Source organism: Burkholderia sp. SCN-KJ (assembly GCF_024656005.1).
Classification (GTDB): domain Bacteria; phylum Pseudomonadota; class Gammaproteobacteria; order Burkholderiales; family Burkholderiaceae; genus Burkholderia.
Genome location: NZ_JANKOG010000003.1, coordinates 169357 through 282355 on the forward strand (window position 1 = coordinate 169357; position 112999 = coordinate 282355).

General features: G+C 67.2%; 103 protein-coding genes, 1 pseudogene and 1 riboswitch (2 of these 105 running past the window's edge). Of the genes and pseudogenes, 43 read left to right on the forward strand and 61 right to left on the reverse strand.

Features of this window, described 5'->3' with window-relative positions; all coding sequences use genetic code 11:
- Both NQV17_RS06595 and NQV17_RS06600 read left to right on the forward strand, forming a co-directional pair.
- Positions 1-1294, forward strand: partial view of an ABC transporter ATP-binding protein gene (locus tag NQV17_RS06595; protein ID WP_257770649.1) — the 3' portion only. The gene continues 569 nt to the left of window position 1, outside the view; 1294 of the gene's 1863 nt are visible here — the last part of the coding sequence; its start codon lies beyond the left edge, outside the window; the stop codon is at positions 1292-1294.
- Positions 1295-1523: 229 nt separating this feature from the next.
- The gene (locus tag NQV17_RS06600) at positions 1524-2237 is read left to right on the forward strand and encodes a riboflavin synthase subunit alpha (protein WP_257770651.1); all 714 of its coding nucleotides are present in this window, start codon (positions 1524-1526) and stop codon (positions 2235-2237) included.
- 92 nt (positions 2238-2329) lie between these two features.
- Here the strand turns inward: NQV17_RS06600 and NQV17_RS06605 are convergent, their stop codons facing one another.
- The 11 genes from NQV17_RS06605 to NQV17_RS06655 form a co-directional block, all read right to left on the reverse strand.
- A complete protein-coding gene (locus NQV17_RS06605) occupies positions 2330-3571 on the reverse strand; it encodes a voltage-gated chloride channel family protein (protein WP_257770653.1) in 1242 nt (413 codons plus the stop codon).
- Positions 3572-3650: 79 nt separating this feature from the next.
- Positions 3651-3754, reverse strand: a riboswitch (Fluoride riboswitch).
- 60 nt (positions 3755-3814) lie between these two features.
- Positions 3815-4834, reverse strand: coding sequence for a chemotaxis response regulator protein-glutamate methylesterase (locus tag NQV17_RS06610; RefSeq protein ID WP_044846626.1), 1020 nt, complete (start codon positions 4832-4834; stop codon positions 3815-3817).
- A complete protein-coding gene (locus tag NQV17_RS06615; protein ID WP_257770656.1) occupies positions 4831-7146 on the reverse strand; it encodes a hybrid sensor histidine kinase/response regulator in 2316 nt (771 codons plus the stop codon). The genes NQV17_RS06610 and NQV17_RS06615 overlap by 4 nt, the downstream gene beginning before the upstream one ends.
- Complete coding sequence (locus NQV17_RS06620; RefSeq protein ID WP_044849304.1) at positions 7143-7847, reverse strand: chemotaxis protein CheW; 705 nt, start codon at positions 7845-7847, stop codon at positions 7143-7145. The genes NQV17_RS06615 and NQV17_RS06620 overlap by 4 nt, the downstream gene beginning before the upstream one ends.
- 45 nt (positions 7848-7892) lie before the next feature.
- The gene (locus tag NQV17_RS06625) at positions 7893-9326 is read right to left on the reverse strand and encodes a protein-glutamate O-methyltransferase CheR (protein ID WP_257770658.1); all 1434 of its coding nucleotides are present in this window, start codon (positions 9324-9326) and stop codon (positions 7893-7895) included.
- Positions 9323-9835: a chemotaxis protein CheW gene (locus tag NQV17_RS06630; RefSeq protein ID WP_257770660.1), complete on the reverse strand. Its 513-nt coding sequence runs from the start codon at positions 9833-9835 to the stop codon at positions 9323-9325. Before NQV17_RS06630 ends, NQV17_RS06625 begins: the two co-directional genes overlap by 4 nt.
- Positions 9832-11508 carry a methyl-accepting chemotaxis protein gene (locus NQV17_RS06635; protein ID WP_257770662.1) on the reverse strand — a complete coding sequence of 559 codons (1677 nt, stop codon included), beginning with the start codon at positions 11506-11508 and terminating at the stop codon, positions 9832-9834. The genes NQV17_RS06630 and NQV17_RS06635 overlap by 4 nt, the downstream gene beginning before the upstream one ends.
- Positions 11509-11631: 123 nt before the next feature.
- Positions 11632-12765, reverse strand: coding sequence for a hybrid sensor histidine kinase/response regulator (locus NQV17_RS06640; RefSeq protein WP_308235452.1), 1134 nt, complete (start codon positions 12763-12765; stop codon positions 11632-11634).
- Positions 12766-13271: 506 nt separating this feature from the next.
- Complete coding sequence (locus NQV17_RS06645; RefSeq protein ID WP_257770666.1) at positions 13272-14855, reverse strand: Na+/H+ antiporter; 1584 nt, start codon at positions 14853-14855, stop codon at positions 13272-13274.
- A 244-nt stretch (positions 14856-15099) separates the two neighbouring features.
- Positions 15100-16533, reverse strand: a complete 1434-nt coding sequence (locus tag NQV17_RS06650; RefSeq protein WP_257770668.1) for an aldehyde dehydrogenase family protein — start codon at positions 16531-16533, stop codon at positions 15100-15102.
- Between the two features lie 28 nt (positions 16534-16561).
- Complete coding sequence (locus NQV17_RS06655; protein WP_044847547.1) at positions 16562-18202, reverse strand: acetolactate synthase large subunit; 1641 nt, start codon at positions 18200-18202, stop codon at positions 16562-16564.
- A 395-nt stretch (positions 18203-18597) separates the two neighbouring features.
- Between NQV17_RS06655 and NQV17_RS06660 the strand changes: the two genes are divergently transcribed.
- The 4 genes and pseudogenes from NQV17_RS06660 (at position 18598) to NQV17_RS06675 (ending at position 19688) form a co-directional block, all read left to right on the forward strand.
- Positions 18598-18915, forward strand: coding sequence for a type II toxin-antitoxin system RelE/ParE family toxin (locus NQV17_RS06660; protein WP_121858857.1), 318 nt, complete (start codon positions 18598-18600; stop codon positions 18913-18915).
- A 3-nt stretch (positions 18916-18918) separates the two neighbouring features.
- On the forward strand, positions 18919-19218 hold the full coding sequence (locus NQV17_RS06665) for an addiction module antidote protein (protein ID WP_006750245.1): 300 nt from the start codon (positions 18919-18921) through the stop codon (positions 19216-19218).
- Positions 19215-19373, forward strand: a pseudogene (locus NQV17_RS06670) (type II toxin-antitoxin system RelE/ParE family toxin); the annotation flags it as partial. The gene NQV17_RS06665 and the pseudogene NQV17_RS06670, both read left to right, overlap by 4 nt.
- Positions 19374-19385: 12 nt before the next feature.
- Complete coding sequence (locus tag NQV17_RS06675) at positions 19386-19688, forward strand: HigA family addiction module antitoxin (RefSeq protein ID WP_257770678.1); 303 nt, start codon at positions 19386-19388, stop codon at positions 19686-19688.
- A 36-nt stretch (positions 19689-19724) separates the two neighbouring features.
- Here NQV17_RS06675 and NQV17_RS06680 read toward each other — a convergent pair whose 3' ends face one another.
- The 5 genes from NQV17_RS06680 to andAc form a co-directional block, all read right to left on the reverse strand.
- Positions 19725-21011: a DUF445 domain-containing protein gene (locus tag NQV17_RS06680; RefSeq protein WP_044847549.1), complete on the reverse strand. Its 1287-nt coding sequence runs from the start codon at positions 21009-21011 to the stop codon at positions 19725-19727.
- Positions 21012-21175: 164 nt separating this feature from the next.
- A complete protein-coding gene (gene andAa / locus NQV17_RS06685) occupies positions 21176-22396 on the reverse strand; it encodes an anthranilate 1,2-dioxygenase system ferredoxin--NAD(+) reductase (protein ID WP_257770681.1) in 1221 nt (406 codons plus the stop codon).
- A complete protein-coding gene (andAb, locus tag NQV17_RS06690; RefSeq protein WP_044847551.1) occupies positions 22386-22712 on the reverse strand; it encodes an anthranilate 1,2-dioxygenase ferredoxin subunit AndAb in 327 nt (108 codons plus the stop codon). The genes andAa and andAb overlap by 11 nt, the downstream gene beginning before the upstream one ends.
- Before the next feature lie 25 nt (positions 22713-22737).
- Positions 22738-23223, reverse strand: coding sequence for an anthranilate 1,2-dioxygenase small subunit AndAd (gene andAd / locus NQV17_RS06695; RefSeq protein ID WP_044847552.1), 486 nt, complete (start codon positions 23221-23223; stop codon positions 22738-22740).
- A 17-nt stretch (positions 23224-23240) separates the two neighbouring features.
- Positions 23241-24512: an anthranilate 1,2-dioxygenase large subunit AndAc gene (andAc, locus tag NQV17_RS06700; RefSeq protein ID WP_044847583.1), complete on the reverse strand. Its 1272-nt coding sequence runs from the start codon at positions 24510-24512 to the stop codon at positions 23241-23243.
- A 210-nt stretch (positions 24513-24722) separates the two neighbouring features.
- Here andAc and andR point away from each other — a divergent pair, with 210 nt between their 5' ends.
- On the forward strand, positions 24723-25679 hold the full coding sequence (andR, locus tag NQV17_RS06705) for an anthranilate 1,2-dioxygenase regulatory protein AndR (protein ID WP_257770686.1): 957 nt from the start codon (positions 24723-24725) through the stop codon (positions 25677-25679).
- Between the two features lie 256 nt (positions 25680-25935).
- On the opposite strand, the gene NQV17_RS06710 is transcribed toward andR, so the two are convergent.
- A complete protein-coding gene (locus tag NQV17_RS06710; RefSeq protein ID WP_257770688.1) occupies positions 25936-26826 on the reverse strand; it encodes a LysR family transcriptional regulator in 891 nt (296 codons plus the stop codon).
- Positions 26827-26917: 91 nt separating this feature from the next.
- On the opposite strand from NQV17_RS06710, the gene NQV17_RS06715 reads away from it, so the two are divergent.
- Genes NQV17_RS06715 through catC form a run of 3 tightly spaced genes read left to right on the forward strand, consistent with a single transcriptional unit; the run spans position 26918 to position 29324 of the window.
- Positions 26918-28051 (forward strand): muconate/chloromuconate family cycloisomerase, encoded by a 1134-nt coding sequence (locus NQV17_RS06715; protein WP_257770690.1) that lies wholly within the window; start codon positions 26918-26920, stop codon positions 28049-28051.
- 36 nt (positions 28052-28087) lie between these two features.
- Complete coding sequence (gene catA / locus NQV17_RS06720) at positions 28088-28990, forward strand: catechol 1,2-dioxygenase (RefSeq protein ID WP_044847556.1); 903 nt, start codon at positions 28088-28090, stop codon at positions 28988-28990.
- Positions 28991-29033: 43 nt separating this feature from the next.
- A complete protein-coding gene (gene catC / locus NQV17_RS06725; RefSeq protein WP_044847557.1) occupies positions 29034-29324 on the forward strand; it encodes a muconolactone Delta-isomerase in 291 nt (96 codons plus the stop codon).
- 99 nt (positions 29325-29423) lie between these two features.
- Here the strand turns inward: catC and NQV17_RS06730 are convergent, their stop codons facing one another.
- Positions 29424-30614: a hypothetical protein gene (locus NQV17_RS06730; RefSeq protein WP_257770693.1), complete on the reverse strand. Its 1191-nt coding sequence runs from the start codon at positions 30612-30614 to the stop codon at positions 29424-29426.
- A 152-nt stretch (positions 30615-30766) separates the two neighbouring features.
- Entirely contained in the window at positions 30767-31552 is a 786-nt protein-coding gene (locus NQV17_RS06735) for an NAD(P)H-dependent oxidoreductase (protein WP_257770695.1), read from the reverse strand.
- An 86-nt stretch (positions 31553-31638) separates the two neighbouring features.
- Here NQV17_RS06735 and NQV17_RS06740 point away from each other — a divergent pair, with 86 nt between their 5' ends.
- Both NQV17_RS06740 and NQV17_RS06745 read left to right on the forward strand, forming a co-directional pair.
- The gene (locus NQV17_RS06740) at positions 31639-32532 is read left to right on the forward strand and encodes a LysR family transcriptional regulator (RefSeq protein ID WP_257770696.1); all 894 of its coding nucleotides are present in this window, start codon (positions 31639-31641) and stop codon (positions 32530-32532) included.
- 291 nt (positions 32533-32823) lie between these two features.
- Positions 32824-33234, forward strand: coding sequence for a DUF2471 family protein (locus tag NQV17_RS06745; RefSeq protein ID WP_044847560.1), 411 nt, complete (start codon positions 32824-32826; stop codon positions 33232-33234).
- Between the two features lie 24 nt (positions 33235-33258).
- On the opposite strand, the gene NQV17_RS06750 is transcribed toward NQV17_RS06745, so the two are convergent.
- Positions 33259-35292 (reverse strand): NADPH-dependent 2,4-dienoyl-CoA reductase, encoded by a 2034-nt coding sequence (locus NQV17_RS06750; RefSeq protein ID WP_257770699.1) that lies wholly within the window; start codon positions 35290-35292, stop codon positions 33259-33261.
- Between the two features lie 76 nt (positions 35293-35368).
- On the opposite strand from NQV17_RS06750, the gene NQV17_RS06755 reads away from it, so the two are divergent.
- From NQV17_RS06755 to NQV17_RS06765, 3 genes are all read left to right on the forward strand, one after another.
- A complete protein-coding gene (locus NQV17_RS06755; RefSeq protein WP_044847562.1) occupies positions 35369-36451 on the forward strand; it encodes an AraC family transcriptional regulator in 1083 nt (360 codons plus the stop codon).
- A gap of 215 nt (positions 36452-36666) precedes the next feature.
- The gene (locus NQV17_RS06760) at positions 36667-37107 is read left to right on the forward strand and encodes a hypothetical protein (protein ID WP_235879219.1); all 441 of its coding nucleotides are present in this window, start codon (positions 36667-36669) and stop codon (positions 37105-37107) included.
- On the forward strand, positions 37104-37706 hold the full coding sequence (locus tag NQV17_RS06765; RefSeq protein WP_063927861.1) for a hypothetical protein: 603 nt from the start codon (positions 37104-37106) through the stop codon (positions 37704-37706). The genes NQV17_RS06760 and NQV17_RS06765 overlap by 4 nt, the downstream gene beginning before the upstream one ends.
- A gap of 20 nt (positions 37707-37726) precedes the next feature.
- On the opposite strand, the gene NQV17_RS06770 is transcribed toward NQV17_RS06765, so the two are convergent.
- From NQV17_RS06770 to NQV17_RS06780, 3 genes are all read right to left on the reverse strand, one after another.
- Positions 37727-38176 (reverse strand): aconitase X swivel domain-containing protein, encoded by a 450-nt coding sequence (locus NQV17_RS06770; protein WP_257770705.1) that lies wholly within the window; start codon positions 38174-38176, stop codon positions 37727-37729.
- Complete coding sequence (locus NQV17_RS06775) at positions 38169-39416, reverse strand: aconitase X (RefSeq protein WP_257770707.1); 1248 nt, start codon at positions 39414-39416, stop codon at positions 38169-38171. The genes NQV17_RS06770 and NQV17_RS06775 overlap by 8 nt, the downstream gene beginning before the upstream one ends.
- Positions 39417-39480: 64 nt before the next feature.
- Positions 39481-39909, reverse strand: a complete 429-nt coding sequence (locus NQV17_RS06780) for a MarR family winged helix-turn-helix transcriptional regulator (RefSeq protein ID WP_044847566.1) — start codon at positions 39907-39909, stop codon at positions 39481-39483.
- 112 nt (positions 39910-40021) lie between these two features.
- Between NQV17_RS06780 and NQV17_RS06785 the strand changes: the two genes are divergently transcribed.
- The 5 genes from NQV17_RS06785 (at position 40022) to NQV17_RS06805 (ending at position 45672) form a co-directional block, all read left to right on the forward strand.
- On the forward strand, positions 40022-40942 hold the full coding sequence (locus NQV17_RS06785; RefSeq protein ID WP_044847567.1) for a LysR family transcriptional regulator: 921 nt from the start codon (positions 40022-40024) through the stop codon (positions 40940-40942).
- A gap of 107 nt (positions 40943-41049) precedes the next feature.
- On the forward strand, positions 41050-41481 hold the full coding sequence (locus NQV17_RS06790) for a MarR family winged helix-turn-helix transcriptional regulator (RefSeq protein WP_257770712.1): 432 nt from the start codon (positions 41050-41052) through the stop codon (positions 41479-41481).
- A 61-nt stretch (positions 41482-41542) separates the two neighbouring features.
- Positions 41543-42631: an HlyD family secretion protein gene (locus NQV17_RS06795; RefSeq protein WP_257770714.1), complete on the forward strand. Its 1089-nt coding sequence runs from the start codon at positions 41543-41545 to the stop codon at positions 42629-42631.
- Between the two features lie 13 nt (positions 42632-42644).
- On the forward strand, positions 42645-44219 hold the full coding sequence (locus NQV17_RS06800; RefSeq protein ID WP_124488781.1) for a DHA2 family efflux MFS transporter permease subunit: 1575 nt from the start codon (positions 42645-42647) through the stop codon (positions 44217-44219).
- A 16-nt stretch (positions 44220-44235) separates the two neighbouring features.
- Positions 44236-45672, forward strand: a complete 1437-nt coding sequence (locus NQV17_RS06805) for an efflux transporter outer membrane subunit (protein ID WP_257770720.1) — start codon at positions 44236-44238, stop codon at positions 45670-45672.
- A 118-nt stretch (positions 45673-45790) separates the two neighbouring features.
- Here the strand turns inward: NQV17_RS06805 and NQV17_RS06810 are convergent, their stop codons facing one another.
- From NQV17_RS06810 to glmS, 4 genes are all read right to left on the reverse strand, one after another.
- On the reverse strand, positions 45791-46201 hold the full coding sequence (locus NQV17_RS06810; RefSeq protein WP_257771219.1) for a TIGR02594 family protein: 411 nt from the start codon (positions 46199-46201) through the stop codon (positions 45791-45793).
- Positions 46202-46530: 329 nt separating this feature from the next.
- Complete coding sequence (locus NQV17_RS06815; RefSeq protein WP_124488783.1) at positions 46531-46755, reverse strand: hypothetical protein; 225 nt, start codon at positions 46753-46755, stop codon at positions 46531-46533.
- 270 nt (positions 46756-47025) lie between these two features.
- Positions 47026-47229: a cold-shock protein gene (locus NQV17_RS06820; protein WP_257770723.1), complete on the reverse strand. Its 204-nt coding sequence runs from the start codon at positions 47227-47229 to the stop codon at positions 47026-47028.
- Positions 47230-47785: 556 nt separating this feature from the next.
- Positions 47786-49603 (reverse strand): glutamine--fructose-6-phosphate transaminase (isomerizing), encoded by a 1818-nt coding sequence (glmS, locus tag NQV17_RS06825; protein ID WP_257770725.1) that lies wholly within the window; start codon positions 49601-49603, stop codon positions 47786-47788.
- Positions 49604-50842: 1239 nt separating this feature from the next.
- Between glmS and wecB the strand changes: the two genes are divergently transcribed.
- Complete coding sequence (wecB, locus tag NQV17_RS06830; RefSeq protein ID WP_124488785.1) at positions 50843-52060, forward strand: non-hydrolyzing UDP-N-acetylglucosamine 2-epimerase; 1218 nt, start codon at positions 50843-50845, stop codon at positions 52058-52060.
- 144 nt (positions 52061-52204) lie between these two features.
- Here the strand turns inward: wecB and NQV17_RS06835 are convergent, their stop codons facing one another.
- The 6 genes from NQV17_RS06835 to NQV17_RS06860 form a co-directional block, all read right to left on the reverse strand.
- On the reverse strand, positions 52205-52993 hold the full coding sequence (locus tag NQV17_RS06835) for a hypothetical protein (protein ID WP_257770728.1): 789 nt from the start codon (positions 52991-52993) through the stop codon (positions 52205-52207).
- Between the two features lie 101 nt (positions 52994-53094).
- A complete protein-coding gene (locus NQV17_RS06840; RefSeq protein ID WP_257770730.1) occupies positions 53095-54957 on the reverse strand; it encodes a methyl-accepting chemotaxis protein in 1863 nt (620 codons plus the stop codon).
- A gap of 149 nt (positions 54958-55106) precedes the next feature.
- The gene (locus NQV17_RS06845) at positions 55107-55787 is read right to left on the reverse strand and encodes an OmpA family protein (RefSeq protein WP_257770731.1); all 681 of its coding nucleotides are present in this window, start codon (positions 55785-55787) and stop codon (positions 55107-55109) included.
- Positions 55788-55805: 18 nt separating this feature from the next.
- Complete coding sequence (locus NQV17_RS06850) at positions 55806-56570, reverse strand: flagellar motor protein (protein ID WP_044847579.1); 765 nt, start codon at positions 56568-56570, stop codon at positions 55806-55808.
- Positions 56571-56592: 22 nt separating this feature from the next.
- Entirely contained in the window at positions 56593-57831 is a 1239-nt protein-coding gene (locus NQV17_RS06855; RefSeq protein ID WP_257770734.1) for a Crp/Fnr family transcriptional regulator, read from the reverse strand.
- Between the two features lie 126 nt (positions 57832-57957).
- Entirely contained in the window at positions 57958-58263 is a 306-nt protein-coding gene (locus tag NQV17_RS06860) for a hypothetical protein (RefSeq protein WP_257770736.1), read from the reverse strand.
- A 279-nt stretch (positions 58264-58542) separates the two neighbouring features.
- Here NQV17_RS06860 and NQV17_RS06865 point away from each other — a divergent pair, with 279 nt between their 5' ends.
- Positions 58543-59445: a hypothetical protein gene (locus NQV17_RS06865; protein ID WP_257770738.1), complete on the forward strand. Its 903-nt coding sequence runs from the start codon at positions 58543-58545 to the stop codon at positions 59443-59445.
- 41 nt (positions 59446-59486) lie between these two features.
- Here the strand turns inward: NQV17_RS06865 and NQV17_RS06870 are convergent, their stop codons facing one another.
- Together NQV17_RS06870 and NQV17_RS06875 are read right to left on the reverse strand one after the other, a co-directional pair.
- Positions 59487-61181, reverse strand: coding sequence for a bacteriophage N4 adsorption protein A (locus tag NQV17_RS06870; protein WP_124488789.1), 1695 nt, complete (start codon positions 61179-61181; stop codon positions 59487-59489).
- Positions 61178-63136 carry a glycosyl transferase family protein gene (locus tag NQV17_RS06875; RefSeq protein ID WP_257770742.1) on the reverse strand — a complete coding sequence of 653 codons (1959 nt, stop codon included), beginning with the start codon at positions 63134-63136 and terminating at the stop codon, positions 61178-61180. Before NQV17_RS06875 ends, NQV17_RS06870 begins: the two co-directional genes overlap by 4 nt.
- Before the next feature lie 964 nt (positions 63137-64100).
- Between NQV17_RS06875 and NQV17_RS06880 the strand changes: the two genes are divergently transcribed.
- The 3 genes from NQV17_RS06880 to NQV17_RS06890 all read left to right on the forward strand — a co-directional run bounded on the left by NQV17_RS06880 (position 64101) and on the right by NQV17_RS06890 (position 67100).
- Positions 64101-64397 (forward strand): hypothetical protein, encoded by a 297-nt coding sequence (locus NQV17_RS06880; protein WP_257770744.1) that lies wholly within the window; start codon positions 64101-64103, stop codon positions 64395-64397.
- Between the two features lie 12 nt (positions 64398-64409).
- Entirely contained in the window at positions 64410-66053 is a 1644-nt protein-coding gene (locus NQV17_RS06885) for a DUF2334 domain-containing protein (protein ID WP_257770746.1), read from the forward strand.
- Positions 66054-66158: 105 nt separating this feature from the next.
- Positions 66159-67100, forward strand: coding sequence for a hypothetical protein (locus tag NQV17_RS06890; protein WP_257770748.1), 942 nt, complete (start codon positions 66159-66161; stop codon positions 67098-67100).
- Positions 67101-67304: 204 nt separating this feature from the next.
- Here NQV17_RS06890 and NQV17_RS06895 read toward each other — a convergent pair whose 3' ends face one another.
- On the reverse strand, positions 67305-67967 hold the full coding sequence (locus NQV17_RS06895) for a glutathione S-transferase family protein (protein WP_257770750.1): 663 nt from the start codon (positions 67965-67967) through the stop codon (positions 67305-67307).
- 320 nt (positions 67968-68287) lie between these two features.
- Between NQV17_RS06895 and NQV17_RS06900 the strand changes: the two genes are divergently transcribed.
- Positions 68288-69646 (forward strand): polyhydroxyalkanoate depolymerase, encoded by a 1359-nt coding sequence (locus NQV17_RS06900; RefSeq protein WP_257770752.1) that lies wholly within the window; start codon positions 68288-68290, stop codon positions 69644-69646.
- A gap of 123 nt (positions 69647-69769) precedes the next feature.
- Here the strand turns inward: NQV17_RS06900 and NQV17_RS06905 are convergent, their stop codons facing one another.
- The 7 genes from NQV17_RS06905 to NQV17_RS06935 form a co-directional block, all read right to left on the reverse strand.
- A complete protein-coding gene (locus NQV17_RS06905; protein ID WP_257770754.1) occupies positions 69770-70237 on the reverse strand; it encodes a hypothetical protein in 468 nt (155 codons plus the stop codon).
- 68 nt (positions 70238-70305) lie between these two features.
- Complete coding sequence (locus NQV17_RS06910) at positions 70306-70443, reverse strand: HHHH-motif protein (RefSeq protein ID WP_167359252.1); 138 nt, start codon at positions 70441-70443, stop codon at positions 70306-70308.
- Positions 70444-70736: 293 nt separating this feature from the next.
- Positions 70737-71171, reverse strand: coding sequence for a cupin domain-containing protein (locus tag NQV17_RS06915; RefSeq protein WP_257770758.1), 435 nt, complete (start codon positions 71169-71171; stop codon positions 70737-70739).
- A gap of 69 nt (positions 71172-71240) precedes the next feature.
- Positions 71241-72008, reverse strand: coding sequence for an ABC transporter ATP-binding protein (locus tag NQV17_RS06920; RefSeq protein WP_257770761.1), 768 nt, complete (start codon positions 72006-72008; stop codon positions 71241-71243).
- A gap of 24 nt (positions 72009-72032) precedes the next feature.
- Positions 72033-72746 (reverse strand): ABC transporter permease, encoded by a 714-nt coding sequence (locus tag NQV17_RS06925; protein WP_257770763.1) that lies wholly within the window; start codon positions 72744-72746, stop codon positions 72033-72035.
- Entirely contained in the window at positions 72743-73432 is a 690-nt protein-coding gene (locus tag NQV17_RS06930; RefSeq protein WP_257770765.1) for an ABC transporter permease, read from the reverse strand. Before NQV17_RS06930 ends, NQV17_RS06925 begins: the two co-directional genes overlap by 4 nt.
- Before the next feature lie 174 nt (positions 73433-73606).
- Positions 73607-74380 carry an ABC transporter substrate-binding protein gene (locus tag NQV17_RS06935; protein WP_257770767.1) on the reverse strand — a complete coding sequence of 258 codons (774 nt, stop codon included), beginning with the start codon at positions 74378-74380 and terminating at the stop codon, positions 73607-73609.
- Between the two features lie 495 nt (positions 74381-74875).
- Between NQV17_RS06935 and hutC the strand changes: the two genes are divergently transcribed.
- Positions 74876-75571: a histidine utilization repressor gene (hutC, locus tag NQV17_RS06940; protein ID WP_257770787.1), complete on the forward strand. Its 696-nt coding sequence runs from the start codon at positions 74876-74878 to the stop codon at positions 75569-75571.
- A gap of 16 nt (positions 75572-75587) precedes the next feature.
- On the opposite strand, the gene NQV17_RS06945 is transcribed toward hutC, so the two are convergent.
- Entirely contained in the window at positions 75588-76829 is a 1242-nt protein-coding gene (locus NQV17_RS06945) for a glycosyltransferase (RefSeq protein ID WP_257770789.1), read from the reverse strand.
- 95 nt (positions 76830-76924) lie between these two features.
- Here NQV17_RS06945 and NQV17_RS06950 point away from each other — a divergent pair, with 95 nt between their 5' ends.
- Both NQV17_RS06950 and NQV17_RS06955 read left to right on the forward strand, forming a co-directional pair.
- Complete coding sequence (locus NQV17_RS06950; RefSeq protein ID WP_257770791.1) at positions 76925-77545, forward strand: TetR/AcrR family transcriptional regulator; 621 nt, start codon at positions 76925-76927, stop codon at positions 77543-77545.
- A gap of 379 nt (positions 77546-77924) precedes the next feature.
- A complete protein-coding gene (locus NQV17_RS06955) occupies positions 77925-78278 on the forward strand; it encodes a hypothetical protein (protein WP_257770793.1) in 354 nt (117 codons plus the stop codon).
- Between the two features lie 51 nt (positions 78279-78329).
- On the opposite strand, the gene NQV17_RS06960 is transcribed toward NQV17_RS06955, so the two are convergent.
- The 4 genes from NQV17_RS06960 to NQV17_RS06975 form a co-directional block, all read right to left on the reverse strand.
- Positions 78330-79157, reverse strand: coding sequence for an alpha/beta fold hydrolase (locus NQV17_RS06960; protein ID WP_257770795.1), 828 nt, complete (start codon positions 79155-79157; stop codon positions 78330-78332).
- A 123-nt stretch (positions 79158-79280) separates the two neighbouring features.
- Complete coding sequence (locus tag NQV17_RS06965; RefSeq protein ID WP_044848082.1) at positions 79281-80198, reverse strand: LysR family transcriptional regulator; 918 nt, start codon at positions 80196-80198, stop codon at positions 79281-79283.
- A gap of 257 nt (positions 80199-80455) precedes the next feature.
- The gene (locus NQV17_RS06970; protein WP_044848083.1) at positions 80456-80701 is read right to left on the reverse strand and encodes a DUF3717 domain-containing protein; all 246 of its coding nucleotides are present in this window, start codon (positions 80699-80701) and stop codon (positions 80456-80458) included.
- Positions 80702-81028: 327 nt separating this feature from the next.
- Entirely contained in the window at positions 81029-82564 is a 1536-nt protein-coding gene (locus tag NQV17_RS06975; RefSeq protein ID WP_124488802.1) for an amino acid permease, read from the reverse strand.
- A 517-nt stretch (positions 82565-83081) separates the two neighbouring features.
- On the opposite strand from NQV17_RS06975, the gene NQV17_RS06980 reads away from it, so the two are divergent.
- From NQV17_RS06980 to argG, 3 genes are all read left to right on the forward strand, one after another.
- Positions 83082-84614 (forward strand): diguanylate cyclase, encoded by a 1533-nt coding sequence (locus NQV17_RS06980; protein ID WP_374692681.1) that lies wholly within the window; start codon positions 83082-83084, stop codon positions 84612-84614.
- Positions 84615-84766: 152 nt separating this feature from the next.
- Complete coding sequence (locus NQV17_RS06985) at positions 84767-85837, forward strand: FUSC family protein (protein ID WP_257770807.1); 1071 nt, start codon at positions 84767-84769, stop codon at positions 85835-85837.
- Positions 85838-86195: 358 nt separating this feature from the next.
- Entirely contained in the window at positions 86196-87530 is a 1335-nt protein-coding gene (gene argG, locus NQV17_RS06990; RefSeq protein WP_044848086.1) for an argininosuccinate synthase, read from the forward strand.
- 147 nt (positions 87531-87677) lie between these two features.
- Here the strand turns inward: argG and NQV17_RS06995 are convergent, their stop codons facing one another.
- The 3 genes from NQV17_RS06995 to NQV17_RS07005 all read right to left on the reverse strand — a co-directional run bounded on the left by NQV17_RS06995 (position 87678) and on the right by NQV17_RS07005 (position 90748).
- Positions 87678-88043, reverse strand: a complete 366-nt coding sequence (locus tag NQV17_RS06995) for a nuclear transport factor 2 family protein (protein WP_257770810.1) — start codon at positions 88041-88043, stop codon at positions 87678-87680.
- A 110-nt stretch (positions 88044-88153) separates the two neighbouring features.
- Positions 88154-89464, reverse strand: a complete 1311-nt coding sequence (locus NQV17_RS07000; protein ID WP_257770812.1) for an MFS transporter — start codon at positions 89462-89464, stop codon at positions 88154-88156.
- Positions 89465-89665: 201 nt separating this feature from the next.
- Positions 89666-90748 carry a tartrate dehydrogenase gene (locus NQV17_RS07005; RefSeq protein ID WP_257770814.1) on the reverse strand — a complete coding sequence of 361 codons (1083 nt, stop codon included), beginning with the start codon at positions 90746-90748 and terminating at the stop codon, positions 89666-89668.
- Between the two features lie 108 nt (positions 90749-90856).
- Here NQV17_RS07005 and NQV17_RS07010 point away from each other — a divergent pair, with 108 nt between their 5' ends.
- Together NQV17_RS07010 and NQV17_RS07015 are read left to right on the forward strand one after the other, a co-directional pair.
- Positions 90857-91765, forward strand: a complete 909-nt coding sequence (locus NQV17_RS07010; protein WP_257770816.1) for a LysR substrate-binding domain-containing protein — start codon at positions 90857-90859, stop codon at positions 91763-91765.
- A gap of 248 nt (positions 91766-92013) precedes the next feature.
- Complete coding sequence (locus NQV17_RS07015) at positions 92014-92526, forward strand: helix-turn-helix domain-containing protein (protein ID WP_257770818.1); 513 nt, start codon at positions 92014-92016, stop codon at positions 92524-92526.
- Positions 92527-92845: 319 nt separating this feature from the next.
- Here NQV17_RS07015 and NQV17_RS07020 read toward each other — a convergent pair whose 3' ends face one another.
- Both NQV17_RS07020 and NQV17_RS07025 read right to left on the reverse strand, forming a co-directional pair.
- Positions 92846-93265 carry an ATP--cob(I)alamin adenosyltransferase gene (locus NQV17_RS07020; RefSeq protein WP_124528896.1) on the reverse strand — a complete coding sequence of 140 codons (420 nt, stop codon included), beginning with the start codon at positions 93263-93265 and terminating at the stop codon, positions 92846-92848.
- 133 nt (positions 93266-93398) lie between these two features.
- Positions 93399-94199, reverse strand: coding sequence for a helix-turn-helix domain-containing protein (locus tag NQV17_RS07025; protein WP_124528898.1), 801 nt, complete (start codon positions 94197-94199; stop codon positions 93399-93401).
- A gap of 172 nt (positions 94200-94371) precedes the next feature.
- On the opposite strand from NQV17_RS07025, the gene NQV17_RS07030 reads away from it, so the two are divergent.
- The 4 genes from NQV17_RS07030 to NQV17_RS07045 all read left to right on the forward strand — a co-directional run bounded on the left by NQV17_RS07030 (position 94372) and on the right by NQV17_RS07045 (position 98701).
- On the forward strand, positions 94372-94998 hold the full coding sequence (locus tag NQV17_RS07030; protein ID WP_044848096.1) for a LysE family translocator: 627 nt from the start codon (positions 94372-94374) through the stop codon (positions 94996-94998).
- A gap of 12 nt (positions 94999-95010) precedes the next feature.
- Complete coding sequence (locus tag NQV17_RS07035) at positions 95011-95772, forward strand: bifunctional 2-polyprenyl-6-hydroxyphenol methylase/3-demethylubiquinol 3-O-methyltransferase UbiG (protein WP_257770825.1); 762 nt, start codon at positions 95011-95013, stop codon at positions 95770-95772.
- 198 nt (positions 95773-95970) lie between these two features.
- The gene (locus NQV17_RS07040) at positions 95971-97194 is read left to right on the forward strand and encodes an RtcB family protein (RefSeq protein WP_124488813.1); all 1224 of its coding nucleotides are present in this window, start codon (positions 95971-95973) and stop codon (positions 97192-97194) included.
- A 211-nt stretch (positions 97195-97405) separates the two neighbouring features.
- Positions 97406-98701: an O-acetylhomoserine aminocarboxypropyltransferase/cysteine synthase family protein gene (locus tag NQV17_RS07045; RefSeq protein WP_257770828.1), complete on the forward strand. Its 1296-nt coding sequence runs from the start codon at positions 97406-97408 to the stop codon at positions 98699-98701.
- 459 nt (positions 98702-99160) lie between these two features.
- On the opposite strand, the gene NQV17_RS07050 is transcribed toward NQV17_RS07045, so the two are convergent.
- Entirely contained in the window at positions 99161-99589 is a 429-nt protein-coding gene (locus NQV17_RS07050; RefSeq protein ID WP_257770830.1) for a VOC family protein, read from the reverse strand.
- A gap of 462 nt (positions 99590-100051) precedes the next feature.
- On the opposite strand from NQV17_RS07050, the gene NQV17_RS07055 reads away from it, so the two are divergent.
- Positions 100052-100342, forward strand: a complete 291-nt coding sequence (locus tag NQV17_RS07055; protein ID WP_257770832.1) for a DUF4148 domain-containing protein — start codon at positions 100052-100054, stop codon at positions 100340-100342.
- 164 nt (positions 100343-100506) lie between these two features.
- Here NQV17_RS07055 and NQV17_RS07060 read toward each other — a convergent pair whose 3' ends face one another.
- From NQV17_RS07060 to NQV17_RS07085, 6 genes are all read right to left on the reverse strand, one after another.
- Entirely contained in the window at positions 100507-101715 is a 1209-nt protein-coding gene (locus NQV17_RS07060) for a phosphotransferase enzyme family protein (RefSeq protein ID WP_257770834.1), read from the reverse strand.
- 36 nt (positions 101716-101751) lie between these two features.
- On the reverse strand, positions 101752-102363 hold the full coding sequence (gene pnuC, locus NQV17_RS07065) for a nicotinamide riboside transporter PnuC (protein WP_257770836.1): 612 nt from the start codon (positions 102361-102363) through the stop codon (positions 101752-101754).
- 59 nt (positions 102364-102422) lie between these two features.
- Entirely contained in the window at positions 102423-104654 is a 2232-nt protein-coding gene (locus tag NQV17_RS07070) for a TonB-dependent siderophore receptor (protein ID WP_257770838.1), read from the reverse strand.
- A gap of 618 nt (positions 104655-105272) precedes the next feature.
- Positions 105273-105476, reverse strand: coding sequence for a DUF2970 domain-containing protein (locus tag NQV17_RS07075; protein ID WP_021164122.1), 204 nt, complete (start codon positions 105474-105476; stop codon positions 105273-105275).
- Between the two features lie 123 nt (positions 105477-105599).
- On the reverse strand, positions 105600-107678 hold the full coding sequence (locus NQV17_RS07080) for a pyridoxamine 5'-phosphate oxidase family protein (RefSeq protein WP_257770840.1): 2079 nt from the start codon (positions 107676-107678) through the stop codon (positions 105600-105602).
- 32 nt (positions 107679-107710) lie between these two features.
- Positions 107711-108355 (reverse strand): glutathione S-transferase family protein, encoded by a 645-nt coding sequence (locus NQV17_RS07085; protein WP_044848107.1) that lies wholly within the window; start codon positions 108353-108355, stop codon positions 107711-107713.
- 126 nt (positions 108356-108481) lie between these two features.
- Between NQV17_RS07085 and NQV17_RS07090 the strand changes: the two genes are divergently transcribed.
- The gene (locus NQV17_RS07090) at positions 108482-109435 is read left to right on the forward strand and encodes a LysR family transcriptional regulator (protein WP_257770843.1); all 954 of its coding nucleotides are present in this window, start codon (positions 108482-108484) and stop codon (positions 109433-109435) included.
- A 174-nt stretch (positions 109436-109609) separates the two neighbouring features.
- Here NQV17_RS07090 and NQV17_RS07095 read toward each other — a convergent pair whose 3' ends face one another.
- The gene (locus NQV17_RS07095) at positions 109610-110266 is read right to left on the reverse strand and encodes a TetR/AcrR family transcriptional regulator (RefSeq protein WP_257770845.1); all 657 of its coding nucleotides are present in this window, start codon (positions 110264-110266) and stop codon (positions 109610-109612) included.
- Between the two features lie 88 nt (positions 110267-110354).
- Between NQV17_RS07095 and NQV17_RS07100 the strand changes: the two genes are divergently transcribed.
- The 3 genes in view from NQV17_RS07100 to NQV17_RS07110 are tightly spaced (at most 7 nt apart) and all read left to right on the forward strand, a layout consistent with a single transcriptional unit that may run on beyond the window.
- Positions 110355-111257 carry an SDR family oxidoreductase gene (locus tag NQV17_RS07100; RefSeq protein WP_257770847.1) on the forward strand — a complete coding sequence of 301 codons (903 nt, stop codon included), beginning with the start codon at positions 110355-110357 and terminating at the stop codon, positions 111255-111257.
- Complete coding sequence (locus tag NQV17_RS07105; RefSeq protein ID WP_257770849.1) at positions 111254-112819, forward strand: NAD(P)/FAD-dependent oxidoreductase; 1566 nt, start codon at positions 111254-111256, stop codon at positions 112817-112819. Before NQV17_RS07100 ends, NQV17_RS07105 begins: the two co-directional genes overlap by 4 nt.
- Positions 112820-112826: 7 nt before the next feature.
- Positions 112827-112999, forward strand: partial view of an alpha/beta fold hydrolase gene (locus NQV17_RS07110; RefSeq protein ID WP_257770851.1) — the beginning only. The gene runs 814 nt beyond the window's last position; only the first 173 of its 987 coding nucleotides appear in the window; the start codon lies at positions 112827-112829; its stop codon lies beyond the right edge, outside the window.

Below are 112999 nucleotides of genomic sequence, written 5' to 3' on the forward strand. Positions count from 1 at the left end.
AACGGTCGCGGTGTCGCTCGGCATCGTCGCGCCGGCCGCGCGGCTCGGCAACCTGTGGGACACGCGCATGGGCGGCGCGCTCGCCGACGCCGTGAGCTGCAACGCGGTCGTCAAGGCGTTCGGCGCGGAAACGCGCGAGGAAGCGCGGCTCGATCGCGTGATCGGCAAGTGGCGCCAGCGCACGCGCCGCACGTGGGTGCGCGGCACGTTCAACGGCGGGCTGCAGGGCGCGATGCTCGTCGCGATGCAGGCGGCGATGATCGGCGTCGCGCTGCGGCTGTGGGCGAACGACGAAGCGAGCGTCGGCGACATCGCGTTCTCGCTGACGATGTTCTTCATGCTGCAGGGCTACCTGCGCGACGTCGGCATGCACATCCGCAACCTGCAGCGCTCGGTCAACGACATGGAAGAACTCGTCGCGCTCGAGCGCCAGCCGCTCGGCATCGACGATCGGCCCGGCGCGCCCGCGATCCGGATCGGGCAAGGCGAGATCCGCTTCGAGCACGTGACGTTCCGCTACGGCAACCATCCGGTGCCGCTGTACGACGACTTCTCGATGCGCATCGCGCCCGGCGAACGCGTGGGCCTCGTCGGCCATTCCGGGTCGGGCAAGACGACCTTCATCAAGCTGATCCAGCGCCTGTACGACGTGTCGGGCGGCCGCATCACGATCGACGGCCAGGACATCGCGCAGGTGCGGCAGGATTCGCTGCGCAGCCAGATCGCGATCGTCCAGCAGGAACCCGTGCTGTTCCACCGCACGCTCGCGGAGAACATCGCGTATGCGCGCCCCGACGCGAGCCGTGCGGAGATCGAGCGCGCCGCGCGTCTTGCCAGCGCGCACGACTTCATCGTCGCGCTGCCGGACGGCTATGACACGCTCGTCGGCGAGCGCGGGATCAAGCTGTCGGGCGGCGAACGCCAGCGCGTCGCGATCGCGCGTGCGTTCCTCGCGGATGCGCCGATCCTGATCCTCGACGAAGCGACGTCGAGCCTCGACAGCGAAAGCGAGGTGCTGATCCAGCAGGCGATGGAGCGGCTGATGGTCGGGCGCACGACGCTCGTCGTCGCGCACCGGCTGTCGACGGTGCGCGCGCTCGACCGTCTGCTCGTGCTCGAGCGCGGCAAGGTGATCGAGGAAGGCAGCCACGACGCGCTGATCCGCATCGACGGCGGGACGTATCGCCGGCTGTTCGAGCGGCAGGCGCTGGAACTCGCGAAGGGCCTGATCGATCCGCCGCGGCGCACGGCGGACGGTCATGCCGGGCCGCTTGGGGAGCCGGCGCAAGCCTGATGGCAACCCGATCGCCACCGGACGCGCGGCACACCGCCGCCGCGCCCGGTTGCGCCACGCGGGACGGCGATGCGATCGTCGGGAATTCGCGAGGCCGTTGCGCGCGTCGTCGATTCCATTCGACCGCGCCACGCGAGCCGCCGTGCGCTGCCCGGCAAACCCGTTGCGAACGAGGCGAGCCGCGATCACTTATCATGTCGGCCAGGCAATTTGCGACGAAAGGCAGATCATGTTTACAGGCATTGTTCAGGGTGTTGGCGTCATCAAGGCCATCAAGGATCACGGCGAACTGAGAACGTTCAGCATCGAATTCCCCGAGCGGTTCACCACCGACATCGAGATCGGCGCGAGCGTCTCGGTCGACGGCGTCTGCCTGACCGTGACGACCATCCACTCGCCCGAGCTGATCGACTTCGACGTGATGTTGCCGAGCCTGCGCATCACCACGCTCGCCGACCTCACGACCGGTGCCCGGATCAACGTCGAGCGGGCCGCGAAGGACGGCGCTGAAATCGGCGGGCATCCGCTGTCCGGACATGTCGACTTCATGGGAACGATCGCGAACATCGCGTCGTCCGAACACAACCGGATGATCCGCATCGGCGTGCCGGCCGATTTCAGGCGCTACGTGTTCGCGAAAGGCTATATCGCGATCAACGGCTGCAGCCTCACCGTGTCGGACGTCAATCGCGACGAAGGCTGGTTCGACGTCTGGCTGATTCCCGAAACGCGACGCGCGACCACCTTCGATGCGAAGGGCGTCGACGACCGGGTCAATATCGAGATCGAGCGCAGCACGCAGGTCGTCGTGGATACGATCCGCGAGTCGGTCAAGGAAACCCTCGGGGAATTGACCGGCGTCGTCACGACGTTGCTCGCGGAGAAGGGCATCGATATCGAGGAACTGCTCGCGCGGAACGTCGCGAAGCTGCCGAAGGCGTAACGGCAAAGGACGCCGCCATTCCCGGTGACGCCCGATTCACCGGGCGCCGGTTTCCGTCGCGATGCGGCCGGTCGGCCGCCCCGCACGCGGCCTTACTCCACCTCCACCTGCGCCCCCTTCCCCACCGCCACCCGCTGCGCGCGATAAATCCCCGCGTGTCCGGAAAACAGATAGGCGACCACGCAGGCGACGATCGCATACACGCCGACATCCGCGCCGAACAGTTCGATCGCCATGATCGTCGACGCGATCGGCGTGTTGGCCGCGCCCGCGAACACCGCGACGAAACCGAGCCCCGCCAGCACGGGCACCGGCAGCGCCAGCACCTGTCCGAGCGCGTTGCCCAGCGTCGCGCCGATGTAGAACAGCGGCGTCACTTCGCCGCCCTTGAACCCCGACGCGAGCGTGACGACGGTGAACGCGAACTTGCCCGCGAAATCGTAAGCCGGCAGCGGCCCGTGAAACGCGGCTTCGATCGTCGGAATGCCGAGCCCGAGGTACTGCGGCACGTTCAGCACGGTGGCGGCCACCGCGACCAGCAGGCCGCCGAGCACCGGCTGCAGCGGCGCATGGCGGATCACGCGGCGAAACCACGCGGTCAGCGCATGCGTCGCGAACGCGAACAGCCGGCCGACGACGCCGAACGCGACACCCGCGACGACCGTCGCGGCCAGCCCCGTCGCCGACACGGCCGGCACGAACGGAATCGCATAAGCGGTGTGATGCACGCCCCACGCGCGGCACACGACATCCGCGACGATCGCCGACGCGACGCAGGTCAGCAGCGCGTCGTACCGTACGCGGCCGATCGCGAGCACCTCGAGCCCGAACACGGCGCCCGCGAGCGGCGTACCGAACACCGACGCGAACCCGGCCGCGATGCCGCCCATCAGCAGCACGCGCCGATGCTCGCGATCGAGCCGGAACAGGTGCGTGACGCGATCGGCGAGCGCGCCGCCCATCTGCACGGCCGTGCCCTCGCGGCCGGCCGACCCGCCGAACAGGTGCGTGACGACGGTCGCGACGAGCACGAGCGGCGCCATCCGCTTCGGCACCAGCGCCTTCGGGTCGTGAATCTCGTCGATCAGCAGGTTGTTGCCGCGCGCGACCGACTGGCCGAACCGGTGGTAGACCCAGCCGGTCGCCAAACCGGCGGCCGGCAGCCCCCACAGCAGCCAGGGATGCGCGACGCGCGTGCCGGTCGCCCAATCGAGCGCGATCAGGAACAACGCGGAAGCCGTGCCGGCCAGCGCGCCGAGCAACGCAGAGAGCGCGAGCCAGCGGCACACGTAGCGCACGGTCGCGAAAAAATCGGCAGAAGTCGAGAAAAACATGATTTCCAGATTCGACGGGACATCAAAACCTGGGCGGCAGAATACCGCATGGACGGCCTGCGACCTCCTGACGACCCAGGAACACGCAGGCATCATCAGCCGGGCAAACCGGCGGTTGAGGGCCGAACCGCGCGCGACGCGCCGGGATCGACCGCAGGGAGGCATGCCATCTCCGCAGGCGGCAATTGTACGCGACGCCGCGCGGCGCGCGCAATGCGGCCCCGCCGGGGCCGCGGCGCGCCGTCAGTCGAGCGGCATGCGCGTCACGCGTGAAATCAGTTGCGGCGCGATCCGGTCGAGCGGCAGGATCGCCGACGCCGCGCCGATCGCCGCGGCCGCCTTCGGCATCCCGTAGACGGCGCTCGTCGCCGCGTCCTGCGCGATCGTGTAGCACCCCTTCGCGCGCATCGCCTTCAGCCCGAGCGCGCCATCGCGCCCCATCCCGGTCAGCAGCACGCCGAGCGCGTCGCCCTCCCAGCCGTCGGCGACGCTGTTGAAGAACACGTCGATCGACGGCCGGTACGGCGTCTCGGCCGGATGCCGCGTATAGCCGAGCACGCCGCGCGGCGAGATGTACAGGTGATCGTTGGTCGCCGCGAGCAGCACCTCGCCCGCCTGCGGCACGCTGCCCTGCCGCGCGACGCGCACGGGCAGCCGCGTATAGCCGTCGAGCCACTCCGCCATGCCGACGGCGAACGCCTGGTCGACGTGCTGGACGATCACGAGCGCAGCCGGGAAATCGGCCGGCAGCGCGCGCAACAGCGCGGTGAGCGCGGTCGGCCCGCCCGCCGACGCGCCGATCGCGATCAGCGTCGGCTGGCCGCGCGCGGGTGCCGGCCCGGGCGGCACGAGCGTCGTGGTCCGGCTTTCGAGCAGCCGGCCGATCTGGTCGATCTTCGCGAGCAGCGGCTGCGGCGCCGCATCCGACGGCAGGCCGAGCGCGAGCGTCGGCGTGTCGACCGCGTCGAGCGCGCCGGCCCCCATCGCCTCGTAGACCGACGACGTGTTCGCGCTGACGCTCGCGGTCACGATCAGGATCGCGCACGGCGCGCGCGCCATGATCTGCCGGGTCGCGGCCACGCCGTCGAGCTTCGGCATCACGAGATCCATCAGCACGAGGTCGGGCGGATGCGCGACGCAGAAATCCACTGCCTCGTCGCCGTCGGTCGCCACCCACAGCACGCGATGATCCGTGCGCAGCGCGATCACGCGGCGCAGCGCCTCGACGGCAAGCGGCAGATCGTTGACGATGCCGATGTTCATCCGCGTGCGTCCCCGATCAGGTCGTGCACCGCGTCGAGCAGCGCCTCGTCGTGGAAACTGCTCTTCGCGAGGTAGTAGTCGGCACCGGCATCGAGCCCGCGCCGGCGATCCTCGTCGCGATCCTTGTACGACACGATCATCACCGGCACGCGCTTGAGCGTCGGATCGCCCTTGATCAGCGTGACGAGTTCGATCCCGTCCATGCGCGGCATGTCGACGTCGGTGACGACCAGGTCGAACGCGTCGCTGCGCACCGCGTTCCAGCCGTCCATTCCGTCGACCGCGATGGTCACGTCGTAGCCGCGCTTTTCCAGCAGCTTGCGTTCGAGCTCGCGCACCGTCAGCGAATCGTCGACGACGAGCACGCGGCGGCGCCGGTCGGCGAGCGCGAGCTGCCGGTCGCGCGCGAGTTTCGCGAGCTGTCCGCCGCGCACGAGCTTGTCGACGGAGCGGATCAGATCCTCGACGTCGACGATCAGCACCGGGTCGCCGTTCTCGAGCAATGCGCCGGCCGCGATGTTCTGGATCTTGTGCAGGCGGCTGTCGAGCGGCTGCACGACGAGCATCCGTTCGCCGAGGAAGCGGTCGACGGCGACACCGTAGAGCTCGGGCTCGCCGCCGACGACCACGACCGCCGTGCTTGCGCGCGCGACGCCGGGCTCGCCGGCATCGAGCAGCTGGTGCGCGGCGACGAGGCCCGCGCGCCGGCCGTCGAACGGAAAATGCGGCTGGCCTTCGAGCACGTCGATGTCGTCGTGCGACAGTTCGAGCGTGCGGCGCACGTGCGCGAGCGGGAACGCGTACGGCTCGCCGCCGACCTCGACCAGCAGGCTGCGGATCACCGACAGCGTGAGCGGCAGCTGCAGCACGAAGCGCATGCCCGCGCCGGGCTCGTTGAAGATGCGCACCGCGCCGCGCACGCCGCGCACCATCTCCTGCACCGCGTCGAGGCCGACGCCGCGCCCCGACACGTCGGTCACCGCATCGCGCATCGAGAAGCCCGGCAGCAGCAGGAATTCGAGCAGTTCGGGATCGGACAGCCGCGCGGCCGTCTCGTCGTCGGTCAGGCGCTGGCGCACGACCGCCGCGCGCAACGCATCCATGTCGACGCCCGGCCCGTCGTCGATCACGCTGACGAGCAGCGAGCCGGCGCTATGCCGCGCTTCGAGCGTCACGCTCGCCTCGGCCGGCTTGCCGCGCGCGAGGCGCGCGTCGGGCGCTTCGACGCCGTGGTCGATCGCGTTGCGCAGCAGGTGGCCGAGCGGCGCGTCGAGCAGGTCGAGGATGTCGCGGTCGACCTGCGTGCCTTCGCCGACGATCGAGAAGCGCACCTGCTTGCCGAGCGAGCGCGCGAGATCGCGGACGATGCGCGGATACGCGCGCGTCGCGTCGCCGAACGGCCGCATCCGGCACTGCAGCGCCTCGTCGTACAGCTGTTCGGCGATATGCGTGCTGCGCCGCTCGAAGCGGTCGAATTCGTCCATGCGCTCGGCGAGCGAACGCTGCAGGTCGTTGAGCATGTGCCGCACTTCGTTCACCGATGCGAGCACGCCCGCGTCGAGATCGTCGGCAAACTGTTCGTACAACAGATCGAGCGAACGGGCCGCGTCGCGCTGCGCGCGCTTCACGCGCAGCATCGATTCCGCGAACGGCTTGAGCCAGCGCGATTCGACGAGCGACTCGCCGGACAGGCTCAGCAGCCGGTTCAGCGTATCGGCCCGCACGCGGCGCATCGCGCCCGCGCCGGCCGCGCGGCCGGCCTGGACCGGATCGGGCATGGCCGCCGGCAGCGCGAGCGGCGGCACCGCGGCGCCGGCCCCCACGGGCTCGTTCGCGGCGCCGTCGTGCTCGCGAGACGGCACGACGGACGGCACCGCGGCCGCCGGCGGCGGCGCGAAAGCCGGTGCCGGCATCGCGTGCGCGCCGTCGGCGCCCGTCAGCGCCAGCGCGAACGCCTCGATCTCCGCCGGCGACACGGGCTGCGCCTGCGGGTCGGCGACGCGCACCAGCAGGTCGACGCCGGCCAGCAGCACGTCGACATGCGTGGCCGTCAGCGCGATCGTGCCGGCCTGCGCCGCGACGAAGCATTCTTCCATGCGCCCCGCGATGTCGACGCCGAGCGGCACGCCGACGATGCGCGCGGCGCCCTTCAGCGAATGTGCGGCGCGCATGCACGCCTCGAGCGCGACGGAGTCGGGCTCGCCCGATTCGAGCGCGAGCAGGCGCTCGGACAGCGCCTGGGTCTGCGTGCGCGTCTCCTCGCGATACAGCTCGAGCAGCGACAGTTGGCTCAGATCGTCATCGCCGCTCATCGCATGCTCCGTGTCACGGCGTCGAACAGCCGATCGTCGTCGAGCAAGCCGATCGACTTGCCGCGCCACGACAGCACGCCGCGCGACAGGCCGGCGCTCGCGCGCCCGACCGTCGCCGGCACGGGCACCCATTCGGATGCGCCGAAGCGCAGCACGCCCTCGACTTCGTCGACCGGGAACACCACCGGCTCGCCCTGGTGCGCGGCGACCAGCAGCCGCGTGAAACGGCCGTCCGCGCCACCCTCGCGGCCCTTGCCCGCGTCGAGGCCGAGCAGCGCGCCGATCGAGATCGCGATGCGCAGCGTGCCGCGAATGTTGACCACGCCGCGCACGGCCGAATGGCGGCGATGCGGCAGCGAATGGATCGGACGCGTGCCGGCGATCTCGCGCAGCACGCCGATCGGCAGCGCGAGCCATTCGTCGGCGACGCGAAACGCCAGTGCCGCCTGATGCGTATCGTCGTCGCCGTGCGCGCGGGTCGCGTCGAACGCGCTGATCCGCTGCGTCGCGTCGGCCAGCTCGGCGGCGCCGAGCGGGCGTTCGAGCAGTTTCGCCGCGTGATACGCGTAGACCGGGCAGTTCAGGCAGCGCAAGCAATCGGCCAGCCGCTCGCACGAGCGGTCGCCGTGCGTGCCGATCCGGTTCCAGCAATCGTCGACGCCGATCGTCGTGTCGTCAGTGGCAACGGCGTCGCGGTTCATTCGTTCCTCGGTCATCCCGATGTCGGCTCCCAACCCGTATTCTCGTTATCCGGCCGAGCGCCGCGCACGCTCGAGCAGCCATTGCGCGCCGGCGCCGTCGCCGCCCACGTCCAGCAAGGTCGCGAGATGCGTCAGCGCTTCGTGGTGCGTCGGCCGCAGATACAGCGCCTTCCGGTAGAAATCGCCCGCTTCCGCGACGCGCCCGCGCGCATCCGCGATCAGCCCGTTCAGGTAGAACGCGTCGGCGTGCGGCCCGGCGTGCGCGGAGAACTGCGCGAGCACGCGCTCGGCCTCGTCGAATGCGCCCGCGTTGGCCAGCGCCTGCGCTTCCTCGAGCGTCGGCGCGGCACCGTCGGCGGCCGCCGTCGCCGGCGCGGGCGCGGGCGTGCCGGCCACGTTCGCCGCATCGGCCAGCGGGTCGACGCGCACGTCGGCCCGCGGCCCGAATGCCGTCGGGCGCCCGGCCGGTTCAAAGGCAGCGCGCGACGGCGCGGCATCGCGCCACGTCGGCGGGACGACGGCCAGCAGCGGACGCGTCGCAGCCGGCGGCGCCACGGCGAAACGCTCGGCGCGCCGGTACGGCGCAACCGCGGGCAGCGGTGCCGCATGGCGGGCCGCGTACCCGTCCGCCGCGGCGCCATCGCGCCCGCGATGAAACGCGAACGCCAGCGGCACGCGGGCCGAACGCATCCCGTGCCGCATCGCGACGCCCGTTTCGGCCGGCCCGACGAACAACATGCCGTCGTCGGCGAGCGCGCTTTCGAGCGAACCGATCACACGGTCCTGCGCGTCGCGGTCGAAATAGATCAGCACGTTGCGGCAGAACACGAAATCGTAGCGGATGCCCGTATCGGGGCCCGGTTCGACCAGGTTCGCCTGGCGAAACTGCACGCACGCGCGCACGCGCTCGTCGAGCAGCCAGCCGTCGGCGACCGGCGTGAAGTAGCGGCCGCGGAACTCGGTCGCCGTGCCGCGAAACGCATTGCGCCCGTAGCAGCCGAGCCGCGCCTGTTCGATCGCGCGCGCGCTCAGGTCGAGCGCGTCGATCGTGAAGCTGGCCGGCTCGAGCCCGGCGTCGAGCAGCGCCATCGCCGCCGAATACGGCTCCTCGCCAGTCGAGCACGGCGCGCTCAGCACGCGGATCACGCGCCCGGGCGTCGCGGCGAGCCGCTCGGCCGCGTGCCGCGCGAGCGTCACGAACGCCTCGCGATCGCGGAAGAACCACGTCTCCGGCACGATGAACAGCTCGATCAGCGCGCGCCGTTCGTCAGCCGACGCGTTGAGGTGCTGCCAATAGGCGTCGAGCGCTTCCGGCGTGACGGGCGGCCGCGCCGCCGACGGCAGCCGCTCGCCGTCGCCCTGCAGCGCCTGCACGCGCTCCGTCAGCGCGCGGCTCAGAAAATCGTTGCCGAGCGAATCGGGGTCGATGCCGGTCTCGCGCAGCAGCCAGCCGCGAAATCGCGAATCGGACTCTTTCATGCGGACTCCCCTCCGTGGCCCGGCAGGCCGTCGAACAGATACAGGCGCGCAACGTCGTCGATCAGGTCGGACACCGAGACCTGCTGCACGATCCCGTCGGGCGTGTTCGCGACGCGCCCGAGCCAGCGCGTGCGCGCGGTCGATACGCCGCTGGCGCGGAACGCAGTGCGATCGATCCGCAGCGTCTGCGTCGCGCGCTCGATGATCAGGCCGATCACGCGCTCGCGGTCGAGCTGCCCGGCGCGGTAGCGGACCATCACCAGCCGCGTCGAACGCAACGCATGCGCGCGCCGTCCGAGCGCGAGCATCGGCACGTCGATCACGGGCACCGGCTGGCCGCCGCGCATCAGCAGCCCGGCGATCCATTCGGGCGCGCCGGGCACGGCCTTGGCGGTCGCGAGCGGCAACACCTCGTCGATGTCGGCCGCGTCGAGCGCGTAGCGCTCGCCGTCGAGCTCGAACATCAGGAACAGCGCGTGCGCGGCGCCGTGCGACTCGGCGCGCGTCACGCGTCGACCTTGAAGCGCGACACGCTGGTGCGCAACTGGTTCGCGACGAGCGTCAGATCGTCGATCGCCTGCGACGACTGGCGCAGCGATTCGGCCGTCTGCTGCGCGGCTTCCGACAGCTGCGACAGCGCCTGCGTGATCTGCTCGGCACCGTTCGCCTGCGTCTGCATTCCTTCGTTGACCATCTGGAAGCGCGGCGCGAGCGTCTGCACCTCGGCGATGATCTGCGACAGCTGCCCGCCGACCTGCTGCACGTCGAGCATGCCGCGGCGCACTTCCTCGGAGAACTTGTCCATCCCCATCACGCCCGCCGACACGGCCGACTGGATCTCCTTCACCGTCTGCTCGATGTCGTAGGTCGCCACCGCCGTCTGGTCGGCCAAGCGGCGGATCTCGGTCGCGACGACCGCGAAACCACGGCCGTACTCGCCGGCCTTCTCGGCCTCGATCGCCGCGTTCAGCGACAGCAGGTTGGTCTGGTCGGCCACCTTGGTGATGGTCGCGACGACCTGGTTGATGTTCAGCGCCTTCTCGTTGAGGATCGCGAGCTTCGCGTTCACCGAACCGGCCGCGTCCATCACGCTGCGCATGGTCTCGCCCATCCGCGTGAGGCCGCTCTGGCTCACGCCCGCGAGCGTCGCCGACTGCTCGGCCACGCCGTTCACCTCGTTCATCGTGCGCAGCAGGTCGCGCGACGTCGCGAAAATTTCGCGCGACGTCGCGCCGATTTCGGTCGTCGTCGCCGCGGTTTCATTGGCGGTCGCCTGCTGCTCGCGCGACGTCGCCGCGATTTCGGCGACCGACGTCGTCACCTGCAGCGACGACTGCTGCGCGCGCGCGACCAGCTCGGTCAGCTCGTCGGCCATCCGGTTGAAGCCCGTCTCGAGCGTGCCGAATTCATCGCGACGGCGCAGGTCGAGGCGCCGCGTCAGGTTGCCGGTACGCATCACGTCGTGCACCTCGACGAGCCGCGCCATCGGCACGGTGACGGAACGGTACAGCCCGTAGCCCAGCCCCAGCGCGGACAGCAGCACGATCGCCAGCGCGGTCGCGAGCACGACCTCGGTGTCCTGCACCGATTCGCGGATCAGCTTCGCGGACTGGTCGGCGAACTTGCGGTTCTCCTGCACCAGGATGTTCGCGTTGCGCACGACCTCGGCCCATGAAGGCTGCACCTTCGCATAGGCGGCGACGGCCTCTTCGCGCGACACGCGGCTCTTCTGCACCGCGTCGTTCAGCAGCGGCAGGTAGCGGTCGAAGGCGCCTCGAAACGTCGCGAAGCGCTGGCGGTCGTCATCGCGGAACGTCGTGTTCTGGTAGTCGACCGACAACGACTCGACCTCCTTGAGCGCCTCGCCGATCTTCGCGAAATCGCGCTGCACGAGTTCGGGATCGGTGTCGACGAACGTCGCCTGCTGCAGCGCCGTGAACGATTCGTTGACCGCGCCGCGCAGCGACGCCGCGAGATAGACGCCGGGCAGCGAATCGCGTTCGATGCTGACGGCTTCGCTGTTGATCGCGCGCAGGCGCTCGTAGGACACGCCGGCCATCACCAGCATCAGCACGAACAGCACGCCAAAGCTGATCAGGATACGGTTGCCGAGCGTCAGCCGGGCGGCGCCGCTCGTCGTGTGCAGGCTTTCATTGGTCGCGCGGGGCGTCACGGTGGCCATGTTCGTTATGGGCTTTCTAAAATCAGCGTTGAAAAAAACCGCGCCCGCCCGCGCGCCGGACGGCGCGCCACGAGCGCATCGGGGTCTGCGGGCAACGCGGCACCGGCGGGCCGCGCCACGAAATCATCGCTCCGCTTGTGCCGGCAGCCGAAGCGCGACCATGAAGCCGCGCGCCGTATTGCGCATCAGGATCTGGCCGCGATGCCGCGCGGCCGTCGCGCGGACGAACGCAAGGCCGAGACCGAAGCCGCCGCGCGCCGCGCCATGCGCGGATTCGAGCCGCACGAACGACTCGGTCGCGGCCGTGCGCTGCTCGGGCGCGATGCCGGAGCCGGCGTCCTCGACGCCGATCAGCCAGGCACCGTCGTCGTCGCTCAGCGTGCAATGCACGTCCGTACCGGCCGGGCCGTACTTCAGCGCATTGTCGATCAGGTTCGCGACCGCGCGCGTGAGCATCATGCGGTCGCCCATCGTCACGCACTCGGTGTCGGGCACGTGGGCAACGACCCGGCTGCCGAATCCGGCCGCCTTCTCCCACAGCTGGTCGACCGCGTCGAGCACGATCTCGTTGAGGCTCAGGACCTCGTGCGCGCGGCGTTCCGACTGCGCGCGGGTCAGGTGGATGAAGCCGTCGGCGAGCGCGAGCGCGCGCCGGGCGTGGCCGGCAATGCGCTCCATGATCGCCGGCATGTCGCCGTGCTCGGTCCGGTAGACCTCGAGCAGCGCGAGAATCGACGTCTGCGGCGAGCGCATGTCGTGCGACAGGAAATCCAGCGCTTCGTCGCGCTGCCGCGACATCAGGTACGAATTCGAGTGATAGCGGATGCGCGCGGTCAGCTCCATCGCGTCCGGGAGCTTCACGAGATAGTCGTTCGCGCCGGCGATGAACGCCTCGCGCTTGACGATCGGCTCTTCCTTCGCCGACAGCACGATGATCGGCACGCGTGCGGTGTCGGCGTTCGCGCGCCACGCGCGAACGAGGTCGAGGCCGTCGATGTCCGGCATCACGAGATCCTGCAGGATCACCGTCGGCTTCACGTCGCGCGCGACCGCCATCGCCCGGTGTGCGTCGGTGCACACATGCAGGTCGATATCGTGCTCGCTGCGCAGCGCGCGACGGATCACCTCGCCGACGAACGGCTGGTCGTCGACGAGCAGAACCGATAGCCCCGATTCGAGACAATCCGGCGCATTTTCACCGCTGGATTCTTTCATAAATACCGTTTCAAACGCCAAATCTCCAATTGATTCTTTCATAGGAGTTGTTTATCCGACTTGGACGCCATCTTAAAACATGGCGGCAGAGAAATCCGCCTGTGTTGCCGAACTGGCCTGTCGGCATTGCCTCGCGGGGATCCGAACGTCGAATTCACCCCGACGACGGTCGCATTACCTCCGCGCGCTTTCTCTCAATAAAGATAACCGGCTGATTCTAAATGAAATTAGAACACAGCATCTATCTCCTTCCGGTTTAGTTTTGCCAAATATGGTGAGAGAGCGGAATTCAGATTAATCAGATCATTTCCGGGCGCGAAAGACGACAACGTTTGCGAAGCCGTCGCGACGAGGTTTGCATGCGCTGCAAGGCCCGCGCGTCGAACGTATCGGGGCAGGATTTCGATGCGACGGAATGGGGAAGGTGGAGAGGGGAAAAGTGCGCGCCGCGCCAGGATCGGCCGCGACGCGGCACGCATGGAACGCCGCTGGCCGGGGCCGGTGGCGCAGCAAGGCGGCCGTGCGCTCACGCCCGGCCGCGCGGCCGGTTACCCGCGCGCGTGCTGCGCGGACACTTCTTGCAGGTCGAGATCGCGCTCGACCATGTGCAGCATCTCGTCGTGAATGCGGCCCGAACGATGCAGGCGCAGCAGCTCCACGCGCCCGGCCTTGATCGCGGCCAGCACGACGTCGTAGTGCGCGACGCGGACCTCCGCCGGATATTCGGGCTCGTTCCTCGCCCGCTCGGTCAGCTCCGCACGATACGTGTATTGCTCCAGCAGGCGCGGATGAATCACCTTGCCGCTGTCGTCGCGCACCAGCGGCTGGATCGCCGCGAGCTGCGCTGCCTCGATATGCGCCCACGTCTGCGGCTCGGTCAGGTGATGCGCGGCGCGCTCTTCGCGTTGCGGCAGGCGCAGCAGGCGGATCAGCGGGCCGATGGTCGTGCCCTGCAGCAGCACGGTGACGAGGATCACCGCGAACGACGCGACCAGGATCACGTCGCGGCCCGGCAGCGCCTCCGGCAACGACAGCGCGATCGCCAGCGTCACGACCCCGCGCATGCCGGCCCAGCTCATGACCGTCGCGGCCTTCCAGTCGGGTGCGCCGCCGCGCCGCACGATCCCGCGCACCGGCCACTTCAGCACCTCGACGGCATAGATCCACACGAAGCGCGATACGATCACGGCCGCCAGCACCGCGAGCACGGCCGGCATCATCGTGGCGAGCACCTGCTCGAAGCCGCCGAGCCGGTGGATCGCGCCGCGCAGCGACAGCCCGATCAGCACGAACACCAGCGCTTCGAGCAGGAACACGATGACCTGCCAGAACGCGGTGCCGCGCGTGCGCACGGCCGCCGAGAACACCTCGTGCTGATGCCAGCCGACGATCATGCCGGTCGTGACCGTCGCGATCACGCCCGACACCTCGGCCATCTCGCCCGCGATGTATGCGATCCAGCCGGCGATCACCGCGACGGTGACCACCAGGTAGTCGTCGTCGAGCAGCTTCAGGAACCACACGACGAGCTTGCCGACCAGGAAGCCGACCACGACGCCGCCGAGCCCGAGTTCCGCGAAACGCACGACCGCGTGCTCGAGGCTGAACGCGCCCGTCAGCGCGGCGGCGACCGCGAAGCGGAACAGCACCAGGCCCGCCGCGTCGTTCAGCAGGCTCTCCCCTTCGAGCAGCACCATCAGACGGCGCGGCAGCGCGACGCGTTCGAGCACCGCCTTCGCGGCCACCGCATCGGGCGGCGACACGATCGCGCCAAGCGCAAAGCACGCGGCCCACGGCAGCGACGGCACGACCCAGTGCACGGCGAAGCCGACCGCGAACGTCGTGAACACCACCGCGCCGATCGCGAGCAGCAGGATGCCGCCCACATTGCGCTTGAACTCTTCCCACACGGTGAAATACGCGCCGTCCATCAGCAGCGGCGGCAGGAACACGAGCAGCACGAGTTCCGGATCGAGGTTGATCGGCGGCAGGCCGGGAATGAACGCGATGCCGATGCCGCCGATCAGCAGCGCGGCCGCTGGCGGCAACCGCAACCGCTTGGCGATGTATTCGAGCGCAACGATCGCGAGGAATGACAACAGAACCAGCTTGAATGCCGAGACGGGGGACATGAATCGACCTCGTGAGGAATGAATGCGTACGCCGGCCGGTGTCGTACCCCGGCTGGCCAATTCGCGCGATTACATCACGATGCGATGCGTGCAGTCGAGCGCGTTCGGCCGGCGCGGCACGCGCTGCCGCGACGATGGCGCACGGCGGACATCGCCGCGATCCGTCGGTGTGCGCCGAAACGAAAACGGCACGCGGGCCGGCGCGATGCGCCCGCCCGCGTGCCGTCATGCGGCGCCTCTCGCGCTAGCGGCGCCGCACGACCATCAGGCGCGGCTCGGTCATGTCCTCGATCGCGTAGCGGATCCCTTCGCGGCCGAGCCCCGAATCCTTCACGCCGCCATACGGCATGTTGTCGACGCGGAACGACGGCACGTCGTTGATCACGACGCCGCCGACCTCCAGTTCGTCCCATGCGCGCTGCGCATGCGCGAGCGAATCGGTGAACACGCCGGCCTGCAGGCCGAAGTCGCTGTCGTTGACGCGCGCGAGCGCATCGTCGAATCGCTCGAACTTCTCGAGGATCGCGACCGGACCGAATGCCTCCTTGCGGTAGAGGTCCTGTTCGCGGCCGACGTTTTCCAGCAGCGTCGCCTCGAACATCGCGCCGTCGACCTTGCCGCCCGCGACGATCTTCGCGCCCGCCGCGACGGCCGCATCCATCCAGCCCGACAGGCGGCGCGATTCGGATTCCGAGATCATCGGGCCGACGAACGTCGACGGATCCTTAGGATCGCCCATCTTCAGCGAACGCGTCTTCGCGACCAGCTTGTCGCGCAGCGCGTCGTACAGGTCCGCATGCACGAGGATCCGCTGCACGCCGATACAGCTCTGGCCCGACTGGTAATACGCGCCGAACGCGAGACGCTCGACCACGTAGTCGAGCTGGTCGCGCTGGTCCGCGTCGACGATCGCCGCCGCGTTGCCGCCGAGCTCCAGCACGACTTTCTTCTTGCCGGCCTTCTCCTTCAGCGCCCAGCCCACGGCGGGCGAGCCCGTAAACGACAGCAGCCTGAAGCGCTCGTCGGTCGTGAACAGGTCCGCGCCGTCGCGATGCGCGGGCAGCACCGAGAATGCGCCCTTCGGCAGGTCGGTTTCGGCGAGCACCTCGCCGATGATCAGCGCGCCGATCGGCGTGCGGCTCGCGGGTTTCAGCACGAACGGACAGCCTGCGGCCAGCGCCGGTGCGACCTTGTGCGCGGCGAGGTTCAACGGGAAGTTGAACGGCGAGATGAACGAGCACGGGCCGATCGGCACACGCCGCGTATAGCCGGTGTAGCCTTGCGCGCGGGCCGAGATCTCGAGGTTGATCACTTCGCCGTCGATGCGCACCGACTCCTCGGACGCGACGCGGAACGTATCGATCAGCCGCGTCACTTCGCCCTTCGAATCGTTGATCGGCTTGCCGGCCTCGATGCACAGCGCCTCGGCCAGCTCGTCGAAGCGCTCGCGAAAGCGCGCGACACAATGGTCGAGCACCGCCTGCCGCTTGTAGGCCGGCAACTCGCGCATCGGCTTCGCGGCGTCGACCGCCGCGCCGATGGCCGCATCGATCGCCTTCGCGTCGGCCAGCGCGACGCGCGTCGCGACCTTGCCGCTGAACTTGTCGGTGACTTCGAGATCGGTGTTCGCGTAGACGGCCTCGTTGGCCAGATAGTACGGATAGGTATCCTTCAGCATGGAACGCTCCTTCCGGTGAACGGCGGATTCAGAGTTGCGCCGACAGGCGCTTGATTTCGCGGTTGAGCACGCGCTCGTTGTCCGAATAGTCGATCGGCACGTCGATCACGTGCACGCCCGGCGTCGCGAAGCAGTCGCGCAGCAGCGGCCCGAGATCGTCGGCCGCTTCGACGCGATGCCCATGCGCGCCGTAGCTCTGCGCATACGACACGAAATCGGGGTTCTTCAGCGTCATCGCGAAATCGGGGAAGTTCATGTTTTCCTGCTTCCAGCGGATCATCCCGAACGCATCGTCGCGCAGGATCATCACGACGATGTCGAGCTTCAGCCGCACGGCCGTTTCGAGTTCCTGCGAATTCATCATGAAGCCGCCGTCGCCGCAGACGGCGATCACCTTGCGCTGCGGATGCACGATCTTCGTCGCGATCGCCGACGGCAGGCCGGCGCCCATCGACGCGAGCGCGTTGTCGAGCAGCAGCGAGTTCGGTTCGTGCGCGCGCCAGTAGCGCGCGAACCAGATCTTGTACATCCCGTTGTCGAGACAGACGATCCCGTCGACCGGCAGCGCGTTGTACAGGTCGTTCACGATCCGCACCGGATACATCGGGAAGCGCGGATCGTGCTGGCCCTTCTCGAGGTGCGCGTCGAAATGCGCCTTGATCATCTTGAAGCGCTCGAAATCCCAGTGCGATTGCGGCGTCACCGCTTCCTTCATCTGCCACACCGCGTTCGCGATGTCGCCGACCACTTCGATCTGCGGGAAGTAGACGGGATCGACCTGCGCGCCGAGGAAGTTCACGTGGATCACGGTCTTGTCGTCCGTGCGCATGAAGAACGGCGGCTTCTCGATCACGTCGTGGCCGACGTTGATGATGCAGTCCGCATGCTCGATCGCGCGGTGCACGAAGTCGCCGTCGGACAGCGTCGCATTGCCGAGCCACAGCGGATGCGTTTCGTCGATCACGCCCTTGCCCATCTGCGTCGTGAAGAACGGGATGCCCGTCTTGTCGACGAATTCGAGCAGCATCTTGCAGGTCGTCTTGCGGTTGCCGCCCGCGCCGATCATCAGCAGCGGGTGACGCGCGGCCTGGATCGCGTCGACCGCGTGCGCGACCGCCTTCTCCTCTGCCACCGGCCGCCGGCTGTAGCTGCGCGGAATCGGCTTGCCGTCGCCCTCCTCGTGCGCGATGTCTTCCGGCAGTTCGAGGTGCGCGGCGCCCGGACGCTCCTCCTCCGCGCGGCGGAACGCCTCGCGCACCGCCGACGGAATGTTGCCGATCGACACGATCTGCCGCGTGAACTTCGTGAGCGGCTGCATCATGTCGACGACGTCGACGATCTGGAAGTGACCCTGCTTGCTTGACTTGATCGGCTTCTGCCCGGTGATCATCAGCATCGGCATGCCGCCGAGCTGCGCATACGCGGCAGCCGTCACGAAGTTGGTCGCCCCCGGCCCGAGCGTCGCGAGACACACGCCGGTGCGGCCCGTCAGGCGGCCGTAGGTGGCGGCCATGAACCCGGCCGCCTGCTCGTGCCGGGTCAGCACGAGCTTGATCTTCGAGCGCCGCAGCGATTCGAGCAGATCGAGGTTTTCCTCGCCGGGAATGCCGAACACGTACTCGACGCCTTCGGCTTCCAGCGCCTTCACGAACAGATCCGATGCTTTCATGGGGGACTCTCGGTTGATGCCGCCTGCCCGGCTTACGGGCGCGCGACGTTCAGAACGCGCGCCGGCCTACGGCACGCGGACGCTTTACCTACTGGACACAAACCACGGCACTCCCCGCCGTGCGGAGCAACGTGTGCAACGCACGACGGCGCCTCCCTGTGCAGGAAGACAAACGGATTCACCCGCGCGCAGCAAGCACGCGCGGGCGGCAAGGACGTTTTTGATTGTAGACGGATTCGCGGAATTCCGACTTCGGCCGAATGGCCGGGTCCGGTCGCGCGAAAGGGTCGGCCTGACGGCCAATTCGACCTCAAGCGGCGCGCGCGGCCCTATCGTTGGGGGCAAGCCAATTTCATTCATCGAACCTGTGAACCACGGTTGACATACCGAGATCCATGCCCTACAGTGCCCCTACGTTCAGTATCCGGACCACCGATGTCTTCGACGCGTGGTTTGCCGGCCTGCAGGATCGCGTCGCCAGGCGGCGCATCCAGGCCCGCATCGACCGCCTGTCGATGGGCAATCCGGGCGACTGGAAATCCGCCGGCTCGCCCGTCGTCGAAATGCGTATCGACCACGGCCCCGGTTATCGCGTCTACTACGTCAGGCGCGGAACGATATGGGTGATCCTGCTCTGCGGCGGCGACAAGTCGACGCAACAGGCGGACATCCGCGCCGCCCATGCGATGCTCGAGCGGCTCGATCTGGAGTAACCGATGGACAAGATCAAGACCCGGCCGTGGGATTCGGCCGAACACCTGAAGACCGACGACGACATGGCCGACTACTTCGAGGCCTGCCTGCAGGAAGCCGGCGACGACCCGGCCTTCATCGCGCATGCGCTCGGCGTGATCGCCCGCGCGCGCGGCATGTCGCAGGTCGCGCGCGACGCGGGCCTGTCGCGCGAAGGGCTGTACAAGGCGCTGTCGCACGACGGCAATCCGAGCTTCGGCACGATCCTGAAGGTGATCAAGGCGCTCGGCCTGCAACTGCACGGCGCGAAAGCGCACGCGTGATGCGCGATCTGCGGGCCCCGCCCGGCAACCGGCTCGAAGCGTTACACGGCGATCGGGAGGGCCAGCACAGCATCCGCATCAACGAGCGATGGCGGATCTGTTTCGAATGGCACGACGATGGCCCCGCCCAGGTCGAGATCGTCGACTATCACTGACTGGAGCCTCGCATGCTCAAGAACGGAATGCGCCCGATTCATCCGGGCGAAGTCCTGCGGGAAGAATTCCTGGTTCCGCTGGAAATGAGCGTCAATGCGCTGGCGCTCGCGCTGAACGTGCCGGCGACGCGCGTGCACGAAATCGTCAAGGAACGGCGCGGCATCACCGCCGACACGGCTTACCGGCTCGCGCGCTACTTCGATACGTCGCCGGAATTCTGGCTGAACCTGCAGGCCGCTTACGACCTGAAGACTCTGCCGACGCGCAGCGAGATCGACCGCAAGGTCGAACCGCGTGAACGCACGCACGCATAGACACGACCGACGCGGTCGTTCGCCAGCGCAGCCGCATCAATGCAGCCACCCCGCCGCCCAGCGCGGCACCAGCGACACCAGATACAGCCCGAGCCCGATCAGCCCGCCGACCAGCGTGCCGTTGATGCGGATGTACTGCAGGTCCTTGCCGATGTTCAGCTCGATCTGCCGCGACATCTCGCGCGCATCCCAGTTGCGCACCGTGTCGCGGATGTGACGCATCAGGAAATCCGCAAAATCCGGCGCCATCTCGTGCACGGCCTTCTCGATGTGCTCGTTCAGCGACGCGCGCAGCGCCGGGCTCTCCGCGAGCCGCGCGCCGAGCCAGCCGCCGAGCGTCGCGGCCTGCCGGTGCAGCGTCGAATCGGGCCGTGCGAGATCGGCCTTCAGCCATGCGCGCAACTGGTCCCACAAATCGCGCACGTAGTCGTTGAACGCGTCACCGTCGCGGATGTAGCGCTTGATCTCGTCGCCCTTCGCGATGAACGCCGGGTCGTGCTTCAGCCGCTCGGTCAGCCGCACGACCGTGCGGTCGAAGCGCTGCCGCAGCTCGTGTTCGGGATCGGCCGCCACGCCCTCGAGCACGCGGCTCACCGCGCTCGCCAGCATGCGCGCACCGTTCTCGCCGAACCACTGCGTCGGCATGATCTTCTCGATCTTCGGGTATTGCGTCTTCAGCCATTCGACGATGAAGCCCGCGATCACCTCGCGGTTCTCCTCCTTGTCGAGCACGTCGACCACCTGTTCGATCGCATCGTCGAGCAGCGCCTGGTGGCGGCCGTCCTTCGTCAGCGTATCGAGGATCGCGCCGGCCGACTGGGACAGGTCGATCCGGTCGATCACCGCGCGAAACGCGTCGTGCACGAACGACTGGATCCGCGCGTCGTCGGTCATGTCGAGCGCGAAGCTCATCAGCTTCGTCACGTAGCCGCCGAGCGCGTCGGTGTTCGCGGGCTCGCCGAGCCATGCGCCGAGCTTCTGCGCGGGATCGTGCTGGCGAATCTGCGCGGCGAGTGCGTCGGGGCCGAGGAATTTTTCGCGCACGAACACCGCGAGGTTGTCGGCGATCTTGTCCTTGTTCTTCGGGATGATTTCGGTGTGGCGCGACACGAACGGGATCGGCACACGGCGGAACAGCGCGACGACCGCGAACCAGTCGGCGAGCGCGCCGACCATCGCAGCCTCGGCCACCGCCTTGAAGCCGTCGACCCACGGGCCGCGCGGCAGCAGGATCGTCGTGACGAATACCGCGACGGCGGCCAGCAGCAGCCAGAGCGCGCGGCGCTTGCTGCGTTTCAGTTCGAGGGCTTTGTCTGTCGTCATGGGCGACCGGTGAAACGGCAATGCCGCTAATATGCACCGATCGCCGGCCCGCGACAAACCCGTGCGCGATGCGCGCGGCGGGAATGTTGTCCTGAACGGGCTTCTTCCTGCGTTCAAGCGATCCGACGCGAACACGGCCGCCCCGGCCACGTTCGCGCCTTGCCTCAGAGAAACGTTTTCAGGTTCACCGCCGGATCGGCGAGCTTCGCCGGATCGGGCACAGCCCCTGCTGCGATCAACCGCCGCGACGCGCCAATGTCGCGCCCCAGGTTCGCCGCGGCCACCGCGACGATCTTCCCGTCGTCGCCCAGCCCGAACACCGTGAACGGCCCGCTCGCGGGATCGCCGCGCACGACGGTCGTCCGCTCGCTGCCGAACAGGCCGAGCATCTGCAGGTTGCAGTCGTACTGATCGGACCACAGCCACGGCAGCTCGGCATAGGTTTCGTCCGCGCCGAGCAGGTTCGCCGCCGCGACGGCCGGCTGGTTTTCCGCGACCTGCCACGACTCGATCCGCACGTGACGCCCGAGCAGCGGATTGAAATGCATCGTCACTTCGCCGGCGGCGAAGATCGCGCAATCGGCCGTCCGGCATCCCGCATCGACACGGATCCCGTTGTCGACCTCGAGGCCGGCCGCCTGCGCGAGTTCGACATTGGGCACGACGCCGATCCCGACGACCACGATATCGGCCGGCACGTCGCCGCGATCGGTCTCGACGATCGCACCGCCGCCCGGTGCGCGGCGAATCGCGCGCGGCAGCGTCGCCATCTGGAAGAGCACGCCGCGCGCGTCATGCAGTTGCCGCGCATACGCGCCGACGACTTCCGGCAACGCACGCTGCAGCAGGCGCGCAGCCGGGTCGATCACCGTCACGTCGCAACCGAGCTGGCGCGCCGCGGCCGCCACTTCGAGGCCGATGAAGCCGCCGCCGAGCACCGCCACGCGACGCCCCGGCGCGAGCTGCGCGCGCAACGCACGCGCATCGGCCACGGTGCGCACGTAATGCGGGACGACGCCTTCGTCGACCGGCCCGCCGAACGCACGCACGCGCGAACCGGTCGCGAGCACGAGCCGCGTGTACGGCACCGTCGCGCCGTCGTCGAGCCGCACGCGCTGCGCAGCGCGGTCGATCGCGTCGACACGCGAGCCGAGCCGCAACTCGATGCGCTGCGCGTCGTACCACGCGGCGTCGCGGATGAACGCGCGCTGCTCGCCGCCGTCCGTCAGCAGCGCGTCCTTCGACAGCGCGGGCCGATCGTACGGCAGCTCGCGCTCCGCGCCGATCATCACGATGCGTGCGTCGGCGTCGCGCGCGCGCAGCGCCTCGGCCGTGCGCCGCGCCGCGTGGCCGGCGCCGACGATCACGAACGGGTCAGCCGACATTGACTTCCACCTGCCCGTCGACGATCCGGATCGGATAGGTCCGCACCGGCTCGGTGATCGGCGCGCATTTCGGCGCACCCGTGCGAATGTCGATCAGCCCCTGGTGCAGCGGGCATTCGACGCAGCCGTCTTCCACATAGCCTTCGGACAAGCGCGCGTGACCATGCGAACAGAGGTCATGCATCGCGAACAGTTCGTCGCCGATCCGGAACACCGCGATCGGCTTCTGGCCGGCGACGCGCGCCGCCGGTTCGTCTTCGGAGAATTCGTCGAATGTGCCCAGCGGGTGCCATTCGGCGAGCGTTGCTTCGGTCATGTCGTTTCCTTGGCTGTCGGATCGGTCAGATCGGGGTGGCGAGCAGCGTCTGCACGCGCGACGTGTCGTAGATCACGCGCTTGGTCTTGTAGCGCAGCCCGTCGGGCGTGCGCACGACCGTGTCGTAATACTTGCCGGCCTGGTACACGTTCGATTCGCCGTTGCTGCGCGTCTGCACGACCACGTAGTTGCTCTCGGTGTCGATCTCGCCGTCGCGTTCGGCGACGATCGTGAGGCCCGACGTCATGTGCCGGTACGTGTGCTCTTCGAAGATGTTCGCGTGTCGCAGCGACACCACTCGGTCGCGCAGCATCCGCTGGTTCGTGCAGTGGACGATCCCGACCGGCAGCCCGAGATCCGCGTTCTCCTTCGGCACGATCTCGTACGTGCAGTCCTCGGTGAACATCTCCGGCCAGCGTTCGAGCCGGTCGTTGTCGAGGTGGCCGATGTAGCGGTTCTGGAGCATGTAAATCTCGAACCACGTCTTCATGTCTTCCGTCAGGTTTTCCATCGTTCCGCGCTCCCGCTTCAATATCCCATCAGCTTCTGATAACCGACCCAGAACTTGCGGATCAGGCTTTCGGTGATCACCGTGTCCTGCTGGTCCGGATTGCCGCGCGACATCTCGATCACCGACGTCGCGTCGGCGTCGCGCACCGTGCCGCGCTGCACGAGTTCGGTCGCCTCCGTGTCCTCCATCGAGATGTAGCCGGCCGGCCCGACGAGGTTCGCCTGCTTGATGCGCAGCGCGCGCAGCTCGGGCGTGTCGTCCGCGTAGCCGAAGAAGTGGAAGATCAGCTCGAAGTTGTCCGGCCCCTTCGGCAGGATCTGGCGCGCGACCAGCGTGTTGTGGATCTGCTGGATCACGAGCTGCGGGAAGATCGGCTGGATGTGGTTCGTGCAGTCCTCGTCGTATTCCGATACGAGATCGAGGATCGACTCGTCTTCGAGATGGAAACCCTCGTCGAACGAGCGGATGTTCTGCTGCTTGTATGCGGCCGACGTGTCGTCGCCCGTCTTCGTCACCGTGATGATGCTGTGCAGCCCGTGGTTCGCATCGGGAATCGAGCGCGCCTTCATCCCGACGCGGAAGATGTTGAAGGTCGTATGGAACAGGTGCAGCATGCTCGCGTGATACGGATCCTTCACGTTCTCCATGTACAGCTTCCAGTTCGACTTCGAATACTGGCGCGTGCAGCCGAGATACTCGATCGGCTTGTGGAAGATCCGGTCGATCCACGGACGCATCTGCTCGCCCAGGTATTCGGGCAGCGGCGCCACGTCGTCGCTGAAGGTCGCGAACACGAGCCCGCGATAGCTGTCGACGCGCAGCTTGCGCAGCCCGTGCTGCTTCGGGTCGAAGTCGGCCGGCATCCCGGTCATCCCCTTCTGGCCGCGCCGGAACGGCACGCCGAGCAGGTTGCCCTGGTTGTCGAAGCTCCACTGGTGGTAGACGCACGTGTGCGAGCTCGCGTTGCCGCGCGACTTGCGGCAGACCTGCGCGCCGCGGTGCGCGCAGCGGTTCACCCACGCGGACAGCGTGCCGTCCTCGGTGCGCGTGACGACGACCGGCGTATCGCCGACGAACGTGCTCTTGAAGTCGCCTGCGTTCGGGATTTCCGCTTCCAGCGCGACGAAATTCCAGGTCGGCCCGCGGAAGATGCGTTCCTGCTCGCGATCGTAGACCGCGCGCGAGCTGAACACCTTGTACGGCACGCGCGAACCGTCTTCGTGCGGAAAGCGCACATCGGACGCGTCGTCGCGCGTGGCGAATACGACGGGCGATTCTGTCTGCTCCATGTCGGACTCCTTGTGGTTCCGGTTCGTTGATTCCATGGAGCCGATTTTTGAAAAGCTAATATTCGGCGTCTATCCGGAAAGTGCGATTGCGGCGGCGCAATATCCACTTTCGGCGGATTTCTGCGCTAGCATGGCGACACACGCGACCCGGCGCATGATCGCGACCCATTCGTCGGATCGAAGCGCGCGTCCACACCAAGGCCGATGCCCATGTCCCCAACGTCGTTCGAGCCGCTTGCGCTGCGCGCGCACCGGCTGTTCGAATCCCGCGATCTCGACGAGACGCGCGAGCGGATCTCGCGCGTGATGCAGCCGCACGCGCTGCTGCCGAGCGGGCGCGTGCAAGGCGCATCGCATATGGATTTCGTCCGGCTCGGCGGGCTCGGGATCGGCACCATCGCGTTCGGCGATGCGATGCGCGTGCAGGTCGACGCCGTCGACGGCTATTACCTGCTGATGTTCTGCCTGTCCGGGCAGGCGGAAGTCCACGCGATGGGCCGCCGGCTCGGCGTCGACGGGCAGACGGGCGTGCTGTGCGCGCCCGGCGAGCGCTTCGACGCGGTGCTCTCCGCCGACTGCGAGCAGTTCGTGCTGCGCATCGATGCCGCGACCGTCGGCGCGCTGACCGGCGACCCGCGCGCGATGCTCGACCCCGTGCTGCACATCAGCGATGCCGCGCTCGCCGCGTGGCGCCAGCAGCTGATGCTCGTCGCCCGCTCGCCCGAGCTGCTCGAACGTGCGAATGCCAACCCTCGCGTCGCGTCGCAGCTCGAGCACCTGCTGATCGATCTGCTGATCGAAGGCCACCCGCCGTCGCTACCGAGCGCGCGCCTCGATCCTGCGCCGGGCTTCGTGCGGCGCGCGCAGGAGTTCGTGAACGCGCATTACGCGCAGCCGCTGCAGCTCGCCGACATCGTCCAGGCCGCCAACGTGCCGGAGCGGACGCTGCGCGACGCCTTCCTGCAGTTCCGCGGAATGAGCCCGATGCAATACCTGCGCGCGACGCGGCTCGAGCATGCGCGGGAATTGCTGCGTGGGTCGGCGTCCGAGCGACGGATCGCCGATATCGCACTCGATTGCGGGTTCACGCACCTCGGGCGGTTCGCAATCGCGTACCGGGAGAAGTTCGGCGAATCGCCGTCGGAGACGCTCGACGGGAAGCGGTAGGCGGGTGCCGGGCTTGTCGGGGTCGGTTGCCTTGCGGCCTTGGCCCTTGCTGTCTTGCGCCTTACCGCCTTACCTCTTGCCTCCTTGCCTCCTTGCCTCCTTGCCGACTGCCGGCCTGATCGGGCTGATCGGCCTGATCGCCTCGCTGCGCGCCTGCATCTACGGCAAATGACATCGCATCGCGATGCCCTCTCCGCATTCGGCGTAGCGTGGCGAAATTGACCGTTAGTTGCAATTGATACGGAAACGACCGGCCCTACGCCGCCGGCGCGATCATCGCCCGCGCGATCGCGCAGAACGCGGTCGTCGCGGCGCTTTCGCCGTGCAGCCGGCGGCTCATGATGATCGGCGACGTCGCCGCGGGTTCCGGCAGCCGCCGGTAGACGACGCCCTTCACGCGCACGCCTTCCACGCTTTCCGGCACCAGCGACACGCCCACCTGCGCGGCGACGAGGCCAAGCGCCGTCTGCAGTTCACGCACCTCGTGCACGGCCGCGGGCACGAGCGCGCCGTCGCGCAGCGCGGACAACTGCTGGTCCGCGAAGCTCGGCCGCGGCGTGCTCGGATAGACGATCAGCGTCTCGTTCGCGATGTCCGCGAGCGTCAGCGGCCGGTCCGGATCGGCGAGCGGATGCCCGACCGGCAGCGCCGCGATCAGCTTTTCCTCGATCAGCGCCTCGCGCACGAGCTGGTCGTCGTCGAAGCGCAGGCGGCCGAACCCGACGTCGATCCGCCCGCCCTTCAGCGCGCCGAGTTGCTCGAGCGTGAACATTTCGATCAACGACAGCTCGACGTCCGGCTGCGCCTCGCGAAACGCGCGGATCACGTCCGGCAGCGCGCCATAGAGCGTCGACGGCACGAAGCCGATCACGATCCGCTCCGACAATTGCGCGAGCCGCCGCGTCAGCGGGCCGAGCTCGTCGGCCTGTTCGACGACCCGCGTCGCCTGCGCATAGAACACGCGGCCCGCGTCGGTCAGTTTCAGCGGCCGCGCGCCGCGCTCGAACAGCGGCAGCCCGACCTCGTCCTCGATCGCCTGGAGCTGGCGGCTCAGCGGCGGCTGCGTCATGTGCAGCCGCTCCGCGGCCCGCGTGATGTTCATTTCCTCCGCGACGGCGATGAAGTAGCGGAGCTGGCGCAATTCCATTTCATGCCTCAAAGGTATGGAAGTAGTCGGAAAGAGTGTTGGACGACGCCGGGCGGGAATTCCTACCATGTGCACCAACAGGAGGAATCGCATGATAGCAACTGCCGCCACCATCGAACGCATCGACACGCTGCTCGTCGACGTGCCGACGATTCGGCCCCACAAACTGTCGGTCACCACGATGAATTGCCAGACCCTCGTGCTGGTTCGCGTTCGATGCACGGACGGTATCGAAGGCGTCGGCGAGGCGACCACGATCGGCGGGCTCGCGTATGGCGAGGAGAGCCCCGAGAGCATCAAGGTCAACATCGACACCTACTTCGCGCCGCTGCTGCAAGGCATGGACGCGACGCGTCCGGGCGCTGCGATGGCGCGTGCGCGCAAGCTGTTCCAGGGCAACCGGTTCGCGAAGTGCGCGCTCGAAACCGCGCTGTTCGATGCGCAGGCGCGCCGCCTCGGCGTGCCGCTGTCCGAGTTGTTCGGCGGCCGCACGACCGACGCGGTCGACGTCGCGTGGACGCTCGCGAGCGGCGACACGCAGCGCGACATCGCGGAAGCCGAGGCGATGCTCGACGCACGCCGCCATCGCGCATTCAAGCTGAAGATCGGCTCGAACGCGGTCGACGACGACGTCGCGCACGTGATCGCGATCAAGCGCGCGCTCGGCGAGCGCGGCGACGTGCGTGTCGACGTGAACCAGGCCTGGACCGAAACCGACGCGATCCGCGCCGGCGCACGACTCGCGGACGCCGGCGTGAGCCTCGTCGAGCAGCCGATCGCCGCAACCAATCGCGCGGGGCTGAAACGCCTCACGCAGCTCGCGCACATTCCGATCATGGCCGACGAAGCGCTGCACGGTCCCGTCGATGCGTTCGCGCTCGCGCAGGACCGCGCGGCCGACGTGTTCGCGGTGAAGATCGCGCAGTCGGGCGGCCTGCTCGGCGCGGCGAGCGTCGCATCGATCGCGTCGGCGGCCGGCATCGACCTGTACGGCGGCACGATGCTCGAAGGCGCGGCCGGCACGATGGCGTCCGCGCAACTGTTCAGCACGTTCGGCTCGCTGAAATGGGGCACCGAGCTGTTCGGCCCGCTGCTGCTCACCGAGGAAATCCTCGTCGAGCCGCTGCGCTACCAGGATTTCAAGCTGCACCTGCCGGCCGCGCCCGGCCTCGGCATCACCTTCGACTGGGCCCGCATCGAACGGATGCGACGCGACGCCCGCTGATCCCGCACGACACGACAACCGAAACCGGAGACACAGATGAACAAGCAAGCCATCGACGCCCTGCTGAAAACCTTCGACGACGCCGCGGAAAAGCCCGGCAATCCGCGCGTGCGCGCGATCGTCAACCGGATCGTGAAGGACCTCTGCTACACGATCGAGGATTTCGACGTGCAGCCGAGCGAGTTCTGGACCGCGCTCAACTACCTGAACGAAGCCGGCCGTGAATTCGGGCTGATCGCCGCGGGCCTCGGCCTCGAGCGCTTCCTCGACGTGCGGATGGACGAGGCCGAGGAGAAGGCCGGCTTCCACGGCGGCACGCCGCGCACGATCGAAGGGCCGCTGTATGTCGCGGGCGCACCGGAATCGGTCGGCCACGCGCGTCTCGACGACGGCACCGATCCGGGCCAGACGCTGATCATGCGCGGCCAAGTGCTCGGCCAGGACGGCACGCCGCTCGCGAATGCGCTCGTCGAGGTATGGCACGCGAACCATCTGGGCAACTACTCGTACTTCGATCAGTCGCAACCGGCGTTCAACCTGCGCCGCTCGATCCGCACCGATGCCGAGGGCCGCTACAGCTTCCGCAGCGTGCTGCCGGTCGGCTACAGCGTGCCGCCGGGCAGCAAGACCGAGCAGTTGCTCGACCAGCTCGGTCGCCACGGTCATCGTCCGGCGCACATCCACTTCTTCGTTTCCGCGGACGGATATCGTAAGCTGACGACGCAGATCAACATCGAGGGCGATCCGCATATCTGGGACGACTTCGCATTCGCGACCCGCGAAGGGCTGATCCCGAAGATCAGGCAGGCCGAGGGCGCGGAAGGCAAGCCGTATGGCGTCGACGGGCAGTTCGCGCTGATCGACTTCGATTTCTCGCTGCTCAAGGACAAGCAGGACGTGCCGGCGAGCGAAGTCGAACGGGTGCGGGCGCAGGCCTGAGCGGCCGTCCCGTTCGGCGAATCGACAACGCAAGGAGCGCAGGATGCTGTTTCATGTGGAAATGACCGTCCGCCTGCCGGCGGACATGGATCCGGTCAAGGCGGCCACGCTGAAGGCCGAAGAGAAGGCGATGTGCCAGCGGCTGATGAACGAAGGCGTCTGGCGGCATCTGTGGCGGATCGCGGGGAAGTATGCGAACGTCAGTATTTTCGACGTCGAAAGCGTGCAGCAGCTGCATGACCTGTTGAGTCAGCTGCCGTTGTTTCCGTATATGGAGATGGAAGTGCGGGCGCTGTGCCGGCATCCTTCTTCGGTGCGGGAAGATGATCGGTAACCGGCGGTCGAGCACCGATAAAAAGGGCAGCCCGCAATCGAATTGCGGGCCACCCGTTTCATTTCGGCATCCGAAGCGCCAGATGGGATTGCAGTACGACTACTTCTGCGCCTCCATCTTATCGGCGACTTTGTCGCCATATACCTTCGCGATGCGTCGCGCGACGATCGCCTGAAGCAGCGTCTCGGTGAAATCGTCGGCGGTTTTCCAGCCGCTGCCATTCTTGACGAATGTGAAATCCCCCTTCAGTTGCAGCATCGACGGTGCGCCGATCGCGCCGAGCAACGGATCGCGATAGTCGATCAGCAACGGGCACGACACACGGTCACCGCCGAGCTGCTTGCAATCGGCAGCCGGCATCACGCCCAACACGCCGTTCGTCAGCGTCGCCGGGACGTCGTCGTCGCCGGGAGGCGTCCAGCCGTGATCGGGCGAGCGCGCCGACACGTCCTTGTCGATCTGCGCGACACCCGCCATGAACGTCGTGCCGATGACATCCCGCCCGAGCGGCGCGCCGAGCTTCGGATCGAGGCCCCGTACGCTATAGCGGGCCGCCACGTATTCGGAGGGTAGCGTCTGCACGACGAATTCGCTCTTGTCCTTGTCGTCGCGACGGATCACATAGCCGAGCGTCGTGTGCTGGTCGGCGACACTCAGGTCCGCCAGGCAGCCACGCGCGCGAGTAGCCTCGTCGTAACCGACTTCGCGATGATTGCTGACGGTCGGAAATGACGTGTTGCCCGGTTCGAGCATCTGCATCGGATTCTTGCGCATTGTGTCCATGCGCGCGTCGAACATCAGCGAATTCAGTGTTTTGATCGTGCTCGACGCGGCGCACGCGGGCGCCTGCGCGGGCCATAATAGGTAGGCGCCCACCGCCAGCGCGGCGGCCAGGCCGCCGAAGCCGATAAGCATCTGCTTCTTCTTGTGTTCGCGCTGGATCGACGCGACCGTTTCGCTCAGACGCTGTTCGAACCGCGGCGGATCGAGCGTCTTCAGCATTTGCAGCAGCACGAATTTCGTGTGGATATCGGCGAAGTGACCGTCCAGCAGTTCGTGCGTCGCCTTCGCCTCTGCTTCGTGTGTCGTGTAGCCCTCGGCAATCAACCAGTCGAGCAGCGTACGAGCGTAATTCGTGTCGGGAAGCTCGGCCGGTGCGTCCTTCAGGCGCTGCGCGACGCGCGCCGCCTGTTCCTCGGTCAGATAGCCGCCGGCTTCGAGTACCATCAGCAGGCTGTCGCGAGCGTCGTTTTCACTGGGTTCCGTCTGGCCCGTGTGTTCGGAAGTCATGATTGTTGTTCTCCGTCGAGACGGATTCGCTGCGCAGGCGGTACCGGCTCATTATTCAGACGAATCCCGTCGATCTCCGGAAATTACTCGATTTGACCGCACGTGTCGACATGCCCACATCGCGCTTTCCTGCGATGGCTTCGCACGCGCAATCAATATTCGCGCGCCAGATGCGCGGCAAATCCCGCTTTCCCCGGCGCGATCTCCGCCTTCAGCGTCAGCGCCGGAATGTCGTAGTCACCCGCGTTCTGTCGCCGGAACGGAATCGGCTGCGCGGTCCACAGTTCGTCCAGACGCTTGCCGAGCGCCGCACGCGTTTCGTCGAAGCGCCCGTCGTCCATCCGGTGCGTCTGGTAAATCACGAACGGCGGCAGCACGTCGAACCCCGGGTAATACAGAATCCCGTGCTGGATCGGGAACAGCACGTCGTCGATCGGCCCGTTGATCCCGCGCGCGCTGTAATGCGACTCCCAGCCGCCCGTCGTGACGATCACCATCGCGCGCTTGCCCGCCAGCGAGCCTTCGCCGTAACGGTCGCCCCAGTGCAGGTCGGAATGCTCGCCGACGCCGTACGCGAAGCCGTACGCATATACGCGCTCGACCCAGCCCTTCATGATCGCCGGCATCGAGAACCACCACAGCGGAAACTGCAGGATCACCGCGTCGGCCCACTTCAGCTTGTCCTGCTCGCGCGCGATGTCGTCGCGCTGCGTGCCCGTCTCGAACGCGCGCTTCGAATCGAGTGCGGGATCGAAGCGCGCATCGGGCGCACGGTCGGTCACGTCATCCGCGTCGAACGCGGCCTTCCAGTTCATCGCATACAGATCGGTCACCTGCACGGCATGGCCTGCCGCTTCGAGATGCTCGACGGCAAAGTCGCGCAGCGCGCCGTTCAGCGAGCGCGGTTCGGGATGGGCGTAGACGATCAGCACGTTCATGTTCACTGCTCCGTTGATGGAATGACTGCAGGATGCTGCCGCCAACGGTATATTGGAAATGAATTCCCGATATTCCAGGTATAGCCATGAACAATCTCAGACGACTGGATCTGAACCTGCTGGTCACGCTTGACGTGCTGCTTGCCGAGCACAACGTCACGCGGGCGGCCGAGAAACTGAACATGTCGCAGCCGTCGGTCAGCGTGCAGCTGCAGAAACTGCGCGACCTGTTCGGCGATCCGCTGTTGCTGCCGGGGCCGCGCGGGATGCGGCCGACCGCGCGCGCGGAAACGCTGCGCGAGCCGCTGCGAGATGCGCTCGAAGCAGTCGAACGCGCGGTGCTGACGGCCACGCCGTTCGATCCGGCAACCGCGACGAATACGTGGCGCGTGGCCGCAACCGACTACGGCGAATCGACGATCGTGCTGCCCGCGCTGAACACGCTGCGCTCGGCTGCGCCCGCGACGCGCCTCGCCGTCGTCGAACTCGTGCCGCCGCGCCTCGAGCAGGACGCCGAGCGCAACGGTATCGACCTGGCCTTCCACACGACAGACGGTTCGCCGGAAGGGATGCGGCGCCTGCCGCTGTTCGTCGAGCGCTACGTGCTGGTCGGCCGCGCCGGTCATCCGAAACTGAAGCGCCGCCCGACGCTCGCGCAGTTCGGCGCGCTGGAACACGTGATCGTGTCGCCTGACGGCGGCGGCTTCTTCGGCGTGACCGACGAAGCGCTCGCGAAAGCCGGCGCCACGCGGCGCGTGGTGCTATCGGTGCCGCATTTCCTGTTCGTGATGACGGCCCTCGCCAGCACGGACCTCGTCGCGATGCTGCCCGAGCGGCTGGTGCGCAACACGCCCGCATTGCGCGTCGTGGAGGCGCCGGTCGAGGTGCCCGGCTACGAGATGTCGATGCTGTGGCACGAACGCGTGCATCGCGATCCGGCGCATCGATGGTTGCGGGAGACGATCGCCGCTTCGGTGTAGATCGCCAGACGGGCGGTCGGCGCAGTGAGGCCACCGCGAGGTTCCGAGACACGACGTGCGCAGCGCGATGCAGCGAAGAGCACGCAGCAGAAACGGGCTTCTTACCAATGCGGCTTCATGCGTCGGCCGCCTTCGCCGACCGTCCTCGCCGCTCGCCCGAATCCGATCGCCGCACAAACACCTTCATTCAGCACTTGAAACCGCCTCGGACACTGTATATATTTACAGTGATTTTGTTCCATTTGACCCGAATTCCGTCACCCATGACGGTCGGACTTTTGTGAGGCGACCATGTTCCAGTCATCCGCATTCGATCCCGAGCAACCCGGCTTCAACCCCGTCCACTTCGAGCGCGCCGCGCGGCAAGCGGTCGTCGATCTTCAGCGTGTCGTCGGCGGCCCCGCGCAGCGGGCGCTCGGCTTGCGGCGTCGCAGCCATCCGGCCGCCGTCCGCACGATGAGCTGGCAGGCACTGCTGAATGTCGAGGAGCTGGCGTTCTCGAACACCGGCTTCCTGAACCGCAACGATCCGATGGTCGTCGACGCCTTCATCCGGCTGCGCGACAGCCGGATGGTCGCCGCGGACGTCGAGGAAGCCGTCGACTGGAAGCGCGACGACGACGATCTGCCCGCCGTCTATCTGATCGTCAAGGCGATGCTGGAAGCGGAAGAGCGCGAGACGCAACGCGTCGAGATGGAGTGACGGCGGCGCCTCGCGGCCGTACCGTCACAGCCGCGCCGCGAGCCGCGCGCCCTGATCGATCGCGCGCTTCGCATCGAGCTCGGCCGCCAGTTCCGCGCCGCCGATCAGATGCACGGAGCGTCCGGCTGCCTGCAGCGGCGCGAACAGCGCGCGCTGCGGCTCCTGCCCCGTGCACAACACGATCGTGTCGGCTTCGATCAGTTCGTGATCGGTGCGCTGCTCGCCGTACGACACGTGCAGCCCGCGCGCATCGATCAGTTCGTAGTTCACGCCGCCGATCATCTTCACCTGCTTCATCTTCAGCGTCGCGCGGTGAATCCAGCCGGTCGTCTTGCCGAGCCCCTTGCCGAGCGGCGCGGCCTTGCGCTGCAGCAGCGTCACTTCGCGAGCGGGCGCCGCGACCTGCGCGCGCGTCACGCCGCCGCGCGTCGCGGCCGGATCGGTCACGCCCCACTCCGCTTTCCACTCTTCCAGATCGAGCGTCGGCGACTCGCCGTCCTGCACCAGATACTCGGCGACATCGAAGCCGATGCCGCCCGCGCCGACCACCGCGACACGCCGGCCGACCGGCTGCCTGCCGGCGAGCACGTCGATATAGCTGAGCACGTTCGGCCCGTCCTGGCCGGGAATCTTCGGGTCGCGCGGCGCCACGCCGGTCGCGAGCACGATCTCGTCGTAACCACCCGCGATCAGGTCGCTCGCGTCGACGCGGCGATTCAGGTGCAGGTTCACGCCGGTCAGCTCGACCTGCCGGCCGAAGTAACGCAGCGCTTCGTCGAACTCCTCCTTGCCCGGAATCCGCTTCGCCATGTTGAACTGGCCGCCGATCTCCGGCGCCGCGTCGAACAGGTCGACGTGGTGGCCGCGCTGCGCGAGCACGGTCGAGCATGCAAGCCCGGCCGGCCCGGCACCGACCACCGCGATGCGCTTCGGCTGCTGCACGCGCGTGTAGATCAGCTCGGTCTCGTGGCAGGCGCGCGGGTTCAGCAGGCATGACGCGATCTTGTTCCTGAACGCGTGGTCGAGACACGCCTGGTTGCAGCCGATGCAGGTGTTGATCTCGTCGGCGCGGCCCTGCGCGGCCTTGACGACGAACTCGGCATCCGCGAGCAGCGGACGCGCCATCGACACCATGTCCGCACACCCGTCCGCGAGAATCTGCTCGGCCACTTCGGGCCGGTTGATCCGGTTGGTCGTCACGAGCGGAATGCCGACCTCGCCCTTCATCTTCTTCGTCACCCACGCGAACGCGCCGCGCGGCACCGACGTCGCGATCGTCGGCACGCGTGCCTCGTGCCAGCCGATCCCGGTGTTGATGATGGTCGCGCCCGCGCGCTCGACGGCCTTCGCGAGCTGCACGGTCTCGCTCCAGTCGCTGCCGTCGGGAATCAGGTCGAGCATCGACAGCCGGTAGATCAGGATGAAGTCGCGCCCGACCGCTTCGCGCGTGCGCTCGATGATCTCGATCGGCAGGCGGATCCGGTTCTCGTACGAACCGCCCCACTGGTCGGTGCGCTTGTTCGTATGCATCGAGATGAACTGGTTGATCAGATAGCCCTCGGAGCCCATGATCTCGACGCCGTCGTAACCGGCCTCGCGCGCGAGCTGCGCGCAGCGGACGAATGCACGAATCTGCCGCTCCACGCCGCTCGCGCTGAGTTCGCGCGGCGCGAACGGCGAAATCGGCGACTTGATCTTCGACGGCGCGACTGCGAACGGGTGGTAGCCGTAGCGGCCGGTATGCAGGATCTGCAGCGCGATCTTGCCGTCGTCAGCATGCACGGCGTCGGTGATCACGCGATGGCGCCGCGCGCCGGCCGACGTCATCAGCGTGCCGCCGAACGGCTTGGTCCAGCCCGCCACGTTCGGCGCGAAGCCGCCGGTCACGATCAGGCCGACGCCGCCGCGTGCGCGTTCGGCGAAATAGTCGGCGAGCCGCGGCAGCGTCTTGCGGCTGTCCTCGAGGCCCGTATGCATCGACCCCATCAGCACGCGATTCTTCAGCGTGGTGAAGCCGAGGTCGAGCGGCGCGAGCAGATGGGGAAAGGAGGTCGTCATGATGATCCTGCCGGTAAGCGATGCGTGTCATCGTAGGCCGCACGCCGCCTTGAACGTGAGGGGGCAAACAGCCATAATGCTTGTCATTTCCGGCCAAATCGACATGACCTCCCCGTCTCGCAAGGATCACCTCGGGCTACGCCGGCCGACGATTCCGGTCGCCTATACGCGCCTGCTGCTGCAGGCGCTGGCCGCACGCGGCGTCGACCTGGCCGCGGTGCGCGCGGGCACCGGGCTGCGCGATGCGGTGTTGGCCGAACCGGACGCGCGCGTCGCGCCGTCGCAATGGGGCCGGCTCGTGCTCAACGCGATCGAGATCGGCGGCGATCCGGGCATCGGGCTCGCGTTCGGGCTGCTGCTGAAACCGACCGTGCACGGCTTCCTCGGCTATGCGACGCTGACCGCGCGGGACATCCGGGAAGCGCTGGTCGTCACGCAGCGCTACTTCCGGATGCGCAACCGCCAATATCGGCTGACCTATGCGGAGGACGCGCACGGCGCGACGCTCGAGCTGCACGGCGTGCAGGCGAGCCCCGTGCTGCAGCATCACGTGATGTTCGAGTTCGTGCTGACGGGGCTCGCGCAGAACATCTCGCAGTGGTCCGGACGCGCGTCGCCGCCGATCGTGCTGCGCTTCACGTGGCCCGAGCCGGGTTATTTCGCGCGTTATCGCGACCAGTTGCCGCCGGTCGAATTCGGCTGCGCGGCGAACGCGCTGTGGATCGCGCACGACGTGCTCGACTGGCCGCTGCCGCTCGCCGACGAAGTCGCGCACCGGCAGGCGCTGGTGCAGGTCGAGCGCGAGTATGCGCAGGTACGCCAGGAGGAAGGCGATCTCGTCGAGCGCGTGCGCGCGGAACTGGCGCGAACGGCCGGCGACTATTCGAGCCCGGAGGCGCTCGCCGACGCGCTGCTCGTATCGACGCGCACGTTGCGGCGCCGGCTCGAGGACGCCGGGTCGAGCTATCGGCAACTGCTCGACGAAGCGCGGTTTCGCGACGCGAAGCAATTGCTCTGCGCGTCGGACCTCGACCTGAAGACGATCGCCGAGCGGCTGCAGTTCACCGACCCGGCGAATTTCACGCGCGCATTCCGGCGCTGGGCCGGGCAGACGCCGAGTGCGTATCGGGAAGCTGCGGCGGGAACCGCGCACGAATAACGGGAAAACGTGGGTGGCACCATACCGCCATACGCGTGGCCCCCATTTCATTGTCATCGGTATGATGAATGCCACGCCAACGCGATACGGGCCGACGCCCGCTTCCACCCATGTCCAGTCACACCACCGTGATCGAGTCGACGATCGACCGTATCGATACGAACCTGGTCCGTATCGCGGTCGACAACAAGAAGGTGCCGATTTATCGCGTGACGATGCAGGACGCCTGCTACTTCCTTTGCGCCGACGATATCGACGCCGACGCGTTCAAGCAGGTCGATCTGTTGAAACCCGGGATGGCGGTGCGCGCGTGCGTTTTCGACGACCATGGTCGTCGCCGAATCGCGTGGATCACCAGCAACGATCTGACGATTCAGCCCTACGACGCGCTCGCGCAAAAGGAACGTAATCTGTCGCTGCTCACATGGGCGTCGTGCGTGTTCGCGCTGAGCCTGCTGATCGGTAGCGCCGCGTTCAAATCCGGCTGGGCGCTCGTCCTCGCGCTGACCATGTTCGTCAGCATCATCAGCATGCTGGGCACGCTGCTCTCGATCGCCGGCTTGTCCGAACTGGTGTTCCGGCCGCAACGGCGCGAAGCCCAGGAAAAGTGGCAATGCCAGCCGCACCGGATCACATTCGAACGGAGCAACGTATGACCGATCGTTCCATGCGAATCGCGTCCGGCTGCGTGACGTCCGTCAGTCAGAAGACGATCAGTACGAAGGTCTGGAGCAACAACCTCGGCTGGACCACGCAAAGCATCGAGGAGATCGAGCTTCGACTCGACGCTTTCGATGCGCCGCTGACGCTCCGGACCGGCGCGACACGCGACCTGTTCGTCGTTGCGGGCGACCGGCTGGATGTCGCGTATGCCGCGTGGCGCGATAATCTCGCAATCTGCGGCATCCGCAACGTGACTGACGGTTCGATCTATCTCGTTCGTCTCGCACGCGTCGCCAGCGCCCGAACCGATGTCATCGTGACGATCGGCGTTCTGATCACCGTCGCGTTCGCCATCGGTATCATGTCCGCGCTACAAGGCAGCACGGACGGCATGCTCGACATCTTTGCGTGGTTTGGCGGAACCGCGCTCGGCTTCCTCGCGCTAAGCACCATCCTGCGTTCGGTGTTCGGCGTGATTGCCTGGCCCGAAATCCGACGGCTCAATCAGCCCGGCGGCAGACGCGAGATGAATGCGGCAAAAAACGCGCTGTCGCTCAAGGCGGCAGATGCGCCGCACATCCGCTTCCTCTGAGCCGACGAGCGCGCGACGCGTCAGCCACCGACGTGAATCCACGCACCGCCGTCACCCTCACCCGCCTCGATCCGCACCTCGCCGTTCGCGGCGACGATCGCCTCGTACACCGCGTCCGTCACGCACACCACCGGCACCGCGATCGCATATAGCTCGGCGGCGACGATCGCGCCGATCGAGATGATCAGATCGCGCTCCTTCAGCACGATCCCGACCGGCCCCGTGCCGTTGCGCACCGCTTCCGCGAGCACGCTGCTGCTCGAACTCGAGCCCTTCGCGTGCGGCATCACCATGACCCGGCCGGCGAGGCTCGCGCCCGCCTGCGGATGTCCGCGATCGACGATCCGCCCCGCCCCCGAGTCGTAGCCGCCCCAGAAGCTGAGCGGCTTGTCGAGCACGATCGTCTTCGCGCATGCGCTGCCCGGCACGAGCGTGTCACCCGTCAGTTTCCCGATCGTTGCATCAGTCATCGAATCGCACCTTTCCTTCGAACGCGGAACGCACGCACTCGCGCATGCTGCCGTACGCCACCGTGACGCCGATGTTCGCGGGCGCATACGACGCCCACTTCCCCGAGTTGGTCATCACCAGGCCCGACAGCTGTTTCATGACCGGCGTGATGTACGTGCAGGTATCGACGACGATCTGGATGCCGCGCGCGTCGAACTTGCCGGCGAGCCCGAGCTCGCCCAGCTCCCACAGGATGAAGCGGCTCGTGTTCACGTAGAAATCGCACTTCGGCCGGCCGTCGAACTGATCGAGCAGCGCGTCGAGCGTGCGGAACTCGGCCAGCGAGAAGTGCGGCGTGCCGAGCGCGACCGCGACGAGCGCATCGCCGGCCGCGCCGTGGTTCAGCGTGCGGCGGATCTCGTCGAGATCGGCCATCGCGACATCGACCGTGCGCTGCGCCGCCCGCCCGTGCAACGCGGCGTCGAGCGTCGGCGCCTCGGGCGTGACGCCCACCGCATGGAACAGCGCGACCGCCCCGCTCGATGCGGCAGCCGCGCCGAGCGCCTTGAGGTCGTCTTCGGTGGTGTCCGCGGGCAACCCGACGATCGCCGGCACGGTCGCGCCGGCGATCCGGCCGATCAGAAGCCCAAGCGCCGCGAAATAGATGTCGCGCGAGGGCCGGTTGCCGAAGTCCGGCGCGTTGAACACGATCCGCGCCGCGCGATTCGCTTCGACGTGCAGCCCCGCATACGGCGCACGCCCGGTGATCGCGGCGGCCAGGTCGAGAAAGTCGCCGTAGCGGCTGGTACGCGCACCGAGCACCGAATTGGCGAACACGATCGCATTGGATTCCGCCCACGCGATCTGCTCGCCGAGGCGCGGACGATTCTTCAGCTGATACGGCGCGCACGTGAAGCTCGATTCGCAGCCGAGCTGCAGATGCGCATCCATCAGGCGCTGCGCGTCGCGCTGGATCGCGCGGTCGCCGTGATACAGCTCGGGATGGATCAGGTCGAGCGACCCGACGTTCAGCGTGGTCGGCACCGCGACCCGCGCGCCGTTGTCGACGAAATACTCGACGAAGTCGAGGCTGGTCCGGCCGTGGTAAAGACAGCCGTCGATATGCGCGGACGTGATGTCGATCAGGTGCGGCGCCGACATGACCTCGGCCGTGCGCGCGACGATCCGCATCGCGCGTGCGACGCCGTCGCCGAATGCGCCGCGCAACATCGCGTCGTCGCGTTCGCTCAACTGCAGCATGGGGGCTCCTCGTGTCTCGTCCGGTGGATCCGGATCGCTTTTGTCATACTACCGCACGTCGCGCCTAGCGCTGCGCCGTCAGGCTGAACAGCTCGTCGCGCAACGCCTGGGCGCGGCCCTGGCCGAACTGCGTCTCGAACTCGTCCTGCGCGGCTTGCCACGCGACCTTCGCCTGCGCGTAGGTGCGCTCGCCGAGCTTCGTCAGGCTGAGCGCATGCGCGCGGGCGTCATGCTCGGACGCGGCCGCGGCGACGAAGCCGTCGCGCTGCAGCGGCTTCAGCGCGCGCAACAGCGTCGTGCGGTCCATCACCAGCCGATCGGCGAGTTCGCTCATCAACAGGCCGGGCCGGCGCGACAGGTTCGCCATGATCGAGAACTGCGCGGCCGTGACGCCGACCGGAGCCAGATGCCGCTCGTAGAGTTGCGTGACGAAGCGCGCCGCCTGACGCAGCGCGAGGCAATTGCAGGCCTGGGCCATCTGGATGTCGTTCATGATCGGCAATTTATATGTGCATATGCATAAAGTCAATGTACACTCGGCCGTAACAAGGGCCGGCGCTGGCCGCGCGCATCCGGCGCCGCGCCATCGCTTCGAGGAGACGGACATGGACTACATCGACAAGCTGCGGATCTTCCGGTCGGTGGTGGAAATGCGCAGCTTCACGCGCGCGGCCGACATGCACGGCCTCGCACGGCCGGTCGTGTCGCGGGCGGTCGCGGATCTGGAAGCGCGCTTCGGCAGCCGCCTGCTGCACCGGACCACGCGCCAGGTCTCGCTGACCGAAACCGCCGAGCGCATCTACGAGCGATGCGCGGCGGTGCTCGACGAACTCGACTCGCTGGAAGCGCAGGCGCAGTCGTACACGCGCGAGCCCGAGGGGCTGCTGCGACTCGTCGCGCACACGACGGCCGCGCTGAACCGGCTCGTGCCGCTGATCGCCGGTTTCAAGGCCGCGCATCCGAAGGTGCGGCTCGACGTCACGCTGACCGAGCGCCCGGTCGACCTCGTCGGCGAAGGCTACGACATCGGCATCGTCGTGCCGTACATGCTGACGAGCGAGACGACCGTCGTGCGGCTGATCGAACGCATTCCGGTGGTGATTGTCGCGACGCCCGCCTACCTGCGCGCGCATCCGCGTCCCGAAACACCGGCCGAGCTCGCCGGCCACATGTTCGTGCCGATGTCGCCGTCGCTGCGCCGGCCCGCGCTGTCGTTCCGCGTCGACGGCGACACGCTGACCGTGCCGTTGAGCTTCGACGTCTCGTCGAACAGCCCCGTCTTCAACCGCGAAATGGTGATGCACGACTTCGGCATCGGCGTGGTGCCGAGAGCGCTCGTCGAAGCCGAACTCGCGTCGGGTGCGCTCGTGCAGTTGCTCGAGGGCGCCGATCTCGTCGACGCGTTCGTGGAAATCAAGCTCGCCTACGCGAACCGCGCGCTGCTGCCCGCGAAGGTCAAGGCGTTCATCGACTACACGGCCGCGTACTACGACCGCGAAGGCTCGATTGTTCCGGCCGCGGCCTGATCCGGCGCGCAAACGCACCTTTCCACCGCCGATTGGTACAGCCACGGCACCAATCTGATCCTGTCTCGCCGCTCGCTTCGCATCGCGTGGGCACCTAATATGTGCACATGCACAAGTCCACGCTTATCGATGACGATTGCTTCGCGGTCCGGCAAGCCGCCCGGCGAATCTCGCAGTTCTACGAGCGCTACCTGTCGCGGGCGGGCGTCACGCCGTCGCAGTACAGCATTCTCGCGCTGCTGCGGGAGCGTCCGGGCCTGACGATGGCGACGCTGTCGGCCGTGCTGGTGATCGAGCGCACCGCGCTGTTGCGCGCGCTGAAGCCGCTGGTCGGCGCCGCGCTGGTCACGGGCCAAATCGAGCCGCGTTGCCGGCGCCAGACGTTCGTGCTGACCGCGCACGGCGAAACGAAGATCGCCGACGCGCATGTGCACTGGCTCGCCGCGCAGGAAGCGTTCGAGCAGCGGTTCGGGCCGGCGCAGGCGGCCCGCCTCAGAGACGAATTGTTCCGGATCACGCACAACCTGCCGGAACGCTGACTTCCCCGATCGGCGACGCGTCGTCGGTCGTTTTAATAAGTGCATATACATAGGTGAATCGATGGAAACGACCCAAGCCGCTGCCTCCCGCGAGGCAGCCACAACCGACCGGCCGGCAAAGCAGCGCCGCGTGCCGTGGATGCGGATCGCGGTGGCCGCCGTCGTCGTCGCGGTCGCGGCCGCGGCGCTCGACTGGCTGTTCGTGCTGCGTTTCCAGGAGAGCACCGACGATGCGTATGTCGGCGGCGACGTGACGGTGCTCGCACCGAAGGTGAACGGTTTCGTCGACAAGATCCTCGTGACCGACAACCAGCGCGTGAAGGCCGGCGACGTGCTCGTGCAGCTCGATGCGCGCGACTACGATGCGAAGCTCGCGCAGGCGAGCGCGGAAGTCGATAGCGCGCGCTCCGCGGTGGCCGAACTCGAAGCGAAGCAGCAACTTCAATACGCGGTGATCGGCCAGCATGCGGCGGACCGGAATGCGTCGTCGGCCGAACTCACGCGTGCGTCGTCCGATCGCGTGCGCTACCGCGAGCTCGTGAAATCCGATGCGGTGTCGAACCAGATCGTCGAGCGCGCGGACGCCGATTACTCGAAGGCGGATGCGGCCGTCGCACGCAGCGACGCCGCGCTGCTCGCGTCGAAGCGGCAGCTCGACGTGCTCGGCGCGCAGCTCGCCGATGCGCGGGCCCGCGTCAACACGGCACTCGCCGCGCAACGCGTCGCGGCGCTGAACGTCGAATACACGACGATCCGCTCGCCGGTCGACGGTTACGTCGGCAACCGCACGGGCCGCGTCGGGATGCTCGCGAACGTCGGCGTGCCGCTGCTGACGGTCGTGCCCGCGACCGGGCTGTGGATCGACGCGAACTTCAAGGAAGACCAGCTGCGCAAGATGCACTCAGGCGATCGCGTCGACGTCACGCTCGATGCGTCGAGCACGCGCCTCCACGGCCGCGTCGACAGCCTGGCGCCCGCGACCGGCGCGACCTTCAGCGTGCTGCCGCCCGAGAACGCGACCGGCAACTTCACGAAGATCGTCCAGCGTGTGCCGGTGCGCGTGCATCTCGATCCGCAGCCGGGCATCGAGCACGTGCTGCGCCCCGGCCTCTCCGCGGTCGTGACCGTGCATACCGACCACGCGAACTGAACGGGAGCCTGCGATGACCACCGCGATTTCCGGCGACCCCGCGTCGCAACCGACCAGGCAGCGCGTCTTCGCGTTCGCGCTGATGTGCGTCGGCTTCTTCATGGCGACGCTCGACATCCAGATCGTCGCATCGTCGCTGCGCGACATCGGCGGCGGGCTCTCCGCGAGCCAGGACGAACTGTCGTGGGTGCAGACGGCCTACCTGATCGCCGAGATCATCGTGATCCCGATGTCGGGCTGGCTGTCGAAGGTGATGTCGACGCGCTGGCTGTTCACCGCGTCGGCCGTCGGCTTCACGATCACGAGCATGCTGTGCGGGCTCGCGTGGGACATCAACTCGATGATCCTGTTCCGCGGGATGCAGGGTGCGCTCGGCGCCGCGATGATCCCCACCGTGTTCACGACCGCGTTCGTGCTGTTCCCGGGCAAGCAGCGGCTGATCGCGTCGACGACGATCGGCGCGCTCGCGTCGCTCGCACCGGCGATCGGGCCGGTGATCGGCGGCTGGATCACCGATCAATGGTCGTGGCACTGGCTGTTCTACCTGAACCTCGTGCCGGGCATCGCGGTGGCCGCGCTGGTGCCGCGCTACGTGCACATCGACGCACCGGACCTGAGTCTCGTCAAGCGCGGCGACTATCTCGGCATCGTGCTGATGTCGGGCTTCCTCGGCTGCCTCGAATACGTGCTCGAGGAAGGCCCGCGCAAGAACTGGTTCGGCGATCACGTGATCGTGTTCTGCGCGTGGATCTCCGCCATCTGCGGCTTCCTGTTCATCGTGCACGCCCTGACCGCGGAAGACCCGATCGTCGACCTGCGCGCGCTCGCCGTGCGCAACTTCGGGATCGGCAGCCTGCTGTCGTTCGTGACGGGTATCGGGATCTTCGTCACCGTGTTCCTGACGCCGCTGTTTCTCGCGCAGGTGCGGGCGTTCAGTTCGCTGCAGATCGGCATCGCGCTGCTGTCGGTCGGCGCGTTCCAGCTGCTCGCGCTCTGCGCGTATGCGTTCGCCGCGCGCTACTTCAGCATGCGCGCGCTGCTCGTGTTCGGGCTGATCTGCTTCGGCCTCGGCTGCTACCTGTACACGCCGATCACGCACGACTGGGGCTGGCGGGAACTGCTGCTGCCGCAGGCGCTGCGCGGCATCGGCCAGCAGTTCAGCGTGCCGCCGATCGTGACGATGGCGCTCGGCTCGCTGCCGCAGTCGCGACTGAAATCGGCGAGCGGCCTGTTCAACCTGATGCGCAACCTCGGCGGCGCGATCGGCATCGCGGTGAGCGCGACGATGCTCAACGACCGGCTGAACTTCCACTACCTGCGCCTGAACGAGCATGTGAGCGCCGGCGAGCCGCAAGTCGCGTCGCTGCTCGACCGCCAGGCCGCGTACTGGACCTCGGTGGCCGGCAACACGCTGGATACCGCGCAGGCCGGCCTCGCGAACCTGCACCGCCTGATCTATCGGGAAGCGCTGACGCTCACCTACGCGGATGCGTACTACGTGCTGTCGCTGTGCTTCGTGGTCGCGCTGGTCGCCGTCGCGTTTTCCCGTCCCATCACCCTCAACGCGCCGCCGCCGGACGCGCACTGAAGCCAAGGTCGTCATCATGAAAAAGCTACTCGTCGCGCTGGCCGTCAGCGCCTTCGCCGCAGGGTGTGCGGTGCAGCCCGCGCAGCATCCCGCGCTGCACGATTCCGTCCAGTCGCTCGCGCCGGCCGCGTGGGACACCGACGTGCCGCGCGCCGACATCGACGCCGCCGCGTGGTGGGCGCAGTTCAACGACCCCGTGCTCGACCGGCTGATCGCGACCGTGCTCGACGGCAACCTCGATCTGCAGGCCGCCGCCGAACGCGTGAAGCAGGCGCAGGCGCTGACCGTGCAGAAGCGCGCGGTGCTGCTGCCGGAACTCGACGCGACCGCGCATGCGGCCGACGAGCGCAAGAACACGCCGCCGCCGCTCGGCTACGTGCGACAGGCCGGTGCGGGGCTCGCGCTGAGCTGGTCGCCGGACGTGTTCGGCGGCGAACGGCTCGACCTGCTGGCCGCGCAGGCCGAGCTGGTCGGGCAAAAGCATGCGGAAGACGCGATGCGGCTCGCGCTCGCGGCCGATGCGGCCTCGGCCTATGTCGACCTGCGCTGGGCGCAGCAGGAACTGAAGATCCTGCAGGACAACGCGGCGATCCGCCGGCATGCGCTCGAACTCACGCGCAAGCGGCAGGCGTTCGGGCTGTCGACGGAACTCGACGTCACGCGCGCGCAGAACCAGCTCGATGCGCTGGAGGCGCGGATTCCGCCGACGCAGGCGCAGATCTCGCATCAGCTCAACCTGATCGCCGTGTATTCGGGCCGCACGCCCGAATCGGTCGACCGGCTCGTGCTCGCGCAGGCCGGCGCGATTCCGGCGCCGCCGGCCGGGTCGCCCGCCACACTGCCGTCGCAGGCGCTGCTGCGCCGGCCGGACGTGCTGACCGCCTACGCGCAGGTCGAGCGGCGCGCGGCGCAGGTCGGTGTCGCGAAGGCCGAGCGGTATCCGAAGTTCTCGCTGAACCTGACGGACGGGATTCTGGCCGCGTCGTATCTCGGCTTGCCGACGCTGACCGACAACCTGTTCAGCGCGGCGCTGAGCGCGACGAGCCCAATCTTCAACGCGGGACGGATTACCGCCGATATCTCGCAGAGCGAAAGCCGGATGCGCGAGTCGGAACTCGGGTTGCGGCAGACGATGCTGCAGGCGTTGCGGGAAGTCGAGGATGCGCGCGCGAACCTCGTCAGCAGCGATGAAGCGACGCAGCGGCTCGGCAGCGCGCTCGCGGCATCGGACAAGGCGCTCGGGCTGGCGAACCAGCTCTACAAGGGCGGCGCGACGGATTTTCTGGACGTGCTGTCGGCGCAGGAGGTGTATCTGCGGGATTCGGACGCGCTCAACCAGCTCAGGCGCGAGCATGCGCTGGCGGCGGTCGCGCTGTATCGCTCGCTCGGGGGCGGGTGGAGCAGGAATGATGCGGCCGGTGGGCCCGAGGTGGAAGCCGTGGCGCGGAACTGAGCGAGATCACGATACGGCGCCGGCCTCGACACGTGCCGGGGCCCCGCTCTTCAGCCGCACGATCCCGGGCATTCGACCGACAACGCGATTGCGAATTCGCGTATGCCGGAGGACGAGGTCACCCTGCGTCGGGCCAACGGTAACCGATCACTTCGTTCAGCGGGTACGCAAGCTCGCGTACCTCTTCCAACTGATTGCCGCCGAACAGATGCACGTGCTCGTCGTCGTGGCGCAAGTAGAACCCGACATGCCCTTTCCAGCTCGCGGGATCGTCGCGCGTCAGGATCGCGATGCAGCCGTACACCGGCCGCTCCAGCGGCCGCCCCCATTCGAGCCACGAACGCGCGAGCGCGGAGCCCGTGCCGCGGATGCCCGCATGCGTCATGCACCAGTTGACGAACGATGAGCACCAGGAAATCTTGTCGTCGTAGCCGACGAGGTTCGTGTGGTTGTTGTATTCGACGATGCGCGGGTTCACGCTGCCGGGCGGATGGCGGCGGATGCCGAGTTCGGCCAGGGCGACGGCCATCCACGGCGGATCGGCGGCGTCCGGGTTGCGCTCAGGATTTGCTCGGGTCACGTCGTTCTCGGGCGAGTGTGATGTGCGTGCAATCTTCGCACGGATGCGGAGGTCGGCACCACCGTTCGGTCAGGCCAGGCCTCTCAAGTACGCCACCCACTTCGACGCCGGGATAGCGTCATGCGCCACCGGCGTCGAAAGGAAAATCCGGTAACCCGAATCGAGCGCGCGGCTCCAGTCGGGAGGTACAGAATTGATCGCACGCGAGGTTCGGGCGCGCATTGTTGCGCGCCCGGGCGACTCATATGCGTCGGGTATCCGGTCCCACGACGCTGCCTTTAACCGCGCGTATCGACCCAGTTGCGTGCCCAGCATTCCGAGTGTCGCAGTGCCTGCGCTTCACTCGCGAAGTAATCGAGCGAATAGAACCGGTAGCGGCCTTCGACAGACGCGCTATCGATGCGCTCGAGCAGCAGGTTGGCTGAAAAACTGCCATCGGGCAAACGATGCGCCGAGGGCCGGACGGCATAGCCGTTGTATTGGTGATTTTGTGTGTTTTGCATTTTTAATTTTAATAATGTTCGACTGCGCGCGTGCCGTGCGAAAGGTGCACGGATGCGCCGATCCAACGCCATTGCGAGCTGAACCCGAAGCAGTCGGAAAGCGAAAATACGGCGCTGCGGCCGGAGGGGGAACGAAGTGTATGGCGCCTGGTTGGCGGCTCAATGAGCAGACGCAGCCGGGAACGAGCGCGCCAATTTTACGAGACCAAGTTCCGTGCGGATGTCGCTGCGGCCCGGCGCCCATCGTGGGATGGCCGGGCCCTTCAGACTTTACAGCGGCTTGATGTCGGCCGCTTGCAGGCCCTTCGGGCCTTGCTTCGTCTCGAAGCTCACTTTCTGGTTTTCAGCCAGCGTCTTGAAGCCGTCGGCACGAATTTCCGAGAAATGAGCGAACAGGTCGTCGCCGCCGTTGTCCGGCGTGATGAAGCCAAAGCCTTTGCTGTCGTTGAACCACTTGACGATACCGGTATCCATGAAGATTCCTTGAGAAAAAATGAAGATTTGCCCTGCTGGAGAGCGCGTGAAGCATCAAGGAGGGAGAGGACAACGAATACCGCTGAGGAGAGCGAGCAATTGATGAACAGCAATCGGACTTCTTGGACTTCGACGCACACACTAACCGCCGGGCAGATGCGCGTCAACGGCTAACTTGTAACTGTTTTACCTCACGACCCGCTGTTCGGGCGAAGCGATGCGGCCCTGACTGACTGCGCGCGTGGCCTGGCCGGGCGCGCGTTGCACATGATCTCCGCACGCATGGGCCGATCGGCAACGATTTTCCCGCCTTCTGGTTTCCGTTCGATCCGCCCGCATCATGTCGACAGCCTCCACCGATTTCCGGCGCCCATGACGTCGTCGTGCTCGACGGGAATCCGCTCGACGATATCGGCATCGTCGCGGGAGAAGGCGAACACGTCGCGTACGTGCTGCAAGCGGGGCAAGATCGTGAAGGTCCGGGCGGCGGCCTTGCGCTGACCGCTTGCGCGGGCCGGCCGGCAATCGTCGGCCGGCCCCGCCCGTCACTCGACCGTCACTCCACCGTCACCGATTTCGCCAGGTTCCTCGGCTTGTCGATATCCGCGCCGCGCAGGCACGCGGCGTGATACGCGAGCAGTTGCAGCGGCACGACGTGCAGGATCGGCGACAGCAGCCCGTAGTAATCCGGCATCCTCATCACCGACACGCCCTCGCCGCCGTCGATCCGCGTATCGGCATCGGCGAACACGTACAGCTGCCCGCCCCGCGCCCGCACTTCCTGCATGTTCGACTTGAGCTTCTCGAGCAGCGCGTCGTTGGGCGCGATCGTCGCGACCGGCATCGCGTGCGTCACCAGCGCGAGCGGCCCGTGCTTCAGCTCGCCGGCCGGATACGCTTCCGCGTGGATATACGAAATCTCCTTCAGCTTCAGCGCCCCTTCGAGCGCGATCGGGTAATGCAGCCCGCGCCCGAGAAACAGCGCATTCTCGTGCCGCGAGAATTCCGCGGCCCAGCGCTCGATCTGCGGCTCCAGCGCGAGCACGTCGCCGAGCGCGCCCGGCAGCCGCCGCAGCTGCGTCGCATAGCGCGCGAGCTGCGCATCGTCGACGTAGCCGCGCAGCCGGCCGAGCGTCACCGCGAGAATGAACAGCGCGACGAGCTGGGTCGTAAACGCCTTGGTCGACGCGACGCCGATTTCCGGGCCGGCGCGCGTCAGGAACCGCAGGCCCGTCTGCCGCATCATCGCGCTGGTCGGCACGTTGCAGATCGCGAGCGTATCGATATGCCCGAGCGCCTGCGCATACTTGAGCGCAGCGAGCGTGTCGGCGGTCTCGCCGGATTGCGACACGCTGACCACGAGCGTATTCGGCAACGCGAGCGCGTCGCTGTAACGGTATTCGCTCGCGATCTCGACCTGCGCGGGCAGGCGCGCGATCGTCTCGAGCCAGCGGCGCGCGGTCAGGCCGGAATAGTGACTCGTGCCGCACGCGAGGATCAGCACGTTGTCGATCTGCCCGAACGCGCGCGCGGCATCCGGGCCGAACGCCGCCGGATCGAACAGCCCCGCATCGGGGATGGTCGCGGCCACGGCCTGCGGCTGCTCGAAGATTTCCTTCTGCATGAAATGCCGGTACGGCCCGAGCTCGACCGCGCCTTGCGTCGACGAGACGGTCTGGATCGGACGATCGACCGGCGTGCCGCCGCGTTCGAGAATACGCACGCCGCCCGGCGTCAACTCGACGATGTCGCCTTCCTCGAGAAAGATGAAGCGGTCGGTGATGCCGGCGAGCGCGAGCGCGTCGGACGCGAGGAAGTATTCGCCGTCCTTCAGGCCGACGACGAGCGGCGAGCCGACCCGCGCGCCGATCAGCCGCTGCGGCTCGTGCTTGCTGAACACCGCGATCGCGTATGCGCCGTGCAGCTGCGACGTCGCATCGCGCACGGCGGCGAGCAGGTCGCCGTGATACTTGCTATGGATCAGGTGGGCGACGACCTCGGTGTCGGTCTGGCCGTCGAACTGGTAATGCTCGTCGGACAGTTGCCTGCGCAACGTCTCGTGATTCTCGATGATGCCGTTGTGCACGAGCGCGATTTCGTCGCGCGAGAAGATCGGATGCGCGTTGCAGGTGGCGGGCGCGCCGTGCGTCGCCCAACGGGTGTGTGCGATGCCGGTGCTGCCGGACAGCCCGGCGCTGCGCACGTGCACGTCGAGATCGGCGACGCGCGACACGCTGCGTTCGCGGCGCGCCTGGCCGTCGACGACGGTCGCCACACCGCATGAATCGTAGCCGCGATACTCGAGGCGGCGCAGACCTTCAATCAGAATCGGAACGACGTTCCGTTGCGCGACCGCGCCGACGATGCCACACATGACTCGTCTCCTTCCCCTGTTTTCGTTGATCGACCGTGCGCTGTCGTATCAGCGCGATCCGGTTACCGTCGTCTCCGCCATCGTGAACCCGCATGGGCGGGAGCGAGCGGGTCGGCGTCGGCGTAATGGCCGGCACACTCCATCGCGTCGGCAACCGGGCGTGATGCGCGCTCAAGCGCGGCCTGCACGCCGCCCGCCCGGCACGTGTCGCCGCGCGTTGCGGGTTCGTCGTATCGGTTGTCCTGCTGAAACAAGCAAGGGGTGAGCCATGGATCGCCCCGCCCCGTGGTGCAATGGCCGGCGAGTCCCCGACCGCCCCGCTCCGGGCACGGATCGCGTGTTTTTGATTCACCGGTGAATCAGGGTTCGCCTCCCCCCTAGCGGGATCTTCCGCCCTCAGCACACCGATACGTCGCGCGCCACCATTTCCGAAAGTTAACCGCCGCAGGCTGTCGTTGCAGGGTTCCTGTCCGGCAACGATCCGTGCTCGTCGCGGCGCGCATCGACCAGCCGCATTGCGGATATGGCCGGCCGGCTCCGGGCGGTCGTTACAGATACGCAACATTTCGCATCGCCCGCTACGGACGATGCGAGCGCCGCGATTCGTCAGGGTCATCCTTCGTGCGGAACCACTGCGTGGCAGCCGACGACGTCCCCCGGGTTGCCCGGACCAAACTCGCATGTCGAAACGCTCCGAGGCGCGTGACACGGCGCATGCGGTTCGATCGACAGCCCGCGCGCGACGCAAGTCGCCATCCTCCGCATGACGTGACCGGCTCGATGGCGCGAACGGTCGGATCTTTACCCGCACCGCGGCAGGGCGCCGCAATCGCGCTCGTAGCAATTGTGAAACGTTCCCTGGCATTCCACCGGTGTGGCGCGAAGCGGGGCCGGCCACAGGCCCACTGGTTTGAATATTGCTCTATCGGAAGAAGGAACGGGTGCGGGCGCGCAGCGACGTGAAGACGTACGCGGCCTGACCGGCGGACATGGCGATCGACACAGCGAGAAATGCTCATGACGTGATTGACGAGGTGCAACGGGACGGCCGTAGTTCGACGATTGCGTGGCGCAGCCCACGCGGACAAAAACGGCGCGCTCGCCCCGCAACACCGCTGCATGTCGCGCGGCTGGCGCCGGCCGGTGCGGACACATGCGGAGACGGGACGGGTGGCCTGCAACCATGCCTGGCGCCAGGCGCCGGATCTTCCGGCGCGAAGATGCTCAACGAGGACAACGATGAAAAAGATCTTGCTTGTGTTCGGGACTCGACCGGAAGCCATCAAGATGGCGCCGCTCGTGCGCGCGCTGAAGGCGCGCAAGGATGTCGATGCCCGCGTATGCGTGACCGCCCAGCATCGGGAAATGCTGGATCAGGTGCTCACGTTGTTCGACATCAAGCCCGACTACGATCTCAATCTGATGCGTCAGAGCCAGACGCTGACCGACGTGACGACCGGCATTCTTCAGGCGATCGGGACCGTCTTCGACGACTTGCGTCCGGACGTCGTGCTGGTGCACGGCGACACGACGACGACGCTGGCCGTCAGTATCGCGGCGTTCTACCGCTATCTGCCGGTCGGGCACGTGGAAGCGGGCCTGCGCAGCGGCGACATCTGGTCGCCGTGGCCGGAGGAATTGAATCGCCGCGTGACCGACGCGGTGTCGTCATGGCATTTCGCGCCGACCGGCCAGGCGCGCGACAACCTGTTCAGCGAAGGCGTGCCGGTGGGTGCGGTCGTGATGACGGGCAACACCGTGATCGATGCGCTGCACGACGTCAAGCGCATGCTCGACCACGATAGCGCGCTCCACGACAAGGTCGCCGCACACTTTCCGTTTCTCGAAGCGTCGCGCCGCGTCGTGCTGATCACCGGCCATCGCCGCGAGAGTTTCGGCGAACCGTTCCGACATTTCTGCGAGGCGCTCTGCACGCTCGCGAAGCGCTATCCCGATGCACAGTTCGTCTATCCGCTGCACTTGAATCCGAACGTGCGCGAGCCGGCGCGCGCGCTGCTCGGCAGCGTACCGAACATCTACCTGATCGAACCCCAGGAATATCTTTCGTTCGTATTCCTGATGTCACGCTCGCACTTCATCATCACCGATTCGGGCGGCATCCAGGAGGAAGGGCCGGCACTCGGCAAGCCGGTGCTCGTCACGCGCGAGACGACCGAGCGGCCCGAAGCGATCCACGCCGGCACCGCGCGGCTCGTCGGCACGGACCAGGAGCGGATCGTCTGGGAGGCGTCGCGACTATTCGACAGCGACAGCGCGTATGAGGAAATGGCGCGCGCGAGCAATCCGTATGGCGACGGCCATGCGAGCGAGCGGATCGTTCATGCGCTGATGCACGCGCCCGGGGCGACCGCAAAGGCGACGAGCTTTTCGATGGGCGCCGCGGAGATGCCGTTCAACCCGCTCACCCTGGGGTTGCAGGCGTTGCGCTCGCGTTGAAGTCGCTCGCCGGACGGCATGCCGACGGTCGGCGACACGTGATGTCGCCGACCGTCATTCGTCGGACGCGAATGCCCATCCAGCGCCGTCGAATCGCGCCGTGCGATGGACGGCTGCGACCCGTCTCCGCCGCCCGCTATCCCGCTAGCGGACCACGGCATCGGCCATCGATTGCGCCTGCGCGACCAGCCGCGGATAAATCCGCTGGCCCCCCAACTGTTTGGCGAAACACGCCTGCCGCACGTTCTCCGGCACGCGCGCCGCGTCGCACGCCGCGATCGGGCGCAGCGTCACGCCCCGCCACAGGATATAAACGCGTTGGCCCTGCCGGACCGACACGGCCAGCGTGTTCGGCCCGTCCGGCACGCCGTCCTGGCTTTCGCCCAGCAGCCACGCCTTCACCACGCCGTCGGCCGGCTGCCGCTTGACGGGCAACTCGGCGAAGCGAAACGCCGCGGCGTCGTCGCTGAATACGTGCGTGTAAAGCGTTTCGTTGCCGAACATCGCGGCGACGTCGTCGGTCGGCTTGATGCCGGCGTCCGCCGTGCTCGCCCAGGCTTTCAGCAGCGGAACGGTCGTCACGACGAGATGCGTCTTGCCGTCGTCCGACTTGAAGGACAACCCGTCCGGCCCCGGCGGCATCCCGTCGACGGGGCCGACGCTCTGCACCGTGCCCTCGGCCTGCGCGACGAACCCTCTCGCCCTGACCGTGCCGATCAGTTTGGCGAGCCGCGCGTTCACGTCGGCCGTGTACTGCCGGTCGAGGCCCGCCCGATCCTCCATCCGGGCCGCCGCCACCGCCGCCGCGGCCTGCTTCCGATAGGCAAGATACGCATCCGCCGGCGATGCGATCACCTTCGCCCCGACCGCGGCGAACACCGCCGCGACCACCACCGCCCCCACCCCGATCTTCAGTCTTGAAATGCGCTTCATTTTTATGACGTCATCGATTCCCGCGCCGACAGCGAAAACGGCTGCCGTACCCCACCGCAGCCGTCCCTCAGAAACGCGTTCATTCTAACGTCGCGCGGACGCTATTCATCTACCTTGAACGCCGATACCAGTCGCGTCAGATCCGCCGCCTGCTGCTTCAGGCTCTCCGCGGCCGCCGCGCTTTCCTCGACCAGCGCCGCGTTCTGCTGCGTCATCTGATCGAGCGACTGCACCGCGTCGCCGATCTGATCGATGCCCGCGCTCTGCTCCAGGCTCGCCTCGGCGATCTCGCTCATCATCGCGCTGACGCCCTGCACCTGCGACACGACATCGCGCATCACCTTCCCGGCCTCGCCGACGAGCCGCGACCCGGTGCTCACCGTCCCCGCACTGTGCTCGATCAGCGCCTTGATCTCCTTCGCCGCCTGCGCGCTGCGCTGCGCGAGGTTCCGCACTTCCGCCGCGACGACCGCGAACCCGCGCCCCTGCTCGCCGGCGCGTGCGGCCTCGACCGCCGCATTCAGCGCGAGGATGTTGGTCTGGAACGAGATGCTGTCGATCATCACGATGATCTCGGCGATCCGCCGCGACGCGTCGCTGATCTGCTCCATCGTGGTCACGACTTCGCCGACGACCTGCCCGCCGCGCGTCGCCGTGTCGGCTGCGCCGGTGATCAGCTGCGCGGCCGTCGTCGCGGTTTCGGTGTTGTTGCGCACGACCGCCGTGATTTCCTCCATCGACGAAGCCGTCCGCTCGAGGTTGCCCGACTGCCCTTCGGTGCGTTCGCTGAGGTCGGCATTGCCCGACGCGATCTGCGCGGACCCGGTCGCAATCGACGCGGACGCCGCGCGGATCCGGTGGACGAGCGTCGACAACGACGATACGAAACGGTTGAACGCGTCCGACAGTTGGCCGATCTCGTCCTGGCTTTCGACCGTCATCCGGCGCGTCAGGTCGCCCTGGCCGCTCGCGATGTCCGACAGCAGCGTCGCCGCGCGGCGGATCGGCGCGGCGATCGCACGCCCGACCAGCCAGATCACGACCAGCGCGACGCCGAGGCCCGCGATCGCGGCGACGAGCGCCGCGCTGCGAATCGCACGCGTCACCGGCCCGAGCAGTTCGGCCTGCGGCACTTCGACGACCACGTACGCATTCAGCTCCGGAACGAACGATGTCGCGATGAAGCGCGCGCCGCCGTCGCCGTCGTAGCCCAGCGTCGCATACGGCTTGCCGGCCAGCAGCGTCGACGATGCGTCGCCAGGCAGGCCCGGTTCGTCCTTCAGGAAGTGCTTGCCGTCGATCAGCGACGCATCGCGATGCATCATGATCGCGCCGTCCGGCCGCACGAGGTACGCAAACCCGGTGTCGCCGATCCGGTATGCGGCGATTCCCCTCGCGAGCGCGTCGACGGACAGGCTCATGCCGGCAGCACCGATCGGCGCGCCGTCGAGCTCCACCCGGCTGTTGATGAACATCATGTAGCCGCCGGCCGTGACCTCGCGATCCATGTTCACGTCATAGGCCTTGCCCGACGCGAGGAAATCCGTCAGCCACCGATCCTTGTCGGTGACCTTTCGCTGCAGGCCGGCTTCGTTGTAGTAGTTGGCGCTCTTCACCGACACCCACTGCACGGACGCCGCCTTCTGCTCGTCCTTCACGTTCTTCGCGAGCTGAATCCAGCTGCGCGTGCCGGCATCGGGCTCGCCGTCGGCCTCCCATTGCAGCAGGAACGCGTCGCGCGCAAGGAGGCGCGACGCGGCGATCGGCCCGGCCATCTGCCGCTGCACGTCGGCGCGGATGCCGCTCACGGCCGTCGGCAGCTCCTCGCGGACGACGCGATCGCGCACGGCGTTGCCGATCAGACGGACGCTCAACCCGCTCGAAATCGCGACGAACACGAGCAGGCAACTCGTCATGCTGAGAATCAGCTTGTTCTGAATGGACAGCTTGCGCCAGAAATGCATGGAGTACCCTCGATAACCGCTCGGTCTGAGCCAGCCTGGGTTATCGGCAGGCACGCGCGGAATCGCATTGCCGGGTTCACATGTTCGTCATGCGAGATCCGATATGTCGTCGACGGGCGGCCGTCGCGCACCCGTCGAGGTTCGCGCGCTCAATACGCGACGAAGATCGTCACCCGCCGGTTGCGCGCCCGCGCGGCCGCATCGTCGCCCGCGACGAGCGGCTGCGTATCGGCCCGCCCGATCGCGGCGAGCCGGTGCGGCGCGACGCCGCGATCGGCCAGATAGCGCACGACGCTGCCCGCCCGCGCCGACGACAGCTCCCAGTTCGACTCGTATTTCGCGTTCGCGATCGGCACGCTGTCGGTATGGCCTTCGACGAGGATATCGCCGCTCGCATGCGCGCTCAGCGCCTGCGCGATCTGGCTCAGCACCGGTGTCGCGTCCGGCAGCAAGCGCGCATCGCCGACGTTGAACAGGATCTTCGCGTCGATGCCGATCTCGATGCCGTGAGGCGCGCGCACGAGCGAGATGCGGCCGGCCGTCTTCAGCGCGTCGAGCGATGCGAGCCAGGCGGGCGGGCGCCCGGGCATCGCTGCGGCGGGCGCGCTTGCCGTCCCATCGTCATGCCGCGCGAGCGTCTGATAACGCGCATCGAGCGCGTTGTATTTTGCGAGCTGCAGCACGTACAGCGCGAGAAACAGCACCATCAGCGTCGTGACGAGATCCGCGTAGGAAATCAGCCAGCGCCCGGACTGCGTGCCTTCGGCCTCATCGTCGTCGCGATCGGCCGCGGCCGAACCCGCACGCGCGCCGTCAGTTCGAGCGGTCATGTCGAAGCTCCCGGTGCGTCATGCGAGCGACTCCGCCGCGCGGCCGCGCACGTCGCCTGTCAGCCGCGTCTCGATCGTGTGAGGCGACTCCTTGCGCGAGATCGCGAGCAAGCCGTCGAGATACAGCTTGCGGAACCGCAGCTCGCTGTCGATCTGCGCGCGCAGCTTGCCGTAGAGCGGCAGGAACACGAGGTTCGCGAACGCAAGGCCGTAGAGCGTCGCGATGAACGCGACCGCGATGCCCGGCCCGAGCTGCGCCGGTTCGAGAATGTGGCTCGTCACCTGCACCAGCCCGAGCACCGAGCCGAGAATGCCGAACGTCGGCGCATAGCCGCCGGCCTGGTGCCAGACGCGCGCGGCCGCGAGGCGGCTGCGCTCGTAGGCGTCGAGCTCGCGCTGCAGCGCGTCCTCGAGCACCGCGGTCGACACGCCGTTCGCGAGCAGTTCGAGCCCGCGCCGCGCGAACGGATGAATGCCGCTCACGTCCATCGATTCGAAGGCGAGCAGCCCGTCGAGCTTCGCGCGATCGCCCCACTCCAGCAGGTCGGTCAGGTGCTTGCGATCGACTTCCTGCGCGCGCACGAACGCGAGCCGCAGCTGCTTCACCGCATCGAAGAAGCGCGCCCACGTATTCTGGATCATCACTGCGCCGAGCGTGCCGCCGAGCACGATCACGAGCGCTTCGAACTGGAACAGCATTGAAAAATGTCCGCCTTCCAGCGCGAAGCCGAACACGATCGCGACGCCGCCGAGCAGCACGCCGGCCAGGGTCAACAGGTCCATGGATGTCTCCGTCGGAGGGGCGTTACGCGGCGGACGAAGCCAGCGGCGCGGACGCCGCCGGCGCCTTGGCCGCGCGCACGGCATCGAGCACGCGCCGCTCGATCTCCTCGATCTCGATCGGGTCGGGCTTGAGCTCGCGGCGCATCACCCACGACACCTCGTTGCGCCGCGCTTCCGTCATCACGGAGAACAGCTTGTCGGCCACCGCGCGATCGTCGAGGCTCGCGATCAGCTTCGCGAGATCGTACGTATCGAATGCGCTGATCGCGTCGAACAGCGTGCGCTGGTCGACCCCCACGAGATCCTCGAGCGCGCGCACCTCGCCGCCGGCGCGCGGGCTGCGCCGCGAGAAATACGCGACGCCCTTCTGCCCGACGTAACCGAGCACCTTCGACTTGCGGAACGCGAACACCTCGTCGGCGATCTCGCCGTGCGACAGCTTGTTGAGCAGCAGCTTCCGGTCGACGCCGATCAGCGCTTCTAGATCGGCGAGCTCGATCAGCTCCAGTTCGCTGTTGATCGACACGTCGAGATCGTGATCGGCAACCTGCTGCGCGCGATCGACCACGCGCGCAGCATCGAACGTGACGGCCTGGCGCGCATCCGACGACGCCGGGTAATCGGCCGCGCCGCCGGCATGGTCGCCCTGCGCGGCTTCGATCGTGACGAGATTGAGCTTCTCCATGCGGCGCAGCATCGCAAGCACGTGCGGGCGCGAATGGCCGGCAATCGCGCGGCACCGGCGGATCACCTCCGCGAGCGGCACCGACACCTCCGCCGCGTGTGCCTGCATCGGCCGCCGCGACCACGCATCGTCCGAGCCGCGCGCGTCGGCACCCGCCATCAGCGACAGCACGTGCGCATACGACAGCACGCCCGGCATGAAGTCGGCATGCGTATAGGTCGCGAGCTGGTCGTCCTTGCGCTTCACGCGCCGGATCATCGTGCGCAGGATGTGACGAAGCAGCGCCGACACGTGCTCGATTTCCTCGTCGATCGTCGCGGCCGGCACGACCGTGAGCTGGCAGAACGACAGTGCCTTCGCGGTATGCGCGCGCGGCTCGGCGGCGAGCAGCGCCGATTCGCCGAAGAACTCGCCGCGCCCGAGCGTCGCGACGACGACGCGCTTGTCGTCGCAGCGCGTCGACAGCTCGACCTTGCCGTCCGCGATCAGAAAGATGACGGGCTCGCCCGCGAAGCCCTCCGAGTAGATGATCTCGCCGGGCGCGGCCGTACGCGTCCACGATTGCTGACGATTCATGTTGGTTCCCCTGCAGCGCTGGTTGTTGCGGACTGCGCGTCGCATGTCGCATGCATGCGATCGGCAGTCATCCCCGTGCCCGTTTAACGTCATCGGCGCCAGCATCCTTTAGCGGAATCCTGCGCGTTACCGACGAAAATCAACGTGAAACGTTTGCGGATTGCCGGCATCGTCAGCAGATTCTTCGATGCGTGCGCGTTCGTGCGCCACCGGGCGCGAGCGGATCACCGCATGGCCATCGCAAACGATGCGGCCGATCGTGAGCACGGCAGTGTTGACGATGCCGATGTCGATGTCGATGTCGATGTCGAAGTCGATGTCGATGTCGAAGCCGAAGCCGCGCCGAGCCGAGCCGAGCCGAAGTCGAAGTCGAAGTCGGAGCCGGAGCCGAAGCCGAAGCCGAATCACAGCGCGTATACCCGAATGCGCCACCCACGCCCGCTCGTCAGGAGATTCGCCGTCGCGCCGGCCTACCGATGCCCGCGTGCAAACGTTTCGGGATGCTGCGTTTTTTGATCGCGAGCCAGCCGCGCAGCAATTTCCATTCCGCGACATCCGCCCCTTTATTGCGCATATCGTCCGATAATTACCTTTTATTTTCGTCTAAAATCGCGCTTCTTCTTACCTTAGGATGGAAACGAAGTTTTGATTAAACTGACGAAAACTATCTCGCGCACGGCCATTGCCGCATGCGTTGCTTATGCCGGGCTGATGCCCTTGTCCCAATCCGCCAACGCCCAGGTCGAACCGCTGAAGAATCCGGTCTACGGCGTCACGCTCGATGACCTGACGAAACTGGACGCGATCATCGCGTCGCTGCAGAACCTGCCGTACCGACCGACGGTGCGCGTCGTGTTCGATCCGGGCACGTCGGCCGCCGACTACTACGCACCGCTGCTGCGCCTGCACTCGGTCGCATACGTGATGGGCGAAGTCTACGATTCGTACTATTTCCCGACGGATATCACGACGTACAAGGCGCGCACGCAGGAACTGGTGTCGCAGCTGAAGAACACGGTCGACGTGTGGGAAATCGCCAACGAAATCAACGGCGAATGGTTGCGCAACGATCCGAGCGGCACGAACACCGTGGTCAATTCGGAAGAGCAGCAGATCGGCCAGATGGTCGCGGCGGCCAATACGATCGTCAAATCGAACGGCGGCAAGACCGCGATCACGCTGTACTACAACGACGACAGCAAGGGCACCAACTGCTGGGCGAAGCCGCAGGATTACTGGAAGACGTGGCCGACCGCGTTCCTGCCCGCAACGGTTCGCCAGCAGGCCGACTACGCGCTGTTCAGCTACTACCCGTACCAGGATTGCCCGGGGCTGAATCCGTCGTGGAAAAACGATTTCGCGGCGCTGGAAAGCATCTTCCCGAACGCGAAGGTCGGCTTCGGCGAAATCGGCGTGTCGGATATCTCGGCGCCGGCGTCGGTGCAGCAGAACCTGATCAAAACCTATTACCCGATGGTCAACAGCATGACCGATCCGCGTTTCATCGGCGGATTCTTCTGGTGGACCTACGTCGAGCAGATGCTCCCGTATTCGACGAGCTCGTACTTCCAGCTGCTGCGTCAAACGATCATCACGCTCAAGTCGCCCAGCTGATCAGCCTCACCATCGAGTCGCCTGATCGTCAGCGCAGTTGCTCAGAACCACAATGTCGCGCGTACCACGAGACCACGTGCGCGTGCCGCTGACGTCAACCCGAACCGGTATTGCACCGTCACGTCGAGATAGCTCGCCGGCGCGGTATACCTGCCTTCGCGAAACCAGTACCTGAACTGGACCCCTGGCCCCGCACCGATTGCTGTCTTGTCAGGCTGACGGTTGTCGTGATCGCCCGCCACCGCGGCGTGCGGGTAGACGGTCAGCCGGTCGCTGATCATCGGCAAGCGCCACGTGTGCCCGTAACGCAACTCCGAATAGATGATGTAACGCCCGGCATTGATGAAGTACGCACCTTCTACATAGGCCTGCCAGCTGCGCCAGCTCGGTTCGGTGACCCGCAGGTCGGTGCCCGCCTCCGACGAGTAACCCAGACGCATCAGCCAGTCCGTCATCGACAGGCTGCCGATATGGAACAACCGCTCGGCGGTCACCACCACGTTCTGATCGGGTATCGGCTTGTAGCGCACGCCCACCGACCCCTGCACGGTCGGCATGCCGGTCACGTTGCCCGTGCCGTCATAGGCCGTGCCGTATCCGCGCACGAAGAACTGAAGAATGCGGCCGTTCCGATAGCCGATCTTCGGCGGCTGCCAATACGCCTCGATACCCGGCTGGAGCACGCTGATCGTGCCTTGCGGGCCGAATGCGGCCGACTGGTATGGCGCGCTCAGCACGAAACCCCAGGTGCGCTCGAGTTGCTCGACCTCCCGCCGGTAGCCGAACTTGCGCTGCGCGTCGAACGCATGTTCGTTTTCGTCGGCGTCGAGACTCTGCTCGAACATCTGGACGGACTGCTCGTTCAATCCGATCCGCTTGGCCGCATAGCCGGCGTCCGCGTAGTTCATCGCGTTGCCGGCGCCACCGGCGAAACCTTCCTGAAATGCGTCGAGCGCCTCGCGATCCTTGTGTTCGCGCAGGAGATCATAGGCGTGCTGCAAGGTCCGTTGCGCGGTATCGTCCACCGGCACCTCGGGCTGCTGATCGGCTTGCCGCGCCTGTGCCGCGATCGACGCGGCCATGCTCCGCTCGGCATCGGTCGATGCGTCGCCGGCCGCCAGCTCGGCCACGCGGAGCGCGCTGTCGTGGTCGCCCGCCTGCAAGCTCATCTGCGCGATACGCAACTGAATCACGGCCGATTTTTCATCGGCCAGCGGCGCCAGTGCGACGCCGGCCTCGTGCGGACGCTTCGCCGCGAGCGCACTGTCCGACCACGCGAGGCGCAAGTTGCGCTGCTGCTCCTTGCTCCAGTTTCCAGTGGCGACGGCCGCAGCGAAATTGCTGCACGCGACGTCGTAGCGCATCTGCCGCTGCGCCAGATAGCCATGCTGCGCCAGTACCGCCGCGCTTTTCGGAAAACGAACGCTCAGCGATTCCAGCAGCGCGTCCGCTTCGTCGACCTTCCCTTCGCGCCGGTACACATCCACGAGCAACAGCCCGAGTTGCTCGCTTCCCGGCTGAATCTTGAGGGCGCGCAACGCGTACGCTTCCGCGCGGGGCAGGTCGCCTGCGTTGATCGCCTTGTAGGCGCCATCGGCGAGCCGATAGGCTTTGGGGTTGAGCTGCTGGGCGGCGGATGCCGGCGCCTGCCAGGCGAGCGACAGGGCAATGGCCAGCGCGCTCAAGCGTGCGCAGCGCTTGAGGCCGGCCGCGATCGGACGTGTCGAGCGCTTCATGCCTGTTCTCCCGACGGCTTTTTCACCGGCACTGCCTGCTGCGTCGCGCCGTCGCCGTCGCGCAGCCGCGCGATTTCGACGAAGCGCGAGTGCCGGCCGAGTTCGGCGGCGATCTCCGCATCGCAGGCAATGAAATACGCAACGTTCGTTCGGGCGCCGCGCCGCACGACGTCCTGTTCGTCCTGCGTGAGTGGCCGCCCGACCGCGACGTTCAGCGTTCCGTCGGCGGCGGTCGAAAACGGGACGACGCGATACGCGTACTGCAGCTCGAATGCCAGCGAGTCCGCGAAGTGGCCCACCGCCACGTTGCCGAGGCTTACCCGCGGCAGATCGGCCTGCTCGGCGATCGCATCCGCCAGCGATTCGGTGGACAACGCACTGGCTTCGAGCAACAGTTCGCCCAGCCGCTTGCCGCACGTCAGTTGCCGCTCGAGGCCGTCCTCCAGTTGCGCCGGGGAAACCACGCCCCAGCCGACCAGGATCTCGCCGATCTTGTGGCGCACTTTCCCGAGTTCTTCGTTGGACAGGTATGTGTGACTGGTCTTGTCCCATGCGATCGGCTTGCCGCTCACCAGGTGGCCGACATAGATGCGCCACGCGCGACTCACCGCGCAGAAATTGATCAGGTTGTTGACGAACATCCTCGGGATCGAGAGCAGCCCCTGGAGCGGGCCGTTCAGCTTGCTGACGAAGTAGAAGCGCTGTCCGGCACGGGCGAACAGCATGAGGGTGTTGACCCACAGCAGCGGCGTGACCCAGGCACCGGCCGTCACGAGGTGAGCGCTGGCGGGAATGACGTGACCGGCATTCTGAAGAACGGAAAGCAACACGAAGTTGAGCAGCACGCCATAGGCAATCACCGAAAACAGCGACGTCACGATGCCCTTTCGATCGTGGAAGAACATGTAGCGGGTGAGGAAGTCGCCCTTCCAGCCGAGTTGCTCCCAGCCTTGAAACGCGATGCCGAGAATCCAGCGCGCGCGCTGCCGGTAGGCGGTGCGGAATGTCTTGGGAAAATACTCGCGCGTGGCCAGCAGGTTTCGACCGGCGGCACCGTCCTTGGCGCGCTCGCCGCCGGCATCGCGCACGATGTCCGCAAGCGGCGTGCGGGCGAAGGTTTCCTTCATGCCGAGGTCTCTCAAGCGAAAGCTGAAGTCATAGTCCTCGGTCAGCGAACTCGTGTTGAACGGGCAACCGTTGCGCTCCTTCATCGCCGCTTCGATCGAACGCCGGCTGTAGCACGATGCAACACCCGCGCCCGGCACGACCCCGGTCAAGCGTGCCCGCACCGGCACGTCCTTCTGGTGCGTTTCGCTGAAATCGTCGAGATAGCAGCCGGCGACGAACTCGTTCCATTTCCGGGGCAATGACAGCACGGGAAGCTGGACCAGATCGCTCTCCGCCACCGCATGGTTGAGGTACTTGAGTTCGACCGGATGAATGACATCTTCGCAGTCGTGCATGACGACGCCCGCGAACTGAATATGATGGACCGCTTCGTAACGCAGGATCGCTTCGAGAATCCAGTTGAGGCAGTCGGCCTTGCAGGTCGGCCCGTCGTTCATGACCGTGGCTCGCGTCACCCTGCCCGGATACCGGCGGACCATCCGTTCGACTTCCGCCGTGGTTTCTGCGTCGTTGTGATAGGTGCCGACGAAGATGACATACCGCTCGTACTCGATGGTCGCCAGCGTGTTTTCGATCATCTTGGCGATCACGTCGTACTCTTTCCACGCCGGCACCATGAGTGCGAGATGGCGCTCTTCCAGCGCGCGCAGCATGCCGATGTCGACGGTCTGCGATTTCTCGCGACGCAGGATGCGCCCGATTTCGAATGACCAGTAACAGCCATCCAGCGTCAGGTCATCCAGCGTGCTGACCAGGATGACGAGGGCGGTCACAATGGCGACAAGGTTGAGCGCATATAAATACGCACTCCATATCATATTATCCATTACCTTTCCGCGATTTTCGCTCGTCTGTATTTCTTCTCCGCACACCAACGGAAGACGAAACCGCCCTGTCCCCGTCGACCCCGTCACGTCCACTCGTGCGGCTAACGCCACATCCGTTCTCGTCGTTCTCAAAAGACTCGAGGCTGCCTGGAGCGCTATTGATACGACCACGCAACATCACCAAAAATGCAACGTGTTCGAGTGGATGACTTTTGACAGCCGGTTTCCCGCTGGCTTGCATTCGTCCCTGCGGGCGCCGGCGCTTGCAGCCGCCCCGATCCAGCGCCTCGCAGGTGCACCCCATACACCGTCTTTTCGACACACTGCGCTTCTAGCAAGTCGTGCGCCATCGTCGCGCCATCCTTGAGCCCTCCGGTGCCGGGCGTGTGCCCAGCATGATCGGCGAATCGAAACCGAGCCAAATGTTTCAGTGCTGAAACGTGCGGTCCGACGTTCCGAATATGAGACGTTTGGCAGGTTCGCTACCCGCGCCCCCGATCATCGCGACCGGAGCGCATCACGCGATTCCGTCGATCCTGGACGGACAGATCGACGATGAAACCGAAAATCCGGTGTTCCGGTTGCCATTGCATGGGTGCGTCGGCCGGCTCGGTTGCCGCGTTGCGGCGTGCGCAACCCCGCACGCAAACGATTTCACCTGAATCGCCCAAGCAGGCGTTACGCGCTGGTCGGACCCAATTCCCGGAACCGGTCGCGTTGCATGCGTGAAACGTTTATCGAGACAATTTCGGACGGTCGCGACGCATCGATTTTGGCGCCCCGGCCCGGTGCTCATCTCCGGCGGATGGTACGGAACTAGCTTGAAAGCCAACTGTCCGGTTTCGTTTCATTAACCGGTATCAAGCGCAAAACAATAACGACATAACACCCGATTTCAAATCGGCAATGGGGCGTGCTCGTTTCGTTAACGAGAATCCAATTTTCATATCAAAGGATGAAAATCATGCCCTCGCATCGCAATCGATCTTTTCGAATCGGGTTGAGCACCGTTGGGCTACTCCTTGCATTGAGTCCCGCGCTCGTCATTACAAGCGCGGTTCAGCATGCGAGTGCGCAGCAGACGCACCAGTCGTCTGGTGGCAAGATCACGCCCCCGCCATTGCCGAACGGTTCTGCCCACATCAACGTGAAACCCGGCATGTCCGACGAGGATTGGGAAAAGGCGTACAAGGAGACCGGACGCCCCAAGTTCGACCTGAAGTCCGTCAAGAAAGCCAATGGCAACGTGGAACGTGACTAGGGAGAAACGGCCATGAAAAAGATCTTGATTGTCATCGCCCTGCTTGCCGGACTCGCGCAAATGACCTTGCCGGGCACGGCGCACGCGCAGGCCACCACTGCACATACACTCGTGCTGTACGACAACCCGCCCAACGTCCCGTATTCGAAGCTCGGCCTGATGTACAGCATCATGTTGAGGAACCTGCTCGGCCACTTCAATACGACGGTCGACATGGTGCCGATACAGAACTACACGCCCGGGATGATCGGGAGCCACGACGCCACATTCTATGTCGGCGATTACTACGACAATCCGATTCCGGCCGCTTTCATGAGCGACGTCATGACTGCCACGAAGACCGTGGTCTGGTTCAAGTACAACCTGTGGCAGCTCGCCTGGAACAGCGCCTACACGTTCAACCAGACCTACGGGTTCAGTTTCCTCGGCCTGGCCGGCATGAACGCGACGCCGTCGTCGAGCAACCCGAACCCCGGCTTCTATGACACGGTCGCGTACAAGAACCTGTCGATGGTCAAGTACTACACGTATGACGCATCGACCGGCACCGTCAACGCGGACCCGGATGTCGGCCTGACCCAGGTGCTCGACACCACGAAGGCGCAGGTGCTCGTCACCATCAAGAACAGCCAGAGCGGCGCGACCACGCCCTACATCGTTCGTTCCGGGAAGCTGTGGTACTTCGCGGACTTGCCGTTCTCGTACATCGGCCCGACGGACCGCTACCTGGTGATCTGCGACATCCTGCACGACATCCTGCAGACCAATGCACCGGTGAATCATCGTGCGCTCGTCCGCCTCGAGGACCTGGACCCATTCACGACGACGAGTTCGATGAAACAGCTGTCGGACTATCTGTACTCGAAGAAGATCAAGTTCACGATGGCGACCATTCCGCTGTACACCGATCCGAACGGGTATTACAACGGCGGCGTGCCGCAGACGATTCACCTCGCGCAGGCGACGGGCCTCAAGAGCGGGTTGAACTACGCGCTCCTGCACGGCGGCTCGATCGTGATGCACGGCTACACCCACCAGTACAATTCGACACCGAATCTTCTGAACGCGGTCAGCGGCAGTGACTACGAGTTCTGGTATGCGGTGCAGAATCGTCCGGTCGACGAGGACTCCGTGCAATGGGCGAAAGGCAGAATGGCCGACGGATTGCTCGAGTTCACGCTCAATGGCTACAAGGTGGTAGGCTGGGCCGCGCCGCAGTACCAGGTGTCGCCGAAGGCAGCGACGGCCACCGCGCAGACGTTCCCGACCACATTCCAGCGGGCCGTCTACTACACGGCGACCAATCCGCAAATCGGGACCGGCGCGCCCAACCAGGACTTTTCGGCCGGGCAGTTTTTCCCGTACATCATCAACTCCGATTACTACGGTCAGCGAATCATTCCGGAGAACCTTGGCAGCCTTCAGTACAACATCTGCAATATCGACCCGTTCTCATGCATCACGTACACGTGGCAGCAACTCGTCACCAACGCGCGATACGGTCTGGCGGTGCGAGACGGCTTTGCATCGTTCTTCTTCCATCCGTTCTGGCTCGAGCCCGAGCTGGGCTTGCCGGCATTCCAGGACTTCCAGAGTCTCGTAACCGGGATCACGAATCTCGGCTACACATGGGCGGACGGTACGACGGCCAAGTGACGCGAACCGGTGGAGGCCTCGTGCGACCCGCAGCAGCAAGGCGGGTCGCACGTTTGCATGTGATCGGCTACGATGTCGCGCAGGAATGCTTCCGGGGAGGCCGCGATGCTCACGTACGCCATCCCGGCCTTGCGCAGGATTCGACTGCGTCTGGGCCGGTTCCGACACGCGCCGGGTTCGTCCCGCGCGGCGATGCTCGCGGCCGTCGGTGCATCGCTCGCCGTGGCCGCGTGTAGCTGGACGGCGCATGACGTGCATGCCGACGGAATCGTCTGGCAGGTGGACAACGCGACGACGAATCCCGTCGGAAACTGGCAGATGCTCGGCGTACACGATCTGTTGATCCAGTGGAGCGTCGTCGACGATACCGCGTACGTGCCCGACGCCGGCATCCGTCCCGCGGCACACCTTCCCGACTGGGGGCGCATCGGCCGCGAACCCTGGGCCAGAAACGTCATCCTGGGCCTCGCCGGTTACCAGGATGAAAAGCGAGCACGCACCCATCTGTCGACACTCGCGGACCAGTCCCTGGCGGTAGCGCGCACGCACGTTCCGCTGAATGTCACCGGCTACTACTTCCCGGTCGAAATCGACCCGACCTGGCCGGACGCGCCGAAGCTTGCCGATATCCTGAAGCGACTGCCGCGCCCGCTATGGGTGAGCGTCTACGACCAGACCAATATCGGCGGGAAGGCGCTGGCGGACTGGCTCGTGTCGTGGCTGCCGTCGGATGTCGGGGTATTCTTCCAGGACGGCTGCGGCGTCTATGCGCGCGAACCCTACGTCGCACGCACCTACGTCGACGAACTGGCCGCGCGCCTCGGAAAGCAACGTGTGCGGGTAATCGCGGAGGCCTTCCGGCCCGCCGAGCATGGTGGATTCCGGGCGGCCAGCGCCGACGAATTGAGCAGGCAGCTGACAACCTACCGGGGCTATCAAGTCTATCTGTTCGATGGCCCGCACTATGTGTCGGACACCCTCACACGTGAACTCCTCGCCCGACCGGCCAAGCCACCCGCGGCCGAGCCGGCCAAAACGAGTCCCTGATCCTGCTGCGCCGTGCTGCACTGCGGCGAGCGAGCGTCAGGGCGCCTGGCAGCAGGTAAGCAACACCCCGCGGAAACGGCGGGGCGCGATGCCCGACAGATGCTGCGCGGGCGATGCGCGAGCAGGACACGCGCGGCCGCATCGGCGATTCGTCTCGATGCACGTGCCGGTCATCCGGTTGAAAGCGCGAAGGGGCCTTGCAGGTCAGAACTCCATGTCGAGTTCGTCGATGTCTTCGTGCTCCGCCTTCGCGGCATCGATCCACTCCGCCACGAACGGATGCGCGAGCATGCGCATGCAGTACTCGGCGATATCGGGCTCGAGTTTCACGTCGTACGTCAGGAATCGCGTGACGACCGGCGCGTACATCGCATCGGCGATGCCGATCTGCTCGCCGAACAGCCAGGGGCCGCCATACGCGGCCAGACACGCGCGCCAGATCGTCACGATGCGCTCGATGTCGTGCTGCGCACGCGACCAGATCCGGAAGCCGGGAAAATGCGCACGCAGGTTCATCGGCAGCGCGGAGCGCAGCGCACTGAAACCGGAATGCATCTCGCCGCAGATCGACCGGCAATGCGCGCGCGCACGCCGGTCGTCGGGCAGCAGCCGCGCCTGCGGCCGGATTTCGTTCAGGTATTCGGCGATCGCGAGCGTGTCCCATACCGTGCTGCCGTCGTGCGTCAGGCACGGCACGAGAATCGACGGCGACAGCAGCAGCAGTTCCGCGCGCGATGCCGCATCGATCGGCACGCTGATCGTCTCGAACGCGAGCCCGCTCAGCTTCGCGAGCAGCCAGCCGCGCATCGACCACGACGAGTAATTGCGGCTGCTGATGGTCAACGTCGTCGGTCCGGTAACGTCCATGTCGTTCCCCTGATTGCCGTTCGTACCCCTGCACCGAAAGCGCGCGCCACGCCGTGCGAAGCGCACCACGCCTGTGCGACGCATTCGCTGAAGTGGCGCAGCGCGCTGCCCGGGGCAGCGGCGCGGACAGTACGCCGAGCCGCGGTGAGCAGCGGCCGAGCATCGCGTTCGGTCGTCCGGCCGCACGCGCCGCCTGCATCGCTGCATGAGTCGCCACACGTATCGCCGCGTTCGCAAAACCCCGTGCAACGCGCGTGCCAGCCGCACGCTGGCACACGGCTTGCCTCGCTCAGCGTAACGCGACGCAACGAACGACGGCCATGAACCTGCTTGCCTATCCCTTCTACCAATGGTCTGCCGAATGCCTGCGTCCGGCGCGCGCATGGGCGGCCGCCACGCGCGCGACGATGTCGCTGTGGCCGCCCGCCACGTCGACCCCGACGGGCCGCATGGTCGACGCGCTGTGCGAACTGCTCGAATGCTGCGCGTTCTCGCACCGGCGTCCGGCGTTCGGCATCGCGTCGACCGTCGTCGACGGCGAAGCGGTGCCGATCGTCGAGGAAGCCGCGGCGGCCACGCCGTTCGGCACGCTGCTGCATTTCCGCAAGGCGCGGCCGGTGGCGCGCCAGCCGCGCGTGCTGATCGTCGCGCCGATGTCCGGGCATTTCGCGACGCTGCTGCGCGGCACGGTCAGCACGATGCTGGCCGATCACGACGTGTACATCACCGACTGGCACAACCCGCGCGACATCCCGCTCGCGGCCGGCCGCTTCGGCTTCGACGAATACGTCGGGCACGTGATCGATTTCATTCGCCAGATCGGCCCGGATGCGCATGTGCTCGCGATCTGCCAGCCGACCGTCGCCGCGCTTTCGGCGGTCGCGCTGATGGCCGCCGCCGGCGACCCCGCCCAACCCGCGAGCCTGACGCTGATGGCGGGGCCGATCGACTGCCGCGTGAATCCGACGAAGGTCAACGCGCTCGCCACGAGCCGGCCTATCGAATGGTTCGCGCGCAACCTGATCAGCGTGGTGCCGGCCGGCTTCGTCGGTGCGCAGCGTCGCGTGTATCCGGGCTTCGTGCAGGTCGGCGCGTTCATGTCGATGAATCCCGACCGCCATGCGGCGTCGTTTGCCGACCTGTACTACGAGCGCGCGAAAGGCGACCCCGCGAAGGCCGACACGCTGCGCCACTTCTACGACGAATACTTCGCGACGGCCGACCTCACCGCGGAGTTCTACCTGGAAACGGTCGAGAAAGTGTTCCAGCAATACGCGCTCGCGCGCGGCGAGCTGACGGTCGGCGACCGGCTGGTGGAACCGGCCGCGATCCACCGCACCGCGCTGTTGACGATCGAGGGGGAGAAGGACGACATCTGCGCCGTGGGCCAGACGGTGGCCGCGCAGGAGCTGTGTTCGGGATTGCCGCCGTACCTGAAAACGCACCACGTGCAGACGGGCGCGGGTCATTATGGCGTGTTCAACGGCGGCCGCTGGGAAACGCAGATCTATCCGATCGTGCGCGCGACGATCCACGACAACGAGCCGTACGATCGCACCGCCGCTACGGACGGCAGCGCGAGCGGCGCGCACTACGTGACGCTGCGGGCGTTGCTCGACGCGCGCGCGGCCGGTCGCGACGCGACGACGGCCGCGACGCCATCCGATCACGTGCACTGATCCCGCGCGGGATGGCAACGCTCGGTGCGGCACACCGGCGTTGCGCTCGAATCGCCCCGCCCGGATGGCGGGGCGCGATGCCGGGCAGTGCGCGAGCGGCAACGCTCGCGCGTTCCGCCGGTGTTACGAACAGGCCTTGCCGTGCGACGCGTGGTAGCCCTTCGCCTTCGCATCGGCTTCCGACATGTAGCTGCCGTGCTTCGTCTTGCCGTAGTACTTGTCGGTCGAGCAGTGGTAGACCTTCGTGCTGTCGTTGGCCCACACCTTGCCCGCGCCGCCGCCGGGCGCCGCCGGGGCGGTCGTCGCGGGCGCGCTCTTCGCCGGGGCGGCGCCGGATGCGGTGGTAGCGACAGCCGCGCTCGCGGGGGCCGCGGCCGGTGCGCTCGCCGCGGCTGCCGACGCTGCGCCATACCACGTCTTCACGCCCTTATGGCCGGCGCATGCGCCCTTCTTCGACGCGCCTGAGTAGAACGAGCCGTCCTTGCACAGCCCGGTCGTACCGGCCGGCGCGCTGGCCGGAACCTGTGCGAACGCACCGATCGACACACCCATGCCGGCGACGAGCGCGGCGATCAACATCGTCTTTTTCATAATCCTCTCCTGATTTGCCTGAACGGGAAAAGCGTCCCGACGCTTTGCCGGGAATAACGCGTCGCGGGTCAACGGACCCAGCGGCACACGCGGTGATGGTGGTGATCGAAATGGCACACGCGGTGCGAATGGGCTTCGGCCAGCGCCGGCACGAGGGCGGCACAGGCGACGGCCGTCACGGTCAGGATCTTCGCGATGCGGGTCATGGACATTCTCCTGGGTAGGCCAGCCGGTGGTCCGGCTGTTACGTCCTTAACGCCGGTCGCCGACGCGCCGTGCACCGCACCTGCGTGGAATTGACGATCTTTGACGCCGTGTAACGAAACATCACGCGAAGCTGACAAATTGCCGGCTGTCTTTTCGATTTCCTTACGTGGCAAATGCTTCGGATCTCGAATGAACTGGGCAGGCCCCCATGCCCGAACAGGATCCATAAAAAACCGCCCGAAGGCGGTCTGTCGTGGGCACGCGGATGCCTCGCATCCGATGCGACGGAGGGCTACGCGCCAGCGTCGCCCCACGGCGTCGGCGCAGGCACCTCGCATGGCCCTTCGACGTCGATCGACTTGAAATCGGCCGGCCCGACGATCTCCAGGTACTCCATGTCGGGCGAGTAGTCGAACAGGTAGTGCACGATTCCCGGCGCCTGGTGCACGCAGTCGCCGGCGCTCACCAGCGTCTCGCGATCGCCGTACATGAAGCGCGCCCAGCCCTTCAGCATCATCACGATGTGGAACTCGGCCTCGTGACGGTGCCAGCCGGTGCCCGCCGCCGGTGCATGATTCGCCCTGACGAGCTGCGCGACGACCTTGCCGTTCGTCGCGGCCGCGATGCCGAGATCGCGATACAGGAAGAAGTCGCGCAGGCCTTCGCCTTGATATGCGGTGTCCTGCGGCTTCACGTGGGAAAACGCGGTAGGGGTCGGCGTGCTCATCGCGGCGCTCCTCGATCGAAAGAGTCGTCCGAAACAAGCATTTAGCGTTCCAGGCTGCGGCGGCCCCGCTTACTTGAGCCGCCCCGACAGGAACTGCCCGAGCCGCTCGCTCTTCGGGTTGACGAGAATCTCCCGCGGATCGCCCTCTTCCTCGATCTTCCCCTGATGCAGGAAGATCACGTGGTTCGACACGTTGCGCGCGAAACCCATCTCGTGCGTGACGACGACCATCGTGCGGCCTTCCTCGGCGAGCTGCTGCATCACCTTCAGCACTTCGCCCACCAGTTCCGGGTCGAGCGCCGACGTCGGCTCGTCGAACAGCATCACTTCGGGCTCCATCGCGAGCGCACGCGCGATCGCGACACGCTGCTGCTGGCCGCCCGACAGGTGCGACGGATACATGCCTTCGACGCGCGGCGCGAGCCCGACCTTCTCCAGATACTTGCGTGCCCGCGCAACGGCCTCTTCCTTGCCGATCCCCAGCACGGCCATCGGTGCCTCGATCACATTCTCGAGCACCGTCATGTGCGACCACAGGTTGAAGTGCTGGAACACCATCGACAGCTTCGTGCGCATCCGCTGCAGCTGCTTCTGGTCGGCCACGCGCAGCGCGCCGTTACGGTCGCGCGCGGTCTGGATCGGCTCGCTGCCGATCGTGATCTGCCCCGAGCACGGCTGCTCGAGGAAGTTGATGCAGCGCAGGAACGTGCTCTTGCCGGAGCCGCTCGAGCCGATGATGCTGATCACGTCGCCGGCTTTCGCCTTCATCGATACGCCCTTCAACACCTCGTTGTCGCCGAACTTCTTGTGCAGGTTGTCAACGGTGAGCTTGTACATGCTTGGTCCTTCCTTGCGAATGCATTAGTGGCTGCGCGGCGAGAGGTACGCGAGCCAGCGCGTCTCGAGCTTGCGGAACGCCCAGATGAGCGTGAACACGACGATGGCGTACAGCACGGCGGCGATGCCGTAGGCCTGGAACGACATGTACGTCGCGGAGTTGACGTCGCGCGTGACCTTCAGGATGTCGGGCACGGTCGCGGTGAACGCGAGGGTCGTCGCGTGCAGCATCAGGATCACTTCGTTGCTGTAGCTCGGCAGCGAGCGGCGCAGCGCGGACGGCAGGATGATGCGCGTATAGAGCTTGAAGCGCGACATCCCGTAGGCCATCCCGGCCTCGATCTCGCCGGCCGACGTGGCCTTGATCGCACCCGCGAAGATCTCGGTCGCATACGCGCATTCGTTCAGCACGAACGCGAGCAGCGTGCAGTTCATCGCGTCGCGGAAGAACGTGTCGAGCAGCACGTGGTTGTGCACGACCTGCAGGCTGTAGATGCCGGTGTAGCACATCAGCAGCTGTACGTAGAGCGGCGTGCCGCGGAACACGTACGTATAGAGCCACACGGGGCCCGAGATCCAGCGGTTCGACGACGCGCGCGCGATCGCGAGCGGCACGGCGAGCGCGAAGCCGAGCGCGATCGACACGACCAGCAGCCACAGCGTGATCGCGAGGCCGCTGAAGCGGTAACCGTCGGTATAGAGATAGCTTTGCCAGTACTGGCTGATGAGTTCGATCACAGTGCAAGCCTCCGGACGCCGACGGAATAACGCTTCTCGAGGTGGTGCAGCACGACGTTCGACACCGTCGTGATCGCGAGGTAGATCGCGCCGGCCGCGAGCGTGAAGAAGAAGAAATCGAGCGTGCTCTTGCCGGCGTCCTGCGACGCCTTCACGACGTCGGCGAGGCCGATGATCGACACCAGCGCGGTGGCCTTAACGAGCACCTGCCAGTTGTTGCCGATGCCCGGCAGCGCGAAGCGCATCATCTGCGGGAACAGGATGCGGTGGAACACGCGCCAGCCGCTCATCCCGTATGCGAAGCCCGCTTCGAGCTGGCCGCGCGGCACCGCGAGGAATGCACCGCGGAACGTCTCGGTGAAGTACGCGCCGTAGATGAAGCCGAGCGTCACGACGCCGGCCACGAACGGGTCGATGTCGATCTGGTCCCAGCCGAGCAGGTCGGTCGCGTCGTTCAGCAGGATCTGGATCCCGTAGAACAGCAGCAGCATCAGCACGAGATCGGGTACCGCGCGGATCAGCGTCGTATAGAACGTGCCGACCGACTTGAGCACGCGGTTGGTCGAGAGTTTCGCTGCCGCGCCCGCGAGGCCCAGTATGAGCGACGCGCCAAGCGACAGCACCGCGAGCTTCACGGTCTCGACCGTGCCGGCCCACAACAGCGGGCCAAATCCTTGGAAGATCATATAAGGGATCCAGAACGATGTGGCTGGATTGTCAATAGCCATTAACTGCGCATCAAACGAGTTCTGCGCACTACCTGATGCCGTCTGCTCATCAAGCCACGGGCATCACGCGAAGCGGGCGGCGCGCGCCAACCGACGTGGCGCACGCCACGGCCGGTGCGCACCGCGAAGGCGTCAGCCGCCGTACACGTCGAATGCGAAGTACTTCTTCTCGAGCTTTTTGTAGGTGCCGTCCTTGATCATGTCGGCGATCGCATGGTCGATCTTCGCCTTCAGGTCGGCGTCGTCCTTGCGCAGGCCGATGCCGGCGCCGTTGCCGAGCGTCTTCGGATCGTCGATGTCCTTCCCGGCGAAATCGAAGCTCGCGCCGCGCGGCGTCTTCAGGAAGCCGAGGTCGGCCTGCACCGCGTCCTGTAGCGCGGCGTCGAGGCGGCCGGACATCAGGTCCTGGTACACGCCATCCTGGTTCTGGTAAGGCACGACCTGCACGCCCTTCGGCGCCCAGTAGGCCTTCGCGTAGGTTTCCTGGATCGTGCCCTGCTCGACGCCGACCGACTTGCCCTTCAGCGATTCGGCCGTCGGCTGCAGGTTCGCGCCCTTCTTCGCGACGAGGCGCGTCGGCGTGTTGAACAGCTTGTCGGAGAACGCGATCTGCTCGGCACGCGCCGGCGTCATCGACATCGACGACAGCACGCCGTCGAACTTCTTCGCCTTCAGCGCCGGGATCATCCCGTCGAAGTCGTTCTCGATCCACACGCACTTCGCCTTCAGGCGCGCGCAGATCTCGTTGCCGAGATCGACGTCGAAGCCGACGACCTTGCCGCTTGCATCCTTCGATTCGAACGGCGGATAGCTGGCATCGACGCCGAACCGGATCGTCGACCAATCCTTGGCGTGGGCACCGACCGCGAGGCAGGCAAGGGCAATACTGAGCGCGAGTTTCTTCATGGCGTTCCTGTCATAGGCGAACTGGGCACGGGTCCCGTCGGGCGTCGCCGCCGCGAACCCTTCCAACCGGGAGGTCATCCGTCAGACGACTTTCCAAGTTGTACATACAACTTTGCCTTTTTCAGGTCACTGCCAGCAATCCGTGTTTATCTCTAATTGTCGGCGGATTGTTTGCGTGAGCGAATTTTCCTTATATTTCAATTCGCTACACATTACATGCAGCTGAACCCCTTGTTTCGGTGCGGGCTGGGCGCATCGTCGCCGCGCATGTATTTGTCTATACTTTTCGTTAGCCGGCGCTAGCTGGCACGGCGGCTGCGGTCCGTACGGCCCCCGCGGGCCGTTGGCTGGCGCTCCGGATGCAGGCCGGAATAACCCGAATCCCGGGCTCACAGTCGGGCCCGCGCGGCGTCGAACCCGGTACACTCCGCCCGGACACCGCACGAAGGCCCGCGCGCGACGGCGCGCGGCCGCCGTCTCTCGAACAGCAATGCAATGACCACACCGATCTATCAGGAAATCAAGGACTTCATCCTCGCGCGCATTCATGCGGGCGAGTGGGCGGAAGGCGACCAGGTGCCGTCGGAAAACGAGCTCGCGCGCGAATTCAACGTCGCGCGGATGACGGTCAACCGCGCGCTGCGCGAGTTGACGGCCGAGCAGGTGCTCACACGCACGCGCGGCTCGGGCACGTATGTCGCGTCACCGAAATACGAATCGACGCTGGTGGCGATCCGCAGCATCTCGGACGAAGTCGCCGCACGCGGCCATGGGTATCGCGCGCAGGTGCTGGAGGTCGGCGCGGCCATCGCCGACGCGAAGCTCGCCGATGAGCTGCGGCTCGACGCCGGCAGCCCGATCTTCCATTCACGCGTGCTGCACTTCGAGAACGACACGCCGGTGCAGCTCGAGGAACGCTGGGTCAATCCGTCCTGCGCGCCCGAATACGCACTGCAGGACTTCACGACGACGACGCCGAACCAGTACCTCACGCGCGTCGCGCCGCTGCAGCGGGTCGAATACCGGATCGAGGCCGCGATGCCCGATGCACAAACGCGCCGCCACCTGACGATGGACGAGCGCGAACCCTGCCTGCTGCTGCATCGACGCACGTGGTCGCAGGGGATGGTCGCGTCGGTGGCCAACCTGTGGCATCCGGGCAGCCGCTACCGGTTCACCGGGCATTTCTGACGCGGGGCGGCTACGTTCACCGCATGCCGGGCCGCGCCCAGCGCTCGATCGCGCCGACCGCCCGCCGCACCCCGTCCTCCCGCGCGATCCGCACACCGAGTTCGGCGGCGCGCGCCTGCGTGTCGGCATGCGCGGCGAACGCGATCGCGCGTGCGAGCGCGGCGGCGTCCATGCGCCGGCCCGCCACCGGCGCATCGGCCACACCGAGCCGTTGCAGCCGGTTCGCCCAGAAGAACTGATCGCCCGCGAACGGCACGACGACCGACGGAATGCCCGCCCGCGCAGCCGAATGCGTGGTACCCGATCCGCCGTGGTGGATCGCCATCGATACATGCGGAAACAACCAGTCGTGCGGCGTCTCGCTGATCACGCACACGTGCGTCGGCAGCATCGACGCATCGATGCCGCTCCAGCCCGGGTGGAACAGCGCGCGCCGGCCGTCGAGCGCCTGCAGCAGCGCGCCGACCATCGTGGCGCGATCGAACCCGGCCATGCTGCCGAAGCCGATGTACACGGGCGGCTCGCCCGCGCCGAGAAAGGTCAACAGCGCGGGCGGCGGCGTCCACGCCGGCGCGTCGGCGTGCCACTGACCGCAGGCCTGCACGTGCGACGGCCAGTCGGCCGGATCGGACAGCAGCACGGGCGACACGCCATACAGCATCGGATGATCGGTCCAGACGTGCCGGCGCGGCGGCAGGCCGCACACGCTGGCGCGCGCTGCATTGGTCGCGTTTTTGAACGCGTGCCACAGCAGCGCGTTCACGAGCCGGTGGCTCGCGCGATTCAGCCAGCGCGGCACCTTGCCGGGCGGCAGGAACGGCGACGCGAATGCCGCGGTCGGCGTGATCGGAATCATCCCCGTGCCGATCGCCGGCACGCCGCGATACTCGGCGACCGACAGCCCGACGAACGACGCCAGCCCCGACACCAGGATCGCATCGCAACCGGCCGACGCGGCCGCGACTTCGCGCATCCATGCCGCCGTGTTCGCATTCGCGATCGCCGCGAGCGCCTTCGACGTGTCGTTGAAGCCGCCGCGCCCGCGCACCGCGTCGGACAACGCGCCATCCGGCGCGATCGCCGCGCGGATATCGCCGGACAACGGCGCGCAGGGCACACCGAGCGCGGCGGCCGAGCCGAGCGTCGCGGCGTCGGCCAGCAACCGGACCTCGTGGCCCGCATCCAGCAGCGCACGGCCGAGCGCCGCGAGCGGACGCGTGTCGCCATCGGTGCCGTAAGTGATGATGACAAGCTTCATGCGTGAACTCCCCCTGCACGATGCAGGCGAGTGGATTTTAAAAAATGCATGTCGTATACTAATGCAATTCGTGCACTTTCATTCGATACCGAACCATGCCGACGACGACCGATGCTCCGGGCCGCCGCGCACGCAAGCGCATCCAGATGCTCGCGCATCTCGCCGACACCGGCGCCCGCCTGTTCGATGTGCACGGCTACGATGCCGTGACGATGGAGCAGATCGCCGCACGGGCCGATGTCGCGAAACGAACGCTGTACAACCACTTTCCGACGAAGGAAGCCGTGCTCGCGCACTGGCTCGAAGGCGAACTCGCGCGCGACCTCGCGCACCTGCAGCGCGACGTCACGCGACGGAAGACCTTCGCGTCGCGAATCGCGTGCGTGCTCGACGCGTCGGCCGCGTGGTGCGAGCAGCACCCGGTGTACCTGCTCGCCTACCTGCGGCATCGGTTCCTGAGCATCGGCGTGACGGAAGCGGAAAGCGGGAAGGACGACGGCAGCGACATCGCGCTCGTGTGGCAGCAGCTGATCGCGGCCGGACAGCAGGCGGGCGAACTGAGCCCGGCGCTGGCGGCCGACCAGCTCGCCACGTGGTTCCATCATCTGTATCTCGCGGCGATGCTGCGCTGGCTGACCGTGCCGGGGTTGTCGCTGAAGCGGGAATTCCGGTCGGTCGCGAAGCTATTCGTCGAAGGCGCGCAAGCGAAAGGCTGAGCGGCCGCCCAGGTGACGCTCGGGCAGGAAGGTGCGCGCGCATCGAACGTGCATGGCGCGCTCACGCAATTCACGCGCACGCCGGGCGCGCTGCGCGCTGGCCTGCGACCTGAAACACCATCCGGAATGGCTGCTGTCCGGCAACGCGGGCGACACACAACCGACCGACGCGTCGCGCACCGCGAGCGAAGACCGCTGCACGCTTCGCGCGATGCGCCGGTATTTTTACAACGAATGCACGCACGGGATGCCAAATCTTCCGCGCAGCAGTATGCTGGTGTCGTACGGCCCCGCACGATGCCTCGGGCAATCCCTTAGTCCGCACGTCGTCGCGCCGCCGTCGCGACCGCAATCATGCGTTTGCAAGGAGGGCTTCGTGATGGCTACCACGCATCAGCACTTCCACCTCGAACTACGGCACGCCACGGCGCCGACGTATTTCATCAGCTACCTGTTTCCCGCCTTGCTGTTCGTCTACGAACTGCTGCGCATCGGCCAATGGATCCGCGATCACGGGATGCAATTCGCCGCGTTCAAGCAGATGGGTTACGAGTACCTGCTGATGCTGCTGTTCGTCGGGCTGCAGATCGTCGTCGAGGCGATCTTCCTGCTCGGCGCCGCGATGCGCCGCGACAATCGCGACTTCGAACACCGGTTGCCGAACGTGGTCCTCGGCATCGGCTGCTCGATCGCGATTCTCGCGCTCGATCTCGCGATCCAGCTGTCGTTCTGAGCGCCGGCGGGCTCGGCCCGCCGGTCGCATCGCGCGCCTGCGCCCGGCCGTTCAGGCAAGCGCGCCGCGCAGGAACGTCGCCACGGCCGCGAGTACGTCGCCGCTCCGCTCGCGATGCGGCATGTGTCCGCATCCGTCGAGCAGCAGGAACGACGACGGCCCGGCGACGCGCGCGGCGATCCGCTTCGGATGCACGTCCGACCCGTATTCGTCCTGCTCGCCGTGAATCGCGAGCGTCGCGCAGCGCACGCGCGGCAGCGCGTCGTCGAGACTCCAGTCGCGAAACGCCGGCGACAGCCACGTGCCGACCCACGCATGCAGCACCCATTCGGCCTTGTCGCCGTGATAGCGCACGAGCCGCTCGAGCTGGCCGGGCGCGTCGAACTGCTGCCCCGCCTCGCGAATGCCGTCGAGCGTGCGATCCTCGACGAACGCCTGCGCGGCGACCGTCACCAGCGCGCGGCAACGCGCGGGATACGCGGCCGCGCAGCCGACCGCCATGCCGCCGCCGACGCTGTGCCCGAACGCCACGAACGCATCGATGCCGAACCGCTCGAGCAGCGCGCGGAAGCCCTGATCGGCCTCGTCGCGCACGAACGTCGTGCCGAGCTGTCCCGGATGGCGGTCGGACCGGCCGAAGCCGAGCCGGTCGTATGCAATCACGTCGCGTTGCGTGGCGCGCGCAAGTTGCGCAGGGAAGTCGCGCCAAAGTTCGACACAGCCGAGCGAATCGTGCAGCAGCACGATCGGCGCGGCCTGCATAGGCGCGGCCGGCCCGGTCGCGGCCGTCGCCTGCGCGGGCACCCCGCGCCAGCGCTTCGCGAAGAGACGACCTTGCGGCGTCTCGACCCAGGTCTCCTCGGTCACGATTTCAGTCATGTGCATGTCATCGTCTGCATGAAAACTGCATGAAGGCGGCCGCACGCGGGCGGACCGCAGAATGCCGACGATGGTGGCCCGGCGACGCGCGCGGCGTCAAGCAAGCCCCCACCGCCCGCGCGCTCATTCGGGCTGCGGCGGCAGATACTCCATCTGCGACTCGTCGTACAGCCGGTAGATCAGCGCCTGCATCGCGCGGATGTCCTCCGATTCGTCGAGCATCCGCATGCTCATGATGATCGGCGACACGAGTTTCGGATCGTCGAGCGGCTTGTAGCTGATGTCGTCGCGCTTCAGCCCGTACACGCTGTGCGGCACGACCGACACGCCTTCGCCCATCGCGACGAGCCCGAGCGCGATCTGCAGTTCACGTGTCTCGTAGATCTTGCGCGGCTGCAGCGCGCGATCGTGGAATGCCGCGAGCACCTGGTCCGCATAGCTCGGCCGTGGCGCCTTCGGGAAGATGATCAGCGTGTCGTTCACGAGATCGTGCAGCGACAGCACGGGTTTCGCGCCGTCGAGCACGTGACCGACCGGCAGCGCGACGATCATCCGCTCCTCGCGCAGCACGACGCGCCGCACGCTCGGATCCTCGTGACGGATACGCCCGAACCCGACGTCGATGCGCCCTTCCTTCAGCGCCTTGATCTGGTCCATCGTCGACATCTCGTGCAGGCTCAGCTCGACGGCCGGATACTCGCTGCGAAAGCGCCGGATGATCTTCGGCAGCATCCCGTACAGCGTCGAGCCGACGAACCCGACCGACATGCTGCGCTCGATCTTGCCGACCCGCTTCGTCATCGATTCGAGCTCGGTGGTCTGCGCGAGCAGCTGCACCGCGTGCGAATAGAAGAACCGCCCCGCGTCGGTCAGCTTCAGCGGCCGCGCGTTGCGCTCGAACAGCGGCACGCCGAGCGCGTCCTCGAGCTGCTGGATCTGCCGGCTGAGCGGCGGCTGCGCGATGTGCAGGCGCTCGGCCGCGCGCGTGAAATTCCGCTCCTCGGCAACCGCGACGAAGTAGCGGAGGTGTCTCAACTCCATGTTCAACCCTCCCGGACAGGCCACGGACGTTCATTCGGCCCCGCGCGCACACGTGCCGCGCCGGTCGCCTCGCGAGCGCCTGCTCCCGATGCCATGACGATACCTCAGCCCGCGCCGATACCGGCGCGAGCCGCGCCGCGCCCGCCCTCGCGGGCGGCGCACCGCGCAAAGCCGCAAAGCCGCAAAGCAAAACGGGAAGCCGCCAGGCTTCCCGTTGCTTCATCGACGCCGCGTCGCGGCAGCGTCCCGACCGCGCGTCATGCCTCGGTCGCGTACAGCGCATCGCGCTGCGCGTCGCTCAGCGAGTCGAGCGGAACGTCCGGCAGCCGATAGCAGATCATCGTGCCGTACAGTTCGGCCAGGCAGTTGCTGCCGGCGTCGAGCGCGTAGCCGTCCTCGCCGTCCGGCGCCGGCGGATACACTTCGCGCCACGCATTGATCGCGGCTTCGATTCGCACGATGGAAACGGGTCCGGCCTTCCGCTCGGCGGGTGATGCGCTCATGGATTCCTCTGGATTGCGCGCTCCGCGGGCCGGGCCGGCCGCGGCGGAACGATGGAAACGCCGGGCGCCGCCGGCCGCCGCAACGGGCGCGCGCGGGATGCCCGATCCGCGCCGCGCTCGTCGCGCCGGCCGGGCCGTGGCCCGGTAGGGTCGGGAAATATAACCGGCTTTGACCCCGTGCAGCGCAAAGCCGACAAAAAAAGCGGGGGCGGCGCCGGCTGGAACGGTATCGGGAACGACGCACGCGTCGGCTACCCAACGAAAAACGGGAAGCCCGCGGGCTTCCCGTTTTCATCGCGCACCACGCGGCCGGTGGCCGCACCGGCATCAGCCGACGGTTTCGCGGTTCTCCACGCGCTGCAGCTGCGCGCTGCGGTTCGCGGCCGCCCACGGCGCGATCTCCATGTCCTCGTAGCGCACGAAGCGGCTCTTGTTCAGGAGCCGGTAGCCGAGCCACACGACGAGGAACAGCGGAATGCCGACGTAGGTCGCGGCCACGCCCGCCCAGTCGATCCGGTTCGCGAGAAACGCCTGGTAGTCCTGGCCGAGCGCGATCACGAGACACAGCACGAACGCGAACAGCGGGCCGAACGGAAACCACTTCGACTGGTACGGCAGCTGGTCGACCGCGTAGCCCTGCTTCACGTAGCCCTTGCGGAACCGGTAGTGGCTGATCGCGATGCCGAGCCACGCAATGAAACCCGTCATCCCCGACGTGTTCAGCAGCCACAGGTATACCGTCTTGTCGCCGTACAGCGACGTGAAGAAGCACAGCGCGCCGACGGCGGTCGTCGCGTACAGCGCGTTGCGCGGCACGCCGCCCGGCGACAGCTTCGCGAACAGCCTCGGCGCACGGCCTTCCGTCGCGAGGTTGTAGAGCATCCGGGTCGACGCGTACATGCCCGAGTTGCCGGCCGACAGCACGGCCGTCAGGATCACCGCGTTCATCACGCCGGCCGCGAACGCGAGGCCCGCGTGGCGGAACACGAGCGTGAACGGACTCACGCCGATGTCGGTCACGTCGCTCTTCAGCAGGTTCGGGTCGGTATAGGGAATCAGCACGCCGATCACGAAGATCGCCAGCACGTAGAACAGCAGGATGCGCCAGAACACCTGGCGCACCGCGCGCGGAATCGTCGTGCGCGGATTCTCCGATTCGCCGGCCGCGACGCCGATCAGCTCGGTGCCCTGGAACGAGAAGCCCGCGATCATCGCGACGCCCATCAGCGCCGGCAGGCCGCCCGCGAACGGCGCATCGCCGATCGTCAGGTTGCCCCAGCCGTTGCCCGGCGCGCCCTTCAGAATGCCGAAGATCATCAGCAGGCCGACGCCGATGAACGCGACCACGGTGACGACCTTGATCAGCGCAAACCAGTATTCGGCTTCACCGAAGCCGCGCACGGTCAGCGCATTGAGCAGGAACATCACGCCGAGGAACGCGGCGCTCCACCAGACGCCCGGCACGTCCGGGAACCAGTAGTGCATCACGAGCTGCGCGGCGACCAGCTCGACCGCGATCGTCACGGCCCAGTTGTACCAGTAGTTCCAGCCGAGCGCGAAGCCGAAGCCTTCGTCGACGTATTTCGCGCCGTAGGTCGCGAACGAGCCCGACACCGGCATGAACGCGGCCATTTCGCCGAGGCTCGTCATCAGGAAGTAGACCATCAGGCCGATCAGCATGTACGCGACCATCGCGCCGCCGGGGCCGGCCTGCGAGATCGACGCGCCGGACGCGACGAACAGGCCCGTGCCGATCGAGCCGCCGATGGCGATCATCGTCAGATGGCGCGCCTTCAGCGCGCGATGAAGCTTGGGTGGGTTCGCGGACGAACCGGGTTGGTCGGAATTCGGAATTGCGGACATAAACGAGACGAACGTTGAGCGGGCCGGCATCCGGGGCCGGCGCATGCGGGATCGGGGCGCGTCGCGCCGCCTGCTGCGATGCATTCGATGCGGCCCCGATACGCGTTGCGCGCCGGGCGCCAGCGGCGAAGCGCGGATTCTACCTGATTCGCCGCGGGGACCGCTCGGGTCCGGACGCCCCGGCGCCGCATGCCGACGCGGGGTGATCCGCGCCGGCGAACCCATCCGTCCGATACGCACTCGCGCCGGCGCAATAGCCCGATCCTGTATTAAACCGACAAAATCGATCTATATGCCCTAATAATCAGACAAAATACCGGCCATCCATAATCGCGATTCAAATCGAAACGAACACCCGGCTTACGGTAATGATGCGTAATCGTTCCGAATCGAATTGGCGCATGCATGTTTTGCATCGAGCGGCGAGATTCGGGAATTCGCGAGATAATGCCGACTAATGCGAATTAATCAGAGCGCGGAATCGTCGACGACGCAATATCCGCCGCCTGCCCCGAGGATGATGCCACCCACGCCGCTCGCTACGCTGCGCCGTCATACCGCGACGGCCGTGGCACGCATACTGTCGCCCCGCGGCGTGCTCGTCGCCGGCGTCGTGCTGCTGCTGTTCAGCTGGGGACTCTCGGCGTCGCTTTTAATCGAGGCACGCCACGACGCATACGACCATGCGGTCGAAAATGCGCGCAACCTGATGCTGCTGATCGAGCGCGATATTTCCCGCAATATCGAACTGTATGATCTTTCGCTGCAAAACGTCGTCGACGGGCTCGCCGATCCGGAACTGACGGCATTGCCGCCGCGCCAGCGCCACCGGCTGCTGTTCGACCGCGCCGCGACCGGCGCGTATCTCGGCGCCATTTTCGTGATGGATCCGCACGGCAATATCGTGATCGATTCGGCCGCATCGCCGCCGCGACAAGGCAATTTCGCCGACCGCGAGTATTTCGCCGTGCATCGCGACCGGCGCGCGCAGGGCCTCTACATCAGCCGGCCCTATGCGTCCCGGCTGCGCGGCGGCGCGCTGACGATCGCGCTCAGCCGCCGGATCACGCTGGCCGACGGCCGTTTCGGCGGAATCGTCGTCGGCACGCTCAACATCGGCTACTTCCGCGCGCTGCTCGACGGGCTCGCGGTCGGCAAGCACGGCAGCGCGGCGATCGTCGAGGACAACGGCGCGCTCGTCTCGCGCCTGCCGTACGATCCGCGCGTGGTCGGCCTCGACCTTCACCAGTCCCCACTCTTCATCAAGGCGCAGCGCAACAGCGAAGGCGTGTTGACGGGCGTCGGCGCGATCGACGGCGTGCGGCGCGTCTACGTCTACAAGCATCTCGCGAATCTGCCGCTGATCGTCGACGTCGCGCCCGCCGAGATCGACATCTACGCGCCGTGGCGCCATCGCGCGATCTGGACCGCCGTGCTGATGGGCCTGTTTACCGTGTTCATCGTCGGGGGCTCGCTCGCGCTGTCGCGCGAACTCGAGCGCCGACAGGTCACCAAGTTGAATCTGTACCGGCTCGCGCACACCGATTCGCTGACCGGGCTCGACAACCGCGGCACGTTCGATGCCGTGCTCGCGACGGAAGCGCAGCGCGCGTCGCGCAGCGGCCGCCCGCTGTCGGTGCTGTTCGTCGACGTCGATCATTTCAAGGCGTTCAACGACTACTACGGCCACCTCGCCGGCGACGACGTGCTGCGCCGCGTCGCGCAATCCGCGTCGCGCTGCCTGCGCCGCGACAGCGACCACGTCGCGCGCTACGGCGGCGAGGAATTCGTCGTCACGCTGCCCGACACCGATGCGCAGGGCGCGGCGACCGTCGCCGAAGCGATCCGCCGTGCGATCGCGGGGCTCGATATCGCGCACGTCCGCAGCCCGTACGGGCACGTGACGGCGAGCATCGGCGCCGCGACCAGCGCCGGCGGGCGCGTCAACGCCGCGACGCTGCTGCGGCAGGCCGACGCGGCGCTGTACCACGCGAAGTCCGGCGGCCGCAATCGCGTGTCGAACGCCGAGGTGAATACGGCCGACGCGTGACGCGGCAGCCGGCGGCACCCGCGCCGCGCCGCCGTGGACAGCCCGCGCGCGTTCGGCTAGCGTTACGTCAGCTGCGCGTGCGGCGCCGCGCCGGCCCGCCCGCGCAGGCTGCCCGCGCATTCCGGCCACCCGCCGGCCACCCCCGCTCCGTCATGACCGCCCAGCTCCCTGCCCGATTCCCGCCGCTCCTGCGCCACGCGCTCCGTCCGCTGCTGGACCCGTACCGCCGCTACCGGCACGCGAAGCTGATCCATGCGGCGCGCGTCGCGCTCGCGATCCTCGTGTCGATCGCCTTGTCCACCGGCCTGCGCGTGCCGCACGGCGAATGGTCGACGATCACCGTGCTGATCGTCGTCGGCGGGCTGCAGCACCACGGCAACATCCGCAAGAAGGCGGCCGAGCGCGCGCTCGGCACGTCGATCGGCGCGCTCGCGGGGCTCGGGCTGATCCTGCTCTACTCCTTCCTGCACGCGCCGCTCGCGATCTACCTGCTGATGGCGATCGCGTGCGGGCTCTGCGCGTATCACGCGATCGGCAAGGCCGGCTACATCGCGCTGCTGTCGGCGATCACGATGGTGATCGTGGCCGGCCACGGCGACAACGAGATCGTCGACGGCCTGTGGCGCGCGGTGAACGTGCTGACCGGCATCGCGATCGCGCTGGCGTTCTCGTTCGCGCTGCCGCTCTACGCGACCTACTCGTGGCGCTACAAGCTCGCCGACGCGCTGCGCGCGTGCGCGGCCGTGCATGCGCGGCTCGCGGGCGACCGCCACGTGAGCGACGACGCGCACCTGAAGGAAATGGCCGCGCTGAGCGCGCTGCTGGTGCAGCTGCGCTCGCTGATGCCGTCGGTGTCGAAGGAATGCGACATCCCGGTCACGCAGCTCGAGGCGATCCAGCGCGGCCTGCGCCTGTGCATCGGCTACCTGGAGATCCTGTCGAGCACGGTGCCGGCCCGCGACGACCTCGCCGCGCGCGAATACATGCGCATCGAGATGAAGGCGATGAACCGGCGCATCCGCGACACGCTCGTCGGCGCGAGCCGCGCGCTCAAGTTCGGCACGCCGAGCCGGCTCGCACCGCGCCGCCGGCCGGCCGAGCCGCCGCACGACGCCCCGCCGGCGCAGTTGTCGGGCTACGTGTCGATCACGGCCAAGCTGGCCGGCGAAGTGGATCAGTTGCGCGAGAAACTGCTCGATACCGCGCAGGCATGGAATATCTGAACCTGCAGGTTTGACGATTCGAAGGCCGACGGACGCCGGGCGCCGGGCGCGTCAGGGCATCTTTCATTAGCCTTTCGTAAAAGGTGACCCGGCGTCCCTGAGCGCGGATGCCGCACCGGCCGACCGATCTGGCCCCGCCAATCGGGGTGCGCGCCGGCGCGCCTTTGCCAGTTTCGACCGCCGTCCGAGGCCGTTTCGCGCCGGATTCTCCGGCCGGTTAACCGCCCGTCAGGCCCGTCGCGACAGGCCCGAAGACGTATTGGCGCGAAAATCAGGTCTTGCCCCAACTTCCCGGACAGCCGATACTCGCATATTCCGCGAAATACGATCCCACCGGCTTCAATCCACGGTAATTCCTATGAGCACGATTCTCGAAAGCCTCCCGACCGGCCAGAAGGTCGGTATCGCCTTCTCCGGCGGCCTGGACACCAGCGCCGCGCTGCACTGGATGAAACTGAAGGGCGCCGTCCCGTACGCATACACGGCGAACCTCGGCCAGCCCGACGAAGACGATTACGACGCGATCCCGAAACGCGCGATCGAATACGGCGCAGCCGGCGCCCGCCTGATCGACTGCCGCGCGCAGCTCGTCGCCGAAGGCATCGCCGCGCTGCAAAGCGGCGCGTTCCACATCACGACCGCGGGCGTCACGTACTTCAACACGACACCGATCGGCCGCGCCGTGACGGGCACGATGCTCGTCGCCGCGATGAAGGAAGACGGCGTCAACATCTGGGGCGACGGCAGCACGTACAAGGGTAACGACATCGAGCGTTTCTACCGCTACGGCCTGCTCGTGAACCCGGACCTGAAGATCTACAAGCCGTGGCTCGACCAGACGTTCATCGACGAACTCGGCGGCCGTGCCGAAATGTCCGAATTCATGAACCAGGCCGGCTTCGCGTACAAGATGTCGGCCGAGAAGGCGTATTCGACCGACTCGAACCTGCTCGGCGCGACGCACGAAGCGAAGGACCTCGAAAGCCTCGAAAGCGGCATCAAGATCGTGAACCCGATCATGGGCGTCGCGTTCTGGCGCGACGACGTGAAGATCGCCGCCGAGGAAGTGACGGTGCGCTTCGAAGCCGGCCAGCCGGTCGCGCTGAACGGCGTCGAGTTCAAGGACCAGGTCGAGCTGCTGCTGGAGGCGAACCGCATCGGCGGCCGTCACGGCCTCGGCATGAGCGACCAGATCGAGAACCGCATCATCGAGGCGAAGAGCCGCGGCATCTACGAAGCCCCGGGCCTCGCGCTGCTGTACATCGCGTACGAGCGTCTCGTCACCGGCATCCACAACGAAGACACGATCGAGCAGTACCGCGAGAACGGCCGCCGTCTCGGCCGCCTGCTGTACCAGGGCCGCTGGTTCGACCCGCAGGCGATCATGCTGCGCGAAACGGCGCAGCGCTGGGTCGCGCGCGCGATCACCGGCGAAGTGAAGATCGAACTGCGCCGCGGCAACGACTACTCGATCCTGAGCACGAAGTCGCCGAACCTCACGTATCAGCCGGAACGCCTGTCGATGGAGAAGGTGGCGTCGACGTTCTCGCCGCGCGACCGGATCGGCCAGCTGACGATGCGCAACCTCGACATCACCGATACGCGCGACAAGCTGCGCGTGTATTCGCAAGTCGGCCTGCTGACGCCGGGTGAAGCGTCGGCGCTGCCGCAGATCAAGGGCGACGACAAGTAAGTCGCTTCGTTCGACGCCGGGGCGCGTAGCCGATACGCGCTTCGGCCGGGCAGGCCGCATGTGCATCGGTGCATGCGCGGCCTGCTGCATTCCCCTCCGCTGCTCCGCTTCCTGCTTCCCCCTTCCTGCTTTCCTTCCGCTATCGCATCACGCCGCATAGTGGGCGAATGCCTCGTTCACGCGACCACCGGCAACGAAGCGGAATACCTCGACCGCGCCGCGTCCGTTTGCGCCGCGATAGTGAATGGCAACGCTATCCACGCCCGCCAGCACCGAAATGAACTCGAACCGCAGGCCCGGAATGAGTTCCAGCGCCTTCGCCCAGTACGCGCGCACCGCGTCCTTGCCGCGCAGGCATCCGCTCGGCTCGCCCGCGATCCGCACGATCATCGGCGAATGCGTGACGAAGGCATCGTCGTAGTGGGACAGGATGCGGTCGAGATCGTGCGCGTTCCATGCGTCGATCCAGTCCTGCGCGAAGTGCCGCGCGAATGCGTCGGTGATCGGTTCCATCCGGCTCGTCGTCTCCGTATCGGGCGCGGCGCGAATGCCGGCCCGTGCGCTCGAGTGTAGCAGCGGCCGCACGGCGCCCGTGCACGCGCCGCGTCCGGCAGGCCCCGCCGTCAATGATGATGCCGCACCCCCGCCACGACCTGCTCGCGCGCCCCCTTGCGGCTCAGCATGAGCGTGACGACCGCCGACACCGCGAGCGTGCCCGCCACCACGTACAGCCCGGCCGCATACCCGCCCGTCACGTGCTTGAGCCAGCCGATCGCGAACGGCCCGACGAAGCCGCCGAGGTTGCCGATCGAGTTGATCATCGCGATCCCCGCGGCCGCGCCGGCGCCGGACAGGAACGCGCTCGGCATCGCCCACAGCGGCGCCTTCGCGGCGCTGATCCCGATGTTGACGACGACCAGCGCGAGCACGGTCAGGAGCGCGGTGCCCGCCTGCCCCGCGAATACGAAGCCGATGCAGGCCAGCACGCACGGCATCACCACGTGCCACGTGCGTTCGCCGGTGCGATCCGAATGCCGCGCCCACCCGATCATCGCAACGACCGCGGCGATGCTCGGGATGCCGGTCAGCAGGCCCGTCTGCCACGCGGTGAAGCCGAACTGCCTGACCATCAGCGGCGCCCACAGGCCGAGCGTATAGAGCCCCGCCGACGTGCCGAAGTAGATCAGCGCGAGCGCCAGCACGCGCGGGTCGCGCAGCGCCTGCCACGCGCCGGCCGTGTGCCCGGCATGCGTGTGCCGCGCATCGGCCTCCGACTTCAGCTTCGCGACCAGCCAGTCGCGCTCGTCCGGCTGCAGCCACGCGGCCTTCGACGGCGCATCGGTCAGGCACTTCAGCACGACGAAGCCGAGCAGGACCGCGGGCAGCGCCTCGACGATGTACAGCATCTGCCAGTCGGCGAGCCCGAACATCGGCGGCAACTGCATGATCGCGCCCGACAGCGGCGAGCCGATCGCGGTCGAGATCGGCGCGGCCGCCATGAACCACGCGGCCGCCACCGCGCGCTGCTTCGCGGGAAACCACAGGCTCAGGTACAGGATGATGCCGGGGAAGAAGCCGGCTTCCGCGATGCCGAGCAGGAAGCGCAGCACGTAGAAGCTCGTCGGCCCGGCCGCGAACGCGGACACCGCCGACACGATGCCCCACGTGATCATCACGCGCGCGATCCAGATGCGTGCGCCGACGCGATGGAGAATCAGGTTGCTCGGCACTTCGAACAGAAAGTAGCCGATGAAGAACAGGCCGCCGCCGAGTCCGAACGCGGTCGGCGACAGGCCGATCGCCTTGTTCATCGTCATCGCCGCGAAGCCGACGTTGACGCGATCGAGAAAGCTGACGAAGTAAAGCAGCATCACGAACGGAATGATGCGCCACATCAGTTTCCGCGCGACGCGGGTTTCCAGATCCGCTTGCATGTGTCTCCTCCTTCGAGGTCGAGATGTGCGCTGTCCGCGCAGGCTCGGTGGGTACCGCCGGCATCACGACGAAGCGTGCGCGCCGGCGCCCGGCTCGCGTCGAATGCGCGAGTCGCGGGCAAAAAATCCGGGGTACGGCGAACGGAAGGCGGCCGGCTGCGCGCGCGGCCGTCGCCGTTCTCGTCGCCGTTCTCGTTACTGTCAGGCGGCGACCGCCGCGTGCGCGACGCGCTCGCAGACGGCGGCCGTCACCTGCGCGGTCGTCGCGCTGCCGCCGAGGTCGCGCGTATGCAGCGACGGGTCGGCCGTCACGGCCTCGATCGCCTGCATCACGCGCGCAGCTGCTGCCGTCTCGCCGAGATGCTCGAGCAGCATCACGACCGACCAGAACGTGCCGACCGGATTCGCGAGGCCCCGGCCCATGATGTCGAACGCGGAGCCGTGGATCGGCTCGAACATCGACGGATAGCGGCGCTCGGGATCGATGTTGCCGGTCGGCGCGATGCCGAGGCTGCCCGCGAGCGCGGCCGCGAGATCGCTGAGGATGTCCGCGTGCAGGTTGGTCGCGACGATCGTGTCGAGCGACGCCGGGTGGTTCACCATGCGTGCGGTCGCGGCGTCGACGAGTTCCTTGTCCCACGTGACGTCGGGGAATTCCTGCGCGACCTGCTTCGCGATCTCGTCCCACATCACCATCGCGTGACGCTGCGCGTTGCTCTTCGTGATGACGGTCAGCAGCTTGCGCGGACGCGACTGTGCGAGCCGGAACGCGAAGCGCATGATGCGTTCGACGCCGGCACGCGTGAGGATCGACACGTCGGTCGCCGCCTCGATCGGATGCCCCTGGTGCACGCGGCCGCCGACGCCCGCATATTCGCCCTCCGAGTTCTCGCGCACGATCACCCAGTTCAGGTCGGCCGGCCCGCAGCGCTTCAGCGGCGCGTCGATGCCGGGCAGGATGCGCGTCGGCCGCACGTTCGCGTACTGGTCGAAGCCCTGGCAGATCTTCAGGCGCAGGCCCCACAGCGTCACGTGGTCGGGCACGTCGGGGTCGCCCGCCGAGCCGAACAGGATCGCGTCCTTGCCGCGCAGCGCGTCGAGACCGTCGGCCGGCATCATCGCGCCGTGCAGTCGGTAGTAATCGGCGCCCCAGTCGAAATCCTCGAACTCGAACGCAAAGCGGTCGCTGCCGCGGGCCAGCGCTTCCAGCACCTGCTTGGCCGCAGGCACCACTTCCTTGCCGATGCCGTCGCCGGGAATGGTCGCGATACGGTAGGTCTTCATGCTGACATCCTCGATTGATCGTGAGCGTGAACGCACTTTACCGAACTGGAAGTGCAGAAACCGGGGCTATACTCAAAGCATCTTTAACTTCAATTCATGAATCCCGTCATGGCGGATACCGTCCAGCCGGCCGATCTCGGCTTCTTCTCGACGCTGGCCGCGGCGGGCAGCCTGAGCGCGGCTGCGCGCGAGCTCGGGCTGACCGCGGCGGCCGTCAGCAAGCGGCTCACGCAGATGGAGCGGCGCGCGGGCGTGACGCTCGTCAACCGCACGACGCGGCGCATGATGCTGACGCCCGAGGGCGACGTGTATCTCGACTACGCGCGCCGGATCCTCGATCAGATGGACGAACTGGGCGAACTGCTCGGCAGCGCGCAGCAGCGGCCGAAGGGGCTCCTGCGCGTGAACGCGACGCTCGGTTTCGGGCGCAGCCACGTCGGCCCGGCGATCTCGCGCTTCGTCGCGCGTTTTCCGGAGGTATCGGTGCAGTTGCAACTGTCGGTGATGCCGCCGCCGCTCACCGACGACGCGTTCGACGTCTGCATCCGCTTCGGCGAGCCGCCCGACACGCGCGTCGTCGCGCGACGGCTCGCGCCGAACCGCCGGCTGCTGTGCGCAGCGCCCGCGTATCTCGCGCGGCACGGCACGCCGGGCACGCCGCACGAGCTGACGCGGCACAACTGCATCGGCATCCGGCAAGGCGACGAAGGCTACGGGATCTGGCGGCTGACGAGCGGACGCGGCGCGGCGCGCAACACGGAAGCCGTGCGGATCAACGGCAACCTGACGACGAACGACGGCGAGATCGCGGTGAAGTGGGCGCTCGACGGGCACGGCATCCTGATGCGCGCCGAGTGGGATATCCGCGACTTTCTGGCCGACGGGCGCCTCGTCGTCGTGCTGCCCGACTACGAAACGCCGAGCGCGGATATCTACGCGGTGTATGCGCAGCGGCATCAGATGTCCGCGCGGATACGGGCGTTCGTGGATTTTGTGGCGGGGGAGCTGGGTGGGTGACGGGAGGCGGGCGGAAGGCGCTGACGCACGCTGCAGGGCGAGGAGGCACCGGACGTCCCGCGCAAACCGCATGCGGCGTTGAACCGGCCGGTCGGCACGATGCCAATATTTCGGCTATTTTTCATAAAAAACGCCAAAATATTTACACTTTGACCCATGAGACACTATCGGGATGCCGCTTGCCTCAAGCCAAAGTGCTATTATTTTGGCGTTATTCGACAAAAAGCGCTGAAATATTAGCTCCGACCATGGCCAAGAAGACTGCCCCGCTCTTGCCGGCATCCAGTCGGCTGCTCGTCGACTTCGGCGAGCGGCTGAAGTTGGCGCGCCTGCGCCGAAAGCTGACGGCCAAGCAGGTCGCGGAACGCGCGGGCATGTCGCCGATGACGCTTCGCTCACTCGAGGCGGGCAGTTCGGGGGTAACGATGGGGGCCTATCTTTCCGTCATGCAGACGCTCGGGCTCCAGGGCGATCTGGAAAAGCTGGCCGCCGCGGACCCGCTCGGCCGCCAGCTTCAGGACGCCCGACTCGCCACGCCGCGGCGCTCGAAGCAAGTGGCTTCGACACCGGCCGCGGCAGCGCTGCACACGTCCGGCAAGCGCGCTCGCGCGAGCGTTTCCCCCACCGCCCAAGCCGACGGAACAACGACGACGGCATCCGGTCACGCAGTGCCTGACGAGAATCGCGGCACGACCGCCGCGGATCTGACCGCATTGCTGAAACCCGTGGGCAAGCGACACGGAGGGGCGACCAGGAAATGACGACCATCTCCGTCTATGCAGACTGGGACGGGCTGCCCGCTCCCCGAAAACTCGGTCTTCTGCACAGTCGACAGACACGTGCCAGCGAACGGTTCGAATTCCAGTACGACGCGGTTGCGCTGGATGCACCCGAGTTCGCCGGCGTGCAACTCGACTGCCGCGCGCGTAAAGCTGTTCATCTCGACGATGCGCGTGAAGATGCGCATCGCGCGAATCGGATTGTCCACCGGAAACTCCCGCGGAATACGGCATCGTGCGCGAACGCGACGCGGCGCATGCCTGTCAGTGAGCGAGCCGCGCCGCCGGCGCGGCGACCGGTTCAGTCGCGCGTGGCCGCGGCCGCGCGGGCCGGCGCGGCGAGCAGCTGCCGTGCCAGCGCGAGCGCCTCGTCACGATTCGCCGCCGCGTTCAACGGATAACCCCAGACCTTCTCGAACGCGGCCGAGAACGCATCGAGCGCAGCGCGCCGCTGCGCGTCGGGCTCGACCGCGATCATCGCGGGAATCCATTCGCGCGATTGCGCGCGATTCGCCTTGCTCCATTTCGCGAGCTGCTTGCGCATCTCGTGATCCTGCGCATCGCGATCGTCGCCGGACGGCGCATCATCGGTCAGGAACACGAAACGTTCGCGGCGCGCGAGCAACGCGTCGAGTTCGGCCAGCAAGTGCGCGGGATCGCTCGACGGCGAACGCGCGTAACGCAACCACACCAACGGGAATTCAGTCGTGACGATCTGCATGTCGGCCTCCAGATGAGAATGATTCTCATGCTAGAGATCGACGCCCGTCCCGTCATTTCTCGTGCCGGCCAACCGCTTGTTCGATCCGGCCAAGCGCGCGCGTGCCGATCCGGCACGGCTCAGCACGGCACGGTCAGCGCTGCCGGTCGGTCAGGTATTGGGTCGGCGACTTGCCGGTCGCCTTGCGGAACATCGTCACGAAGCTGCTCGCGCTCTCGTAGCCGAGGTCGATCGCGATCTGGTGCACGCGGCGGCCCGCCGTCAGCATCCGCAGCGACAGCGCGACGTGCAGCCGCCGGCGCCAGTCGCCGAGGCTCATGCCGAGTTCCTTCGCGGCGAGCCGCGTGAGGCTGCGCTCGCTGACGCCGGCGCGGCGCGCGAGTTCGGGCAGCGGCGACTTGTCGGCCGGGTCGTCGAGCAGGTGATCGATCAGCCTGCGCAGCCGGCGGTCGGCCGGCATCGGCAGATACAGGTCCTCGACCGGCGCCGCCACGAGTTCGTCGAGCAGCGTCGCCATCAGCCGCCCCTGCGGACCGTCGACGTCGTACAGGCTCGGGAAGCTCGCGGCCTTCAGCAGCAGTTCGCGCAACAGCGGCGACATGCCCAGCGTGCAGCAGCGCGCCGGCAGGCCGGGCGCCGCATCGGGCTCGACCAGCACCGCGTAGAACGTCGCGCCGGCCGAACCGCGCGCCGAATGCGTGACGCCGCCCGGAATCCACACCGTGCATTGCGGCGGCGCGCTCCACACGCCGCCGTCGATCTCGCAATAGATGACGCCGCTCAGCGTGTACAGCAGTTGCGCCTGCGGATGGCTGTGCCGTTCGAGCCGCCATTCGGGCTCGACGACCGAGCCGCCGAACACGACGAGCGGACGCGGAACGTGATAGACGTCGGCATCGGCAGCGGGGTCGGTAACGGGTGGCAGGTCGCGCATGGAGCGATGGTGTCGAAAGCGGCCGGACGGCGTGCCCGCGCGGCCTTTCGTGCTTATACCAGAAAGGCGCCGGCGCGGCCGCGCGGCTCCCGGCCGGCATCGGCAGACGCGTGCCGATCCGAATACAATGCGTCGATCCCCCCGCCGCCTCGCCAACCTTGCCGGAGCCGCCATGTTCGACCTGACCACGCTGGCCACCTTCACCGCCGTCGTCCTGGGCCTGTTCCTGATCCCCGGCCCCGCCGTGCTGCTCGTGCTGAGCCGCACCGTGCAGGGCGGCCGCAAGACCGGCATCCTGACCGGCCTCGGCGTCGCGAGCGGCGACTTCGTGCATACGCTGTTCGCTGCCGTCGGGCTGTCGGCGCTGCTGATGACGTCGGCGCTCGCGTTCAACGTCGTGAAGCTGGTCGGCGCGGCTTACCTCATCTACCTCGGCGTGCGCGCGCTGCTCGACGGGCCGTCCGATCCGTCGCTGCCGAAGGTGCCGCCCGTCACGCCGCTGACGGCGTACCTGCAGGCGATTCCCGCCGAAGTGCTGAATCCGAAGACCGCGCTGTTCTTCCTCGCGTTCATGCCGCAGTTCGTGCATCCGGAACGCGGCTCGACGTTCGTGCAGTTCGCGGTGCTCGGGCTGATCTTCGTCGTGCTCAGCTCGCTCTATACGACGCTGATCGCATGCTCGATCCGTCCGCTCGGCCGCGTCGTGAAGCGGCTTGCGTGGCTCACGCGCTGGCAGGGAAAAATCATCGGCTCGATCTTCATCGCGCTCGGGCTGCGCGTCGCCGTGCAGCAGCGCTGACGCGGGTTTCGCGTGACGTCCGACGCGGCGGCTGCCGGCGAAATCCTCTATGCCGATCCGCGTCTCGTCGCGGTCTACGACCGGTTCAACGCGGGGGATTGCGACTTCGCGTTCTACGCATCGCGCCTCGGCACCGCGCGGCAACGGATTCTCGATCTCGGCTGCGGCACCGGCACGTTCGCGCGCCGGCTTGCGGCGGCCGGACACGACGTCGTCGCGATCGACCCCGCACCCGCGATGATCGACCATGCGCGACGCCAGCCGGGCGCCGGCGCGGTGCGCTGGCTCGCGTGCGATCTCGGCGGCCTGCCGCCCGGCGCGCCGTTCGATGCCGTCGTGATGACCGGGCACGCGTTCCAGTGCCTGCTGACCGACGCGGAGATCGACGCGACGCTGTGCGGCGTGCGGCGCGTGCTGGCCGACGGCGGGCGCTTCCTGTTCGAGACCCGCAATCCGCGTGTCGAGCCGTGGCTCGGCTGGACTCCGGCGGCGTCGGCCACCCGCATCGATTCACCCGAATCCGGCAGCGTCGAACTCCATCATGCGGTGACCGCGGTCGACGGTCCGATCGTGTCGTTCGACTCGGTCTACCACTTTCACCGTGACGATACGCAGGTGACGAACGCGAGCCGGCTGCGCTTCATCGCGCAACCCGACCTGCAGGCGCGTGTCGCGGCCGCCGGCTTCTCGTCGGCGCACTGGTACGGCGACTGGCAAGGCGCGCCGTTCGACGATGCGGCGAGTGCGGAGATCATTGCGGTCTGCCACGCGTGAATGGTGGAACATCGTTCACGCGCGGCTACCGCACAGCGAGCACTCCGCGAATCGAGTCCGACCCGGTCGCGTCGTACCCCGATTCGGCCAACGCACGTCGGCCGGCAGCCAGTGAAGAAAAAGACAAGAATAGATGGAAGCATCATGCTTTGAAGAGCTTGCGCCGCACGACTGAAGGGGCGATCGAAGGTGAAGCAAATGAGTAACGATGATTTTCAGGTGATGGAACTGGCGAACGGCAAGCCGGTGAAGATGTGGACGCAAGGCGTCGCGGTCGAGGACGATGCGCGCACGCAATTGCGCAACACCGCGCAGATGCCGTTCATCTTCAAGCACGTCGCGGTGATGCCGGACGTCCACCTCGGCAAGGGCTCGACGATCGGCAGCGTGATCCCGACGAAGGGCGCGATCATCCCGGCCGCGGTCGGCGTCGACATCGGCTGCGGGATGATGGCCGCGCGCACGACGCTCACGGCGGCGGACCTGCCGGACGCACTCGGCGGGCTGCGCAGCGCGATCGAACGCGCGGTGCCGCACGGCCGCGCGCCGGGGCGCCGCGATCCCGGCGCATGGGGCGATCGCACGCCGGCCGCCGTGACTGAGTCGTGGAAGTCGCTGCTGCCGGGCTTTCAGCGGATCGTCGGCAAGTATCCGAAGCTGGAAAAGACGAACCACTATGCGCATCTGGGCACGCTCGGCACGGGCAACCACTTCATCGAGGTGTGCATCGACGAAGCGGATCGCGTGTGGTTCATGCTGCACAGCGGCTCGCGCGGCGTCGGCAACGCGATCGGCAGCCTGTTCATCGAACTCGCGCAGGCCGACATGCGGCAGCACATCGCGAACCTGCCGGATCGCAACCTCGCGTATTTCACCGAGGGCAGCCGGCACTTCGACGATTACGTCGAAGCGGTCGGCTGGGCGCAGGACTACGCGCGCCGCAACCGGCAGGCGATGATGGACGCGGTGATCGGCGCGGCGCGCGGCGTGATCGCGAAACCGTTCGCGGTCGACGAGCACGCGGTGAACTGCCACCACAACTACGTGCAGCGCGAACGCCACTTCGGCGAGGACGTGCTCGTGACGCGCAAGGGCGCGGTGTCCGCGCAGAAGGGACAGCTCGGCATCATTCCGGGCTCGATGGGCGCGAAAAGCTTCATCGTGCGCGGGCTCGGCAATCCGGAGAGCTTCTGTTCGTGCAGCCACGGCGCCGGCCGCGCGATGAGCCGGACCGAAGCGAAGCGCCGCTTCACGGTCGACGACCAGGTCAAGGCGACGCGCGGCGTCGAATGCCGGAAGGACGCGGGTGTCGTCGACGAGATCCCGATGGCCTACAAGGACATCGATGCGGTGATGGCGGCGCAGCGCAGCCTCGTCGAAGTGGTGCACACGCTGCGTCAGGTGGTGTGCGTGAAAGGATAGCGCGGCGCGCGGGCGAAGGCCGGGCGGCCGCGCGCCGCCGTCACCTCACGCACCGACGTTCCCCTGATCCTGGTCCGTCGCGCACCCTTCGTCCGAGGAAAAGCGCATTTCATGCGCGGCGGCCCCATAAGCAACAAACCATTCGTTCTAAGGACGGCAGCGCACCTGCTCCTATAATCGCTCGACCACGACAACAACAGATGGAGCACTCATGACCGATCAGGCCTCTTCGAACTGGCGCCTCGAAACCATCGCCGTGCACGGCGGCTATCGACCCGACCCGACCACGCGCGCGGTCGCGGTGCCGATCTACCAGACCGTTGCGTACGCATTCGACGACACGCAGCACGGCGCAGACCTGTTCGACCTGAAGGTCCAGGGCAACATCTACACGCGGATCATGAACCCGACGACCGACGTGCTCGAACAGCGGATCGCCGCGCTCGAGGGCGGCATCGGCGCGCTGGCGCTGGCGTCGGGCCAGGCGGCCGTCACGTACGCGATCCAGACGATCGCGGAAGCCGGCGACAACATCGTGTCCGCCAGTTCGCTGTACGGCGGTACCTACAACCTGTTCGCGCATACGCTGCCGCAGTACGGCATCACGACGCGCTTCGCCGATCCGCGCGACCCCGCGTCGTTCGAACCGCTGATCGACGCGCGCACGAAGGCGATCTTCGCGGAATCGGTCGGCAATCCGCTCGGCAACGTGACCGACATCGCCGCGCTCGCGGAAATCGCGCATCGGCACGGTGTCCCGCTGATCGTCGACAACACGGTGCCGTCGCCGTACCTGCTGCGTCCGTTCGAACACGGCGCGGACATCGTCGTGCACTCGCTGACGAAGTATCTCGGCGGCCACGGCACGAGCCTCGGCGGCGCGATCGTCGATTCGGGCAAGTTCCCGTGGGCACAGCACGCGGACCGTTTCAAGCGGCTCAACGAGCCCGACGTCAGCTATCACGGTGTCGTCTACACCGAAGCGTTCGGGCCGGCTGCCTATATCGGCCGCGCGCGCGTCGTGCCGCTGCGCAACATGGGCGCGGCGATCTCGCCGTTCAACGCGTTCCAGATCCTGCAAGGCATCGAGACGCTCGCGCTGCGCATCGAGCGCATCAGCGACAACGCGCTGAAGATCGCGCAGCATCTCGCGCGCCATGAACACGTCGAATGGGTGAACTACGCGGGGCTGCCCGATCATCCCGATCATGCGCTCGTCGCGCGCTACCTGTCGGGCCGCGCGCCCGGCATCCTGACGTTCGGCGTGAAGGGCGGGCGCGACGGCGGCGCGAAGTTCCAGGACGCGCTGAAGCTGTTCACGCGGCTCGTCAACATCGGCGACACGAAATCGCTCGCGACGCATCCGGCCTCGACGACGCACCGCCAGCTGTCGCCGGCCGAGCTCGCGAAGGCCGGCGTGAAGGAGGAAACGGTGCGGCTGTCGATCGGCATCGAGCACATCGACGACCTGCTCGCCGACCTCGACCAGGCGCTCGCGCAGCTGTGAGCCGAAGCGGGCGTGCCGACACGCCCGCTTCAAGGTGTTCAATCGCCGGTCGATGCCGGGGGTCGCAGCACCCGCATCGGCGCCTACGGCTACGCAAGGGATCGTCAATCTCGGGCTGCGCCATTGCTTCTGATCGGAATATCGACCGCACACCGATACGCGCGTGACGAAAATTTCATCTTCCGATCAGGTTCGCGATGGATCGTGTCGCTACCATCGAATGCGTGACGGGTGATGCCCGTTGCGAACCACGCAAGCGTATCGCTGTCGCACGGCACGATCACGCGTTGGGCCCGGACACTGCGAGTGCCGGGCTTTTTTTCTTCTTTGCGGAATTCCGTGGACGTGGCTTGCCGATCCGGTTCGGCCAACCGCACGTTCGCGAAGCAGCCATCTATCCGGTGCGGGATCGTTCAAAGCGACACGAACCGCGACGACACCCGTGCATCCATTGGATGGCTATGCGCGTCGCTTGGGGTTCCACGCCTTGTGTACGAACTCGAGACGGTTGCCGTCGAGGTCGGCGACGTTGGCGGCGTAGTAACCGGGGGCGAAGTAGGTACGATCCGCCGGTCTTCCCTCATCGATGCCGCCGGCCTTGATTGCGGCTGCGTAGGCAGCGTCGACGAGTTCATTCGTATCGCAGACGATCCCCAGGTAAAGCCCGGTCTCGCCTGGCTGACGTTTGCGTAGCCAGATGCTTGATCCAACTCCCTCTCCCTTGCCGTACACATCGTCGCCGATGCCGTAGAGATCGGGGACGCTCGCCGGGCCATTCGCGGAGTCGTAGTTGCCGAATACGCTCCAGCCGAGTGGCTTCAAGGCTTCGGAGTAGAAGATCAGCGACTTCTCGATGTCGGTGACTGAGATGTAAACGTGATCGATCATTTGCCCGCCTTCGACGTGGATGGGTGCTGTTCGTGCATAACTATAGTCGACAGCTGTGCATGTGGCGCGGGGATATGACTGCATCGAGGCGTGACGTTGCGCTTCGGGAACAGGCACGGATGCGTCTTCACGTAGAAGTTCGGATTGCCGCATCGATGCCCCGCATGGTCGATCTGTTCGCCGGGCATCAGGCCGGTGGGCACCGCATCGCGCGCGGCCTTCGGCGCGGGCGATCCGACGGTTCCGGCTTCGGCCGTCGGCAGGCGACATGCTCCGCTTCCCGCTCATCGCATGCATGACCCGAACATGACGATTGCATCATGTCGGCCGGGCCCGCACGTCACGCCCCGCCCCGCCCCGCAATCTGACGCATTTTTCATCTGCCGATCACGGTCACGTTCGGCGGCTTACGCATACTGGGCTCATGGATCGCCACCCGGCGACCTCACCAAGGAGAGCTCCATGAAAACGGCAAGACTCGCAGCCCTGTTCGTCACCGCCACGCTGTCGCTCGGCGTCGCCTCGCAAGCCGCCTTCGCGCAAACGCACACTCAAACGCAGGGCAAGACCCGCGCGGAAGTCATCGACGAACTCAAGCAGGCGCAGCACGACGGCGTCGTGCCGACGAGCAAGACGCAGTACCCGCCGACCAGCGAGATCGTCGCGCGCAACAAGGAACTTCACGGGCTTTCGGTGCATGCCGGCGAGAAGGCGCCGCAGGCCGACAATCACGACAGCCTCGCGACCCGCTGATGCAAGTCAGGGGTGGATGCTGCCCGGCGCTCGCCGGCAGCGTGCCGCGCGCCGCCGGATCGCGGCGAACGTGCGGCCGTGCCGTGCGGTGCGATCGCAGCACCGCAGGAAGGTGAAGTTCGGGCAGACGACACTGCCGGCTGGACAGTGTCCGCCACGCAGCTTTACAAGCTGCCCCGCTTCGCACGCCGGCGTTGCACCAGCCAGTCGAGCAACTGCCGTCCGTCGCGTTCGCCGAACCATCGCGCATGACCGATCAGATAACCGTCGTACGCAACATCGACGATTTCCGGAGCATTGACGATGCAGCCGAAATACGCGACTTCCGACAGCGCGAATTCGGTATGCACGATCGGCAGCATCGCGACCAGCGCCGCATACGCGTCGTCGCTCAGCGGTTCGAGCGATTCGTAGCCGTCGAGCAGCGCGCCGATCTGTTCATGCTCGACGCGACGTGCATCGGCCGGCGCCATCCAGTCGATCGCGTTGCGTTCGATCGCGAGCGCGAGATCCATGACGGCGCAGGTGCGATCCGACAAGCCGAAATCGAGCACCGTCCGCACCTGCGCGCCGGGCGCGGCGTCCGTCCACAGCAGATTCGACGCATGCCAGTCGCCGTGCGTCCACAGCGGCGCCAGCGCGGGCAGCAGCGGCACGAGGCGCGCGTGGTACGGGCCGATCGCGTCTGCGACATCGCCGCGCCAGTCGCGCGTGCCGAGCGCGCGCAGCAGCAGCGGCTGCGCATCGACCCAGCGTTCGAGCGCACCGGGAAGATCGGCGGACGACAGCACCCGGAAACTCGACAGCAGCGTGCGCACGGGCCGCGCCGGCGCATCGTAGCCGGCCGACGCGCGATGCAGTTCGGCCAGCGCGCGGCCTGCCGCGTACGCATGCGAAGGATGCATGAACGGCTGCCACGACATCACGCCGCGATACGCGTCCACGCCCGGCGCCACCACGTGCACTTCATAGGTCCAGTCGCCGGATGCGAACGCGGTCGCGCCGTCGCGACCGGCGAGCACGTCCGCGACCGGCACACCGCGATCGCGCAGATGCGCGATGAAGCGATGCTCCTCCTCGAGCCCGGCCACGTCGCGCAGGCTCGCGTGATGACGCTTGACGAACAGCGCGCGCGCGTCGGTCGTGTGCACCAGCACCGCCGCCGAGAACGGCCGCGGGCTGTGCCACGTAAGCCGCGCCGGCGCGCCGACGCCATCGATCCGCGCAAGCACGCCCGCGACTTCGTCGTGCGTCATCAGCGGCCAGTCGCGTTCGGCCTGCTCGCCGTCGACGCCGAATTGCGGCGGCGCGACGTCCCGCATGTCGGCGACGTCACGCGATGCAGGCGCGTCCGGCTCGAGTGGAAATGACATGAACGACGTCGCTCCGTAGTTGAATCAGCCCTTGGATCAGCCCGCCGGGCTCGCCGTCGCGCGCAGCGCGTTCGCCGTCCGGCTCCAGTCGCGCCAGCCGACGACGGCGAGCGCGATGAACAGCGCGTAGAGTCCGGCCGTCAGATACAGCGCCTTGAACACGAACATCCCGACGTACACGACGTTCACGACGATCCACAGCCCCCACGACGCGATATAGCGCCGCGCGGTCCAGTATTGCGCGACGAGGCTGAACGCGGTCAGCGACGCATCGACGAACGGCAGCGCCGCATCGGTCCAGCGCGCCATCATCCCGCCGAGCAGCGCGCTGCCGACGACGGCCGCGATCAGGTCCGGCAGCATCTGCCGCGGCCGCACGCCGGTGACGGGCGCGACGTCGCCTTGCGGCGCCGCGCCGCCGCCCACATCGAGCGTACGCTGCGCGATCCAGCGGCGCCAGCCGTACACCTGCAGCACCGCGAACGCGCCCTGCAGCAGCATGTCGGAATACAGCTTCGCGTCGAAGAAGATCCAGCCGTACAGCGCGACCGACGCAAGCCCGACCGGCCAGCACAGCATGCGCCGCTTCGCGGTCAGCCTGATCGCGAGCGCGCTGACGATCACGCCGGCGATTTCGAGTGGGGACATCGTCTGTGCTCTCCTGGTTGGCTGCCGGGGCCACGCATCACGCGGCCGGGTCCGGACGATCAGAAATCATAGGTCAACGATACGCGCGCGGTGCGCGGCGCGCCCGGGAACAGGTACGCGTCGCCCTGCTGCTCGCCCGCGTCGCGCCAGTAGAACTTGTTGAACAGGTTGTCCACCGACACGCGCAGCACGGTGCGATGGCCCGCGATCTTCGTCGTATAGCGCGCGCCGAGATTGAACACGAACCACGACGGCACGCGCGCGGTGCCCTCTTCGTTCGCGTTGCGGCCCGCGCTGTACTCGACGCCGCCGAGCACGTTCAGACCGGCGACGCCCGGCACCGCGTAATCCGCATACAGCGACGCGCGCAGCGCCGGCACGTTGATGATCTGGTGCCCTTCGTACGCCGGCGAACCCGAATCGTATGCGCGCGCGCGAATCGCCGCGACGCTGGCCGTCAGCCCGAGCCGCTCGGTCACGCGCCCGGCCGCGCCGAGCTCGATCCCCTGGTGGCGCTGCGTGCCGCGCTGCACGAACGTATAGCTCGCGCCCGACGCATCGGGGTCGGCGAACTGGAACGGCTTGCTGATCGAGAACACGGCGGCCGTGAGGCTCAGCCGGTCGAGCCAGTCGTATTTCGCGCCGAGCTCGAACTGATGCGATTCGACCGGCGGCAGGAACGCATACGCGTTGGTCGCGCGCACCGGCGCCTGGTCGCCGAGCGACAGCGCCTTGCTGTACGACGCGTACAGCGACAGCACGTTCACCGGCTTGTAGACGAGCGCGACCTGCGGCAGGAACACCGAGCGGTCGGTGTGCGTCGCGTCGCCGTCGAGGCTGCTCCAGCTGCGCTGCCGCAGCAGCACTTCCTTGCCGCCCGCGAGCACCTGCCAGTGCTCGCCGATGCTGATGCGGTCGAGCCCGAACACGCCGTACTGCCACGCGTCGAGGCGCGGATACGACGGCCCCGGCGAATTCGGCGACGGCGAGAAGGTCACGTCGGGTCCGTAGATGTTCTCGCTGCCCACGTAGTCGTACACGGCATCGGCCATGCTCACGACGCGGCGCTGCACGCTCACGCCGAGCGTCAGCTCGTGCCGCAGCGGGCCTGTCGCGAACTTGCCGGTCGTGACCGCGCGCAGGTCGTCGTTGCGGCGGTATTCGCCCGGGCTGCGGAAGTCGTACACGTCGTAGTCGCCGTTCGCGCCGAAGAAGAACGGCGACGTCGTGCCGGCCGCGCAGCTCGCCGCGTAATAGCAGCCGTACGCGAACGCGCTGTTGTCGTCGATCATCGTGCGGCTGCGGCCCGCGGCGACGTAGGCCTTCCAGTCGTCGTTGAACTGGTAGTCGAAGCGCGCATTCAGGTTCAGCGCATCGGTCGTCACCGGCTTCGCCCACGGCTGCGTGCCGAGCGCCTTCGACGTCGTCTTGACCGACGGCACGACGGTGCCGCCGAGCAGCTGGTAGCCCGGCGCGGAACGCTGGATCCACTGCTGGAATTCCGCGTTGAACTGCAGGCTCGCGCGCGGGCTGATGTCCCAGTCGGCGGCGAGCGAGCCGAACGTACGCCGCCCGTTGGTGCCGTCGATATAGGAGTGCATGTTTTCCTTCGCGGCGTTGATCCGGAAACCGAACTGATTGTCGGGGCCGAAGCGGCGACCGAGATCGACGGCCGCCGACGTCGAGCCGCGGCTGTCGACGCCGCCCGTCACGCTTGCGACGTTCGCCGAGCGCTTCGTCACGAAGTTGATCACACCGCCCGGCGCGACCACGCCGCTGTCGATGCCGGCCAGCCCCTTCAGGATCTCGACGCGCTCCTTGTTCTCGAGCGGCACGTTCTGCTCGCCGGACACCGTCAGTCCGTCGATCCGGATCGCGCTCGCGAGATCGACCGGAAAGCCGCGGATCGCGAAGCCTTCGAAGTAGCCGACCGGTGCATAGTCGTTGACGACCGACGCATCGTTGCGCACGACGTCGCTCAGCCGCTTCGCCTGCTGGTCGTCGATCAGCGCCCGCGTGACGACGTTGACGGAGGCCGGCGTGTCGCGCAGCGGCGCATCGTCGAGCCCAGCGACCGACGCCTCGCGCACGCGAAACGCGCCGCCGCGCTCGCCGCTGACCGTGATCGCCGGCAGCGTCGCGCCGCCGGTCGCACCGGCGTCGGGCGCCGGCGCGTCGCCCGGTGCCGCGGCGGCCTGCGCCGCGAAAAGCGTGATACCGAGACCGACGCCAAGCCCGGCCTTCGCGCGCCGCCGCCGTGCGGGCGACGCTGTTGTTCTATTCACCGTCATTGTTCTGGATGGAAAACTCGCCACTCGACCCTGTCGAAACCTTCGAAACGCGTTACGCAGCTGCGAAGCGCGCTTCACGCAAGAACCCGCGACGGTCCCGGCGGACGCCGGAAACGAACGTCGACACGATATTCACCAGACGAATCGGACGATCGGGCAGCATGCGTGCCGATCGATCGGGAATGCGCAGGATGGGACATCGGATGACGGTGACGCGCCGGCCACCGACGCAGCCGCCGATCCCTGGATCGCGAGCATGTCGGGCGGCCGGCCGCGTCGCGCGGTCTTGTCATGCGGGGGACGCTTCGAACGCCCCGGTTGCGGGCGCCGGGCAGTTGCGTACGCAGTTCGTCGGAACGGCGGCATGCCCGTCGCGCGCGACATCGCGGCGTGGCGCGCATTTTACCCCGGGCGGGGCTGAAGGCCGTGGAATCGGGTGGAACGGGAGACGGGAACGGCGGGATGGGGGAAATACGCTTCGAATGGTGCGACAGCGGTGGCGATGCGATCGCGATGCGCATCGCGCGCGGCGACCTCGACAACCGGTGCAGTCACGCGCCGGTCGAACGAGCGAAAACCGGAGCGGGAATGACGGCCCGCTGCCGGTTCACCCACCGCTCAGAACCCCTGCATCGTCGCGGTCGGATCGACAACCAGATGCACGACGCCGTAGATGACTGCGCCGACCAGCAGCGCGAGCACAATCGCCACGAACGGCAGCAACGTGTAGTTGACGTTCGCGAGATCGGCCGCGTGCGCCTTGCTGTTGCGTACGCCGAAGAAACTCCACAGGACCAGCTTGATCATGCCGAGCAGTTTCATGGTTGTGCTCCTTTCATCGAATCGGTTGACGCTATCGTCGATCCGACCGGCATTCGAAAAAAGAAGCAGTTGCGCGTGCTTTTCGCGCAGCAGGCCGTCTGCGGCGGCATGTCGCAGGGTCCATCAGCGGTCGAGTACGAGCGCCTCCGTGGTGCCCGTCGCGGGGCGCGCGACGCACAGCAGCGCACAGCCCGGTTCAACCGGCGCGTCGGGCGCTTGCACGTAATCGACCGCACCGGACAGCACGTGCGTCGCGCATGTGCCGCACGACCCCGACCGGCATTCGGACGGCACCGCCACGCCCCGCCCTTCGGCGAATTCGAGCAGCGTGCCGTCGGCGGGCGTCCACGCGGCGTCGCGTGCCGAGCGGCGAAACACGACCGGCACGCTTGCCGCCGGCGGCGCCCCGGCCGCGCGGGTCGCGCTGCGCGCGACGCTCGACGGCCCGAACGCCTCGAAGCGGATACGCTCGTCCGGCACGTTCAGCGCGCGCAATCCGTCGTACATATCGCGCATGAACGCGGCGGGTCCGCACAGGTAGAAATCGTAGTCGTCGAACGGCAGGATGCGCTTCAGTTGCGCGATGTCGACGCGCCCCGGTCGTGCCGCGCCGTCGCGCTGCGGCCGGCTGTCGAACCAGTGCAGCGATACGCGCGGGTCCGCGTCCGCGATGCGCGTCAGTTCCGCTGCAAACGGCCGGTCGGCCGTATCGCGCGCGCCGTGCACGAACATCACGCGGCGCGACGGTGCGTCGTCGGCCAGCGCGCGGCGCAGCATCGCGATCATCGGTGTGATGCCGATGCCGGCCGACGCCAGCACCGCCGGACGCGGGCTCGCGACGTCGAACGTGAAGCGGCCGCGCGGCATCTGCGCATCGAGCGTCATGCCGGCACGCGCGTGGTCGTGCAGCCAGGCCGATACGCGTCCTTCGCGCTTCACGGTGATCCGGTAATGCGATGCGCCGGGTGCATCGGACAGCGTGTAGCTGCGGATCGTCGGCGTAGCTTCGTCCGGCAGCGCGACGCGCAGCGTCAGATGCTGCCCGGCTTCGTAGGCCGGCAACGCGTCGCCGTCCGCCGCTTCGAGATGAAACGAGCGGATCGCGCGCGCTTCGTCGACGATCTTCGCGATGCGCAGCGGGCGCCAGTTGGAGGGGGATGCCGATGCTGATTCAGATGCAGACTCCGATGCGGACGCGGGAACCGATGCAGATGCCAGCGCCGACGCCGCCCCCACCTTCCCCGCAAACTGCGGCGCCCGCTCGACCGCCGACCACCGGAACAGCAGCACGCCCCGCGTGCGCCGCACTTCGCGCACGTGAAACCGCACGACCCGCTGCGCGCCGTCGAACGACGCGACGAGCGGCCCGTCCCACACGATCTCCGCCCGCGCAGCGACATACAGCAGGTCACCGCTGTCGAAATCGACGAACAGCAGCCCCGCGCGCGGATCGTGCTGCAGGTTGCCGAGCGTATTGAAGAAGCGGTTGCCGCTGAAATCCGGCGTCGTCAGCGTGTGCGCGTCGTCGACGCGCACGAAGCCCGGCATGCCGCCGCGATGCGACACATCCGCGCCGCGCGCGGCACCCGCATCCGCCGACGTGTTCGCGCTCGCGACGAAGAACGTATCGGCCCGCGCGAGCAGCGCGCGAGCAGCGTCGCTCAGCCGGTCCGACACGTCGGCCGCGATGGATGCATCGCCTTCGCTCGGCACGAACGTCGGCGTGCGCCCCTGAATGTACTTCGCGCAGTTGCCGAAGCTCTGTTCGACCGCGATCGTCAGCGCGCCGCCGTCGACCGCGCGCACGACGCCGTTCACGCGATTGCGCCGGCGCGTGTCGAACTCGATCCCGAGCCCGCCGAGCGGCACACCGGGCTGCCATGTACCGGCCAGCGGATCGCCGGGCAGCGCGTCGCCGTCGATGCGCAGCGTGCGCGCGTCCGGCGTCGTCACGAAGCCGGGCATCCCGACCCGCAGCGTCGCCCACGGCTGGCCGTGCGCATCGACGCCGCCGAGCACGAAGAACGGCAACTGCGCGAAGAACGTGCGGTGCTGGTCCGGCATGAAGCGCCGGATGCCGCGCCGGCCGGCCGCGTCAGCGGCCTGCGTCACGCCCGCGCGCTGCTGCATGGCCAGCTCGCCCGCATGAAACGGCGCAACATCCAGTTCCCAGCCCGGTACGGCGGCAGTCGGCGCGGTCATCGCGTTCTCCCGGTGAAATCGCGGCTTCGCCGTCAGGCGGCGAGCAGGCCGGCGCGGGTCGGCGGCATCGCGACGAAGCCCGGCAGCGCCTCGACGCGCGCGAGCCACGCGCGGACATGCGGATACGGTTCGAGCGACACGCCGCCTTCCGGCGCGTGCGCGATGTACGTGTAGGCAGCAATGTCGGCGATCGTCGGCTGTGCGCCCGCGGCGAACGGCTTGCCGGCGAGCTCCTGGTCGATCACGGCAAGCACCTTCGCGGCCGTGCGCTTGGCTGCGTCGTGATCGAGCGGCGCGCCGAACACGGTCACGAGCCGCGCGGCCGCCGGCCCCGTTGCGATCGGCCCGGCCGCGTACGACAGCCAGCGCTGCACGGTCGCCGCGCCGGCGGCATCGTCGGGCAGCCAGTGCGCGTCGCCGTAGCGCTTCGCGAGATAGACGAGGATCGCGTTCGAATCGGCGAGCACGGTGCCGTCGTCGTCGATCACCGGCACCTGGCCGAGCGGATTGAGCGCGAGGAACGCAGGTTCGCGCTGCGCGCCGGCCGCGAGGTCGACGTCGACGGTCTCGAACGGCAGCCCGAGCAGCGACAGGAACAGCCGGACGCGATGCGCGTGCCCGGACAGCGGGAACGAATAGACACGAACCGGGCGGGCGGGCTTGCTGGCGGCTGGCATGGGAAAGCTCCTGGATCTCGCGCCGCCGGGAATCGGCGACGAACGGCCCCAGCGTAGCGCTCGCCGTTCGCGGCCAGAAGACGGATAATCGCTGAAACATTATCCGCTTCCATAGGACAATCGACGATGGCCGATCTGCGCGACGTGAACCTGAACCGGCTGGCGATCTTCGTCGCGGTGGTCGATGCCGGCTCGCTGACGGCCGCGGCCGAGCGGCTCGGCCTCGCGAAGACGGTCGTCAGCACGCACATGCAGCGCCTCGAATCCGAGGTCGGCGCGAACCTGCTGGTGCGCACCACGCGACGGCTGAGCGTGACCGATGCGGGGCGCGCGTTCTACGACGCGTGCCGCGACATCGTGCGCGCGACCGAAAGCGCGCTCGACGCGGTGTCGTCCGACGCCGGGCCGCTGCGCGGCACGCTGCGCGTGAGCGTGCCGATCGACTACGGCGCGCTGGTCGTCGCGCCGGCGATCGTCGCGCTGCGCGACGCGCATCCGGGGCTCGACGTCGAGCTGATCGCGAACGACCGCATCGCCGATCTCGTCGCGGACAATCTCGACGTCGCGATCCGCATCGGCCGCCTCGCGGATTCGAACTATCGCGCGGTGCAGCTCGGCGAGTACGAGAAATGGCTAGTCGCGAGCCCCGCGTTCGTCGCGCGGCACGGGCTGCCGCGCGACCCGGACGCGCTCGCCGCACTGCCGTTCGTGATGCTGTCGACGCTGTCGCGCCCGCATACGGTCGAACTCGACCACGCGCGCGGCGGCCATGCGTCGGTGCGTTGCGTCGCGCCGGTCGTGTCGAACACCGCGACGGCGTGCCGCGCGATCGCGCTCGCGGGCGGAGGCTTCGGGCTCCTGACGGATTTCTCGATCGCGGAGGACGTCGCGGCCGGCCGGCTCGTGCGGCTGCTGCCCGCGTGGCGCTCGGCGCGGGCCGGGATCCATGCGGTGTATCCGTCGACGCGGCTGCCGTCGCCGAAGGTGCGCGCGTTCATCGATGCGATGAAGGCAAGGATCGCGGCAACGGCCGCCGCGCCGCGTGTGCGCGCGACACGGGCGCGACGCGCCGACGATTGAAGGGGCAACCGCGCATCACATGAACTTCGCGTAGCAGCGCTTTGTTGCGGCACTTTCGCGTATTGAATCCCTTCTGGTTCAGGCTCGACGCGAATTCGCGTTCCCGCGCGAATGCCTTGCAGCTACGCACGGCGTTCGCGCGACGGCGCACGACATGCACGCGCTCCCGACCGCCTACCCCCCTTCCCGCAACGTCCCCAGCAGCACCTTCCTGCAACTCGCGACCATCTGCGCCTCCGGGTCGCGATACCCGGTGAGCAGCCACGCCGCGCCGACGTTCGTCATCGCGCCGACCAGCGCGAGCCCGACGAGCCGCTGCTCGGTGCGCTCGGCGGGTGTCGTGGCCTCGCGCGCCGCGCCGATCGCCATGATCAGCTTGCCGAAGTCGAGCAGCATCCGCTGGTACGTCATGTCGGTATCGGCGCTCACGCCCATCACCTCGAGCAGCAGCACGCGCGCCGCGCACGGATCGCGCAGGAAGCCGAAGAACGCGGCGAGCCCCGCGTCGACGCTTTCGCGCAGATCGCCGCCGCGCTCGGCCACCGCGCGTGCGACCGCGTCGTGCAGTTGCTGCGCGTGATGCAGGTAGGTGCAGCGCAGCAGATCCTCGGTGCTGTCGAACGCCGCATAGAAATATCGGTCGTTGAGCTTCGCTTCCTGGCAGATCGACCGCACGGTCGCCTTGCGGAAGCCGACCGTGCCGAACACGCGCGTCGCCGCGCGGATCAGTGCATCGCGCCGCTCGGCGGCCCGCACCTCGGGCGCCACGCCGCCGTACGCCCGGCCCCGTTTTTCCGTTTCGAGTGCTTTCTCCATTTCGTTATTTGACATCAGGACACCCGAAAACTAAAGTGGTGACGAATAACACCACAATAGGCACGCCGCCGATGCAGCGCAAGCGGAACGGGAGGAACGACGCATGAAGGGGTTTTCCGGCAAGGTCGCCGCGATCACGGGTGCCGGTTCGGGCATGGGCCGCAGCCTCGCGGTCGAGCTCGCGCGGCGCGGCTGCGAGGTGGCGCTCGCCGACGTCAACGATGTCGGGCTCGCCGGCACCGCGGCCGCGTGCGCGAAGCACGGCGTGCGCACGAGCACGCGGCGGCTCGACGTCGCCGACCGCGACGCGGTGTTCGCGTGGGCCGGTTTCGTGCGCGTCGAACACGGCAAGGTCAACCTGGTCTTCAACAACGCGGGCGTGTCGCTGGCCGCGAGCGCCGAGACTGCGCGCATCGCCGATCTCGAATGGATCGTCGGCATCAACTTCTGGGGCGTCGTGCACGGCACGCAGGCGTTCCTGCCGCACCTGCGCGCGTCGGGCGACGGGCACGTGATCAACACGTCGAGCCTGTTCGGGCTCGTCGCGATGCCGACGCAGAGCGCGTACAACGCGACTAAGTTCGCGGTGCGCGGCTTCACCGAGGCGCTGCGGATGGAACTCGAACTCGACGGCGCACCGGTCAGCGCGACCTGCGTGCATCCGGGCGGCGTCGCGACCAACATCGTCGACGCGAGCCGCGTCGACACCAGCATCCACGCGCTCACGGGCCAGGACGAAGCGACCCACCGCCGCCAGGCGAACCGCCTGATCAACGCGACGACGGCCGACGACGCCGCGCGGCAGATTCTCGCCGGCGTCGAGCGCAATGCGCGCCGCGTGCTGGTCGGCGCCGACGCGCGCCGCCTCGACAAGCTCGCGCGCCTGCTCGGCGCCGGCTACCAGCGGCTGCTGCTGCGCCACGTGCGCCGCGCCCGCGCACGCAATCTCGACCGCGCGTCGGCGCCCGCCGCGCTCTCGCCCCACCCGACCAAGGACCCCGCATGACCTCGACGACGACGACCGACCGGCGCGACGCGCCGTCCGCCTCGGGCGACGCCCATGACCTCGACGTGCTGATCGTCGGCGCCGGCCTGTCCGGCATCGGCGCCGCCTATCACCTGAAAAAGCGCTGCCCGCATGCGAGCGTCGCGATCGTCGAGGCGCGTGACGCGATCGGCGGCACCTGGGACCTGTTCCGCTATCCCGGCGTCCGTTCGGACTCCGACATGTTCACGCTCGGCTACAGCTTCCGCCCGTGGCACAGCGACAAGGCGATCTCGGACGGCCAGACGATCCTCGACTACATCCGCGACACCGCGCGCGCGTACGGCATCGACAAGACGATCCGCTACGGCCAGAAAGTGGTCGCGGCCGACTGGGATTCGAACCGCGCGCGCTGGACGGTGCGCATCGAGCGCACGCGGGACGGCGCGCTCGACACGCTGGTCTACACGTGCCGCTTCCTCTACATGTGCAGCGGCTATTACGACTACGACGGCGGCTACCTGCCCGACTGGGCCGGCATGGAATCGTTCGAAGGCCGGATCGTGCATCCGCAGCAATGGCCGAAAGACCTGTCGTACGCGAACCGGCGCGTCGTCGTGATCGGCAGCGGCGCGACGGCCGTCACGCTGGTGCCGTCGATGGCGGCCGATGCGAAACACGTGACGATGCTGCAGCGTTCGCCGACCTACATCGTGTCGCTGCCCGCCCGCGACAGGATCGCGAACGCGTTGCGCCGCGTGCTGCCATCGCGGCTCGCGCACCGGATCGTGCGCATGAAGAACGTACTGCTGACGATGTACCTGTACAACGTGTCGCGCCGCAAGCCCGAGCGGACGAAGCGGTTCATCATCCGCGCGGCCGGCAGGCAGCTGGGCCCCGATTTCGACGTCGCGAAGCACCTGACGCCGCGCTACATGCCGTGGGACCAGCGCGTGTGCCTCGTGCCGAACGGCGACCTGTTCACGTCGATCCGCGCGGGCCGCGCATCGATCGTCACCGACGAGATCGAGCGCTTCACGCCGACCGGCCTGAAGCTGAAAAGCGGCCAGCAGCTCGACGCGGACGTGATCGTCACCGCGACCGGGCTGAAGGTGAAGCTGCTCGGCGGCGCACGCGTCACGGTCGACGGCCGCGCGGTCGATTTGCCGCAGACCGTGTCCTACAAAGGCATGATGTACAGCGACGTGCCGAACCTCGCGTCGTCGTTCGGTTACACGAACGCGTCGTGGACGCTGAAGGCCGAGCTGATCGCGCGCTACGTGTGCCGGCTGCTCAACCACATGCGCGCGAACGGCTACGACACCTGTGTGCCGCGGCTCGGGGCCGGTGACCTCGGCGACGTGCCGGCGGTGAACCTGAGCTCGGGCTACATCCAGCGCGCGGCCGGCATCCTGCCGAAGCAGGGGCACCGCAAGCCGTGGAAGTTCCACCAGAACTACGTGCTCGATCTCGCGTCGCTGAAGTTCAGCGGGCTCGCCGATTCGGCCATGCAGTTCGAACGCCGCGCGAAAGCCGGCCCGGCCGCCGCGCCGGTCGCCGAACCCGTATTCGAAACCCGTTGAGGCCGACATGAGCCATACGCTTCACCTGATCCAGAACGTGCTGCTCGGCGTCGTCGCGATGCTCGCCGCGCTCGCGCTGTTTTCCGGCTACGTCGCGCGTCGCGTGACGCGCGCGTTTCCGCCCGAAGGCCGCTTCGTCGACATCGGCGGCGACCACATCCACTACGTCGAGTACGGCAG

What these genes read in the sequence shown, in the direction of transcription:
- NQV17_RS06600 (WP_257770651.1), top strand. Translation starts at nt 1,524, where the DNA reads ATGTTTACAGGCATTGTTCAGGGTGTTGGCGTCATCAAGGCCATCAAG.
- NQV17_RS06605 (WP_257770653.1), bottom strand. Translation starts at nt 3,571, where the DNA reads ATGTTTTTCTCGACTTCTGCCGATTTTTTCGCGACCGTGCGCTACGTG.
- NQV17_RS06610 (WP_044846626.1), bottom strand. Translation starts at nt 4,834, where the DNA reads ATGAACATCGGCATCGTCAACGATCTGCCGCTTGCCGTCGAGGCGCTG.
- NQV17_RS06615 (WP_257770656.1), bottom strand. Translation starts at nt 7,146, where the DNA reads ATGAGCGGCGATGACGATCTGAGCCAACTGTCGCTGCTCGAGCTGTAT.
- NQV17_RS06620 (WP_044849304.1), bottom strand. Translation starts at nt 7,847, where the DNA reads ATGAACCGCGACGCCGTTGCCACTGACGACACGACGATCGGCGTCGAC.
- NQV17_RS06625 (WP_257770658.1), bottom strand. Translation starts at nt 9,326, where the DNA reads ATGAAAGAGTCCGATTCGCGATTTCGCGGCTGGCTGCTGCGCGAGACC.
- NQV17_RS06635 (WP_257770662.1), bottom strand. Translation starts at nt 11,508, where the DNA reads ATGGCCACCGTGACGCCCCGCGCGACCAATGAAAGCCTGCACACGACG.
- NQV17_RS06640 (WP_308235452.1), bottom strand. Translation starts at nt 12,765, where the DNA reads ATGAAAGAATCAATTGGAGATTTGGCGTTTGAAACGGTATTTATGAAA.
- NQV17_RS06645 (WP_257770666.1), bottom strand. Translation starts at nt 14,855, where the DNA reads ATGTCCCCCGTCTCGGCATTCAAGCTGGTTCTGTTGTCATTCCTCGCG.
- NQV17_RS06650 (WP_257770668.1), bottom strand. Translation starts at nt 16,533, where the DNA reads ATGCTGAAGGATACCTATCCGTACTATCTGGCCAACGAGGCCGTCTAC.
- NQV17_RS06655 (WP_044847547.1), bottom strand. Translation starts at nt 18,202, where the DNA reads ATGAAAGCATCGGATCTGTTCGTGAAGGCGCTGGAAGCCGAAGGCGTC.
- NQV17_RS06660 (WP_121858857.1), top strand. Translation starts at nt 18,598, where the DNA reads ATGCCCTACAGTGCCCCTACGTTCAGTATCCGGACCACCGATGTCTTC.
- NQV17_RS06665 (WP_006750245.1), top strand. Translation starts at nt 18,919, where the DNA reads ATGGACAAGATCAAGACCCGGCCGTGGGATTCGGCCGAACACCTGAAG.
- NQV17_RS06675 (WP_257770678.1), top strand. Translation starts at nt 19,386, where the DNA reads ATGCTCAAGAACGGAATGCGCCCGATTCATCCGGGCGAAGTCCTGCGG.
- NQV17_RS06680 (WP_044847549.1), bottom strand. Translation starts at nt 21,011, where the DNA reads ATGACGACAGACAAAGCCCTCGAACTGAAACGCAGCAAGCGCCGCGCG.
- andAa (WP_257770681.1), bottom strand. Translation starts at nt 22,396, where the DNA reads ATGTCGGCTGACCCGTTCGTGATCGTCGGCGCCGGCCACGCGGCGCGG.
- andAb (WP_044847551.1), bottom strand. Translation starts at nt 22,712, where the DNA reads ATGACCGAAGCAACGCTCGCCGAATGGCACCCGCTGGGCACATTCGAC.
- andAd (WP_044847552.1), bottom strand. Translation starts at nt 23,223, where the DNA reads ATGGAAAACCTGACGGAAGACATGAAGACGTGGTTCGAGATTTACATG.
- andAc (WP_044847583.1), bottom strand. Translation starts at nt 24,512, where the DNA reads ATGGAGCAGACAGAATCGCCCGTCGTATTCGCCACGCGCGACGACGCG.
- andR (WP_257770686.1), top strand. Translation starts at nt 24,723, where the DNA reads ATGTCCCCAACGTCGTTCGAGCCGCTTGCGCTGCGCGCGCACCGGCTG.
- NQV17_RS06710 (WP_257770688.1), bottom strand. Translation starts at nt 26,826, where the DNA reads ATGGAATTGCGCCAGCTCCGCTACTTCATCGCCGTCGCGGAGGAAATG.
- NQV17_RS06715 (WP_257770690.1), top strand. Translation starts at nt 26,918, where the DNA reads ATGATAGCAACTGCCGCCACCATCGAACGCATCGACACGCTGCTCGTC.
- catA (WP_044847556.1), top strand. Translation starts at nt 28,088, where the DNA reads ATGAACAAGCAAGCCATCGACGCCCTGCTGAAAACCTTCGACGACGCC.
- catC (WP_044847557.1), top strand. Translation starts at nt 29,034, where the DNA reads ATGCTGTTTCATGTGGAAATGACCGTCCGCCTGCCGGCGGACATGGAT.
- NQV17_RS06730 (WP_257770693.1), bottom strand. Translation starts at nt 30,614, where the DNA reads ATGACTTCCGAACACACGGGCCAGACGGAACCCAGTGAAAACGACGCT.
- NQV17_RS06735 (WP_257770695.1), bottom strand. Translation starts at nt 31,552, where the DNA reads ATGAACGTGCTGATCGTCTACGCCCATCCCGAACCGCGCTCGCTGAAC.
- NQV17_RS06740 (WP_257770696.1), top strand. Translation starts at nt 31,639, where the DNA reads ATGAACAATCTCAGACGACTGGATCTGAACCTGCTGGTCACGCTTGAC.
- NQV17_RS06745 (WP_044847560.1), top strand. Translation starts at nt 32,824, where the DNA reads ATGTTCCAGTCATCCGCATTCGATCCCGAGCAACCCGGCTTCAACCCC.
- NQV17_RS06750 (WP_257770699.1), bottom strand. Translation starts at nt 35,292, where the DNA reads ATGACGACCTCCTTTCCCCATCTGCTCGCGCCGCTCGACCTCGGCTTC.
- NQV17_RS06755 (WP_044847562.1), top strand. Translation starts at nt 35,369, where the DNA reads ATGCTTGTCATTTCCGGCCAAATCGACATGACCTCCCCGTCTCGCAAG.
- NQV17_RS06760 (WP_235879219.1), top strand. Translation starts at nt 36,667, where the DNA reads ATGCAGGACGCCTGCTACTTCCTTTGCGCCGACGATATCGACGCCGAC.
- NQV17_RS06765 (WP_063927861.1), top strand. Translation starts at nt 37,104, where the DNA reads ATGACCGATCGTTCCATGCGAATCGCGTCCGGCTGCGTGACGTCCGTC.
- NQV17_RS06770 (WP_257770705.1), bottom strand. Translation starts at nt 38,176, where the DNA reads ATGACTGATGCAACGATCGGGAAACTGACGGGTGACACGCTCGTGCCG.
- NQV17_RS06775 (WP_257770707.1), bottom strand. Translation starts at nt 39,416, where the DNA reads ATGCTGCAGTTGAGCGAACGCGACGACGCGATGTTGCGCGGCGCATTC.
- NQV17_RS06780 (WP_044847566.1), bottom strand. Translation starts at nt 39,909, where the DNA reads ATGAACGACATCCAGATGGCCCAGGCCTGCAATTGCCTCGCGCTGCGT.
- NQV17_RS06785 (WP_044847567.1), top strand. Translation starts at nt 40,022, where the DNA reads ATGGACTACATCGACAAGCTGCGGATCTTCCGGTCGGTGGTGGAAATG.
- NQV17_RS06790 (WP_257770712.1), top strand. Translation starts at nt 41,050, where the DNA reads ATGCACAAGTCCACGCTTATCGATGACGATTGCTTCGCGGTCCGGCAA.
- NQV17_RS06795 (WP_257770714.1), top strand. Translation starts at nt 41,543, where the DNA reads ATGGAAACGACCCAAGCCGCTGCCTCCCGCGAGGCAGCCACAACCGAC.
- NQV17_RS06800 (WP_124488781.1), top strand. Translation starts at nt 42,645, where the DNA reads ATGACCACCGCGATTTCCGGCGACCCCGCGTCGCAACCGACCAGGCAG.
- NQV17_RS06805 (WP_257770720.1), top strand. Translation starts at nt 44,236, where the DNA reads ATGAAAAAGCTACTCGTCGCGCTGGCCGTCAGCGCCTTCGCCGCAGGG.
- NQV17_RS06810 (WP_257771219.1), bottom strand. Translation starts at nt 46,201, where the DNA reads ATGGCCGTCGCCCTGGCCGAACTCGGCATCCGCCGCCATCCGCCCGGC.
- NQV17_RS06815 (WP_124488783.1), bottom strand. Translation starts at nt 46,755, where the DNA reads ATGCAAAACACACAAAATCACCAATACAACGGCTATGCCGTCCGGCCC.
- NQV17_RS06820 (WP_257770723.1), bottom strand. Translation starts at nt 47,229, where the DNA reads ATGGATACCGGTATCGTCAAGTGGTTCAACGACAGCAAAGGCTTTGGC.
- glmS (WP_257770725.1), bottom strand. Translation starts at nt 49,603, where the DNA reads ATGTGTGGCATCGTCGGCGCGGTCGCGCAACGGAACGTCGTTCCGATT.
- wecB (WP_124488785.1), top strand. Translation starts at nt 50,843, where the DNA reads ATGAAAAAGATCTTGCTTGTGTTCGGGACTCGACCGGAAGCCATCAAG.
- NQV17_RS06835 (WP_257770728.1), bottom strand. Translation starts at nt 52,993, where the DNA reads ATGAAGCGCATTTCAAGACTGAAGATCGGGGTGGGGGCGGTGGTGGTC.
- NQV17_RS06840 (WP_257770730.1), bottom strand. Translation starts at nt 54,957, where the DNA reads ATGCATTTCTGGCGCAAGCTGTCCATTCAGAACAAGCTGATTCTCAGC.
- NQV17_RS06845 (WP_257770731.1), bottom strand. Translation starts at nt 55,787, where the DNA reads ATGACCGCTCGAACTGACGGCGCGCGTGCGGGTTCGGCCGCGGCCGAT.
- NQV17_RS06850 (WP_044847579.1), bottom strand. Translation starts at nt 56,570, where the DNA reads ATGGACCTGTTGACCCTGGCCGGCGTGCTGCTCGGCGGCGTCGCGATC.
- NQV17_RS06855 (WP_257770734.1), bottom strand. Translation starts at nt 57,831, where the DNA reads ATGAATCGTCAGCAATCGTGGACGCGTACGGCCGCGCCCGGCGAGATC.
- NQV17_RS06865 (WP_257770738.1), top strand. Translation starts at nt 58,543, where the DNA reads ATGCCCTTGTCCCAATCCGCCAACGCCCAGGTCGAACCGCTGAAGAAT.
- NQV17_RS06870 (WP_124488789.1), bottom strand. Translation starts at nt 61,181, where the DNA reads ATGAAGCGCTCGACACGTCCGATCGCGGCCGGCCTCAAGCGCTGCGCA.
- NQV17_RS06875 (WP_257770742.1), bottom strand. Translation starts at nt 63,136, where the DNA reads ATGGATAATATGATATGGAGTGCGTATTTATATGCGCTCAACCTTGTC.
- NQV17_RS06880 (WP_257770744.1), top strand. Translation starts at nt 64,101, where the DNA reads ATGCCCTCGCATCGCAATCGATCTTTTCGAATCGGGTTGAGCACCGTT.
- NQV17_RS06885 (WP_257770746.1), top strand. Translation starts at nt 64,410, where the DNA reads ATGAAAAAGATCTTGATTGTCATCGCCCTGCTTGCCGGACTCGCGCAA.
- NQV17_RS06890 (WP_257770748.1), top strand. Translation starts at nt 66,159, where the DNA reads ATGCTCACGTACGCCATCCCGGCCTTGCGCAGGATTCGACTGCGTCTG.
- NQV17_RS06895 (WP_257770750.1), bottom strand. Translation starts at nt 67,967, where the DNA reads ATGGACGTTACCGGACCGACGACGTTGACCATCAGCAGCCGCAATTAC.
- NQV17_RS06900 (WP_257770752.1), top strand. Translation starts at nt 68,288, where the DNA reads ATGAACCTGCTTGCCTATCCCTTCTACCAATGGTCTGCCGAATGCCTG.
- NQV17_RS06905 (WP_257770754.1), bottom strand. Translation starts at nt 70,237, where the DNA reads ATGAAAAAGACGATGTTGATCGCCGCGCTCGTCGCCGGCATGGGTGTG.
- NQV17_RS06910 (WP_167359252.1), bottom strand. Translation starts at nt 70,443, where the DNA reads ATGACCCGCATCGCGAAGATCCTGACCGTGACGGCCGTCGCCTGTGCC.
- NQV17_RS06915 (WP_257770758.1), bottom strand. Translation starts at nt 71,171, where the DNA reads ATGAGCACGCCGACCCCTACCGCGTTTTCCCACGTGAAGCCGCAGGAC.
- NQV17_RS06920 (WP_257770761.1), bottom strand. Translation starts at nt 72,008, where the DNA reads ATGTACAAGCTCACCGTTGACAACCTGCACAAGAAGTTCGGCGACAAC.
- NQV17_RS06930 (WP_257770765.1), bottom strand. Translation starts at nt 73,432, where the DNA reads ATGATCTTCCAAGGATTTGGCCCGCTGTTGTGGGCCGGCACGGTCGAG.
- NQV17_RS06935 (WP_257770767.1), bottom strand. Translation starts at nt 74,380, where the DNA reads ATGAAGAAACTCGCGCTCAGTATTGCCCTTGCCTGCCTCGCGGTCGGT.
- hutC (WP_257770787.1), top strand. Translation starts at nt 74,876, where the DNA reads ATGACCACACCGATCTATCAGGAAATCAAGGACTTCATCCTCGCGCGC.
- NQV17_RS06945 (WP_257770789.1), bottom strand. Translation starts at nt 76,829, where the DNA reads ATGAAGCTTGTCATCATCACTTACGGCACCGATGGCGACACGCGTCCG.
- NQV17_RS06950 (WP_257770791.1), top strand. Translation starts at nt 76,925, where the DNA reads ATGCCGACGACGACCGATGCTCCGGGCCGCCGCGCACGCAAGCGCATC.
- NQV17_RS06955 (WP_257770793.1), top strand. Translation starts at nt 77,925, where the DNA reads ATGGCTACCACGCATCAGCACTTCCACCTCGAACTACGGCACGCCACG.
- NQV17_RS06960 (WP_257770795.1), bottom strand. Translation starts at nt 79,157, where the DNA reads ATGACTGAAATCGTGACCGAGGAGACCTGGGTCGAGACGCCGCAAGGT.
- NQV17_RS06965 (WP_044848082.1), bottom strand. Translation starts at nt 80,198, where the DNA reads ATGGAGTTGAGACACCTCCGCTACTTCGTCGCGGTTGCCGAGGAGCGG.
- NQV17_RS06970 (WP_044848083.1), bottom strand. Translation starts at nt 80,701, where the DNA reads ATGAGCGCATCACCCGCCGAGCGGAAGGCCGGACCCGTTTCCATCGTG.
- NQV17_RS06975 (WP_124488802.1), bottom strand. Translation starts at nt 82,564, where the DNA reads ATGTCCGCAATTCCGAATTCCGACCAACCCGGTTCGTCCGCGAACCCA.
- NQV17_RS06980 (WP_374692681.1), top strand. Translation starts at nt 83,082, where the DNA reads ATGATGCCACCCACGCCGCTCGCTACGCTGCGCCGTCATACCGCGACG.
- NQV17_RS06985 (WP_257770807.1), top strand. Translation starts at nt 84,767, where the DNA reads ATGACCGCCCAGCTCCCTGCCCGATTCCCGCCGCTCCTGCGCCACGCG.
- argG (WP_044848086.1), top strand. Translation starts at nt 86,196, where the DNA reads ATGAGCACGATTCTCGAAAGCCTCCCGACCGGCCAGAAGGTCGGTATC.
- NQV17_RS06995 (WP_257770810.1), bottom strand. Translation starts at nt 88,043, where the DNA reads ATGGAACCGATCACCGACGCATTCGCGCGGCACTTCGCGCAGGACTGG.
- NQV17_RS07000 (WP_257770812.1), bottom strand. Translation starts at nt 89,464, where the DNA reads ATGCAAGCGGATCTGGAAACCCGCGTCGCGCGGAAACTGATGTGGCGC.
- NQV17_RS07005 (WP_257770814.1), bottom strand. Translation starts at nt 90,748, where the DNA reads ATGAAGACCTACCGTATCGCGACCATTCCCGGCGACGGCATCGGCAAG.
- NQV17_RS07010 (WP_257770816.1), top strand. Translation starts at nt 90,857, where the DNA reads ATGGCGGATACCGTCCAGCCGGCCGATCTCGGCTTCTTCTCGACGCTG.
- NQV17_RS07015 (WP_257770818.1), top strand. Translation starts at nt 92,014, where the DNA reads ATGGCCAAGAAGACTGCCCCGCTCTTGCCGGCATCCAGTCGGCTGCTC.
- NQV17_RS07020 (WP_124528896.1), bottom strand. Translation starts at nt 93,265, where the DNA reads ATGCAGATCGTCACGACTGAATTCCCGTTGGTGTGGTTGCGTTACGCG.
- NQV17_RS07025 (WP_124528898.1), bottom strand. Translation starts at nt 94,199, where the DNA reads ATGCGCGACCTGCCACCCGTTACCGACCCCGCTGCCGATGCCGACGTC.
- NQV17_RS07030 (WP_044848096.1), top strand. Translation starts at nt 94,372, where the DNA reads ATGTTCGACCTGACCACGCTGGCCACCTTCACCGCCGTCGTCCTGGGC.
- NQV17_RS07040 (WP_124488813.1), top strand. Translation starts at nt 95,971, where the DNA reads ATGAGTAACGATGATTTTCAGGTGATGGAACTGGCGAACGGCAAGCCG.
- NQV17_RS07045 (WP_257770828.1), top strand. Translation starts at nt 97,406, where the DNA reads ATGACCGATCAGGCCTCTTCGAACTGGCGCCTCGAAACCATCGCCGTG.
- NQV17_RS07050 (WP_257770830.1), bottom strand. Translation starts at nt 99,589, where the DNA reads ATGATCGATCACGTTTACATCTCAGTCACCGACATCGAGAAGTCGCTG.
- NQV17_RS07055 (WP_257770832.1), top strand. Translation starts at nt 100,052, where the DNA reads ATGAAAACGGCAAGACTCGCAGCCCTGTTCGTCACCGCCACGCTGTCG.
- NQV17_RS07060 (WP_257770834.1), bottom strand. Translation starts at nt 101,715, where the DNA reads ATGTCATTTCCACTCGAGCCGGACGCGCCTGCATCGCGTGACGTCGCC.
- pnuC (WP_257770836.1), bottom strand. Translation starts at nt 102,363, where the DNA reads ATGTCCCCACTCGAAATCGCCGGCGTGATCGTCAGCGCGCTCGCGATC.
- NQV17_RS07070 (WP_257770838.1), bottom strand. Translation starts at nt 104,654, where the DNA reads ATGACGGTGAATAGAACAACAGCGTCGCCCGCACGGCGGCGGCGCGCG.
- NQV17_RS07075 (WP_021164122.1), bottom strand. Translation starts at nt 105,476, where the DNA reads ATGAAACTGCTCGGCATGATCAAGCTGGTCCTGTGGAGTTTCTTCGGC.
- NQV17_RS07080 (WP_257770840.1), bottom strand. Translation starts at nt 107,678, where the DNA reads ATGACCGCGCCGACTGCCGCCGTACCGGGCTGGGAACTGGATGTTGCG.
- NQV17_RS07085 (WP_044848107.1), bottom strand. Translation starts at nt 108,355, where the DNA reads ATGCCAGCCGCCAGCAAGCCCGCCCGCCCGGTTCGTGTCTATTCGTTC.
- NQV17_RS07090 (WP_257770843.1), top strand. Translation starts at nt 108,482, where the DNA reads ATGGCCGATCTGCGCGACGTGAACCTGAACCGGCTGGCGATCTTCGTC.
- NQV17_RS07095 (WP_257770845.1), bottom strand. Translation starts at nt 110,266, where the DNA reads ATGTCAAATAACGAAATGGAGAAAGCACTCGAAACGGAAAAACGGGGC.
- NQV17_RS07100 (WP_257770847.1), top strand. Translation starts at nt 110,355, where the DNA reads ATGAAGGGGTTTTCCGGCAAGGTCGCCGCGATCACGGGTGCCGGTTCG.
- NQV17_RS07105 (WP_257770849.1), top strand. Translation starts at nt 111,254, where the DNA reads ATGACCTCGACGACGACGACCGACCGGCGCGACGCGCCGTCCGCCTCG.